This window comes from Alphaproteobacteria bacterium 33-17 (genome assembly GCA_001897445.1).
Taxonomy (GTDB): Bacteria; Pseudomonadota; Alphaproteobacteria; order Rickettsiales; family 33-17; genus 33-17.
On record MKSX01000009.1, the window covers coordinates 1 to 115,343 of the forward strand.

Here is a 115,343-nt window from a genome sequence, read left to right on the forward strand (position 1 = left end):
CAGCAATGACCATAACGTTGGTTTATGTAGTCATTCCGAAAGGCTTATAAAGCCTTGTGGGAATCCATACTGTAAATAAGGTTATTAGGTTGTTTGAGGCTATTAAAGCTTTTTTAGATTGCTGCGGAATGCTAAGATATTCCTCGCAATTACCTGCAGCAAGAACCGTCACCGATACTTTGAACTTCTAAAGCAATGACGATTAGATTAAAATTCTGAACTTAACGTTAAATAAAAAAAGTCCTTCCCTAGACGGGAAAGGACTTTTTTTAAATTAAGCAAATGGCTTTATGTATTACCACCAGCCTAGTAATTTCCACCAAGCGCCACCAACAAAGCCCCAAATACCAATTGTAGCTAAGCTCATAAAGAACCCAACAAACCACCAGTGCATTACCTGAACATATCCAGGACCAAATAGCACTACAGCAGAAGATGTGCCGTAATGGGTCATATGTGAGAATAAGTTACTTACATAACCAAGTACTAATGCGGCAAGAAGCGGCGGTGTTCCAGCTCCTACTGCAACGCTTAGGAATAGTGTATACATAGCGCCAATATGAGCAGTGTTACTTGCAAAGAAATAATGGCTATAGAAGTAAATGAGAACTAAGCCAATAAATGCTGTATGCCATGGCATTCCGGCAAACATTGAACTCATAGATGTGCTGAACCAGTCGATAAAGCCGAATTCCTGTAAGAATTTAGCAAGTGATACTAAAATCGCAAACCATAATAAAATATGCCAGGCTTCTTTTTCTTTAATAACGTCTTCAAAGCTGATAACGCGGCTTAAAAGAAGAAGTACCACACCGACAAGTCCTGTTGTTGTAGGGTGAATATGGAAAAAGTCAGAGAATACCCATAACACAAGCATGGTCGAGAAAATACCTATCATAAACCATTCGTCTGTCTTAATTCTTCCCATTTCCTTTAGTTTTTCGCTGGCAAGCTCTTTAGAGCCTTCAAGTTTTTTAAGAAGAGGAGGGTGAAGTAAATACACAATAAGCGGAATAAGCATAAGAGTTACAAAACCAGGAACAATTGCCCCCATAAACCAGTTTGTCCATGTGATTTCTGCGCCAAACTTAGCAGCAAATTCCTGTACCATTGGGTTTGCAGCCATTGCTGTGAGGAACATACCGCTACATACTACGCTCGCATGATAGCTTACTTGTACCAAATAACTACCAACCCTGCGGGATGTATTATTATTTGGGTGGCTTCCTAATGAATCTGCCATAGATTTAATAATAGGGTATACAATGCCGCCAGCTCTTGCTGAGTTACTTGGAATAAGCGGTGCTGTCAAAAATTCAGTGAAAACAAGGCTATAAGCAAGACCAATACTATGCCCGCCAAATAATTTAATGAAAATATACGCAATACGTGACCCTAACTGGCTTTTAATAAAGCCCCTTGCAATGAAAAATACGAATACTATGAGCCATACTACATGAGAGCCATAGCCAGATAAAGCCTGAGCTATTGTAATAGTATTTGTAAGTATTGCTACAAGCAAGCTCATAAGAGCAACGGCTCCCATAGGGAAAGGCTTTAAAATAATAGATACGATTGTTGCGAAAAATATTGCAAATAAGTGCCAGCCCTGTTCAGGCATGCCTTGTGGGGCAGGGGACATATAAATGACTGCACCAATGGCAAAAGAGGCGGCTAATTTTAAGTAATCCGGAATATGTTGTTTTATTGAACTTGCGCTTGATTCACTCATGATTTTTATATGTGATTTAAAGTTGAACAAATTGTGTTATCGGTAATTAAAAATTTCTATAATTATCAATAGTCTTACTCAGACGAGATATCACTTTCAAACCTATTTAGCAAGGTAAATATATAATATTATTTGGATAGTTAATTTAATAAATGATTGAATAATTATGTGTAATATGTTAAAATTTTAATTAAATAACATTATAATGGGAACGAACTATGAAGCTTCAAAATGGGACAAATTACCCGAATTTGTATAGTGTAAATACGGTGCTATTTTCAAATCCTAAGTTCAATTTAAAAGAGGTTTTGACGCAGGTAGAGAAGGAAATCAAGGATCTTCCAGAAAATAAAAAAGATGAAGTTAGAAAAAAGAAAATAGAAGCTAAGAGAGATAACCTTCTAAAACAGTTTGGTCTTGATCCAAATAATCTAGAGCAAATGACTAGGTTTGAAGATTATTTAGCAATAGACCAGCATTTGTATCAGGATAAAAATGAATGGGCTGATAAAAATCAGAACCGTATTGATCTCTTTAAAATACTAACTTTTAAAGAGATTAAAGAATTAGAGTTAAATAAAATACCAGTGCAATTTGATAATAAGCTAATTGATCAAACTCAAAATATTAATGCTGCATTTGATGATTTAAATATTAAATACCAAAATTATTTTAATGAAGAAGATAGATCAAAATACGAAGAAATTTTTAATATTTTATTTTTAGTATCTTATTCAAATGAAACTAATCCCAATTTGAATGAAGTAGCAGAATATGCATATAAAATGATGATTTTATTTGGAAAAGAACCAGACAGAGCATTTAATAACTTCACAAAGTTTGTTCAGTCTCATGCATCTAACCTTCAAAAGCCTATACATGACGTGTTTATACATAATATTCCAGTAAAAGGTGAGTGCAATATAGAAGCCTGGAAAATATTTATGATGAAATCAGGGGTAGAAGTATTAAAAAATATTGAGAATGCTCCAAAAATTGAAAAAAAGTTAAATGGAAATGTTCCCAAAAACTTAAATGAACTTCAAGAAATATTGCCAGAACTCACTTATAATAGGTTTAAAGAAAACCCAAAAATGGCAAAAATTTTCAAACAATATGATGTTTCAGAAAAGATATTTGACAGAAGTCTGGATTTAATTGCTTCAGGTCAAATAAAAATAAAAGATAAAGACGCTCTCCCTAATGTGACTATAGATGTAGCCCAAGAGGTAAATCCAGAATATAAAAATTTATATTTAGTTAAGCTTCCCGAAGGTAATTTAAGAGGTTTAATATTAGGTAAAATTACTGATTGTTGTCAATCAATTAACGGTAATAGTGAGACCTGCGTAATAGATGGAATGACTAGAGAGAATAATGGATTTTACGTTCTTATAAAGGCAAATCCTAAACAAACATTTGATCCTAATAAAATTGATTGGAATAGTTTTGAAAAGAATGGTCATGAAATAATAGGTCAAGGTTACACATGGCTTAGCCAATTTAATAACATGGTTATAGATAGCTGGGAAAACTTAAGACCGACAGTAAATGATACAATGATGCCAGATATACTTGCTAAATTTGCCCAAAAAGTTACAGAGAATAATAAAACTGTTTCAATGGTGATGTTAGGTAAAGGGGGTAAGACTCCTCAAGAATTCGCAGATAAAGGATATACTATGAATCCGTTTCCAGACAAGCTTAAAGAAGGTTATATGTATGGGGATGCACGTAATCAATATATTTTATATAAAAGTCATGATTTATCTGTAATGCAGTCAATGTTACTAGAAATACCAAAGTTTCGTGATAAAAAATGGCTTATTAATAGTTTTAGAAATATCAGAGAAGCTAAATATTTCATAGAACTCTACAGAAACGGGGAATTATCAAAATCTGAGTTTAGAAATTTTAGCTATAGTGTGGCAAAAACGTGTATTTCTGAAGGTGCAACTTTTGAAAATATGTGGAAATTATATAAGAATAGTTCTGCGCAAGAATATAAAAATAAATGTGTATTAGTAGCAGATTATATGCGTAAGGGGATATATAATTTTTGTAGCATGGACGATTTTTTTAGTTTAGAACCTAACCGAATGAAATTTGTACTTAAATATGCTATAGCGAATATAAAAGAAAAGGATCGGCATTATGCAGAGTCTATTCTTTATTTGGCTAAAACTTTAGATGATAAGACTATAGAAAATTTAAATAAACCTTTCCTCTTGAGCAAACATTTAAGGATAACTAGGGACTTTAACCAAAATTTTTTTGGATCTAAATATTTAGATCCGAAATACTTAGATGCAATTTATTCTGAAGCATTTGTAAAGCTAAGGGATTATAGGTTTTTAAAGTTTGAAGAAATTTTAAATTTAGGTCCAATATATCTTATTGAAAATCAAGAAAAAGTAGAAGCTTCATATATTAACAATTTTTTTAAAGATCAGTATATTAAAAATGAAAATGACGAAATTTTAGCTGAATCTTTAACAATTAAACAAAAATTAAGACTTCTTAACCCTAATATTATTGAAAGCTTTAAGAATAATATATTTAACTTAAATGATATCAACCAGATTGGATTAGATAAAATATTTATTTTATCTAATCCAATCTTTCTGAATATTTTTAAAAATAAAACTATTGAATTTAAAAAATTAGCTGAGTTAAAAATTGAAACTTTAAAAGTATTAAGCGAATCATCTCTAATAGAAAATTTTAAAGAAAATGAGCATAATACTTTCAATAAATTAACTGTATTATCACCTGATCAAATAGAAGCAATTGAATCATTTGATGCTATATATATATATAATAAACTTGGAATTTCATTTGATAATTTTATAAATGTTGAACCAGATAAAATAAGATATCTACTTCCTTATATTAACGCTGAAGATGAATATAGTTGTGTAATGGATGAAAAATATCAAACAAAATATATTTATGTGGATGAAACAGATATTAAAACTGTACCAGATTTTATAGTTTCAGTTTTAGAAAAAAGTAAGATATCATTTGAAGAAATTATTGGTTTAGATGAAAAAATATTAAGGAATATGTTACCAGCGTGTAAAGATTTACCTAAGGAATCTTTAAGTATAGAAATTATTGAACAAACCACAAAAGAATATATTGCTAAGCAAGAAGCTAAAAAAATAGTAAAACCTGTAAGCACTTCAAAGTTAAAGTTAACGCCAGAAGAAAAAGTTAAAAAGAAAGAGCGTTTTGCCCCAAATAATCTAGAAAAAGAATTGGAGAGAAGACGTACTAAGGGTCAAAAAGGTGGAGCAGGGAATAATTTGCAGTAAGTTTTATTTATGCAAATTATAATCCCTTTGTAATCTCATCATATTTCTTAAAATTAATAAGGTTTTGTTTGAGGTCATCAAGTCTTAACATACATGGACCGTCACTTGGTGCGTTATCTGGATCCTGATGAACTTCTGCGAAAATTGCTGCAACGCCAACTGCTAAGGCTGCTCTTGCTAAGACTTCAACAAACTCACGCTCGCCGCCACTTTCATTGCCTTTTCCGCCTGGCTGCTGTACAGAATGTGTTGCGTCAAACACCACAGGTGTTCCGGTTTTTGCCATAATTGCAAGTGATCTCATATCTGTAACGAGTGTGTTATACCCAAAACATGCGCCGCGCTCAGTTACAAATACCTGGTTGTTGCCTGTAGATGTAACCTTATCGACCACGTTTTTCATATCCCAGGGGGCTAAAAACTGACCTTTTTTAACGTTTATTGCTTTGCCAGTATTACCTGCAGCAATTAATAAATCTGTTTGTCTGCATAAAAATGCAGGAATTTGAAGTACATCAACATGAGGTGCAACAATAGCGCACTGCTCTTCTGTATGAACGTCAGTAAGTACTGGTAAGTCAAAGTTTTTACGTACTTCATCAAAAATCTCTAAAGATTTTTCTAAACCTAAGCCCCTAACGCCTTTAATAGAGCTTCTGTTGGCTTTGTCATAAGATGTTTTGTATATAAGCGGGATATTAAGCTCAGTGCAAAGTTTTTTAAGGTTTTCTGCCATAAACATGGCATGGTCACGTGATTCAAGCTGGCATGGTCCTGCGATTAATACGAAAGGAAGATCGTTTCCGATTGTAACATTACCAACTTTAACGTGATTTGCCATGATAATTACCTATAAAACGTGTTTTTTATGATTTTCAGTAGAAGCCTTAATAAACGCTGAGAAAATTGGATGTGCATCAAACGGCTTAGACTTAAGTTCTGGATGGAACTGTACTGCTATAAAGAACTTATTGTTAGTATTTTCCATAATTTCAGGAAGTTTTCCGTCTGGAGACATCCCACTAAATATAATGCCGTGTTTTTTAAGGTCTTTTATATAGTTGAAGTTAACTTCATAACGGTGTCTGTGTCTTTCTGAAATATATGTAGATCCATAAATTTTATGAGCAAGTGATCCTTCTTCAATATAGCATTCATAAGAACCTACGCGCATTGTACCGCCAAGGTTTTTAGTATCTGCCTGACTTATTTCACCGTCTTTTACCCATTCAGTCATAATGCCGACAATAGGATGATCAGGATTCTCTTCAAATTCAGATGAATTTGCACCCTTTAGCCCTAATAAGTTACGAGCTGCTTCGATTGTGGCAATCTGCATGCCAAGGCATATTCCAAAGTATGGGATATCATTTTCTCTGGCATATCTAGCTGCTAAAATCTTACCGTTAATACCATCTTTACCAAAACCACCAGGAACTAAGATTCCATCAATGTCAGCTAGTTTTTCTGCAATATTATCATCATTCAGACTTCTTGCATTTACCCATTTTAGGTTAACTTTACAATCATTGTAAATTCCGCCGTGGTTAAGGGCTTCAATGAGTGATTTATAAGCGTCTTTAAGCTTGTTATATTTACCCACAATAGCAATTTTTACAGTTTTTTGTGGATTTTTGATTCTTTGAACAATATTAGACCATGTGCTTAAGTCAGGCTCTTCATAGTCAATATTAAAATGTTCTAATACTTGTTTATCAAGACCATATCCATGATAAGAAAGTGGCACTTCATAAATAGTATTAACATCAAGCGCTGGTATTACGTTTTCCATTTCAATATTACAGAAGAGAGCCATTTTAGCTCTGTCGCTATCGCTAATTTCACGATCAGCTCTGCAAAGTATAATATTTGGCTGAATACCAATAGCTCTGAGTTCTTTAACTGAGTGCTGGGTTGGCTTTGTTTTAAGCTCTTTTGATGCTGCAATATATGGAACAAGCGTTAAATGTATATACATTACATTTTCACGACCTACCTGATACCTAATTTGTCTTATAGTTTCAAAGAACGGTAGGGCTTCAATATCACCAACTGTTCCGCCAATTTCGCAAATCATGAAATCTACGTTATCGGGGTCACCTAATATGAATTCTTTAATTAAATCAGTAACGTGTGGGATAACCTGAACGGTTTTGCCTAAATAATCACCGCGGCGCTCTTTTTCTATTAAATTTAAATAGATACGTCCTGCAGTAATATTGTCGTCTTTTTTAGCGTTAACGCCAGTGAATCTCTCGTAGTGACCAAGGTCAAGGTCAGTTTCCGCACCATCATCGGTCACAAATACTTCACCATGTTCAAATGGACTCATTGTACCTGGGTCTACGTTTAAATATGGGTCGAGTTTTCTAAGTCTTACGGTAAAGCCATGGGCTTGTAATAACACAGCAAGACTGGATGCGGCAAGCCCCTTACCTAATGAGGAAACTACGCCGCCAGTAACAAATATATACTTTCTAGGCATCGGAACTAATCTTTCTTATCTAAATTTGGAATAACTACTTTATTTTCTTCGGTTTTTAATGTTGATTCTGTTATAGGGCTTGCATTATATTTTTTATCCATAGCAATAGTTAGAAGCAAGCTGTTAACCATAAAAATAGTTGCTAAAATTGCTGTTGTTTTAGTAAAGAAGTTGCTAGAACTAACCTGAACAAAACTATTAGCTGATCCACTTAAAGAACCTACGCTATCAGAGCTTGTTTTCTGAATCATTACTACAGCAACAAGTAATATTGCTACAGTTATTTGTATTATTAGCAAAATCGTTTCCATATTAAGTACCTATGCAAAATCTATTATTTTTTGAAATTCTTCGAGTTTTAGGCTGCTTCCGCCAACTAATATACCCACTACAGGCCACTCATTTAGAATCTCTTCAGCATTTCCTGAATTTACGGAACCACCATACACTATTTTTGCGTCATTCGCAAACTTCTTCTTTATAAAATCACAAACCTTTGAAACATCTGATTTTTTAGGTACTAAGCCTGTACCAATAGACCAAATAGGTTCATATGCAAATATGATATTTTTGGAATCATTAACTATACTCAGTTGCTGCTCAATAACATTAAGAGTCTGATTATTTTGAAAATCTTCCAATGATTCCCCAAAACAGAATATCGGAGTAAGATTATTTTGCAGCGCAAATTCCAGTTTTTTAGATAAAATTTCATTATTTTCACCAAAATACTGCCTGCGTTCAGAATGCCCAATTAAAACATATTTGCATCCAGATTCTGCTAACATTTGACCAGATACCTCACCGGTAAAAGCACCACTGTTAGGATAATTCCAGGATAAATTCTGGCTACCCTTGCTAAAACTTACTTCCTGACTTAAAAGATGCATGGGCGGGCAAATAATAACTTCAGTATTTGACTTTGCTTTTAAATTGCTATTAAAAGCATTAAGCAAGGCTTTAGAACCATTCATTTTCCAATTGGCAATAATGTATTTTTGCATATTTTCTGATTTTTTAGTGGTTTATAATGTATTTCGGCAGGATATAGGCTGATATTTAATGTGTCAAGTCAGAGAAGTTGTTTTGCTGATGTTAAAAAAATGATAAAAATATTATTATTTAGATATTGTAATAGAAGGATTTTATGAAACTTCAAAATGGCTATGATTATCCAAATTTGTATAGTGTTTATAAAGAGTTGTTTTCTGAAAAACCATTTTCTGAAAAAGAATTTTTACAAGAATTAGATAAATTTTTACTGAATATTCCCGAAGATCAGCAAAAAATTATTAAAGAACGGAAAATTGATGAAAAAAGGAAAAACTTGTTAAAACAATTCGGAATTAATGAACGTCCGAGATTTACTAAAGACAACTTCTTATGGTATTGTCAGGCAACAAATGGTGCATCGGAAATTGGTAAATTTTTATTCCAATCTGAATATAATCAGGGACAAATATTTAATGCCGAAGGTTTAGAAGAGCTATTTAAAAATATAAATGATAAAGGTAAATACCTAAACGACAGTGACTACAATAATTTTGTTAAACTTTATAAGGTAATGGAATTTGTAAGTGAGGTAGTAGAAAGAAGATCAATAAAGCCCGCTCAGATAGCTCAGAAAACATATAATTTAATGGCAATTTTTGATAAAGATCCTGAAAAAGCACTCAATTATTTAAATAACTTTATCTCAAAAAATTCGGGTTACCATGACTATCCTGTGGACAAGATTCTAAATTTTGAACTTCCTCCAAAAAATATGATACATTTATCAGCGTGGAAAAAATTATTAAAAGATCATGGTGATGTAGTTATTCAAATGTTATCTAAAGCAGTTCAATATGAGAATCTTTTGGATACAAATAATTCTCGAGGACCTAAAGATATAAGTGAATTAAATCTAATACGGGTTAAGGTAGAGTTTGAAAGATATAAGGAAAATCCAAAGTTAGCAGAGTTATATTTCTTTCATAATGCTAAAAGCGGTCAATATAATCAAACTTTAGATTTGATAGCAAATGGTTCAATTAAATTTAAAAATAAAGATAATTTACCAATTGTTACTTTAGATGTAGGCTCGGAAATAAGGTCACAGGTTTCTAAAGACATATATCAAAGATTTCGTAATTTATCAGAACAAAAGGTTGGCTTAGATAATAAAAAAATAACTGCTGAACAAAGAGCTGAAAATATAGAAAAAATAACAAAAAAGGAAGTCGATAATTATATTGATAATCTTTATATGGTAAAATTACCAGCAGGTGATTATAGAGGCTTAATTTTAGGTGATATAAGTAAATGTTGTCAGACGATTGGACGAAATGGTGAGCAATGTGCAATTGACGGAACGAATCTGGAAAATAATGGTTTTTACGTTTTAATAAAAGCAAATGCGCAAACAAGTTTCAACCCTGCTAAAATAGACTGGGATAACTTTGAAAAAAATGGGCATAATATTATTGGTCAGGGTTACGCATGGCGTAGCACTAATAATAATATAGTTTTTGATAGCTGGGAAAATGCCAGCCCTGAAATTGATAATGATGCAACACCAAGTATACTTAAAGCTTTCTCTGAGAAATTAATAGATGCAGATCCTACAATATCTAAAGTTATAATAGGTTTAGGTGGTAGAACCCCGCTTCAAGTACAAAGCGCAGCAACACCTAACAGGATACCAGACACTATCATTGAGGGGGTGCAATATAAAGATTCAAAATCCCAAATGTGTATTGCCAAGAATAAAAAAATAATAGAGTTTCAAGAAAAATTAAAAAAATCTAATCCATATCTTACTGACGAATTTATTAATTCTATAACATCTTTAAAGCAAGTTGCTGAACTTGAGCAAATAGTAAAGTCTGACAATTCAGAAATTATTTTAAAGCAGCTTGATAACACAATGGTATGTAATTTAATGCATCATAATTTTAGTATTGAAGAAATAAAAGATATATATGTATTAAATTCACCGGAAATATCTAATGCTATCATAAAATGCCTTGCTTCTGAATCTTCTGATATATTACATAGCCATCATATTTTCAAAGATTCTTTGATGGACTTAGAGTTTCCAAAGCTACAATTAATAGCGTCAGTAGATGGACTAAATTTCTTGGAAGTTTCGCAAAAACATAGCCTTAATTTCACCGAAATTTATGAAAAGATTAAAACTATAGATGTTGAGAATCTAGAAGCTATTTTTAAAGCAGGCGATCCTTCAAAATTACTAGAATTTAAAGCTGATGAGCAAAAACTCGATACTACGATTACTAAATTAGATAAAAGCCTTAATGAATTCGGTACAGCTTCATTGAAATCATGGCAGGCAAAAGTAAAAGTTGAATCTAGGGAAAAGTCTGTAATACCAATCAATAATAAGGGTTATATTAAGAGTAATGAGAGACAATAGTTTCGCTAGCAGCTTAATTATTAAATATCTAAAGAGAGGATTACTTTTCAAACGCCAAATCATATTCATTAAGTTTTTGCTCTAGTATCTTAATAGAAATACCTAAAATATTAGCCGCCAGGTTTTTGTCACCAAAGTATTTTTGCATAGTTCCCTGAATAGCTTCTTTTTCCATTTCGGCAAGTGTTTTAGGTTTATCTATCTGGTTTAGCTCTAACATTAATGACTCGGGGTATACTACGCCATCGATAGCTAATAATATTGCCCTATATATTGTGTTTTCAAGTTCCCTAACGTTTCCTGGCCATTCGTAGTTTATTATTATGTCAGCTGCTTCTTTAGAAAAACTTGGCGTTTTAATGCCATTTGACTTTGCATATTTTTCAGCGTAATGCTTTGCAATATCCATTATATCTTCTTTACGCTCAGAGAGTTTGGGAAGCTGTAAATTTATAACATTAAGTCTGAAGAATAAATCTTCTCTGAACCTACCTGCTTTAACTTCGTTTTTAAGCTCTCGGTTACTGGTTGCTAAGATTCTAACATCTAAAGAAATATTATCGTTACTACCAACCCTTGTAATTTGCTTTTCCTGAATAGCTCTGAGTAATTTTGCCTGAAGTCTAATGTCAATTTCGCTTATCTCATCAAGTAAAAGTGTTCCGCCATTTGCTTCCTCAAATTTACCTATGCGGCGGGCAACAGAGCCTGTAAACGCGCCTTTTTCGTGACCAAAAAGTTCAGATTCAAGTAAATTTTCAGGGATTGCGGCGCAGTTTACTGCTACAAATGGTTTTGTACTGCGCTTACTATTTTGATGAATGAATCTTGCCATAACCTCTTTACCAGTACCAGATTCACCAGTAATAAGGACGGTTGCATCAGACGGAGCAATTTGTTTGGCAATTTTTGATACCCTCTGCATAATAGGGCTATCAGCAATAAATGCATTTGAATTTGTTTTTGTTACAGCCTCTAAGATTGCTGATATTAGTTCTTCATCAGGTGGAAGGGGGAGGTATTCTGCTGCACCTTGTTTTATTGCTAAAACTGCTCTGTCTTTATTATTATCAATACCGCAGGCAATGATTGTTGAAAATATCTTTTCCTGTTCTAGTTTATCTTTTAAATCAGCAATATCAAAATGTATATCTGCAAAAATTGCATCAGCACTATTGCCTAATAGTATATCTTCGATAGCCTTGTCTATATTGCTTACATAACGTACTGACGCGCCATTTTTCTTAGCGATCTGTCCTGCTATGTGAAGCTCTCCCTGAGGCTGTCCGATAATCAGAATTTTCATAATTAAGACTCAAAATACCTAATACGTTTATCTGCTGGTAAAATAGAGTTAAGTGTTGTTTCAAGTAATCTTGGATTTTGGCGTTTTGCCATTGACATAACGGTTTCTAAAAGAATTTTTGATAATACAAGCTCTTCTTCGGTGTTTCTCTCTAATTTTGAGGCAAGAGGAAACATAAACATATACGAAATGCACGCACCATAAAATGTTGTAATAAGAGCAACTGCCATAGCAGGACCAATTTTACTAATGTCACTTAAGTTACTTAGCATTTGAACAAGCCCTACTAAAGTACCTATAAGACCCATAGCTGGAGATATTTCCCCGGCTTTTTTAAGCATTGAAACAGTTTTTTTATGACGTTCTACAAAAAATATAATGTGCTGAGTCATATTATATTCAACATATTCAATGGTAGCATTATCCATTACCATTTGTACGCCTTCCCAAAAAAATTTGCTAAATTCTTTAATTTCATATTCTGATTGCGATAATGTCACAATATTTTTTTTATAAGCTTTTTCAGCATATTTAATGGCTATATAAGCAACATCGCTTAAATCTTTTGACTCATAAAAAACTGTTTTGCCAATTACTTTAAAGCTGTGCAGAACTTCTTCAAAACGAAAGCATGCGGCTGTTACAAAAAAAGTGCCACCAACAACAATTAGGAATGATTCAAGATCGATAAAGTTTTTTATACTGCCACCAAAGAAAATAGCAGCAAGAACTAGTCCGCTTGCAAATAATATTCCGAATAAACTTGTATAATCAGCACTTTCTCTTACTTCATTCATGTTAGTTATCCTTTTCTGCTCTAATAATTTCAGTTAGAGTTACGCCAATTTTATCGTCTACAATTACAACTTCACCTTTTGCTACAAGTCTGTCATTTACTAAAATATCAACAGGATCACCAACTTTACGGTCAAGTTCGACCACTGAACCTTTAGATAATTTAACAAGTTGACCTACTGTCATTTCAGAGGTTCCTAAGATTACAGATACTAATACAGGTATATCATATACACTTTCGATTTTAATGTGATCCTGGTCGACCACTACTTCTTGGTTCTCTGCCACTTTTATTCTCCCAGCAATACATATTTATTCATATATTAATATAAGCTAAAAAAATCGCAAGTCATTGAATTTATTAAATTTTTTGATATTTTGTTTTTATCAGCTTGAAAAAAGTTAATATTTAGTTTATAAATAAATACAAATTAACTAAATGAAAATACCGCCCAATTGGTAAATACAAGTGCTGTTTACTGTATATTGTTGAAAAATATAGAGTAGTACGATTATAAATCATAATTACAGGTCATTAAAATGTCAAAAAAACAAATTCATCCCGTTATGAAATTTTTGGAAGAAAAGTTTGAAAATGAAGGGACACCTAAAATCTTATTGCAGAGATTGTCGCAGGTTATAGTTCCTTTTGAAAATAACTTTACCATGCCTAAACAATTTACTGTAGATCATGTTATTAAATATCAGGGACGTATACCTTGTTTGACAGCAGATCAATATATTAAGTTTGTCACACATTTTACAAAAGCAGCTGATGAATCGCAGCTTAAGACACAAAGTATATTTAAAGAACTAACGAATATAAACGATTTAGCCAAAAATAATTCAATCATTTTTAATAATATTGATGAGTTTTTTAAAAGAATTGAACCTTATATTGATCCTGCTTTTGCGGATGTAATTAAAGAATTCAGAGAGAATAAAGAATTACGAAAAAAAGAACGTGAAGATATTGATAATAAAGATAAGGAATATACTACAGCGTCTAAATCTAATAATAAAAATACTCAGGAATTTGTAATCGAGCAGATTCCTATAAATTCTGAGATATTTATATTTAATTTACAAAAGGATATAAACTGGGAAGTTCCTGAAGTAGATTACATTAATAAATTAAAATATGACCTTCTGCATACAAGTAAACTATCTATTGGGATAGCAAGTGATAATGATATTTTATACTATGAAGGTGCATATAGAAATGTATCTGCGCACCAGCTGGTCACAGCTACAGCAATATCTTATCAAAGATTAAAATCCAAGAAAAAGATACAAATTAGTACCCAAACTTTACTTTTGTTAATGAAGAATTTAGTTAAAAGGGATGTTGTACTTCTAGAAGGTCTCAAAAATCATCTTGAAGGTTTAGCTGCTCAAATAACCGAAGAGAAATCTTCAAAATATCTTAAAGAAATTTTGGAAGAAATTAATAAAAGTATTCTAAAATTAAAAGAAGTATTTGATTCTCAAAATATTACAAAGGAATTACCTGCTGTTAATCAAAATGAAAAAGACCTAGAAATTGAGAATTTAAAAAAAGAAATTAAGCTTATGAAAGGTAGGCTTAGTACTCAGGAAATGATGATAAATACTAATGGGCAACAATCATTACAATTAATGAATGAGAATTCAAAATTAGATTCTATGGTACGTCGTTTACATAAAGAAAAGTTAGCTTTGGAAGAAAAGTATCAAAATCTATATAAGGTACTTGAAGAGCATAAAAAAGATAATTTTAAGGCTAAGTACGAAGATTCTCAAAAGCAACTTGAAGAAATTAAGAAAAAACTTGATTCTGAAAGAAATAACTCAGAGAAAAATGCAAAAGAAGCACAAAAAAATGCTTTAGATAATCGCGTATTACAAAGCCAGTTTGAAAGCCTTAAAAAAGATAATCAATTATTACAGGCAGATAATATTAATAAAGCTAATGAAATAGCAAAGTTAAGAAATCAGGCATCAGAAATAGCAAATTTAAAAGCAGAGAATGAAAAACTTACTAAAGAAATTCAAAATCTAAAAGCTCAACAAGATGAGCAGGCTCAAGACCTGAAAGATCAAAATCAAGCACAAATTAATGAATTAAACACTAAAATTGAGCAGCTATTAAAAAAACAAGGTCAGCTTGAGTATGATAATTATCAACTAGGTTTTAAGTTACTAGAAGCCAATACTGCATTAAATGAAAAAAATGATAACACTGAACTTGAAGCGCAGTTTATTGATATTGCTCAAGACGCACTTGCAATGGCAGAGAAAATTCAAGAATTAGAGAAAGCTAATGAGGGACTAACTTCCCGAAACTTTAAACTTCATAATATGATAGTGAATTACGAAGATCAAATAGAAGACTTAAAAGAAACAGAGAAAAAATTTGAAGAACTTAAAAGCAAATATTTAACAGTTCATGGAAAGCTAAAGCATGTTAAAAGTCAGCTGGATATAGCAACAGGAATCATAAAAGATAAAAATGAAACCACAAATGTGGATGAAATCAAAGAAAAAATTACACAGTTTAGAATAATGCTTGATAGTCAAAAGTCGCAAAACATAGCTAAATCTGTAATCCACGACAAAAAATAAAATATTATAAAAATGGAAAAGCTCAGAGGTCAGTAATTATGAGTAAAAAGAGAAAAGAGCAAGATAGGGAAAGTAAAAGAGTTGATAACATCGAGCAAAATATAGCCGCAAGTAGGGATAAGTTGATGCAAATGGCCAACATAAACATGTTTACGTTAGAAGAGAGAATTAATGTTATTGCTAAACCTAGTGAATTTATTAGCAGGCTTGAGGAGGTTATAGAATATGATCCAAATTCTGATCGTAAACACGCCAGAGAAGGTGATATTATTAAAATTGGTGGTAAGCTAAGAAAAATAACTGTTATTCAGGTAATAGACGCTGCTACATCATTTTACGAGCAGCTTGAAAAACTAAAAAAAATGTTTGCCCCTGTTTCTAAAATGAATCTTGAATATAAAAGCATTGTTAATGAAATTAATCAAAGTTTTAAAATTATAGTAGAAACTTTCACCAATCCTGAATGTTTCAATGATTCCGAAAAAAGAGAAGAGGCACTTGCAGATTTAACCGAGAAGGTTGCCAGAATCCAGTCTTTTGCGGTTAGCGGAACCATAACAAATATTTTAGCTGAAAAAAGTTTGAAACTGATTTATCCAGTTGAGCAGGAAAAGCAAGAGCTTACAAAAAAACTTGAAGACCTTCAGAATGCTTTTGAAAGTTTTAAAGCAGACAAAGAAAATGAAATTAAGGCAAAACAGAAAGAAATTGAAAGTTTGAAATCAAATGTGAGGTCTTTAAAAGAAGTTTCTGGTGAAGTTGAAGAAAAGCTATGGATTGAAAGAAGGGAAAATGAGAATTTAAAGAAAGATAATGCTTCATTTAAAGAAAAAATTACAAAATTTGTGAAATTATTTAATAAGTCAGCTACACCATCTTTAAACACGACCGAATTGCTTTTGCAATTTGACGAATCAATAAAGTATGTTTCAAATCCTATTGAGCGTAATGACAAGAAAGAGAAAAAAGCTGAAAATACAAATGTTCAGGAAGGGTATATTACTGCTCTTAAATCACAGCTTAATAATCAATGCTTAATAAATAAGAGTCTTGGCGAAAAGATTAAAGAAATACAAGATTCTTATGAAAAGCAAATTGCTAATCTAAAAATGCAGTTAAATGAAACTCATGAAAAAAATGAAAAGTTTAGCAAAAAAATAATAAGACTTGAAGCAGAAATAGGTGATTTACAATTATCAAAAATTGTAGCCCAAACCTCAAACAGACCTTTTAATCCTTCTTATGAGCAGAAAATTGCTGTGCTTAAAATGGAAGCTGAAAAGTACAAATTAAAATTAGGTAAGGCGGCAAACGAAATTATAACCTGCCAACAAATTATTACTGAATTAAGAGAAGAGTTAGATAAATTAGCAGAGGAAAACGAGAAGTTACATAATGAAAAAGGTAGTTCTCAAAGCAATAGTAATGACGCAGATTATATCAAAAAGCTTGAGCAGGAAAACCAAATGCTTAAATCAAAATTACTTGAGGAAAAAATAAATGGTTTCAGGAAAATTGAGGAGCTTAGAAAAAGCTATGGTCAGGTTATTTCTACCTATGAGAAAAAAGAAAATAACAAAAAAAATAAGGATTCAAAAAACGTAAAATTTAAATAGAACTATCTAAACTAATGAAGGTTGAAAATGTTAAGTCAAAATAAAATAGCAAATGGTGAATCTAATACCGAGAAAAGCGAATATAAGCTAAGCAGTATGCTTGCTGAAGAAATAAAAGTAACTGATGCTGCTAAAGAATTTAAGGTAAGATACAATACTTCAATTACCAAATATGATAATTTAGGGGATTTTCCTGAGGAATTTAACCTTGATGACCTGATAACATTCAACGATTTCCTTAGACCAATTACTGTTAGGCAATTGATCAAAGCTATAGATGACTTCTCAGTTGAAATTAGTAAGCTGGAACTAGAAAATAATAAAAATTATAATCAGTATAAAGCTATATCACCTTTTGAAGACTGGATTAAAAATAATAGTAAATTATTTGACTACGCTGACTTTATTCAGTCTGGAATAATACGTATATTTGGTAATGATCATAGTATTGTATCAAAGCTAAATGATATTATAAAAGAAATTAATGCCCAAAAAAATGATATTGCGAAACATCAAAAAGATTCGTCTGATTGTATTTTGTTTAAATCTATTCCGCAGTTATCAGTTCACCAGTTTTTAAAAGTAATTAAAGATGTTTTAAATACAAATTTAAATATAGATACAGCAATTAAGGAAGAAATAAACTTTGCTATTAACATTGTTGAATTTCAAAAAAGATTAAATACTGCATTAAACCAAGATAGTTTAAAAAATAGAAAAATTACTAAATCTGGTTCTGTATTAAAAATGGAAGATGGATATAGAGCAATTTCAATGGAGCAAATTTTATCTGTTGCATTAATTCTGAAAAATCAGTTGTCTCATAAGAAACATCTTAAGATAACATACGGGGTATTACTCAGCAAATTTAAATTTGTTGTAGAAAATGAATTGGTTATGCTTAAAAAGTTTAATGATATTATAAGTGAGATTTTAGAACTTGAGCTTGCAGATAATCTGAAACTAATCCTGAAAAGGCAGCAAAATTTGATTATTGAGTCAACGACAGAATATGCTAAAATATCATCACAAGATAATGTTCTGCCAAACAGTGACTCACTAGAAGATCAAACTAAAGAACTGGAAAAACTGCGTGCTGAAAATAAAGTATTAAAGCAAAAAAGTACTATATTAGAAGATCAAAATAAAGCCCTTAATAATATTGTTTCAAGTCAGAAAGTAACTAATGAAAGCTTAAATCAAGAAGTTAACAAAAAAGCAGATGAATTAAAATCAACAAAAAGTGAATTAGAAACTATTAGAAACCTGGCTGCTAGTTATTTTATTGAAATTGAAAATCTTAAAAAAGAAAAAGAGTCTACAAATAGCACCATTGCGTCTCTTACAAAGGAAAAAGAAAATTCTAAAAAATTAACCAATGTTAATGAAAATGAAGCAAATAGAATTGCCAATGTTATTAAAGAGAAGGATCAAATAATTACAAATCTTCATTTAAAAATTGCCGAGCAAAATAAAGAGATTAATAAAAATTTAAAACCTACAGAAATTGAGGAATTACAACATAAAATTCAATCATACAAAAAAGGTTTGGCTTTAGTTATTGGTAAAAAAGAATGCTTAGAAAGGAAAAACAGTGTTTTAGAAAGAGAAAATATTGAGCTTAATACTAAACTTGTAAATTCTCAATGTGAAGTAGCTAAATGGTATAGGAAATATATGGATTCAGTTCAGGCATTCAAAATTACTCAAAGCATTAATACTGAAATTGACGAGTTAGAGTTAGAAAAATTATTATTAGAAGAGACAAAAAATGATAATGATTTGGATTTATTAAAAAGATTTGAAAAAAAAGTATGTTTCCAGGAAATGGTGAGATCAGATCAGAAAGAATATGGAAGTGTTAGAATACTAGCCAAAAAATAATTTGGATTTTGTAACGGGCATAATTGTATAAAATAATTAAACTCCACTTGTAGATGTTAATTTTTTGTGTATATTCATGCCCGTATATAATATTTTCACAGTAAAAAACGTATGAGTACACATAAAGATTACCGCATTACTTCAAAAAATGATGGTATAACACTTATATTAAAGCCCAAAGCTAAAAGAAATAATAATGCTGTAGCCAATTCATCACAAGATAGTGAGCTTGTAAAAAGGCTAAAAGAAAAGATTAGCACTGATAATGTTCGTAATGAGTTTGATAAAAGATTTAACAAAAAAGTAAGTAGTAAAGATTATAAAAATTTTCCTGCAGAATTTACTTTGGATGATTTAGTAGTCTATAAAGATAAACCCAGGGCGGTTAGTTTTAGGCAAGTGATAGAAGTAATAGATACTTGTACGCGTGAAATTGAAACTCTTGAATTAGAAAATAAAAATAAGCTTAAGGCTATTAAATCAAATGATTTAAAAGAAAATTGGCTTAAAAATAATGACCTGATTTTTAGTGATATGGTTATCTTGCTTAGATTCATGATTGACCAAATATTAAAAGATAATAAGAAAGCTCCTGAATTTGAAATGCTACAGGAAACTATAGTTAAAAGAGCGTCTGAATTAAAAGCGTATGAAGAAATGAAAACTACTTGGTTTTCATTAAATTCATCTTCAGAAGTTTTTAATCAAGATTTTTCAATAAAAATTAGAGACAACATTCCAGTTTATCTTGAACTTGAAAAAATGTTGTTGCAGAAAAACTATATTGCTAAAAATTTAAATGAGTTTGGGGAAAGGCTAAGTATTCCGGTTAGTGCCAAAAAAATGAATAAAAAAAAGCACATTAAACCTGGAAGTATTCTGAAAATTGAAGATGAGTATAGAGAAATTTCAATGGAGCAAATTGTTGATATTTCAATTATTCTATATAATAAGTTGGGCTTTCAGAAAAAAAATAAAACTTTGTACAAAAATTTAGAATTTAAATTTAGTAATTTAATTGAATTAGAATTATCTCTTTTTGCAGATTTTAAAGAAATGTTATCAAGACTTTCTAATATTGAAGCAGAGGAAACCCTAAAAAAATCTATCGATACAATATATAAAAATGTTATCGCGTCAGAGCTAACTTACGAAAAGATCTTATTAACTAATAAATTAGTAAGTGAAACTTCACAAATGGCTGATGATCCTGATGTTATCAAGGAAAGAATTCATAGACTTAGGGCGCAAATTGAAAATCAATCCAATGAAATTAATACACTAAAAAACCACTTGAAAGATGAAATAAAGCTTTCGAGTAATCTTAAAGCTAAGAAATCTTTAGATAGCGAAGCGCAATCAAATAATAATCAATTATCAAACCAATTGAATAAAGGAACAGATATGTCAAAGAAAAGATTAAATCGAGATAAAGATGGTAAGGTTATAATAAACGACGAACAAGAAAAAGCAATTAGAAAGGAAATATCACCATTTCTAACATTTCCATTTATTATATCAAAGCAATCATTACAGGTATTGGCGGATCAAGCTGGAACACTTAAACGAGTGATAAAATGGAAGGAAGATCCTGAAATGTTTGCCGCAATGATCAATACACCTGTTACACAAGATTTGGTGTTGCAATATAATACAGCGTCATCAAATGATCTGGTTGCTGTTAATGGCGTTCCAGTGACAATGGTAGTAGAGCAATTAAAAAGTGCAGCAATAGACTTTTTTGACCTTTTCAAAAGCTCAGCAATTCATATTAATGAATTGGATCATATAATAGGATATTACAGACATATATTTAAAGAAATTTTTAAAAATTATTATCAATTAATAGGTATACTTGATGGTTATAATAAGACTGAAAGAGATGAAAATAAGCGAATAATAGTTGAAAAGATTCTGAATTCTTATTTAGGTCTTGAAAATCATATAAATATGATAGGCGGATTTATAGATGGTAAGATAAAATTTAAAGATAGTTATGGTACATTAGGATCTGAAGAATATATAAAGTTAAAAGATAAATATAAAGCTGCAAAAGGTAAAATTAAGGCATTAGAAATAAAGATACTTGATTTAAATTTACAAAAAGAAGAAGCAGAAAAAGAATTGTTTAGTCTTAAAAAACAGGTGGAAAGTTTAAGTAAGCAAAATAAGGCTAATGAAGAAGCAACTAAAAAAAATCAAATATTAAGTCTTACTATTGATTCTATAAAAAAACAGTTAGAAGCTAAAGAAACTGAGCTTGGATATGCATTAAGTGAAAGAAGAAATGCGCAATCAGAGCTATCAAAATTTAAAGATTTTGTAATTAAGTTTATAAAAATTCATAATAGTGAGGCTAAAATTCCTGTATCTGAAAAAGATCTAATGAAAATAGCTGAAGAAATTTTAATTAAGTCTCAGCTTTCAAAGCCTTCGTCTTTACCAATTCCTGCGCCCGCAAAAGGAAAGATTGGTCAGCAACAAGACAATAGAATAAAAGAGTTAGAAGATGAGAATGCTATAATTAAAGACCAGAATAAGATTTTATCTTCTGAAAATATGACTCTTGAAGTGAGAAACAATAATTTACAAACAACAAATTCGAAGCAAAAAGATGCGCTAATAAACCTGCGTATGGAATTTAGTAGTAAATTTGATAGCCAGCAAACTCAGATAGATAGCCAACAAGCTGAAATTGAAAAATTAAGGGAAATGCTAAAAACTGCAAATGCAACAATAGAAGCGCAGAAGTTAGAGAATAATGAACTGAAGCAAAAAAACTCCAGTTCAGAGCAGGAAACAAATGATTCTATAGCTAATACCCAAAACAATCAGCAAACACAAATTAATACAGAAGAGTTTGATAGGCTAGAAGCTGAAATTGCATCTTTAAAAGAAGATAAACAAAAAATTAAATTTGAATTAAATAAAATTAAATTTAATCAATCGATAAGTACAGGTAATTTAGAGGTTGAAAAGCTTCACAATAGTAATTTGAAAATTTGTATTGAAAATTTACAAAAGCAATTAAAAGAAAGTAAAGACAAGATCAGGAATCTTAAGAATGAACTTGAAGCGGAAAAAGAAAAGACAGAATATTTAACTAATACGTTTAAAGCTCAGATTTCAAAAATACAAGAAATGTATAATCAGGTTGATCAGAGAAATAGAGAAGCTGAAGAAATAAAATCCGCAGATTACAGGTCACAAAATACAACTAAAAAAAATGTGACTTTTGCTGATATGGTAAAAACTGGTAATATTGAATTAGTTAACCAAAAATAGACTTAATAAACTCTGCGCCTATAATAACAACGGCTGAGGCAACTGCCCAGCCAATTATAGATGCGATCATACCAAGTACAACAAATGCACCGTCTCTGCGTATTAAGCCCATTGATATAAGGGCGGTGCCAAGTGCTGGTATGGCATTACCAAATATAATTGGCAATATTACACATACCGAATTTAAGATCATGAAAATACCAATTACTTTATATGGAATGGTATTTGGGCAAAATACCCAAAATCTTGGGCGTGATAATTTTTCAAATTTTCTTACATATGGGGCGATTTTCTCTAACACGCTTGCAAGTTTATGGCGTTCAAACGATTTTTTAGCAATAAATGCCGGAAGCCATGGAGCAGGCTGGTGCAAATAAAACTGAAGAGAAAACATAAGAAGCGGCATTCCTAAAATAGTGGTAAAGCCAGGTGGGTATGGAAGAGGGATAGCGATAGGGATTGAGAAAATAAGAAGTATAACCCCAAATCCCTTTGATTTTAAAGACTTTTTGATTTCATTTAAAGTAATTAAATCTTTTTGCATTATGCTTAAGTTAATTTATTTTTGTTTTCTTCATTTACATTATCATCTTTTACGCTGTTACGGAAGTTTTTAATTCCTTTTCCTAAATCGCCCATGACTTGCGGCAGTTTCCCTGCTCCGAAGAGAATTAGTACGATTGCTAGAACAATGATCCAGTGTGATATACTTGTAATACCCATAAAAATACCTGCATTTTGAGTAGTTTATATATAAAATATACATTTATGTTGTAATTTTCAAATTTATAATTACTATAGGATGATATTTTTGGGGTTTTTATATGAGAAATTTACAAATATTTTTTTCATCACTGGTATTAGTAACAGTATTTGTATGGTGTTTAGTTGTATCTCGCATTAGTTTAGCCGATGATGCATCTAATGTTTTAGTTACAATTAATGACACGGTAAACTTTGATACAGCAAAGTTTGATAAAGCAATTAAATCTGCGCTTATGATCAATCATGATACGGTTTTTACTGTAACAGTTTCAAATGAAGTTGCAGCAGGTAAAATTTTAAAAGTATTAGAAAATAATGGCATAAAGCAAAGCCATATGCATCTTACTACGTCGGATAAACTTGGTTTACACGAGGCGTTGGTAACGGTTGCGGCATGTAAAGATTCTTGCGAATCTAAATAAATTGCTATCAAAAAATTTTCGTTAAAATTTCAATTAATTAATAGAGTTACATATAACTATGAGCATGTTTAGAAAAAAATCATTCGATCAAATGGCTAATTCTGCACAGGGTTCTTTCAAAAAGACTTTAGGTGCATTTGATCTTATAATGTTAGGTATCGGCGCAATCATTGGCGTTGGGATATTTGTAATAACTGGTACAGTATCTGCAAAGTACGCAGGTCCTGCAATTACGGTTTCATTTGTACTGGCTGGAATGGTTTGTATTTTTACGGCATTAGCCTATGCTGAGCTTGCATCACTTTTACCTATAGCAGGTGGGGCGTATTCATATTCATACGTAGTACTCGGGGAAGTATTTGCATGGATGGCAGGTTGCTTTGTAATAATGCTTAATGCTTTTGGGTCTGCAACTGTAGCATCTGGCTGGTCAAGTTATGTAACTGGATTACTTAAATATGCGGGGGTTGAGCTGCCTGAAGCATTTTTGACCGTACCAGCTCAGGGTGGTATAGCAAACGTTCCAGCTATTTTAATTACTTTGGCTATATGCTCACTTTTAGTAAGGGGTACAAAGGAATCTGCGCTAATCAATACCATTTTAGTATTTATTAAAGTTGGGGCTATTTTGATCTTTATTATAGCTGCTATTCCACATTTTGACCCAGTTAACTGGAATGACTTTATGCCAAATGGAATAGATGGTGTGATTTTAGGTACAGGTGCATTATTCCTTGCTTATTCTGGTTTCGACGTAGTTGCTTCATCTGCAGAAGAATGCAAAAACCCAGGAAGAGACTTGCCACTTGGTATTATTGGGTCTGTAGCATTATGTGCAGTGCTTTATATCATCGTATCTGGCTTATTAACTGGTATGGTTCCATATTTTGAATTAAATACAGCAGAGCCAATGGCTTATGCACTGCGCAAAAATGGCGCTAATTTTGGTTATGCATTAGTAGCGGTAGGTGGTATTACAGGTATGACAACTGTAATGCTTATGCAGATTTTCGGTCTTTCTCGCGTAATTTTCTCAATGGCGCGTGATGGAATGCTACCTAAAATTTATGGTAAATTACATAAAAAATTCAACACTCCTTATACAGCGCTTGCAACAATTGCTATTGTAAACGTTATTACATCTGGATTCTTGCCTATTAAAACTCTTGGAAACGTGGCTTCAATGGCTTCTCTTGCATCATTTGTATTTGTTGGTATTGCGGTTATGAAAATGCGCTTAGAATACCCTGATGCTCCTAGAACTTTCAAATGCCCGCTTGTATTTGTATTTGCTAGTATTTCGGTAATTGCATCAACATATTTAATCTATGAACTTGCAAAACAAGATGGCGACGCATTTGGTATCTGTGTTTTAATCGGACTTTTAATATATGTTGTATATGGATATAAAAATAGTTCACTTTCAAATACTTATAAAAGTGCGTAAATCACTATGAGTATTTTTAGAAAATTACCTATTAATATTGTTAAAGAAGAAATTGCGGCTATTTCACTTAGCCGCACTTTAAACGTTTATGACCTGATAATGCTTGGAATTGGAGCAATTATTGGAGTTGGTGCATTCGTACTTACAGGTATTGCCGCTGCTAAATTTGCAGGTCCTTCAATTACACTATCATATATTATTGCTGGATTTATCTGCTTATTAGTTGGTCTTTTATACGTTGAACTTGCAAGTCTATCACCATCATCTGGAAGCTCATACACATTTGCCTATATATCAATGGGTGAGTTTATTGCATGGATGGTGTTTTGGTTTATGATGATGGAATATACCACAGGTTCTGGCATGATTGCCGTAGGATTTGGTGGGTATTTTCTGGGGATATTTGAGTCCATGGGGTATAAGTTCCCAAGCTATTTAAATGCTACGCCTTTTGACGGCGGTATAATGAACCTTCCTGCATTTATTGTAGTTTGGCTTGTTACTGCGCTTCTTACAAAAGGAACTAAAGAAAGCTCAATGCTGAACATTGCACTTGTTATTGTAAAAGTAGCAGCAATATTGGTGTTTATCTTTATAGCAATTCCGCATTTTAATTTAGATAACTGGAAAAACTTTATGCCTTATGGCTACCCAGGTATCGCTACAGGAACTGCAACACTTGTTCTTGCTTATGCAGGGTTTGATCAGCTTGCAAGTGCAACAGAAGAAGCGAAAAACCCAAAAAGAGATTTACCAATCGCGATGTTTGCGTCTCTAGCATTTTGTGCGGTAATGTACGTTGGAATCGCAGCGTCTTTAACGCTCATTGTTCCATATAATACATTAGATAACTCAGAGCCTATGGCATATGCCTTAAGAGTTAATGGTAGTAACATTGGTTCTACATTAATCGCGATTGGCGCTTTAGCTGGTATTATCACGTCACTTATCGTTCAGATTTATGGTCAGTCAAGATCATTATTTGCAATTTCACGTGATGGAATGTTGCCTAAGTTTATGAGTAAAATCCATAAAAAATACCATACTCCTTTCTTGTCTACATATATGACAGGGTTTGTGGTATCACTTGTTGCAGCATTTATACCGCTTGAGTTTATTAGTAAATTATCAAATGTTGGATCATTAGTGGCGTTCATATCGGTAGCACTTGGAGTTTTAATACTTAGAAAAACTCATCCAAATACTCAGCGTGGTTTTAGATGCCCTGCAGTGTACTTAGTTGCGCCTCTCGCACTTATTTCATGTAGTTATTTATTATATGATTTATTAAAAACAGCACTTGATATGACTATCGCCTGGGCAGTAATAGGCTGCGCTATATATTTTGTTTATGGCTACAGACATAGTATTTTATCAGATAGACAATACAGACAATCAATAAAAATTAAGGCTTATGAGCATTAAAATTCAATCAGTTCGCGGTACCAAAGATTTATATGGTCACGAACTCAGTAGATTCAATTACGTTGTAGAACAGGCAAAAAAAGCGGCTAACCTTTTTTGCTTTGAAGAATTTTATACACCTATTATGGAGTTTTCTAAGGTTTTTAAAAAATCTTTAGGGGAAGACTCTGATATTATTGGAAAAGAAATGTATACTTTTCTTGATAGGGGTGGCGAAGAGATTACTTTAAGACCTGAGTTTACAGCTGGTGTTGTAAGAGCAGTTGTATCAAATGGTCTTCAGCAAAATATGCCGCTTAGACTATTTAGCTATGGTCCATTATTCCGCTACGAAAGACCACAAAAAGGCAGACAAAGACAATTTCACCAAATTAACTTTGAGCTTATGGGTCTTGATAGCCCTTTATATGATGCTGAAATATTATCACTTGCAAGTACTATTCTTAAAAACCTTGGTATTTGGGATGATGTTGTGCTAAACATTAACTCATTGGCAAATAAAGAAGACAGAACCAGATATAGATCGGCATTGGTAGATTATTTTACTAAATACGAAAAAGACCTTTCTGAAGATAGTAAAAACAGATTAAAAATGAATCCGCTTAGAATTCTTGATTCTAAAGACGAAAATGATAAAAAAATATCTGAAAATGCTCCACTACTTTCTGATTATTATTCTGATGAATCAAAGGATTATTTTGATAGAGTATTAAACCTGCTAAATAACATGGGTATTAACTATGAAATTAATCCTAAACTTGTTAGGGGTCTAGACTATTACGATCATACTATCTTCGAGTTTGTAACAGATAAACTGGGAGCGCAGGGAACAGTTTTAGGTGGTGGCAGATATAATGGGCTTATCGGAATGATGGGAGGGCCTGAAACTAAAGCAGTTGGATTTGGCGCAGGAATTGAGCGCCTTATGGAACTTGTGAATTTGTCAGATCCTGATTATGTAAACTCAGCAACTATCATTAAAATTGGTAATATTGATGAAGCAGTTATATCGCAAATTGCTTATATGCTACGCGATGGCGGTATTCCTTCGGTAATTGCTCATCAGGATAATCCTGGTAAACAATTTAAGTATGCTGACAAAATTAAATCAAAGCTTTGCATTATTATTGGTGAAGAAGAGCTAAAAAATAAAACAGTAAAAATTAAAGATATGAAATCTGGTCATGAGGTATCTGTTTTACTTGAAGATATGATAGATAGCGCTTCAAACTTAATGCGTTCTTAAAATAACAACTTTATTAAATTAAATGGGGGCAATTTTGAGCTTTCAAGATAACTTATACAAAATTATAGAAAAACATAAAACTATCGGGGAAAAAATTAATAACCCTGATTCTCTGGATAGGAGCGAATTTGTAGCATTTTCTAAAGAATATTCAGAACTTACTCAAATGGTTGAAGGCATTAACAGCTATTTAAATGCTCAAAAAGAAGTGGATGACCTTAAAGCTATGCTCTTAGATAGCTCTATTGATAGCGATATGAAAGCAATGGCAACTGAAGAGCTAATGGAGCTTGAAAAAGCAATGCCTGAAATGGAAAGGCAAGTTAAGCTTGCGCTTCTGCCAAAAGATAAAGACGATGAGAAAAACGCTATCTTAGAGGTTCGTGCAGGTACTGGTGGCGATGAAGCTGCACTTTTTGCCGCAACACTTTTTAGAATGTACCAAAGATATGCAGAAAGCAAAGGCTGGAAATTTGAGGTAATGGATATTTCTGATACTGGTATTGGTGGTTATAAAGAAGCTTCTGCATCTATTAGCGGGGCAGGTGTATTTGCCAGGCTTAAGTTTGAATCAGGTGTTCATAGAGTTCAAAGGGTTCCAGAAACTGAGTCAAGCGGTAGGGTTCATACTTCTGCGGCTACTGTTGCGGTTCTTCCAGAAGCTGAGGAAATTGACGTACATATTGAAGAGAAAGATCTTAGAATTGACGTTTTCCGTGCAAGTGGACCTGGTGGTCAGTCTGTAAACACTACAGATAGTGCTGTGCGCATAGTGCATCTTCCTACAGGAATTACAGTGCAGCAGCAGGACGAAAAATCTCAGCATAAAAACAAGGCAAAAGCGCTTAAAATTCTTCGTGCTAAATTATATGAAGTTCAAAGAGAAGCGCAAGCTGCTGAAATTGCTGCAAAACGTAAAGGTCAGGTAGGTAGTGGTGATAGATCTGAAAGAATCAGAACTTATAACTTCCCGCAGGGAAGAGTAACCGATCACCGTATCAACCTAACACTTTATAAGATTCATGAAGTTGTAAATGAAGGTGATATGGATGAAATCATTGAGGCATTAATTGCTGAAGACGAAGCTCAAAGACTTACAATGAGCGAAGAATAAAAGTATTTTGAAGCGCTTTATGCAAAGTCTTACTGTAAAACAGGCAATTTCAGAAGCTAAAGAAATGGGAAAAAATTCCCAGTTTCTCGGTATGCTTGAAATTTATATATTACTTGGGCATGTGCTTAATAAGCCTAAATCTTTTTTGCAGCTTAATAATGATTTGATTGTTTCTGAAAATGACTATCAAAATTTTATCGAGTTATGTAATTTAAGACTTAAAGGTAAGCCTGTAGCCAAAATAATAGGACAAAAGGATTTTTGGAAAGATAGGTTTTATACAAATGAATATACTTTAGATCCAAGACCTGATAGCGAAACCTTAATTGAAGAGGTTTTGAAAAATTATAAAAATGCTGATGAAAAGTTAGAAATAATAGACTTAGGCACAGGAACAGGTTGTTTGGCTTTAAGTTTAGTAAGAGAGTACAAAAATGCTCACGCAACTTTAGTTGATAAATCTGTAGATGCATTGAAAGTTGCGAAAAAAAATGCGATATCGCTTGGTTTAGAAGGCAATACTAGTTTTGTAGAGTCAAATTGGTTAGATAATGTATCTGGAAATTTTGATATAATTATATCAAATCCACCATATATACCAAACCTAGATATTGACAAACTGGATATTCAGGTTAACTTTGATCCTGAAGGTGCGCTCTTTGGAGGGTCAGATGGACTTAGCTGCTATCGAGAAATAGCAAGTAGCCTTAAAAAAGTTTGTAAACAAACGAGTCTTATTTTTTTTGAAATTGGAGAAAATCAGGAAACTGATATAGCAAATATTATGCAGAATAATGGTTTTGTTCTACATAATATGGCAAAAGATTTAGCTGGAATAATAAGGGTCTGTGTATTTAAATTACCCTAAATTAAAGGAAATTTATGAAATCAAGAAATTACAAAAGACGATTTACACGTAATCATAATAATAAAGATAGAGATAGAGAATCAACCTCAAATTATGAATATAATGTTCATGTTGGTTCGAAAATGTATCAAAAGGCTGTGCAATGTAAGGCAAAATACCTTGAAATGGCTAAAGAAAGCTTTACTTCGGGTGATAGAGTTCAGGGCGAAACATTCATGCAGCACGCTGATCATTATGCGCGAATTTTAAATGAAGCTCATGAAATTCAAAAAGCAAACAGACAAAACCATATAGCTAAAGCTGAGAATGAATCAGGACAAAATCAGGATATATCTCAGAATAGTGACGAAATTAACACATCTGAAATAGAATCTAATGATACTACCGATCATAGTATTGCAATTGAAGAGCAAATCGCTGAAAATGTATAGATATCCTTTAATTTAGGATAATCTATAATTCATCTAAGAGGTTTATATGGCAGTAAGATCTGAGTCTGATTCTTTTGGAAATATTGATGTTGATTCCTCAAAATATTGGGGAGCGCAGACACAAAGATCGCTGCAAAACTTTAAAATCGGCAATCGTAAAATGCCAATTGAAGTTATTCATGCCATCGCTATCGTTAAAAAAGCAGCTTCTATTGTAAATAAGGAAATAGCAGGACTAGATCCGCAAGTATCTGATCATATTGTAAAAGCAGCAGATGAAGTTATAAGCGGCAAGCTAGATGAACATTTTCCATTAGTTGTATATCAGACTGGGTCTGGTACTCAAACCAACATGAACGTAAATGAAGTTATTTCAAACCGTGCAATAGAAATGATGGGCGGCGAGATGGGTTCAAAAAAACCAGTTCACCCAAATGACCATGTTAACATGGGGCAGTCTTCAAACGATACCTTCCCAACTGCTATGCATATTGCTGTTATGCTAGCTATAAATAATAAGCTTATTCCTGCGCTGAATTATATAAAATCAGCACTTGAGGCTAAGCAAAAAGAGTTTGCTTCTATTATTAAAATAGGCAGAACACATATGCAGGATGCAACGCCTGTTACCCTTGGGCAGGAGTTTTCTGCATTCGTAACCCAGATTGCATATGGAATTGATAGGATTAATGCAACACTTCCAAGGCTTTGTCTAATTGCGCAGGGCGGTACAGCAGTAGGAACAGGGCTTAATAGTAAGCCAGGTTTTGCTGAAAAACTTGCAAATGAAGTATCAAATATTACAAAACTAAAGTTTATATCAGCGCCTAATAAATTTGAGGCTTTGGGTTCTAACGATGCGATGGTGGAAGTATCAGGTGCGCTTAATACCATTGCAGTAAGCCTTATGAAAATTGCTAACGATATCAGGCTTTTAGGGTCGGGTCCACGTTCAGGAATAGGTGAACTATTGTTACCAGAAAATGAACCAGGGTCATCCATTATGCCAGGGAAAGTAAACCCTACTCAGTGTGAGGCTATGACAATGGTAGCATGTCAAGTTATGGGTAACCACGTAGCTGTAACAGTTGGCGGATCAAATGGTCATTTACAGCTTAACGTATATAAGCCTGTAATTGTTTCAAACGTGCTTGAATCTATTAATTTAATTGCCGATTCTTGCCATAGTTTTGTCGATAACTGTGTAAATGGTATTGAGGCAAACCATGCAAGACTTAAGCAGCTTATGGAGCAGTCCCTAATGCTGGTTACAGCCCTTAACCCACATATTGGCTATGACAACGCAGCTAAAATTGCTAAAAAAGCCCATAAAGAAGGCACATCCCTGAAAGAGGCAGCTTTATCTTTAGGACTACTTACCGATGATCAGTATAATGCATGGGTAAAACCAGAAGATATGGTTTGATTGACCTTTTTAAAGTATATGATTGATAAAGTTAGTTTTTATATATTTCATCCCTTTTGCCGACTCTAACTACTAACAGTATAAGAGTTTCTTTTTTAAGCTGACAGATTACTCTATATTTCCCAACTCTATAACGCCATAAACCAACTTTGTCATTTGTTAATGGCTTACCAAATAAAGTTGGCGTTTTATTAGAGGTTATAATATTTTTTAAGTAATCAATTATATCTTTTCTGTCATTTACATTAAGCTTTTTGAGATCTTTAATAGCTCTTTTATCAAATTCAATTGCCCAAACCAAGTTTCTGCCCTCATCTACACCAAGTTTTTTATATACATAAAATAAAACTCTTTACTTTAGTCTAAGCCAAGTTCTTTCTCTGCTTCTTCTAAACTAATGGTAATACCTGGTTTAGTAAGTCTTCCTAGAGCAATAAGGTAATCCTCTTTCTCTTCTAAATACTCTTCTAAAGCTTGTTTTATATAGTAGCTTTTTTGACGGTCAGTTTCCATACAAAGAGTCTCTAATCTTTGATGTAAATCGTCTGGTAATCTTACAGTTAAATTAGTCATTTTAATACCAGTTAGTATTCAACATAATATAAATATTATAACACATATGTACACATTTGCAATATAAATACTACGTGTAATACATCTAGTGCAATGCACTGTGCTGTTAAGTATTTGAAATTCATGTATAGTTTAGTCTTTATAATTGTGGTATGCGCTATTTCCTGACTTATGTAGATTTTTTTACATATCACCCGTTATTTCTGTGCAACTCAACTTAATGCACTATATATTTAATGATTATTTTAACGCGCAAAAACTATTTAGTGTTTTTCGCAGTATTTAGTTTAAAGTCTTAGTTTATTTTGCAATTTCTAATCCTGCGTTGCCTCTACTACCAACATATTCGCTAGTGATGATGTAGAGCTGAAGGTTTGTTTGTTTCTTGCTGTTTCAGATTTAGTGTGCAAAATTTCAGGATTTATTAGGATCTGTCTGAATATATTTGAAAGTGATTCTGCTGAAAAATAAGACTGCTCTATAACCCACGCAAGACCGATATTTTCTAAGTGTTTAGCATTATATAGCTGATGGTTATCTTTTGCATGTGGGTAAGGGACTAAAACGCAAGGTTTATTACATAACAGCATTTCTGAAACCGAAGATGCTCCAGCTCTTGAAATAACTAAATGGGCAGGAGCAATTTTATGTGGCATATCTTTGAAAAATAAAGAAACCTCAGCATTAACGCCCATAGATTTATATCTTTCTTCAACGCTACTTATTTCATCAGCTGAGTGGCACTGCTGGTTAATACGCAGTCTTGCCCTTTGGTTTTTATCTAGCATTGATATTGCTTCAGGAACCACGTCTGCAAATACTTTAGCCCCTTGGCTTCCTCCAATAACAAGTATATTCAGTTTAGTATTCTCATTAATTGCAGGGTAAGGCAGGCTTGCAATAGCTTCAATTTCAGAACGTATTGGCATTCCAGTTAGGAATAATTTATTGCGGTGCTTGTTAGGAAAATTAATGATATCAGGGAAGGTTGTGGCAACTACCTTAACAAAAGGCAGGAAAAGTTTGTTACTTCTACCAAGTACTGTATTTTGTTCATGAATTGCCATTTTTATTTTGTTTAGCCAGCCTGCAATTAAGGCGGGAAGCGTAGGATACCCGCCAAAACCAATAATAATACCTGGCTTTATCTTGTTGAAAGTGTTTGAAACTCTCAGAGATAAAGCTAAAACTTTAAAAGCAAAATGAATAAGCTTGAAAGGGTTTTTAGAAAATTTAGGAATATCTAATTTTATAAAGTTATCATCTTCTTTAAAGCCATAATTTTCAAATCTTTTATCTGTAATAAATGTAACTTTATGCCCTAGGTTAATTAAATTATCTTTGAGTGCAATTGCCGGGATTATATGACCACCAGTACCACCTGCGGCTATTACTATATGTATTCTCTTATGTTTCATTGTAGTTCCCTCAGCTTATAAGAGGTTCTTCTTATTTTATGATATAAGTGTGAACCAAATTTTCGTTTTGATAAAGCAAGAAGTATACCTATTGCAATTGCAACAGAAATCATTGAAGAACCGCCATAACTAATAAACGGCAATGTCATACCTTTGGTCGGTAATAAATTTAATGTAACGCCCATATTAATCATAGACTGCGTACCAAACTGGATCAAAAGCCCAGTGATTGTGAAAGCTGAGAATTTATCAGATTCGTTAGTAAGGTTAATAAAGCCTCTAACAACTATGGTTGCATATAAACTTATGATAATAATACATGTTAAAAGACCTAATTCTTCACCAACTACAGCAAAGATAAAGTCAGTATGAGAGTCTGGTATATGCTGCTTTACTAAACCTTCGCCAGGTCCTGTACCGTAAAGACCACCATTCATAAATGCCTCTAAGGATCTGGTTACCTGATAGTTTTCAGAGGCTTCGGGGTTTAAATAATTGTCTATACGCTTTGTTACGTGCGGTAAAAATAAGTATGATAATCCAACAAGTAATAAACCGCCCATTCCAGATGCAATAAGCCAGACAATCGATAGTCCCGCAACAAACATCTGACCAATCCAGATAATGGTAATTGTAACGGTCATCCCTAAGTCAGGTTGCAATAATAACAATACAACTAAAGTAAAATATATAAAGGTTGTAGTTGTAAAAGCTGGAAAATGTTCATGTTCATACTTTTTTGAAAGTATCCATGCGACTATTACCGTAAAAAAGGGCTTTATAAACTCAGAAGGCTGCATACTAAAACCTCCTAAGCTAATCCAACGAGTTGCGCCTTTTACTTCAGTTCCTACGAATAAAACAGCTACCATTAGTAAAATGCCAGTAGCAAAGCCAGTTGCACCAAGTAATTTGATGTTTTTGGGCGAAAATGTAGAAATGACAAAAAGAGTAACAAGTGCAACGCTTAAATATACAATTTGCTTTCTAATGAAGAAAAACGATTCTAAGCCAATCCTTTCAGCGACAGCAGGGCTTGCAGTAGCCACCATAAAGGCACTAAATGCAATCATTATAAGAATAATTACAAAAGAAAACCTATCAACAGACCACCACCATTGTCCTATGAAAGTATTCCTCATCTAAGCGTTTGCTCCTTTATAAATATATTTTGTTATGAATATTTCTAATAGTCTTAGTTTCATAATGCATAACAATTGAATGTGTTTTAATATAGTCACGTGTTTTGGTAATGCCTTTCAGCATTGATCCTGTTGTAACACCTGTTGCAACAAATATTACGTCACCTTTAACCATTTCGTCTAATGTATATTGTTTATTAAAGTCATCGGTTCCCATTGTTTTAAGGCGTTCTTGTTGTTCTTCATTAGAAAATAAAAGTCTTCCAAGGAAATGACCGCCGCAAACTTTAAGTGCAGCTGCCGCTAAAACCCCTTCAGGAGCGCCACCAATACCCATATATGCGTCAATTCCTGCTTTTGAGCTAGTAGTTGCTATACTTGCTGCAACGTCACCGTCTTTAATTAACATAACTCTTGCGCCTGCTTCTCTAACTTTAGCAATAAGTTCCTGATGTCTTGGACGATTTAAAATCATTACCGATAATTCGCTAATATCGCAATTTTTGAACCTAGCAATTTCTTTAAGGTTCATGCCTGGTGTATTATCTAGGCTTAATGCGTCTTTTGGGAAGTTTTTAATACCAACTGCAATTTTATCCATGTATACATCTGGCGCATTTAGAAGTGTTCCAGACTCACCCATAGCCATAACTGCAATAGAGTTTGGCGCAGCATGGGCGCAAAGTGTAGTGCCTTCTAAAGGATCAACCGCAATATCAACGCTAGGTCCATCGCCACACCCCACTTCTTCACCAATATAAAGCATTGGAGCTTCGTCTCTTTCGCCTTCGCCAATAACAATTTTGCCGGAAATAGAGATTTTGTTTAAAGCTGCTCTCATAGCGTTTACTGCCTGCTGATCGGCTTCTTTTTCATCACCTTTGCCTATCATTGGGTAACATGCAACCGCAGCTGACTCTGTAACATATACAGCATCAAAGATTAAACGTTCTAATTTTTTATTGTGATCTGAATTAAAAGCTGAAACCAGGCTATTTAAAATCATGTAATTACCCCATTAAAATACAAAAAATATATAACTTTTGTAAAGGTAAAAGCTTAATTTTGCAAGATAATTATGCAATAAACATGAAAAGACTATAACCACCTGTTAGTGATTTGACTCTACTTTGGGTTGGTGTTTATATTCCTTATATTTTTGCTTTTTGGGCTTTACTATTATATTTTCTGATTTAACGTCACTTTTGCTGCTTTCTTTGACAGATGTTTCGCTAGAATTATTTTTGAGGAAGGAAATTTCATCTAAGATTTTCTCATCTTCATTGTTCAAAATAATTTCTTGAGGTTCAATCATAGTGCCTGGAGCGTCGAATAAAGGTTTTTTAGAGTTTTCTAAAGATTCAAATCTAGGTAACTCTTTTACATTTACAGGCTCAATTTTATTTTTTCCAAGGCTTGTCGGATATGCGGTATGATTTGCAGGTTTAGATTTGTAAACTTTTTTCCAGAAATTATCTATTTGTGCATTATCGTATTTTTCTGAATCTCTAAGGATTAAATCATATTTGTTTGGCACATTAGTATCGGCAGCCAAATAAACCATATTACCTTCAGGAGTACGGCGCGAGCGGTTGCTAAAGTTGCGATCATACTTCTTATTTGCGGCATTGGAATCATTATAAAACGGGTTAATTACTTTGAAACCAACCTTATCCATCGCCTTGTCACCAAGTGAGCATGATGCTAAACATAGGGTAATTAAGCAACTGCCTAAGTATTTTTTTAATGTAAAAACATTATTAATTTGAAAAAAAGACTTTTTAGTAATAACTTTCATTGCATCCTACAAAAAATATATTGTCTTACTTCTATAATAATTTTATTTTTAAATTAAGCAATATCAAATAGTTAATTTAGGTAATAAACATGTTTTTAATGTCGCGTAATCTTATTTCTTCAAGGTTTGGCATAGTTCATTTTATCGGTATAGGTGGTATCGGTATGAGTGGTATTGCAGAAATTTTGCATAATTTAGGCTGTAATGTTCAGGGATCTGACCTTAATTTAAATGCTCAGGCTAAAAGACTAGAGGATTTAGGTATGAAAATAATGATAGGTCACACTGCTGAGAATGTAAAAGGCGCTTCGGTAGTTGTAAGATCATCTGCGGTCAAAATGGATAATCCCGAAATTGTTGAGGCTAGAAAACTTGGCATACCTATTATTCAAAGAGCTGAGATGCTGGCAGAACTTATGCGATTTAAGTTTTCGGTGTCAGTTGCAGGAACTCACGGTAAAACTACAACAACATCACTTGTCGCGTGTTTATTTGAAGCTGAAAACTTATCTCCAACTGTAATTAATGGTGGCATAATAAACTCTAAACTTACAAATGCTTATGTTGGTGAAAGTGATTATTTAATAGCAGAAGCCGATGAATCGGATGGATCATTTATGAAACTTCCAACTTCAATAGCGATTGTAACTAATATTAACGAAGACCATATGGACTTTTACAAGTCTATCGATGATATTTATCAGGCATTTAAAGTTTATGTAGAAAATATACCTTTTTACGGTTTTGCAGTTGTTTGTAAGGATCACCCATTATCTGCCAAACTTGCTGAAGACGTAGTAGATAGAAAAGTACTTACCTATGCTATTGAAAATCAGGCAGATATTAGGGCTACAAATATTCGTATGCAAGAATCAGGCTATTTATTTGATGTGGAAGTGTCAAATAAAGTTAAGGGCGGGGGCAAAGTTATTAAAGACTGCTATATTCCGATGCTAGGCATGCACAATATTCTAAACTCTCTGGCTGCAATGGCAATTGGTATTGAGCTTGGATTTAAAGAGCAGACAATTCAGAATGGATTTAGATCCTTCCAGGGTGTGAAAAGAAGATTTACATTAACAGGCGAAGTTGAAGGCGTTAGAGTGTATGATGACTATGCTCACCATCCAGAAGAAATCAGAGCAACAGTAGAAATTGCAAGAAGTGTTGCAGAAGGTACTAAAGGTAAGGTAATTGGCGTATTCCAGCCACACAGATATACAAGGCTTAAAAAACTGTTTTCTGATTTTGTAAAAGCATTCGACAGAGTTGATGTTTTAGTTATAGCGGATATTTATTCGGCAGGTGAGCAGCCAATTGAAAATGTATCAAAAGATATTTTGATTGAGGCAATCAGGCAGCATAATAATAAACTTTCTATAATATCCATGGACTCGCAAGAAAAATTGCCTGAAATTATTTCAGCTAACTCGGCGAAAGGTGATGTGGTTTTATGTATGGGTGCAGGAAACATTACTACTTGGGCTAATAATTTGCCAAATCAGCTTAGAAATGCTAAAGTCTCTTAAATTATGAGTCGTGAAAATTTGAGTTTACCCGAAGTAAGAGGATCTTACAGATTTGATGCTGACCTCTCTAAAACAACATGGTTTAGAGTTGGGGGAAAGGCACAGGTTTTATTTAAGCCTGAAGACGAAGATGACTTATCGTATTTTATGGCAAATAAGCCAGATGAATTACCTATTTTTGTTCTTGGGGTGGGGTCTAATATTTTAATTCGTGATGGCGGTATAAAAGGTGTAGTTATAAAGCTTGGTAAAAATTTTGCTAATATTTCTCATGAAAGTAATATTATAAATTGTGGCGCTGCCTGCTTAGATGTTAATGTTGCAAACTATGCTATGCAAAATAATGTTGGAGGTCTTGAATTTTTAGTTGGAGTTCCAGGAACAATAGGCGGCGCTATAAGAATGAACGCAGGCGCTTATGGCAGAGAAACATCTGAAGTTTTAAGCTTAGCAAATGCTGTAAATTCAAAAGGTGAGCAAATAACCCTTAGCAACCATGATTTTGGCTTTAAATACAGGGGGTCAAAAGCTCCAAAAGACCTTATTTTTACATCAGCAACATTTGAAGGTAATTTTGAAGATTCAGGCATAATTAAGCAAAAAATGGACGATATATCTAAGTCACGTGAAGAATCTCAGCCAATAAGAAGCAGAACAGGTGGTAGTACGTTTAAAAACCCAGAAGGTGCAAAAGCATGGGAGCTTATTGATAAAGTTGGACTTAGAGGTTATAGTATAGGCGGTGCGCAGTTTTCAGAAAAACATTGTAACTTTTTAATAAATACGGGTAATGCTTCTGCAAAAGATATTGAGTCATTAGGTGAGCTTGCAAGAGCAAGGGTAAGAGACGCCTTTGGGATAGATTTGGAATGGGAAATTAAAATTATTGGGGATGCTAATGAATAAACACAGAATGTCAACAAAGATTATTGAAGAATATACTCCGCAAAATCCAAAGAAACATGTGGCACTTTTAATGGGTGGGGAGTCTAATGAACGTGAGGTATCTTTATCAAGTGGTAATGGCGTTTTAGCATCTCTTAAAAACCTTGGTTATAAAGTTACAGCAGTTGATATGGGATATGACGTTGCTAAAGTAATTTTAGAGGTAAATCCAGATGTAGTATTTATCGCTCTTCACGGTACATTTGGTGAAGATGGTGCGGTTCAGGGTATGCTAGAGATTATGGGTATCCCATATACACATAGTGGTGTACTTTCTTCTGCCGTAGCACTAAATAAGGAATTTTCCTATAATATACTAAAAAGTGTAGGGGTTTCAGTTCCTGAAAGAATTATTGTTGATGTAAATAATATTGCAGATTTTGAACCTATAGCAAGACCTTATGTTATAAAGCCAATATCTGAAGGCTCAAGTATTGGTGTTAGCGTTGTATTAGAAGGTGATAATTATTCACTAAAATCATTTATTGATGAACATGGTATTAAATTTGGCGATAGGCTAATCATTGAAAAATATATACCCGGTAAAGAAATTCAGGTTGCAATTGTAAATGGTAAAGCGCTTGGTGCTATAGAAATTAGGACTAAACGCAAGTTTTATGACTATATTGCAAAATATACCCCAGGTGAGTCAGAGCATATTATGCCAGCGCCAATTAGTAAGGAAAAGTATGCAGAAGTCCTATCTATTACCGAAAATATATATAGCGCTCTAATGTGTAGCGGTGCTGCAAGAATTGACTATAGATTTGACGATAGAGAAGGTCATGAGAAATTTTATTTGCTGGAAGCTAATACTCATCCAGGATTTACGCCAACTTCATTAGTACCAGAAATTGCACAATACAATAATATATCGTATGATGAGCTTGTAGAAATGTTAATAAGGGATGCAAAATGCTACTCAGTAACAATGAATACCTAGCCTATAAGGTAGGATTTAGTAAAAAAATAAAACAAAAAATATTAAAGCAGCTTAAGTCATGGCGATTTGTTGTTACAAGCTTAATTGCAATTTTTATTTTTACAGTTGAGCAGTTACATTTACTTGACGATTACATTGCAACTGAGGTTGATAAATTTTACGAGTTTACTATTAATAATGGTCTGAAATTAGAGAATATTTATATAGAAGGTCAGGTTAACCTCAAAAACAATCAGGTTCTTAAGTCGCTTGAGCATGAAATTGGTGGGTCGATCTTTAAGTTAAGTGTTTGGGATATTAAAAAGAAACTAGAGGAAATTGACTGGGTGCTATCAGCAAATGTATCGCGTGAGATTCCTGGTGCTATTCATATCAGAATTATTGAGCGTACGCCAATTGCAATATGGCAGAATAATCAAAAACAGTATTTAATTGACGATCAGGGTCATATAATTTCGGAAGAGAGTATGGTAAAATTTGCAAGCCTTCCTGTAGTTGTTGGTGAAGGTTCCAGGCTTACTACATCTGATCTAATTCATACGCTAAAATCTTTTTCAAGCATATATGAAAGAACTAATGCGATGATAAGAATTGCAGACAGACGCTGGAATTTGAGACTAAAAAATGGTCCCGAAATAAAATTACCCGAAGAAAATATAGAAAATGCATTAAAAACCTTGATAGAATATGACAAAAAAAATAAATTATTAGGGGGTGATATTGCCACCGTTGATTTAAGAGTTAAAGGCAAGATATTTTACAAGAGAAAGGAATAGAATGATAAAAAGTGATAATGTTGCTGTTATAGATATTGGAAGTTCAAAAATTGTTTGTGCGGTAGCAAAATATAATGATACTGCTGAAACTTTAGATATAATATCGCTAAATTATCAAATGTCTAGGGGTGTGAAGGCAGGTAAAATTGTTGATATAAACCTTGCGTCTCAGGCAATATCAGAAGTAATTTCTGGAGCTGAAGAATCACTGCACGCAAAAATTGATGACGTTTTTGTTGCAATATCAGGCGGGAAAATAAGCTCTCATATTATATCGTCTAAAATCTCTATTAATGATAATTATATCAAAGAAAAAGACATCAACCGCGCTATTAAAATAGCTCTTGATAATATCAATCAGGAACAATATGAGATTATTCATTATATACCTACAGAATATGTTGTAGATGAAGTTACAGGGATTAGCAACCCAATTGGGATGGTTGGTAAAAAGCTCACTTGCAAAATTAATGTGATTCTTGCGCCTGCATCTATTATTCAAAATCTTGATAATTGTTTTTCAAGGTCTCAGGTAAACATTGCTGACATTGTAGTTGGTGCTTATGCTTCAGGTCTGGGCGTTTTAAGCAATAATGAAAAAGAGCAAGGAATTACGCTTATTGATATTGGTGCTATGATTACAACAATAGCGGTGTATGAAAACTCAATTATTAAGTATATTGATACTATACCTGTAGGAAGTCATCATATAACTAATGACATTCAGATGGCTTTTAACATAAGTTATTTGCAAGCAGAAAAACTGAAAATTTTACATGGTTCAGCTGCCCCAATCGAAGATGATGGTAGAACTACAATCGAAATTGATCTAAATGATAATAACCAAAGCAATTATATTACTAAGCGTGAACTTTCTGAGGTGATTGTTGCCAGGGTTGATGAGATTGTTGAGATGATCACCAACAAAATAAATAACGTGAATTTCTCATATTCTTCTCAAAATATAGTTATTACAGGTGGTGGGGCGTCACTTTTTGGTATGCCTGACTATTTATCTAATAAGCTTCATAGAAAGGTTACCGTAGGGCTTCCTAGGAGCTTAGTTGCTATGACAAATAACTGGGACTTATTTAATAGCGACCCAGCTTTTGCAACAACGGCTGGTCTTGTAAACTATGCCGCTAAGAAAATTTCCATGCGTAAAAACAACTTTTTTATATCAAAAAGTGGCGGCGTTTTAAGTAAAATTAAAAATATCTTTGGAAAATCCAAGATCGCCTAAGTTTAATATTTATTAAAATTTATTAATCAATATTAACTTGTCATTTGGTAATTTTTAATTAAGTTAACCTTGAATATAATGATATTATTAAGGTTAACAGAATGAAAAACGAACTTACAATCACAGATTTACCGGCAGAGATGCATAGCTATATGAATCAATTCCTTACTGTAGGGGATCTAGCAAAGTTTAGAGCTACTTCAAATCAAATAAGAGAAATTAACGAAAATAACTTTGATGGACAAATAACTGTTAAAAACCAGTTTGAACTTCGCAATGTTATAACTGATCTTGAGAAAAGTGCGCAGTTAGACAAAGTTAGATTTATTTTGATTGTGAGATACGAATTAGGTGAGATCACAGATTTATCAAAACTAAGTAAACTTGATACTTTAGAAATAAAGGAACGTGCCTATTTTCATATTAAAATGCTACCTGATAATTTAAAAAAACTTCATATTGGCAGTATTTTTAATAATCTTGACTTATCAGAAACTAGTATTGAAGAATTAAAAATTCATAATTCTCAAAACATCAATTTTCAAAAACTGCCCAGCTCATTAAAGAAACTATATTTCGGTGATTCTACTGAAACTTTTCCTAATTTAAATAGCGTTTTTCTAGGTGCAGAAGAGCCAAAAAAATCTTTAGATGACCTTGAAATAGGAGTTTTAGGTTATTTTAATGTAAATGATTTAAATGAAAAATTGCCTAAAAACCTAAAAACATTATATTTAAATCCTAAGTCATACGATGCTTTTGATATTTTTGAATTTAAGAACTTTGATTTTAGAAACTTTGAATTTAAAAAAATTAATTTAAAAGGCATACAAAATATATATCAGGTTGATACATATTTACCTAGTCAAGCTATTCAAATTAGAAATGAAGAAGAGCTTAATGATTTTAGTTTAAAAATGGCGAAGTTACCCGAAAATATTAAAAAAATTCATATCATAACATTATCTTTAGAGATTGATAACGCTGACTTCGCTAATAAAATTGTAAATGTACTATCAGCTATGCCTAATCTAAAAGTAGAGTCATTATTTATAAATGCACCAGACTCACCGTACCTTGAATGCTTTAAAGATTTTACAGAATATGAAGTTATAGCTTTATATTTAGAAAAATATTCAGCTGATATAATGCAAATTATACCTGAAAAATCCGCATTATATTTATATGTATATAATTACAACGGACTTAGCAAAATAGATTTAAGAAATAAAAATGTAAAAACATTAGATGTAACTGTTACATCAGGAAACTTAGATAATGTATTGGCATATTTACCTAAGAAAATAAACCGTCTTATAATTGACGGCAAAATCACTGAATTTCCAGATTTATCGAATGTAGAGATTGATGATTTGGAAATTAAAAATGTAGGCTATTTTCCTGATGATTTTTATGCAAAAATACCAAAGAACCTGAAAGAAGTTAAAATTAACAATATTGATTTTAATACAAATTTTCCAAACTTTCTGAATGAAGCAGGAAGATGGACTATTATTAATGGTCTTTTCGATGAAATAGAATCTGAAATAATAGCAGATCATCAATCATTTATCATAATGGGTAATTTTAACGAATCACATAATCTAGCTGATAAATTTCCTCAAAATATTGATAAACTATTTTTACTGCAAGGTGACCTTCCAAATATGAGTGGTGTAAGCGTAAATCATTTATATATTGACGATAAAATTGATATGTCAAAATTTGTTGATTTAATGCCTAAAAATCTTCAATCACTAGAGTTTCAAGGCTCTTCATTTCCTGATTTAAGTAGTACTGGTATAGAAAGCGTTATTATTACTGGTGATATAATTAATGGTGAGGATTTAGCTACAAAACTTCCTGAGACAATAAAGTTTTTGAACTTTAAAAATGCAAAAGTTGATCCTCAAGATTTATTAAAAATAAAAAACCTTAAGGATATTAAAATAACAGGCGCCAAAAATATTTATCATGAAAGCTACGTCAGGCTTGATGATATTAGTTATGAGGATTTCCCAGATTTATCGGATTCTAAACTAGTCAGTCTAAATTTACATGGTTGTAAAGAAGCTATCAAATGCCTTACAAAATATAAACTTCCTAAGTCCTTTAAAGAACTAATTTTAGAGCATGCTGCTATTTCAGAAAATGAATTTATCGAGTCAAGCACTCAAATTGACTGGAATGCTATAAATGTAATAGGAGAAGATACCCCATTTGAAATGCCTTCTGAAACCCAGTATTTTTATATAGATCAATATGACCAAATGCCAAATTTATATGGCAATGATGATATTACGGAGCTTTCTCTTCACATTGATCATATTAAAAATCTTGACTATAAAATACCACGTAGCGTTAGAAAAATTAATTTTGATGTTCAAGGTGCAGAAACCACTTATAACCATATTATAGAATTATTTAAGGTTAAAGGCATTACGCTGGGAAATATTATTGTTACAGGTATTAGTAATTTAAAGCGTGATAGTACTATAAAATTTAACTATTTAGGTATAGATCAAATAGTTGAATATAACTCTTATATAAATTTATTAGGTCGTAATGTAAAGCATCTTGATTTTTCTAATAGCATTATTACGACCATGGATCTTGCAAAATTTATAGATACTGTAAGACCGAAAAGTATTAATTTAACTAAATCTAATATAACGGTCCTAGATCTTGCTAATATTTTAAATTATGAATTAACTATAGAAGATGTAAAACATATTCGCTTTATTGGAGTTTCTAATATTTTTAAAGAAACTCATATTGTTGCTACCCATTTTTCTCTGCACAATTTTCCTAATTTATCAAATTTTGGTCATATTGAGTCTATTGATTTTAGTGGTGCTAAAATGATTGCTGCATATATGCTATCAAATAATTTACCTAAAAATCTTAAAGCAATTGATTTAACAGGTACGTCTATAACCATGTTTGGTCTGCTAGAAATACAAGGCGTAAACTGGTCTGAAGTTAGGATAAGAGGGATTAGCAATTTATTTAAAAAAGAAGAAATATCTTTTGGTAGTAGTGAAGATAGTATTAGAGGCAGGCTACCTAACTTTGCGCGACTTACAAAGCTTAAAAAGCTTTCGATCTTTTGGGGTGTTACTGAACTTGGTAATCTTCCTTCTTCGCTTGAAACATTAGTTATATGTGCTGATTTAAAAGTTTTTCCAGATTTATCAAAAATGGAGAATTTAAAAGAGCTTAACCTATATGGCTCTAACACTATTCAGCCACATCAATTATCATTCAAACTGCCTAAAGGTTTAGAGAAAATTTGTTTTGTTGGTACAAAAATTAACTACCAAAATTACCAGTCAATTGGTGGAATAGACTGGTCAAAAGTAGAAGTTACCGATAATAGGAAAATTGAGTATACAGAGACTACTACATTACATAATGGAAAGCTACCTTACAGAGTGCCTAATATACGTAATGAAACAAAACTTAGAAACTTGATTATTAAAGAAAACGTATTATCTATAGGAAATCTTCCATTTTATCTTAAGACGTTAAAAATAACCTCTAAAACATTTAATAATTTTCCAGATTTATCAAAAATGCCATGTTTAGAAGAAATTGATCTGACAGGTTGTGAAAATATAAGTGCAAAAGATCTTTCGGGTAAATTACCTGAGAACCTTAAGTTTTTATTTTTAAAAGGGACTAAAATTCATGAGATTGATTTGCTTAAAATTGAAGGGATAGATTTAAAGAATGTTATGATAGTAGGCATTGATAATATATTTAAAACTAGAAATCTATACCTTGATCATTTTGATGATAATACTGAGATTCCAGATTTGTTTGATACTTCACTTAGAAGTTTAACTGTACCAATTAATATTAGTTTTAAAAACAGGCTGCCTAAGGAATTAGAATATTTGGAAGTACTATCGCAAGATTTTTTACCTGGTGATAAAGAGCGAAATTCTAAAATAAAACTTCTGGAAAAAAGATTATCTGAAGCTTTACTTAAGCAAGATCATATAGACTGGTCTAAGGTTAAAATTGTTGGTATACCAAATCCCTATACTAATATTAAAGTGGAATATAAATTTACCAATAAAGCCATAAAAGAGGTTGGTAAAGCTGTATTATTCTCTTCATTTATTTTTATAGCTATCGCATCTTTGAAAAACAAAGATAGTGAAAAAAATGATACTTTTGGAAACGCTATTACATTTGGTATGTCTTATTTATTAGCCAAATCAGCCATAGTGTATGCTAAGAAAATTCCTATTGTAGGGAAGCTAATAAGTTCTGTTTTTGGAAGTAATAACAATAATACTACTAATGTAGATCCCTCTTATCCAGAAGGTGCTAAAGCAATTGTAGAGCAAGAAGCTAACTACCAGTCAGATAAGCCTATGGCAAAGTTTAGATCTATGGTAGATCCAAGGGAAGCTGTATATTGTTTAAAAAAATAATATAAAAAAAGAGCCTAAAATTAGGCTCTTTTTTAAAATAAAATTAACTGGAAAATCTTAGTGATTTTCTAATTGCTCTTCTTTAGTGTTAGCACTATCAGCAAAAACTAAAGCCTGATTTTTAACCAAATCTTCAATTTTACTAATATATGTTTTGCTAACTTCCCTTGCGATAATTAGTGGATTTAATTTATTCGGTAACATACGATTTGCTGAAAAATTTTCTGCAAATGTTTTAATAGATTGTACTAAAATCTCAGTAATTTTTGTAATTAACAGTTTATTATTAAAATCTATATCAAAATTTTTAGTTGTTATTTTAAAAAGCTCTCTGAATTCTTTTTTAAGATTATTATAATGATCTCTTAACTCACGATCATAGATTTTGACTATAGAATTTTTTGCTTCAAGTTCAGCACAGATATTACGGAATGTTAAAAAATTAACCTCGTTATCAAATACTGACTTTATTAGCTTAGTTCTAGGACTGTCGTACATAATATTTTATCCCTCAGATTACAAAATCAAACCAAATTTCAATTATTTATAGCACATTTATTTTAAAAGATAATTAAAAATTATCACTATTTCATTTAAAAGTCATCTTTTTTATAAAAAAACTTTAAATGATAAAGATCAAATTTTTTTATTAACATTTAATTATTTAAAAATCTAACAATTCATATGAATTACTAGGTGCAAAACCTGTTATTTTTTCATTCAATATATTTCTAAAACTAGGTCTTGATTTTATAAGCATATACCAATGTTTTAAAGTTTGATAATTAGGCCATGAAATTTCCCCTAAATAATCGAGCGTAGAAATATGAGATGCAAAAAATAAGTCGGCTGCAGAAATTTTATTGCCTGCTACCCAGTCATTTTCGCTGAGTAACATAGACAAATATTCTAAATGAAAATTTAAATTATGTTTTGCATTTCTGATAATTTGTGAATTTGGTGAATTATCTTTACGGTAATAACATATGATTTTTTCATTGATAAGTGGCATTGTTACTTCATTGTACATTTTGACTGTACACCACTCAATAAGTCTTCTTACCTCAGCCATGTTATATTGATTTTGATCTATTAGAAAATTATTCTGACGATGATGAATAACATACTCAAATATAGCAAATATACCTGTAATAATTTGCGGCTTATTAGTTTTCTCATTTTTTGTTACTAATATTGGTAAATCACCAGCTGGGTTTATTTTTAAAAAATTGTCTCTGAATTTCCAGTACTCTTCGATTTTAATTTCGGCTTCAAAATCTAATTCCTGCATTAAAATTCTGACAAATCTAGACTTAGGGCAAACGCTGTGGTAATAAAGTATGTTTGTATTCATAATATGTTTTCTTTAGAATAATTAAGTTTACTAAAATATAGTGATTGTAGTTAAATTGCAATATAGTAGTGACGAGCGAAGCGTAGTAAAGTTTACGTGAGCGAGGATGCGACGCATAGTACAATTTAAATCCAATTACTATAATAGTGAGTTTTCAAAATTTTGCAATTAGGAGAGTGCATGAAAGGCATTTTACTTGCGGGTGGTAACGCAACAAGACTATATCCTATTACTATGGTAACTAATAAACATTTGCTACCAATATATAATAAGCCGATGATTTATTATTCATTATCAACGTTAATGCTAGCGGGCATTCGTGATATTCTATTAATTTCATCCCCAAGAGATATAGAAAGTTTCAAATCACTTTTAGGTAATGGTAGTCATATTGGTATTAGCATAGAATATGCGGTGCAAAATGAACCAAAGGGAATTGCTGAATGCTTTAAAATTGGCAAAGACTTTATTGGTAAGTCTTCAGTATCTCTTTCATTAGGTGACAATATTTTTTATGGTGCAAATTTTGAAAATGCACTAGAAACTGCGAGTAGTTCTGCTGAAAATTCAAATAATGCAGTTGTATTTGGTTATTATGTTTCAGACCCTGAGAGATATGGTGTATTAGAATTTAATGAAGACCATAAAGTAATTTCCATTGAAGAAAAACCTAAAAATCCAAAATCACATTATGCTGTAATAGGGGTCTACTTTTATCCAAATGACGTAGTGGATTTTGTGCATGATGTAAAACCATCGGGAAGGGGTGAGCTTGAAATTACCGATATAAACAACATATATTTACATCAAAACAGATTAAACGTGAAGCTTCTTAATAATGGATTTGCATGGCTTGATACAGGTACATGTGAGTCATTAATTCAGGCTTCAAATTTTATTCATACGGTTGAATCAAGGCAGAATCTAATGGTTGGATCTATTGAGCAAATCGCATTTACAAAAGGTTATATCAATGATAGTCAGCTTATGGATATTGCAGCGAAAATGAAAAATGTTGATTACGGAAAATTTTTAGCAAAACTCGCTAAAGAAGGAGTAGGGCTATGATTTTTAAAGAAACTGATTTGCAGGGCGTTTTTATTATCGAGCCAAAAGTATTTTTAGATGACAGGGGTTATTTTTTTGAAAGCTTTCGCCAGAATTTAAGTAGCGAAAACCTAAATTTTACACCAATTCAGGACAATGAATCATACAACAAATTTAAAAATACTTTAAGGGGTTTTCATTTGCAGAAAAACCCGATGGCGCAGGCAAAGCTTGTTAGATGCGTTAGTGGTAAAATTCTGGATATTGCACTTGATGTAAGGAAAAATAGTGATACATTCGGCAAATATTTTGCCATTGAATTAAGCAGCGAAAATAAAAAGCAGTTATTTATTCCAAAAGGCTTTGCACATGCTTATTTAACTCTTGAAGACAACTGCATTGTTGAATACAAAGTTGATAATTATTATTCCAAAGAGCATGACGTTTCCATTAAATGGAACGATAAAGATATATCATTCCCATGGGATATAACTGATCCAATATTATCAGATAAAGATAAAGAGGCTATAAGTTTCCAGGAATTTTTAAGCCATATTTAGTGTTGTTGAAGTATAAGAAGTTTTGCTTTGCAGAACTTTTATGCTGCAAAGCAAAACTATATTGAAGTATATTATGCTCTTACGTTGCTTGCAAAATTTCTACCTTTTTCAGCCATCTCCCTAAGATTTGACTCAGCTCTGTTTATAAGACCTTGATCAGACGAATAAACTGGGCAAAAGGTATTTTTCCCTGCTTTTAAAATAGATTCTGCATTCAAGTTGTTAGCTTCACACTCGGCATATATAGACCAGCCAAATCTGTTCACGCCCACTATAATGGCAGTATAAAAAGCTGATTTTATAAAGCTTTTTGTTTTAGAATATTTTATAATAAATGTTAAGGCTGCTGATCCTAGTGTTATAGCATTACGAGTACCCTCAGATTTTCTATAATAATAATCAGGTAATAGAGCTGGATCGAAATAATTTACTACTTTTTTTGAAGTATTTTTAACTGCTCCAAATGCTGCATTTGCTGTTTCCCTAACATCTCTTATTACTGTTTCTGTAGTACTTGGTGTTTCAACAAGCCCTCTTGCAGCTGAATCTAAACGGTTATAACCTGCATTAACTGAATTTGTAACAGTTTGAGTTGTATTACTAACGGCAGTACTAACTCTGCTTGAAAATTCGTAACTTGTTGATGGAGAGTTGTTACTCGAAATTGAAGGACTAGGCGGATTGCTTGGCTTTGTAGTTACCTGTTTTGGAGCGCTAATAATAGCGGATTCAGCTTTTATTTTCGCAATTAACCCTGCTTTATTATATTTTGTAAGAAAATTCATAAAGGTTTGCTGAGTTTTGGCAATGACACTCTTAGGTATAAATGATTTACAATGCTGCTCTTTTTTTGAAATAAGATTCCAGGCTTCAAAAAGGTTATCATCATGTTGTTCTGATAACTTGCTTCCAAATTTATTAACAATGTGATCTGCAAGTTCAAAGGTGTTATGGAATCCCGTATTAGTACTAAGATTTGTGCGTCTTTGTAAAATGTTCTGATATAGCTGAAGAACCTCATCAGAAGATAAATTTAATTTATCAACTAATTCTACTCTAATATTGGTGATTCTTCTATTCCTAAAGTATTTGAGTTCAAAATTATTTACCAAAATTGTACAAAAAAGTTCGGTCTGTGTATTAGAAGAGAATTTGTTGATATTATGTTTATAAACTTTCCACAGTGAAATTGTTAGTTCTTGTAGAGTTTTAACATGCGTGTTTTTTAAAATTTTTTCATTATCGCCAAAGATAGTAGCAATTTCCTGTACATCTGAAGCTGTAAATTTCTCTTTGTTCTTATCTAAAAATCCGCGTATTGCAGAATATTTGAAAGGTTTTTTACTTAGCAAGTTTTTAAATTGTATTACAAGCAGGGATAATTCTTGATTTAGGTTTTGAACTTGATGGGTTTTTAATTTCGTCGATGGTTTTTTGCATGCTGCCCAGAAGCTGTCCTGCTCTAGCTAAATCACTATGAATTTCTCTGCCGGATTGTTTTATTTGATGTAGTTCTTTTTCACAATCTTCAATTTGTCTTCTGGACATAGTTTAAAACCCTGCATATATATTTTAAATTTTAAAACACATATAATTGCAGGTTGATAAATAGTCAATACAATCTTTGATTTAAATAAAAAGGAGATGGGATGCTATGCATCCCACTGATGATTATCGTGTTACAACAAAAGCTTCTGTTGTTGTTTTATTATTAGTAACCTTATCTACAAAGTTTACTGTTTCAGTTTTAGGATCAACTAATTTACATTTTTTATGACCTAAGAAAACGCTGTCGGCAAATGATTTAGCAATAGCTTTACCACCTAAATTATGAGCTTTCCCTTCAGCGTATAAACCACCACAAATTCTGTTGATTACAAATACTACAAGAGCATAAATTGCAGCACGCTCAGGGCTAGCCTGCATATATCTACTTACGCCGTAAGTTATACCTGTTGTAATTGCATTAATAAACCAGCGTACTTTCTTTGATGCACTATGTATATGATCTGCTGCATCAGATAATGTAATAGTTTTAGCATTATTAGCAGGTGGTGTATTTAGAGCAGGTGCTTTTGGAGCAGGTGCTTTTGGAGTAGGTGCTTTTGGAGCAGCTGTACTCGGCACAGTAGGTTTTTTTCCTTTTGTAGGATTTGGCAATTTGTGTTCAGGTTCATCTTGCTCAACTTCAATTTCTGTTTCGTTTATTGAGCTGCCAAAAATTGTAGAACTTAAATTTTCAATCGGTTTCTTTTTATTATTAATGGTTTCTTTAGGCTTAGCAGCTTGTGCAGGATCTTCTTTGTTATCTTCAATTATTTCAACAAAACGATCAGAATTATCTTCACGAATTTCTTTGGTAAATGGATTTGGAGATAAAACTTCAAGCATGCTTGCAGCGAAGCTATTTATTAATATAGACGGATCTAGGTTATTTCCGTCAGAAGTAGCTTGATTTAAGATATTTTCTACCATTGGTAAAATTGACTGAATTAATTCTGGTAATGAATCAATTAAACTTTGTTGATTATTCATGATAGATGCAGTTAAAAATGATCCATTTTCAGCTTCTAATGGCTGGTTTAAGATAGATAATCTTGGGTCTTCAATATTATCAGGAATAATTGAGGCAACAAAACTATTTACCCAGCTATCAACTAAATTATTTTGCTGGCTATTACCTAAATTTGCTCTTAACTGTGGAAGAAAGTTTGTTAATAATTGTCTGACATTAGTAGCCACTTGATTCAAATCATTAACTTGTGAATTGCTGAGTTGTGGGGCAGCTGCTGCATTTGTACCAGTTAAATTATTGAAATTGTTTACATTGGGAACTTGTTGAGTATTATTTCTCTCGCTTTGTACAAAAGAAGCCATGCTTTGTAGCATTGAATTCCACTCAGAATTATTTGGTGAAAATGTATTATTTTGCATTTCTGGTACATACTGAGCAATTTGTGCAAATCTTTCCTGGAAAGCTTTTAAGGTCTCTTTTTCATTAAATAATGACATACTAATTACCTATGGTTAAAATTTAGCTATATATTAATCAGTAATCAACATTTTGTCAATAAAAAAGGCATGGAATTTTCATTATCATGCCTTAAGTATTTGTAATTTAAAGAAATTTATTCAAATTCGATTAGAACCTGATTTGTTGCAACGCTATCTTTTTCCTTAACATGAATTGCTTTAATCTTACAAGCATGTTCTGCTGTAATCATGTTTTCCATTTTCATAGCTTCTACAACAATAAGTTCTTTGCCAGGAGTAATTTCATCACCAACATTTACTTTAATAGAAACCACTGACCCTGCAATAGGTGATAATAATTCAGTACTAAAGCTTTTGAACTTTGTTTGAGGCATATATCTTTCAAGTTCTGCAACTCTTGGGGAACGAACGGTAGATTTAACCGTTCTTCCGCCATAAGTTAAAAAATAACCGCTAGCATTTTCTTCAATTTTAACAGCTACGTTTTTACCGTTTACTGTACCTCTAAATAATTTAGTACCTAGTAACCACTGGCTTTCAACGTCAATTCTTGTACCAGTAAAGCGAATATGATAGCCATCATTAATAGATTTTACAACAATAGGGTATTGCTGGTCATCAATTGCTACAACCCATCTGTTACCTATCTGGCGTTCACGTCCCTTTAGCTGACCAGATGTTGATGCAGCTCTTTTAGCGTCTGTTAAGTATGCGTGAAGCGCAACAGCTAAAAACACTTTAGCGTTATCAGTTGTAAGTTCAGCACCCGAGAAACCTTCAGGATATTCCTGTTCAATGAACTTTGTGGAAATATCACCAGATTTAAATCTGTCATGGCTAAAAATTGCTTCTAAGAAACTGATATTATGAGAAATCCCGCTAATTAAGCATTCACCAAGCGAAGACTGCATTAATTTAATAGCTTCTTCACGTGTTTCAGCATGTGTACAAAGCTTAGCAATCATTGGATCGTAGAACATACTAACTTCACCGCCTTCATACACGCCTGAATCAATCCTTACGCCGCCTTTTTGCTCTGGAAAGCTAAGTTTTGTGATGCGTCCGCTTGATGGCAGGAAACCACGAGTAGGGTCTTCAGCATAAATACGTGACTCAATTGCCCAGCCATTAAGTTTAATATCTTCCTGAGTAAATGTTAGTTTTTCACCTGCTGCAACTCTCACCATTTGTTCTACAAGGTCAATGCCTGTAATAAGTTCAGTAACGCAGTGTTCTACTTGAAGTCTTGTATTCATTTCTAAGAAGTAGAAATTTCTTTGTTGATCAACAATAAATTCTACTGTTCCAGCTGAATAGTAGCCTACTTTTTTAGCAAGTGATGTAACTTGGTCATACATTTTCTTACGTGTTTCAGCGTCGATAAATGGGCTTGGAGCTTCTTCAATAACCTTTTGATGGTGTCTTTGAATAGAGCATTCTCTCTCGCCTATACAAACAACATTCCCATGTTGGTCAGCCATTACCTGAATTTCAATATGGCGAGGGTTTTCAATGAATTTCTCCATAAATACCCTGTCATCGTTAAAGCTGTTTTTAGCTTCACTTGTAGCAGATGCAAAAGCAGAAGGAATTTCTTCAGCAGAGTAAATTACTCTCATACCGCGTCCACCACCACCAGCTGCGGCTTTAATCATAATAGGGAAGCCAATTTTTTTAGCAATTTCAATTGCTTCATCAGCATCTTTAATAACGCCCATATAACCCGGAACGGTATTTACTCCTGCAGCTTCAGCCATTTTCTTAGCTTCAATTTTATCACCCATAGACTCAATACATTTAATGCTAGGGCCAATAAGCTTTACGCCTTCTTTTTTAAGGGCTTTAGCAAAAAGTGGGTTTTCAGATAAAAAGCCATAGCCAGGGTGAACTGCCTGCGCACCAGATGTACGTATAGCATTCATAAGGTTTTTGATAGACAAATAGCTTTCTGTAGCTGGTGAGTGACCAATATAATAAGCTTCATCTGCAAGTTTTGCATGAAGAGAATTTGCATCAGCTTCTGAATATACAGCAACTGATTTAATTCCCAGCTTTTTTAGGGTTTTAATAACTCTAACCGCAATTTCTCCACGGTTAGCAATAAGTACTTTTTCAAACATTGGATTTGACATTTATATTACCAAAAAAAACAATATTATAACGGGAGATTATCGTGCTTTTTCCAAGGACGAGTCTCTTCAATTTTCGATTTAAGCAGCTCAAGACCACGACAAATATTAAGCCTTGTCTCTTCAGGATTAATTACGTTGTCAATAAATCCACGAGAAGCTGCTACAAACGGGCTAGTAAATTTCTCTTGGTATTCTTTGATTTTTTCTTGTTTGTCAGCTTCATCTTTAATTGTGCTTTTATGAATAATTTCAACAGCACCTTGCGCACCCATTACGGCAATTTCAGCATTAGCCCACGAGTAGTTAAGATCACCGCGTAAGTGTTTGGAACTCATTACAATATAAGCCCCGCCATATGCTTTACGAGTGATTACGCTGATTTTTGGAACTGTAGCTTCGGCATATGCATATAATAATTTAGCACCGTGTTTAATAATACCATTATGTTCCTGACTAACGCCTGGTAAGAAGCCTGGAACGTCAATAAGTGTAACGATAGGAATATTAAATGCGTCACAGAACCTAATGAATCTTGCAGCTTTTCTGGATGCGCTAATGTCTAAACATCCTGCTAAATACATTGGCTGGTTTGCAACAATACCGACGGTATTGCCATTCATGCGGGCAAAGCCAATTATAACGTTTTTAGCATAATCAGGTTGAATTTCAAAAAAGTCATGCTCATCAACGATTTGTAGAATAAGCTCTTGCATATCGTAAGGCTTATTTGGATTTGAAGGCACTAATGTTTTTAGAGATGCATCAATTCTATCTGCAGGGTCGTGGCTATAGCGGCTAGGAGCTTCACCCCTGTTTGATAAAGGAAGGAAGTTAAATAGTCTGCGAATTTGCAGTAAAGCTTCAATATCACTATCATAAGCATTATCAGCAACACCGCTTTTATTAGTATGGATATCTGCGCCACCTAATTTTTCCTGAGTAACTACTTCATTTGTAACAGTTTTAACCACATCAGGACCTGTAACAAACATGTATGATGAACCTCTTACCATGAAAGTAAAATCTGTAAGGGCAGGGGAGTATACTGCACCACCAGCACAAGGACCCATAATTAATGATATTTGCGGAATAGCGCCAGATGCAATAACGTTACGCTGGAAAATTTCACCGTATCCACCAAGCGAGTCAACGCCTTCCTGAATTCTTGCGCCTCCAGAGTCATTAATACCTATAACAGGAGCGCCAAGTTTTAAAGCCATATCCATAATGTGGCAAATTTTCTTAGCATTAGTTTCACTGAGTGAACCGCCAAGAACTGTAAAGTCCTGACTATAAACGAAAACTAAACGTCCATTAATTGTACCATGACCAGTAACGCAACCGTCTCCTGGAATTTTTGTTGCTTCCATACCGAAATTGGTACATCTGTGTTCAACAAGCATACCTGTTTCTTCAAAAGAACCGGGATCAAGTAAAACTTCTATTCTTTCTCTGGCAGTTAATTTTCCTTTAGCGTGCTGAGCATCAATTCTGGTCTGACCACCACCAATAAGAGCGGCTTGTCTTTTTTGCTCTAGCAATTCACTTACATTCGACATTTCTTACCTTATTTAATTTAATACTTATTTACTGTCTCAAAATAATTATATGTGACCAACAAGTCAATAATTGTGTTTATAAAACAAAAGATGCCCTGATTTAATACTCAGGGCATCTTTTAATTGTTTTTCATTATCCATCAATAGCTTGCAATGCTGCAAAAGCTGCTAAATTGATAATTTCTGAAACTGTTGAACCCATTCTTGTAATCTGAACTGGTTTCTCAAGACCTATAACAATAGGACCTATTAGCGTTGCCCCGCCAACTTCCTGAATAAGTTTAGACGAAATATTAGCAGAATGAAGAGCAGGCATAATGAGCGTATTAGCTGGGGATTGTAATTTACAGAAAGGGTAAAGTTTGAGTAATTCTGCATTTAATGCAACATCAGCCGACATTTCTCCATCAAATTCAAAGTCTGCATTTCTTTTTTCTAATATTCTTACAGTTTCTCTTATTCTTTCAGCTTTTTCAAAGTTTCTTGGATTGCCAAAGTTTGAGAATGAAAGAAGCGCAACACGTGGCTCTTCGCCAAATTTTTTAACAAATTCAGCTGTTTGCATTGTAATATCTGCAAGCTGCTCAGATGTTGGCATTTCATTTACAGTTGTATCTGAAATAAAGATTGCTTTACCTTTTGTAATTGCAATTGATACGCCTGCTGTTAAATGACCTGGCTTATTATCAATAATTCTGCAAATATTTTCTAAAGTTTGTGTATAACCCCTTGTAATACCAGAAATAATTGCATCGCCATCACCTAGAGCTAACATACATGCTGCGAAAATATTACGGTCATTTTTAACCATACGTACGCAGTCACGGTGTAAGTAACCTTTACGTTGTAATTTGCTGTATAAGAAATCTACGTATTTATCAATATCTTCCTTGTTTAAAGCCGCATTTCTGATTTCTAAGCCTTCTACAGCTCCGATATTCATAGATTTTAAGGTTTCCTGAATCTTCTTTTCTTTTCCAACCAGAATAGCTTTGCCGTAACCACTATTTAGCCATGTAAGCGCTGCTCTGATAACTTGCTCTTCTTCACCTTCAGCAAAAATAATACGTTTTTGATGTTTAGCAACTTTCTTAAAGATAAGATTCATGCTGCTTGATGCAGGATCTAACCTTTCACTAAGCTGCATTTTATATGTTTCCCAGTCTGTAATTGGTTTTTTAGCAACTCCTGTTTCAACAGCAGCTTTTGCTACAGCCATTGGAATGCGTGTAATAAGTCTTGGGTCAAATGGTACAGGAATGATATATTCTGAACCATAATGCATTTTTTTACCAGCATAAGCTGCTGATACTTCATCTGGAACAGGTTCGCGAGCAAGTTCAGCTAAAGCTTTTGCTGCTGCAATTTTCATTTCATCGTTAATTGTTGTAGCTCTAACATCAAGCGCACCACGGAAAATATATGGGAAACCCATAACGTTGTTTATCTGATTACTATAATCAGAACGTCCTGTTGCGACGATTGCGTCATCTCTGACAGCTTTTACATCTTCTGGTACAATTTCAGGATCAGGGTTAGCCATAGCAAAAATGATAGGCTTATCAGCCATGTTTTTGACCATTTCCTGGGTTACTGCACCTTTTACAGAAAGTCCTAAGAATACGTCCGCACCTTTTAATGCTTCGGTAAGTGTTCTTGCTTCAGTATCAACCGCATGTGCTGATTTCCACTGATTCATACCATCAGTTCTGCCCTTATAAATTACGCCTTTTGTATCGCATAATATTACGTTGTCATGTGGGACGCCCATAGCTTTAATAAGCTCGATACAAGCAATACCAGCAGCACCCGCACCATTTACTACAACTTTAAGGTTTTTAAGGCTTCTGCCTGTAAGGTCTGCAGCATTAATAAGACCAGCAAGCGTAATAATCGCTGTACCATGCTGATCGTCATGGAATACTGGAATATTCATCAGTTCTTTTAAACGGCTTTCAATAATAAAACACTCAGGAGCTTTAATATCTTCAAGGTTAATGCCGCCAAATGTTGGGCTTAAGTATTTCACCGAGTTAATAAATTCTTCTGCGTCTTTTGTATCTACTTCAATATCAATTGAATCTATGTCAGCAAAACGTTTGAAAAGTACTGCTTTACCTTCCATAACTGGTTTTGAGGCAAGTGCGCCAAGGTCACCAAGACCAAGTACGGCAGTACCGTTCGATATAACCGCGACTAAATTTCCTTTGGATGTATAATCATAAGCTGTATCAGGGTCTTTATTAATTTCAATACAAGGTACTGCAACACCCGGAGAGTAAGCAAGGGACAAATCGTTTTGAGTTGTAAGAGGCTTTGTAGGTAATATTGAAATTTTACCAGGGCTACCTTGTTTGTGAAAGTCTAAAGCTTCTTGATCAGTGATTTTTTTTCTTACTACTTCTTTCATTTGTTTTTGTACCTCATATTAACAGTGCATAAATATTAAATTTATACTTTTTAACTTATTGTTACATCTAGCCCATATGCTGAATGTAAGCATCTAACAAATTGCTCGGCTTCCTCAGCTTTTACAATAATTGAGATCTTCATTTCAGAAGATGCTAACTTTAAAATTTTAGTGTTACATTTGAGAGCTTCACTAAAAATAGTATTCATAACTGCTGGATTGCTTTTAATAGCCATTCCAACTAAAGAAATTTTTACAATCGCTTTTTGAACATTGATTTCTATATTATTCACTGTCTTATTAAGCGAATCTAGGAATATGTCAAGTTCGGTATTAGGTATGTTAAACTCAAGTAAATTTTCTGATATTTGAACAATATCTATAGTGATAGACTTATCCTGCAAAATTTCATAAACTTTCTGTGTGTTTTCAGGATCAATGTTATTAATACTAACTCTTGCTTCGTTACTAACCAGAGATATACCCCTTACATTATTATTTTCCATATCGCCGTCATAATTTTTAATTATACTTGTACCACTTTTACGAGAAAAACTCGATAAAACATTTAAACCTACATTATACTCTTTTGCAATAGTTACAGATCTAACTTGTAAAACTTTTGAACCTAAAGATGCCATTTCTATCATTTCATCGTAAGTAAGTTTTTCTATTTTACTAGCTAAGGGAATGATTCTTGGATCTGCGGTATATACACCATCAACATCTGTATATATATCACATTTATCTGCGCTCAAACTTGCGGCAATTGCAACTGCTGTTGTATCAGATCCACCACGTCCTAAAGTAGTTATTCTGTTATTGTCGTTTATTCCCTGAAATCCAGTAATTACAGGAACTATTTTATTTTGAAAAAGTGTAGAGATTACAGAAGGATTTATATCGCTAATAAAAGCTTTTGAATGCACAGCATTTGTTTTAATAGGTAGTTGCCATCCTTGTAAGGAAGTTGCCTTTATTCCAATGCTTTCCAGTGCTAAAACCATCAGTCCTGCCGATATAGTTTCGCCTGTAGCAATGATAGAGTCATATTCAGCAAGTTCATGCTGAGAGTTTAAGTTCGAGAATGACTTAACCAGATTGATTAATGAGTCAGTTGTACCAGACATTGCTGATACTACAACAGCAACGTCATTATTTTGAGCAATCTCTTCTTTAACAATTTGGGCGGCGTTAAGAATTCTCTCAACGCTACCCATAGAAGTTCCGCCAAATTTTAGTACAACTTTACCCATTTTACCTAAATAAATTAGATATTAGACTTTTGTCTTGAAACTTTTTTTCTTTCATTAGGATCAAGAATCGCTTTACGAAGTCTAATCGATTTTGGAGTAACTTCAACAAGTTCATCTTCTTCAATGTAAGAAATAGCTTCTTCAAGTGTTAAAATCTTCGGAGGTGTAAGTCTTACAGCTTCATCTTTTGAAGTTGTTCTGAAGTTTGTAAGCTGCTTAGATTTAATTGGGTTAACTTCAAGGTCGTTATCTCTTGAATGCTGACCAATGATCATACCAGGATATACTTTTTCGTTTGGATGAACGAACATAATACCACGATCTTCAAGGTTCCATAATGCATAAGCAATAGCAACACCACTTTCTGTAGAAATAAGAACACCATTACGTCTACCTTGAATCTCACCTTTGTGCGGTGCGTAATCATGGAATAATCTGTTCATAACACCAGTACCACGTGTATCTGTTAAGAATTCACTTTGGTAACCAATAAGTCCTCTTGATGGAATGTGGAAAATAATACGAGTTTTCCCCCCGCCTGATGGACGCATGTCAACCATTTCACCTTTACGGAGTGAAACTTTTTCTACTACTACACCGCTGTGATCATCGTCTACGTCAATTACCAACTCTTCGATTGGCTCGAGTAACTGGTTTGTTTCTTCATCGCGTTTAAATAATACTCTTGGGCGTGATACAGAAACTTCAAAGCCTTCACGTCTCATTGTTTCGATTAATACGCCAAGTTGTAATTCCCCGCGACCACCAACTTCAAACGCGTCTTTTGAGTCTGATTCGGTAACTCTGATCGCAACGTTTCCTTCGGCTTCCTTAAGTAATCTGTCACGAATCATACGAGATGTCACTTTTGAGCCTTCAGTACCAGCAATTGGTGAATCGTTTACTGCGATTGTAACTGCCATTGTTGGTGGGTCAATTGGTAGCGCTTCAATTGGATCTGTAATTTCAAGAGCGCAAATACTATCAGCAACTGTTGTATCTACAAGACCTGCAATTGCAACAATATCACCTGCGGAAATTTCTTCTACAGGAATACGTTCAATACCGCGGAACTGGAATAATTTTGTAAGTCTTCCTGTTTCAACCTGACCAGAACCCTGACGAAGTGTTTTTACAGTTGTATTTACTTTAACTTTACCACTGTAAACCTTACCTGTTAAAATTCTTCCTAAATATGGGTCAGATTCAATAATAGAAATTAACATGCTAAATGGTGCGTTTTCATCAACTGGCGGAGCAGGAACTTCTTTAATGATAGTATCAAATAAGTCTTTTAATGAATCTGTTTTAACATTAGGGTCAAGAGATGCCCAGCCATTACGACCAGAAGCATAAATAGTTGTAAAATCTAGTTGTGCTTCTTCAGCATCAAGTGCGCAGAAAAGATCAAAAATTTCATTTAAAACTTCATCAGCTCTGGCATCACTTCTGTCAACTTTGTTGATCAAAATAATTGGTTTTAAACCTAACTTTAAAGCTTTTGTTAGTACGAATTTTGTTTGTGGAAGAGGGCCTTCAGCAGCATCTACTAAAAGTACTACACCGTTTACCATGCTGAGTACGCGCTCTACTTCACCACCAAAGTCAGCGTGACCTGGTGTATCAATAATATTGAGCTTATAATCATCAATATTAATAGACGTACATTTTGCTAAAATTGTAATACCACGCTCTTTTTCAAGGTCGTTAGAATCCATAACTCTGTCGGCTACGTGTTGGTTTTCTCTGAATGTGCCGCTTTGTTTCAACATGGAGTCAATAAGGGTTGTTTTTCCATGATCTACGTGGGCAATAATGGCAATATTTCTAATTTTGTCGGAACTCATAAATAATCTCTAATATTTCAACTAATATGTTGATTTTGTTACAATTTTATCTATTCTATAATCAAATAACCTAAATAGGCGTTAGAAAATAATTAGGCATATGCTAGCAAAACTTAGGGCGAAAGTAAAGATTTATCAGGAGAAGGGGTTTAGTCTAGTAGAAGTATCTATTATACTAATGATAGCTGGGCTTTTGATTTCTGGCTACGTTACATGGATTGCGCCTGCTGCAAAAAGCAATGCATTTAAATTTATTGAAACGCAACAAAAAATTCAAGATATTAACGATGCTGTAGAAAAGTTTGTGTCGCTTAATGGCAGATTGCCATGTCCTGCAAGCTCTACAATTGCATGGGGTGCTATTTCTGGAACTATGCTTTATTCTTCTGAAAATTTATCTGGTACTAACTGTTCAAGTAACGTTGGGGCGGTTCCAACTGCGGTTTTGGGGCTGTCTCCTGACATGATGCTTGATGCCTGGGGACGTAAGTTTACATATGTTACCGCAAGCGGTTTATGCGGAACAGGTGGCTGTACATCATCAACATATAATAACGGCGCTGCAACACTTCTTAACATTAAAGATATCACAATGCCAGTTGGCGTTGACATTAGTACGACAGGCGCTTACCTGGTTATGAGTCATGGTCCATCTGGTAGGGGTGCTTTTAGACAATCTGGTTCTCAGCAAACTGGCTGTACTACAGTTGAGGCTGAAAACTGCGATACTACAACAAATAATGTATATAGAATGGGTGCTGTTTCAAATAACTTTCAACACCTTGTTTTTTATAGAAATAAAGCAGATTTAGACAATTTATTAGTAGATCCGAACGCAAAGCTAATAGATCTGCAAACATGCCTTGATAATAGTACTCAGCTTGCTTTAGTAACGCAGGCAAACGCTGTAACTAATCCAACAAGCTTAAGAAACGTTATACTAAATACTACAATATCACTTGTTAGAAATAATGCTAATGGGGATAGCCGCACTCAAACTTATAACAGAGGCGATGAAGCAGCTTTAGACGTGCTTTGGCATTTGCAGGAGGCTTGTTATATTTTATACCCTACACAAATGCCTGCAACAAAGTCATGCCCTGGGGGCGGAACATATAATGCAACTGAAAATGCCTGTACTTGCGCAAATGGAACTTGGAATGGCTCGTGTTAAGAAAAATATAGTTAAAATAGCAGCTTATACTCTGGTAGAACTTAGTATATCTATGACTATTATTGCAGTAATGTTATCAATAGGTCTTGGAACAATAGGAAAGCAAAATCTTGATGATAAATATGCTTTAACTCTAAAGCGTATAAAGTATGTTGAAAAAGCTATATACGATTTTTACTCTATAAATGGGTATATTCCATGTCCAGCAGTTGCTCCACGTCTTGAAACTGCCGCAAACTTTGGTGTAAGTCAAACTTATGACACTGCTACAAAAGAATGCGTAGGCAGTTTGACCGCAAATACTGGTATGATTCCGGTTAGAACATTAGGTATTCCTGACGAATATGTATATGACGGCTGGAATAGGGTTATGGCTTACAGGATTGCACGTGGATTTGGAAGTAGTGCTGATTTTAACGATACTACCAATTTAGGCGATATAAAAATTGTAGATTTATCAGGTTATGAAGTTACCAATATGGGTGGGGATAGTACGAACAATTTTGGTGCTGCTTATGTTATAGTTGGTTATGGTGGCAATGGCGATACTTATACTTGGGCAAGAAATTCACTTAATATTCCTTCGCCAGCTACTACTACAATTGAATATGAAAACGCTAATCATGCTTTAAATAAAATATATATTCAAAGTATCAGAACATCAAATTTTGATGATGTTGTAGCGTTTAAAACTAAAATGGCATTTCTAGATATAAAAAAAGGGTTAAGTCCTGTTGCTTTTCCTAAACAAACCTGTTCAAATGCTAAAACATTATCTAGCTTAAGTGTAGCGCCAACTACTGCTCTTTTGGATCAAATTAAAGTGTCTGCTCAGTCGCTTTATAAATTGTGTGTAAGTCCGCCGCAACTTTGTGGCTTTAGACCCACTGATTTTAGTACGTTAAGAATTTGGTGGGATGGGAATGATCCCGCGGGAACAGGTACTCAGCCTGCTAATAACTCAGCTGTTGCACTTGTTGTAAATAAGGCGCTTCCTGGTACTCACAATATGGTACAGGGTAGTGGTGTGCTTCAACCGCAATTCCGTAATGATGTGCTGCAAATTCCTAATAGCGGTACGCTTGGTGGTATTCATTTTGATGCAGATAATAAAGTTTTAACGGCAAATATAAGTACTGCAATTAACAACGGACCTTATACTTTATTTTTTGCAGGTAAATTAAGGTATAATAGTAGTGTCTTGACTACAACTGGTTGTGCTACAAACAATACGCTAAATTTATGGTATGGAAATGCGGCCAATACAATTTATAGTAATGCTGGTAACACAAATTTTAAAAATCTTCTTACCTTAGGGCATGGAAGCTATGATAATGCCATATATATTGAGCAATCCGATATAATTGATATTCCGGTAATAATTATGGCAAGGTATTGTACCAATTGCAATACAGCCGCTGATATATTGAAGCACGGATTTAAAATGCTATTTATAAATAAAAATGGTCTTGTTCTTAGTAATGAGGGGTTTTCAAATCTTGCTAATAATGCTCCAACATATAGCGCAAATAGTATGTCATGTGCTGGTAATACCGCCGCTGCTATGGAGCTTAAAAGAGACTCAGCAGTATCAACTAATGGCGGATTTTTAGGTGAGTTTTTGTTATACAGGGAAGCTTTAAGTGATAGTCAGGCGTCTCAGGTTATAGAGTATTTAAGTAACAGATGGTTTACGGGAGCATGCAGATGATTAAGCTCTTTTTTATAATGATTATATTTTTTTCGCCTGGCAGTTTTGCTGGGAAGTTTTGTGCATCGGAATACTTTGCCGACCCTAAAATATCCGTAAACAGAAATGCATATGATTGTGAATGTTATGATGGCAGAGCCAAGGATTTTAGACTTGATAACGGTCAGCCAAAATTGGGAAAATGTTTTGATAATTATAAATATAAATTAGATGTTAGGTTATTTGAAGATGATGCTTCAGTAACAAGACCAAGGCTTTGGCTTGATGCCACAAGGTACAATGGTTTTGAATACTTAATGGCTCCAATTTATACAAGTCAAATTAGCAGTTGGCTTGATCTTTCTCCAACCTCAGGAAGCGGTGTAAATGCTGCTACTGTTGCAACAGGTTCGTTTCCTCAGTTATCTCATACAGATATGTGTAGAGGTTTAATGTGTGGACTTCTAAGGCCATCAGTTTTTTATGTTAATAATGGTGGTACTATTACAAGAGGCGTTGGAACTTTTGGATCTAACTTAAATCTCGATAATATGACTTTATTTATTGTTTACAGAAGCATATTGTTACCTCCTACAATACCTACTGCTATTAATCCTTATACGATATTTACTTTGCGTGATAATACAAATGCCGCTAAATTAATTTTAAAACAAACATCGACAACTTCGCTTAGTCTGGTATTTCCTGATATACTGCTGTCAGATTATTCCAGATGTACAGCAAATGGATCACCTCCACCAGATTATGTAGTCCCTTGTTCTATTAATACTGATTTAACTGGCGACCCGCTTAATTATATTCTTAGTAGTGGTTCTGGTTCGCAGGATAATCTAAAATTTGTTGTTGTTAGAATACAAAATAAAAATGTTGAGTTTTATGTTAATCCTTATCAGCAATCTTATGACACTGATGAATCCCCATCTATGCAGCAAAGACAAAACAAAAATCGTGTGAATTATAGTGGTACTTTAGCTAATATAAATAACTATATTATAGCTGCATCATCTAATCCTGCCGCAAACGTATTTGGTTCAGAGAGCTACACATATTTACATATGCATGAGGTAATACTTTTTGACAGAGCTTTGGCTCATGGAGAGAGAAGAGAGATAGAAATGTACTTAAGAAGAAAATGGGGAATTACCATTAGTATGCCAACGCAATAAAACTAATAAATCAATTATAAAAATTAAGTTTGCTAGTGTAATGTGATTTTAAAGTTATTAAACTAAATGGTTGAAAAAAAATTAATTTGCTTTAATACTTATGATATCAAACTATAAGGTTTTACCTATGAACTCTTTAGATTACATTAATTCAAAAGTTTTAAGAAAAATTTCAGATATATCGGTTACCTTTACTTATAAAGATCATTTCAAAGAAGCTTCTAAAAAAATATGGAATGAAGCTTTTCAAAAACAAACCGTTACAGTAAATTTTCATGATGAGGGTGAAAAATTCGGATTTGTAGGTCTGCAAGCTGCTTTCGAGTTAGCTGTAATAGATTTATATAAAGATGGTATGGCAACCAATATAAAATACTCTATTCACACGCCTTTGCCTCCAACACCATTAATATCTGAATTTTATGAAAAATATGATGATATATTTCAAAAAGGCATTGCCGATGAAAGGATAGATATGTCATACCTACGCAAGATTACTGTCAAAAATATGTTAGACAGCAAAATCAATGTATACTCGCTATATTCTAAGGAATGTACTGATAAAAAAGATAATTTTGAGAATTCTTTGAAAGTTTTTGATAAATATTGTGATACTTACAAAAATTTGAATGCAATGTATACTAATGACCATATGGACAGTCAGTTTTCAGGTGCTACTTGCAGTTTTGATATAGGCAATGAGACTTACATTTTTGATCTTCATGCTTATCAAACAACAGCACGCGATCAGGGGGATTTATGGGAAGTGAGTTTTGGAACTATACATGACGATCATATCATAAATGGTAGATTTGGTAATGTAGTTGAGTCATATCTTAAACAAACTTTTAATTTCCACCATTTAGAAGATATGCATATTTTACCTTACCCATACCCAATATAGTTTTTTAAGTTTAGGTTTGCATGCGTCATTTCCTCGCTAATGTAGTTTTTGCTACATGTCGCTCGTTATTTCTGTGCAAAACTTAACTTAATTCACTATAGAATTTGAGCAGGATTGGCAGCATATTTAATATTTCATTGATTTAGATAGGAAATTTGGTTATTTTATAACTGAATAAATTATACTTTATTGGTAAGTAAATGTCTGAAACATCTCTAGGGCGTAGTAAACCCGAATGGATTAGGGTAAAGGCTCCTATTTCCAGGGAATATAATGCTACACGTGATTTAATCAAAAACCTGAAGCTTAATACAGTTTGTGAAGAAGCGGCTTGCCCTAATATTGGTGAATGCTGGGCGCAAAAACATGCAACTGTTATGATTTTAGGTTCAGTTTGTACCAGAGCCTGCAGGTTTTGCAACGTAGAAACAGGTATGCCTGATAAGCTTGATCCTCATGAGCCAGAAAGATTAGCCGAAGCAGTTGGTAAACTTGGCTTAGAGCATGTGGTTATTACATCCGTGGACAGAGATGACCTACCAGATGGTGGTGCAAAGCATTTTGCTGAATGTATTACCAAAATCAGGCAGTCATCACCAAATACCACGATTGAGGTATTAACCCCTGATTTCCTTAGGAAAGATGGTGCATTAGAGATTGTTGTAGAGGCAAGACCTGACGTATATAACCATAATATCGAAACTGTACCATCTCTTTATCACCGCATAAGACCAGGCGCTAAATACTTCCATTCTCTTAACCTATTATATAAGGTAAAAGAGCTTGATCCTACAATTTTTACTAAGTCTGGGATTATGGTCGGGCTTGGCGAGACAGACGAAGAAATAGTGCAGGTTATGGATGACTTAAGGGCAGCAAATGTTGACTTTATGACTATTGGTCAGTACTTACAGCCAACACCAAAACATGCCGAAGTGACAAGATTTGTAACACCAGAGCAGTTTAATAATTTAGGCAGACTAGCACGTGTTAAAGGCTTTTTAATGGTTGCATCATCACCGCTTACAAGATCATCTTATCATGCAGGAGATGACTTTCAAAAAATGAAGCAAGCCAGACTAGAGCAGCTAGCAAAGGCGGGCTAATGGTTGAAAGGCGTTTTGTAAAGCAGTCAGTACATACAATTGAGCAGCTATATAATTTAGCGTTAGATGTTAAATCATACCCAAAATTTCTGCCATGGTGTACAGCATCCAGAGTTATCGAAGATACAGATACTGAAATGATAGCAGATTTGGTGATATCATTCTCAGGCTTTCGTGAAAAATATAAGTCTAAAATTCTAAAATATCCATTTGATAAGGAAAAAAATATTGCTCAAATTTCTGTTAACCTTGTTGAAGGACCCTTTGAATTCCTTCAAAACGAATGGAAATTTAAGGAACTTGATAACGGCATGACAAGCATTGAATTCTATATAAATTTTAAATTTAGCTCGACTATCCTTGACCGTTTAATCGGCATGGTATTTGAAAAGGCAATGAGCAAAATGATAGAAGCCTTTGAAAAAAGGGCTGATGAGCTTTACTTATAAATTCAAATGTACTGTTAATTGTTTCAAAAATGAGTTTATAAATAAAATATTAAGATGGCGGGGTTTAAATCATGAATAAAGAATTAATCGCATAAATTATTATAAGTTATATATTGGTTATAAAAATACTTTTTAAAACTTTTTTTATAATAATCTAAATTATTCTATTGTAAATATTATTGCTGACTGATTGATAAATGGTAAATTTTATATTTGAGCTCTTAGTTATGGTTTAATAGGTTGTTATAAATAATCTCCTAATAGTTGTAAAAAGTTATATTTTGTAAAGATTCGTGTATAGTCAATTAACTTAACTTAAAAAAATTTAATTGTTTAAATTTTTAAAGATTTACAAAAAGTTTATCAAAATAAGATTTATTAATATCAATTAATACCTTAATAAATATGAAAAAAGCCTTGTTTTCTGCATAAGTTGTTATACAATTAAAATTGTAACGAATTTGCAAACAAGGTTTTTTCATGATATCTCGAGCTTTGGAAATCATTCTTAGTAGATCCACACAATATGCTAAAGAATATAATCATCAAATAGCAATGATAGAGCATTTATTGCTTGCCTTGCTTGAGGATCCTGAAATAGTTTATTTATTTAAGGGCTGTGGAATAAGGGTTGATCAGATTTCCACAAAAGTGAAGCAATACTTAAACAAGCTTAATGTAACTTCCCCAGTGCATTCAAAAAGTATGTCTAGTGTAATTTTCTCTGAGGCATTACAAAGAATTATACATAAAGCAACTATAAGCTCTCAAGCATCGGGCTTAAAAGAAGTATATTCAACAAATGTTTTAGCTGAAATATTTTCTGAGCATGACTCTTTTGCATATAAATGTTTAATTGATAATAATATAACTAAACTTGATATATTAAATTTCATTATGCACGGTGTTACAAAGCAGGATAGTACTCCTAGTAATTATACTCTTTCACTTTCAAATAATGAAAATGGCGGCAGCAATAATAATAATCCTAGGCATGATAAACAAATCGATTCTAATGTTAACAGGGGTGATTCAAAGCCATCTACAAACCCGCTTGACCTATATTGTGTTAATCTAAACAAAATGGCTCAAACAGGCGAGATTGATGTATTAATCGGCAGAGAAAAAGAAATTGAAAGAACAATAGAAATACTATGCAGAAGAAGCAAAAATAACGCTTTATTTGTTGGTGATCCTGGTGTTGGTAAAACAGCTCTTGTTGAAGGACTCGCATACAAGATTTATAAAAAACAAGTGCCTTCAGCACTACAAAAATCTACTATATATTCTTTAGACATGGGTTCATTGCTTGCTGGCACAAGGTACAGGGGTGACTTTGAAGAAAGAATCAAATCTGTTATTAAAGAAATTGAGAAAATTCCTGAAGCTATATTATTTATTGATGAGATTCATACAATTATCGGTGCGGGAGCTACATCAGGTGGCTCACTTGATGCTTCAAACTTACTCAAGCCTGCATTAACTCGTGGCGCTTTCAGATGTATTGGTTCTACAACATTTAAAGAATATACTAACCACTTTGAAAAAGATCATGCTCTGGTTAGAAGATTCCAAAAAGTTATTGTGGATGCTACAAGCACAACTGATACAATAAGAATTTTGAACGGAATAAAGTCGTACTATGAAAAATTCCATAAAGTTTCTTATGAGCCAGGTACAATAGAAGCGGCTGTAATGCTTTCGGACAGATATATAAATCAAAAGCACTTGCCAGATAAAGCAATCGACGTTATCGATGAAGCTGCGGCTCAGGTGAAACTTCAAAATACTAAAAAGAAAAAAAGATTTGTAACGCTCCGTGATATTGAAATGACTGTATCGAAAATATCAAATGTTCCTGCACAGTCACTTACTAGTGATGAGTCACAAAAACTTATGACACTTGAGCCAGATCTTAAGCGTACTATATATGGTCAGGATAAAGCAATTGAAGCATTATGTTCTGCAATTAAGCTTTCAAGAGCAGGCTTAAGAAGCGCAAAAAAACCTATTGGATGTTATTTATTCTCAGGGCCTACAGGGGTTGGTAAAACAGAACTTGCAAAACAACTTGCACACTTTATTGATATGAATTTAATCAGACTCGATATGTCTGAGTATATGGAAAAACACGCTATTTCTAAACTTATTGGTACTCCTCCAGGCTATGTAGGATTTGATCAGGGTGGTATACTTACTGATGCAGTAGATAAAACGCCTTACTCAGTTGTTTTATTTGATGAGATTGAGAAAGCTGATTCTGATATTTACAATATTTTGTTACAAGTAATGGATTACGGTAGACTTACTGATCATAATGGTAAGCATATTAATTTCTGTAATACAGTTATCATTCTAACAACAAACGTAGGGGCTGCAGAGCTTACAAAAACTCCGATAGGATTCAGCAGAGATATGAAGCATAATGATTCTCATGCAGCAATTACAAAAACATTCTCGCCTGAATTCTTAAACAGGCTTGATGCAATAATTCCGTTTGAACCTTTAAGTGCTGATACAATTAGTCACATAGTATTCAAATTTACTGATGCGCTTAAACAACAATTAATTGGCAAAGACGTTAAGCTTACACTTTCGCAAGCTGCAATGGATTATTTAGCGCGTGAAGGATTTGATCAGACAAACGGCGCAAGACCTTTAGAGCGTGTAATTGATAGCGCTATCAAAAAGAACCTTGCTGATGAAATATTGTTTGGCAGGCTAATAAAGGGCGGTGAAGTTGTTGTCGATTGCATTGATAACAAAATCAAGATTGAAATTGTAAATAATGTTACAAAGCTATTTTATGCAGAATAGTATATTTAAAAAAACTTTAGACTATATTAAAAAAAACTGCTACCATTTGCATATAAGCTAGCTTTAAATTAAGGTTGATAACTATGGAAGTAGTACGTCATGTAAGGAATTTTGTTTTTATCGCAACCATTCATATTGGCGTTGTGATTTTTTGTATATATTTGTCGTCGATATTATTTACATTTTTGTTAAGCGGTGTTCATGCTATCACCCTTACCACTCAAGAGCCTATAATTTTATATACATACCTTAAATGGTATTTTGCCAATATTTTTGTTATTGGTACTAAATTTGAGCTTTATGATTATCTAATCCCTAAAATGTTTGGGTGTATATTCGCGCCTTTAGCGGTTTATGGTATTGTTCTTAGGGTGCGCTGGGAGCAAATTAAAGATTGGCGTCCTTATAAGAAAAAAGAATCGATTCACGGTGATGCGCGCTGGGCAACTCAGGAAGACGTTAAAAAAGCAGGACTCAGAGGAAAAGAAGGAATGCTTATGGGTAAGGATGAGAACGGATATTTCGTTGCATCAGGTTACCAACACGCTCTGTTATTTGCGCCAACAGGTTCTGGTAAGGGTGTGGGCTTCGTAATTCCTAATCTATTATTCTGGGAAGAATCTTGCGTTGTTCACGATATTAAACTTGAAAACCACGAAATAACAAGTGGCTGGAGAGGCAAAAGAGGGCAGGAAGTTTATGTTTGGTCGCCAGCTGAGCCAGATGGTATTACGCACTGTTATAACCCAATCGACTGGATTTCAAGCAAGCCTGGTCAGATGGTGGATGACGTACAAAAAATTGCAAATCTAATTCTCCCTGAAAAAGAATTCTGGAACAACGAAGCACGTACATTGTTTGTGGGTGTGGTACTATATTTATTAGCCGTACCTGATAAAGTAAAGTCTTTTGGTCAGGTAGTTCGTGAAATGCGTTCCGATGACGTAATTTATAATTTGGCTGTTGTACTCGATACAATAGGTAAGTATATTCATCCAGTTGCATATATGAACATTGCTGCGTTCTTGCAAAAAGCTGATAAAGAGCGTTCGGGCGTAATTTCTACAATGAACTCAGGGCTTGAGCTTTGGGCAAACCCACTTATTGATGCTGCAACTGCAAAAAGTGACTTTAATATCCAAATGTTTAAGAAGAAGAAAACTACTGTTTATGTTGGTCTTACTCCTGATAACATTAAACGTTTAGAGCCGCTTATGAAGGTATTCTATCAGCAGGCTACAGAATTCTTAAGTCGTAAAATTCCTAAAAAAGAAGAAGAGCCATATGGTGTATTATTCCTTATGGATGAGTTCCCAACACTTGGTAAAATGGAGCAGTTCCTTTCTGGTATTGCGTATTTCCGTGGTTACCACGTACGGTTATTCTTGATTATTCAGGATACACAACAGCTTAAAGGTATTTACGAAGAGCCAGGAATGAACTCATTCCTATCAAACTCTACATTTAGGGTAACATTTTCTGCAAACAATATTGAAACCGCTAAACTAATTTCTGAGCTTTGCGGGAATAAAACTGTTGAACAGCAATCGCAAAATAAACCTAAATTCCTAGACTTCAACCCAGCTTCAAGGTCGCTACACGTTTCTGAAACACAAAGGGCGTTATTACTTCCGCAAGAAGTTATTAACCTGCCGCGTGATGATCAAATCGTTTTAATCGAGTCATTTCCGCCAATCAGATCTAAGAAAATTAAGTACTTTGAAGATAAATTCTTTACAAAAAGACTTCTGCCGCCAACACCAATTCCAACTCAGGAGCCATTTGATGCTTCTAAGTTTATGGTTGGTAAACGCGCTAATATGGAAACAGATGAAGAAGCGGCATCTAAACTCTTAGAAGACGCACCAGACGATGATTCTTTAGACTTTGGTGATCCTGATAATAATTCATTTAAATTTAATTCATCTTCTTTTGATGATGATGACGATGCACCAAGATTACCTTCATCTGGATCGCAAGAAAACGACGAAGATGACGATGATTTTAACTGGGATGATGACGACTTCAAATGGGATGATGACGATATTTTCAAACTAGATGAAGATGATGAGGAAAACCAAGAGTCAACTGATTCTGCAGAAGATGATGAACCAGACGATGATGAGCTTTCAGACGATTATGAACCTGAATCACAAGAGATCAAAGATGCTTTGGAAAGCCTGGATGACATTAACTGGGATGATGACGAAGATGATGAAGATGAAGATGAATCTAAAAAGAATAACCCTAATCCTAAAGACTCTTAATTAAATTATTATAAGTAAGCTACCCAATTTATGTAGCTTACTTATTTCCAAAACAGTTTTATTAAATAACTGATTTATATAACATTATTTCAAATTACTTGTATTTAATTAAATATTCGCTTCCTGAGTATCTATCTATTGACATTTGTTAACTTTTGTGTAATAATACGGAAAATTTTTATAACTAGTTACGTAAAGTCTAATATCAAATGTAACTGAGCAATGTATATTTAGGGATCATATATGAAAGGACATGTATATAATTTTTTATCGCCAATGAAGCAAGTTGGGGCGGTTGCGCTAACATCATTTGTTCTTATGAACTATATGTTTTATGCATTTGCTAGTGTATCTATATTATTTACATTAGTTTTAGCGGCTATTGAAATCGCCTTTACTGGTCTTATGGTATATTATAGCGATGTATTTATTACCAACATGATGCAGGACAAAGTTGATGACCTTAAGAAGCCTGATATTCAGTTAAAAGCTCAAAACCTTGTAAAAGAAGTTGTTCGTGAGGCTAAAGCGAAAAATCCTAAATTTTTAGGCAGAGAAAATGAAAACGATATAAATGTTTTTGTATACAAAGATATGCCACGCAATTTAAATAAATTTAAAAAATCTGATTTCAATGCTTTTGCATGTGGTGTTAGAAAAGGCAAAAAAGCTGTTTATATTTCTCAATCATTATACACATTACTTGAGAATGATCCAAAAGCGTTAAAAGCTGTTATTGCCCACGAGCTTCAGCATATTTCAAAATCGCACGTTTTAATTAATGGCGTTATAGAAATGATGATGGTTCTGGTTCATAAATTATCAGAATTTGCGATTATAAATGAAATACAAAAGTCTAATAATAAAAATAAACATGCAAACAACGACAATAGTAATAAAGATAAAGACAATGAAAAAGTAAGACTTGTAGTATCTTTATTTAGCTATACTTTCTCAATTGTAATGAAGATATTTGGTGTAGCATATATATCAAGACTAATGGAATTTGATGCTGATAATCATGCTGTAAAGCTTGGTTACGGAAAAGATTTAGTTAGAGGTTTATCAAAATTAAATGCTGCTCATCATGATACAAAAATTGAGGGGTTAAATGTAAATGAGGTAGTTGCCTCAAATAGATACGAGACTGTTCTTGATCGCAATATTGCGCAACCTGGATTTGGTAGAAATTTGCTAAATTATTTAGGTGAAATTTTCTCAAGCCATCCAAGTCTAAAAGCAAGGGCGCAAAACGTAGCGTTATCTGAGCAATATAATAATGACCTAAATAGTGATTTAGGAATTATAAGTTCAGCTAGTAAATCTGCGTACTACACATTCTGGTCAGGTTGCGGAATGCAAACTTTCTGGCGCAATGAAAATGTGAAAGTAGCTGAAATTAAACCAGTCAGAATCGTGTAATTCATTAATTTATATAAAAAAAATTTAAAAAAGGTACCTAATATGAAATTTAAAGTTGTTAATTTTCTTTCTCCAATGAAAAGATCTTATTTGCTAGTCTTTAGTGTAATAACTTTGGCATCTGCAATGTTCTATTTTATGTTCTTAGTTGCTCCTATAGCTTCTTTATGTATTGCGGCTATAATACCATCTGCTATCTTCATGAAAGAATTTATTTCCAGAATGTCTGCTAATAACTTTGAAATTAAAGATCTAGGTAATTCTAATAAAGATCATATTGAATTTTCAAAAATAGTTGATGAAGTTATAGATGAATCAAAAGCACAAAACCCGAACTTTCTAAAAAATAAAAAGGTAAAAGTACATTTAGTTGATGATTCTAAAGGTAACGACATAGGCGATTTAATTTTAAATAGTGTATTATCTTATAATGTTTTTGCATTTGATGGTTTCTTCAAAACAAAAACTATTATTTCATCATTATCAGCTTATAATGTTTTAAAAAAGGATCCAAATGCATTAAAAGCAGTAGTTGCACATGAGTTAAAACATCTAAATGCTAATCATGTTAAGATCATGAGTGTATTTAATGCATTTACTTTAGCTATATTTTGTCTTGTAACATATGCAGCATTCAGAAATGTAAACTTTTTGGTAAGACCGCTTAATATTACCTTTAAATATAGGAAACTTGCAATTGTAACTGCATATTTTACTAAAAGCTTTCTTGATAGTGGCTTATCAAGAATGATCGAGCATGATGCTGATCAACATCCTGTAGAATTAGGTTATGCTAAAGAGATTTCCAGAGGAGTAGGTAAACTAACATTATTAATGACAGAAGCTGCTAAGGGTAAAGTAATAAAAAATGATAATGAAGATGAGGTTTTAAAAAATTGTAAGCAACAAATCTCAGAAGACCTAGTAAATAATAGTAAGCTAACAAGACCACTAAGCGCATTTATGGACTTATTTGCTACGCACCCAAGTAATAGAGCCAGAGCTTTACACAATGCATATCACGAAGAGCAAGTGAATCTAAACAAAACAGACGTTTCATTTGCATCTTCTATAACTCAGTCTGTGGCACATACGGCGTGGAGTACTATTGATAGCAATTTATGGACATCAAAATTGGGCGCAGAAGAATTTTTTAAAAGCGATCCTCAGGTAAATGTTATTTAATTTAAAAAATACCTTATGCAGCAATGTGTAAGGTATTTTTTTATATAATTTATGTATAAATTACTTTTGTTTCAATCAATTCAACTGTATGTTGTTTGTGGTTTTAACATAAAGTATATTAATTATATATGATTTATAACATAACACTTAATTGGTTGAATATAAAAAAAGCTTTAGGGATGGCTCTGTGTAGACCTGATCAATTTTTTAAAAAGCTTTTTGGATACTTATCATTCCAATGGTACAAGTTGTTAACAAAATTTTTGACAAAAGTTCAGCAATCTTCATCATTTTATTTTCAAGCTGTGCCAGATGGTAGGCTAACTTTCCAGGATGATTATTATTTTTCTATTAAAGCTGACAAAATTTATAGTAATTTTCTAATTACTTCAGTAGGCAATGCCGGAAGCTTGTGGCTAGCGCAGTCTCTGCATATGCATCCTGAAATATTATGTACTATGGGAATAAATAATCCTCTTATATCATTGAAATATTATTATAATAATAATGAGCAAAAAAATATTATAGATGCATTGCTAAAAAATGAAGTTAAAAACTTTGGATTCGAGACTCCTAATGATGATAATGAATTTTCTGATTTATCTATTATCAAAAATTATTTAATTACACAAAATATTGAAAAAGATGAAATTAGAAAACATATTAAGAAACTTGCTAATACCAGGAATATTGCAGATTTATGTATTTGGATTTTTGATGAACTTAATGACCTGAGATTAATTAAACCAGCAAAATTTATTGGTAATATTCATGGTGTTACTATGACATCATTACACAAAAACTTTTCAAAAATAAATAATAGTCAGGAAATTAAATTTGCAGATCTTGCGAGAAACCCTATTACAAGAAGAGAGTCAACGATAAATCAATACGTGAGGCATTATAATTATAATATCAAATTACAATCAGATATAAATAATATCTTTAGTTCACATAAGGACATTATAAAATACTATGAAAAACACTTTAACGCTGATTTTACTTTAATTAGAAATAAATGTAGTTTTTATTTAGATATGGTTTTAAGGTCAACATTAAATACAGCAAACGAATATAGAAATTATTATATTCCTGTAATTCACTTTGAAAAAATGCGCTCAGATCCTGATTACTTTGCTAGCATTATATCATACATTAGTGATTTCCAGCTACAATGTGACGATGAATATTTAGCGAAAGTATTTAGTGACAAAAACCTTAATGAAGGAAGAATTAATGGTCAGACTAAGTCGCATTTATCACCTCAGGAAGTATTTTATTCATGGCCTGAATGGGAAAGACATATGTTTGTAGATGAAGCTAAAAAACATGATATTTTAAAAGCATATTTAAAAATCGGCTATGATATTTCATTTATACTCAATGTAACTTAAATTATATAGTTAAGGTATTTAAATTATGGTACAGAAATGACGAGCGATATGTAGAAAAATCTACATAAGCGAGGAAATGACGCATACCAGAATTATAAAGAGTTAACTATAGAAATTTACTTTCTGAACATATTGACTACATCGTTGTAATGAGATGACTTTAGCATTACAACGATTTTGTCATAAGCCATTATTATATCTTTGTGATCGGGTATTAATACCTCACCATTTCTATAAATTGCCCCAATCTCCAGGTAATCAATTTTATCGATATCAAATACATTCTGACCAATAATTTTACTATCTTCCATTACTTCAATTTCAATAATCTCTGATTTGATTTCTAACTCTTCATGAAGTGCTGAAACTTTTTCTAAGCTAAAGTTTTTGATAATGTTGTTTATGGTAATAGCTCTTGGGTTTACTATGTGATCAATACCTAAATTTATAGCAAGGTCAGCATATGTATCAATCTCGTTAATAAGCGCAATTACGTTTGGAACGCCGCGCTGCTTTGCAAGTAATGCGGCTAGTATGTTTACTTTATCATCGTTAGTAACACTAAGCAAAACATCCGCGTTATCAATCTCAACTTCGTTTAAAATACTGCGGTCGATTGCACTACCATTTATTACAACAGTTTTTTCTAAATGCGATGCAAGATCATGCGCTCTTTTTTCTGATAGTTCAATCACCTGCAAATTTCTTTTAATAGGGGAATCTTCTACCATTTTAGCAATGGTATATCCAATATTACCGCCACCAATAATAACAATGTTTTCAATATTATTATCAATTCCTGATAAATAACAAACATCTTCGGCGTAGCTTGCAACTACTGCAATGAAAAGCTTATCACCAAGCTCTACATTTTTAATATTTTCGCCAAATATATATTGCGTTCCTCGCTGAATGCCAAGAATTTTATAGTGGTCTGTTACTATATAGTCGTTAATATCGACCGACATAATTCTTGCGCCTTCACCGATATTGAAGCTTATAACTTTTAGTAAGTTGTCACAAAATGATATAATTTTTTCAACGCCAGTAATCCTGATATGATCGAAAAAAGCTTTGGCTACTTCTGCTTCAGGGGAAATAATATGATCAACAAAAATACCGCCTGGTGCAAAAAGTTCACTATATTTAGGATCAAGATAGCTTTGGCTTCTAACTCTGGCTATTTTTAAAGGTGTTGAAAATAATGAATATGCTTCATGGCACGTTAGCATATTAATTTCATCGGAAACTGTAACTGCAACGATTGCATCAGCTTTGCTCATGCCAGCTTGTTCAAGTACATCAGGATGGCAGCTATGACCAACAATTGCTCTAATGTCGTGATAAATATTAAGGTTGTTTACAACTTCAGGGTTGGTATCAATTACGCTAACTTCATGACCGTTTTCAGACAGGTAATTAGCAATACTGCTGCCAACTAATCCTGCTCCGCAAACGACTACTCTCATTAATTTACCCTATGCGTATGAGCTTTAAATGCATCATCATTTGCTAATGCTGTATCATTAGCTGGCGTAGTGTTTTCAGTATCAGTACCATCAGAAATGATATTCAACGATTTTAACTTGCGATGAAGCGCAGATCTTTCCATACCAATAAAGTTTGAAGTTCTTGAAATATTGCCATTAAATCGCATTACCTGAGCTGCAAGGTATTGTTTTTCAAATATTTCACGTGCTTCTCTAAGTGGCAGCGACATAAGACTAACGTTTGAGTCAGGCTTAACAATAGCGGCCTTACTTGATATTAGATTACTAGGTAAATCATTTGCGTTAATTTCGGTGTTATGCTCACCCGGAACCATTATTAATAGCCACTCTAATACGTTTCTAAGTTGTCTTATATTTCCAGGCCACTCAAATAACTGCATTACTGCCACAGCGTCTTCTGAAAGTTTCTTGCGATGAAGTCCTGAATTTTCAACTAAATGATTCATAAAATACTCGCAAAGAAGAGGTATATCTTCTTTTCTTTCAGCCAAAGATGGAACATGTATAGGCATTACGTTAAGTCTATAGTATAAATCTTCTCTGAATTTCCCTTGTTTTACAAGCTCTTCAATGTTTTTGCTGGTAGATGCGATAACTCTAACGTCATTGCCAGGTTGCTGAAGATGGCGTAAAAACAGGTTTTGAATATCATGCGACATTTCGGTAACTTCATCGATATAAAGCGTGCCTTTGTCAGCCTGAGCAAATATACTGGTTTTATTATTACTAATTTCCTGCTGGAATGTCTCTGATGCAATATTTACAGGTCTAAATACTATAAAAGGTGCTTTTGCACGTTTAGATTTTTGATGAATCATCTCAGCTACTAATTTTTTACCTGTTCCAGAAGAACCAGATATCAATACTCTGCTAGATGTTTGAGCAACTTTATTAATAACCGATTTAAGTTGTAAAATCGCAGAGCTTTTCCCGATAAGCTCCTGAACTCCAAGCTTTTTTCTTAGCTCTAAGTTCTCCTTTTTTAAATGGTAATTCTCAATAGCACGTTTTAAAATGGTGACAAGTTTATCTTCTGCAAATGGCTTTTGGATAAAGTCATATGCGCCCATTTTTATAGATTGTACAGCAAGTTCAATAGTTGCATGACCGCTAATCATTACTACAGGTATATCCTGATTAAGGCTGGTAATAGATTCTAGCACGCCAAGACCGTCAATTTCACTTCCTTCAAGCCAAATATCAAGTATTACAGCTTCAATACCCTCATTTTCTTTAAAGAGTTTAACGGCTTCCATACCATGGCTTGCGGTAATAACCTCAAAGTTTTCTTCCTGTAATATATCGGAAATTAACTCCCTAATATCTTTTTCGTCGTCTACAACTAATATTTTACTCACATTAACCTACAACATTCAAATTTTTAGATATAGCAATAGAAACAGTAGCACCTTGCTCATTATCGGAATTATCACTCATATTGTCTAGAGATTTATTATTTAGAAAATTAATAAAACCCATATGATCTTCGATAATTTTCCTAACTATAGCAAGACCAAGACCAGTACCACCTTGTTTAGTGGTGAAGTACGGCTCAGATAGTTTTTGAATGGTTTCTTCATCAAAACCAATACCATTGTCTTTAATATCTATATACATAAATTTATCATCATTTTTTATATATATCAGGATGTTAGGAGTTTTAACTCCACTCGTTAAAATTGATTCTATAGAATTCTTTATAATATTCAAGAGTACTCTATGAATTTGTTTAGGATCACAGCTAATTTGTGTATCATTTTCGTTTAAATACGCTACTTTTATGTAATTTTGATATTCAGCAAACGTATATTTCACATCGTTTATAACCTTTTTAATATCAATATTTGTAAAGGTAGGGGATGGGAGTCTTGCAAAATCAACAAACTCATTAACCATCGAATTGATATTTTCAACATTTGAAATAATAGTATTTACATATTTTTCAACGTTTTCTGACTCACTAATTTCAAGCTTTATAAGTTTTTTTCTTATTCTTTCCGCAGCCAGCATAATAGGAGTTAGAGGGTTTTTCATTTCATGGGCTATACGCCTTGCAACATCTGACCATGCCGCAGATCTTTGAGCAGACATAAGCTTAGTAATATCATCAAAGCTTATAATATATTTAATTTGTGACTCAGTAGATTCATCATGAATAATATTTATACTTAAAGTTTTATTTGTTTTGTTTGCAGTTACTTCTATTTGAAAATTCTGAAATGCCTGATTCTGAGTATTAGGAATCTGAATTAATTCACCAAATTCCATAAGTAAATCTGATACATTATGATTTATGCATGCCTCTTGATTAGTTTCTAAAATTTCTAAAGCTCTTTGATTGATCAATTTTATGGTTGCATTACTATCAAGGGCAATAACACCTGCACTTACGCCTTCTAAAACTTTTTCATTAAACCTTATTTTATCAGCTAATATATCATTGGTTAGAATCAAATCGAAATGCTGTTTTTCAATTTTTTCAATCATTTGATCAAGTGTATAAGCAAGAATCCCTATCTCGTCATTTACTTCTTCTACGCCCGATCTAACCTTTAAGTTACCATCCTGAACCTTTTGAGCAAGTTCTACCAATGTAGTGATAGGTGAGGTGAGTGATGAGGCAAACCCAATACCGTAATAAGTTGTAAATAATAACATCAAAATAGCAACTGTAGAATATACTAGAATAATCTGATACTGAAACTTAATCATATTAGTCATTAGCATTTGGTATTCGTTTGAAGCACCACTTACTCTTTCTATATAATTCAGCACTTTATTATCAACATATCTTGATGCGACAATATAACCGTCCAGAAAATTTTGCAGCTTAATAATAGACTTTACAGAGTCTTTAGAGTTTGTCTCAATTACTGCAATGCTGCCGCTATCGGCATTTTGCACAGATTGGTGTGGTATTTTTGACCAGTCTGTAGAAGTTGCCAGGTCAGTTGCTGTAACCAGCTTACCATACTGGAATATTACAATCTCGGAAAGTGAGCGTATATCGCGCTGCAAATTAATATAATCACTTAATAACTCACGGTTTCCTGAAAAAAGGTAAAACTGTTTATCAATATCATTGGCTAAAAAAAGCAAATCAGTTCTAATATTTTCTTTATGTTCGTCTAAATAAGCATTTGCGACATTTACAGATTCAGCAATCGCTGTACTAACTTTTTCATGAAACCACGTATTTATTCCATAATGTAAAAATATACCTGAGAAAATTGATATAATCAGGGTAGGCGTGATTGCTATTAAGGTAAATGACTTAATAATTCTTTTCCTGAGAAAGCTTATTTTTCCTTTAATGGCGTAATTTCGTGATATTTTCAGAATTACAATACAAAGAAGTATGTTCCATACGATAGTAAATATAGAAATAGTATATAGCAGGCGTTTTTGGTTGCCATAACCATTTAGCATCTTGTGACTTAGGAAAAAATAACCGATAACCAGAAATATCGATATTAAAGCAAATACCGTTACAATAATAAGGTTTCTATTTGAAAATTTTTTGTGTAGTAAGCTAGTCACATATTTAATAAATTAGGTTGATAAAAAAAGGGGCTTATACAGCCCCCTATTAGTAAATTATGCGTCAGCATGTTCTGCAATGCTTACATCTGTGTCGATAAATAAGCTTGCATTTGAAGATTGCTGGCGAATAATGTTTTCAATCTTGGTTGCAATTTCAGGATTGTCCCTTAAGAATTGCTTAGCGTTTTCCTTGCCCTGACCAATTTTATTGCCTTCATAAGCATACCATGAACCTGATTTTTCAATAATGTCAGCTTTAACGCCAAGATCAATAATTTCACCAAGTTTTGAAATACCTTCACCATACATAATGTCAAAATCAACAGTTTTGAATGGAGGGGCAACTTTGTTTTTAACAATTTTAACTCTTGTTTGGCTTCCTGTTACGTCTTCTTTATCTTTAATGCTGCCAACTCTACGAATATCCATACGAACTGAAGCATAGAACTTAAGAGCATTACCACCGGTTGTTGTTTCAGGGTTACCAAACATAACGCCGATTTTCATACGAATTTGGTTAATGAAAATAATAGTACAGTTAGTTTTAGAAATTGAACCTGTAAGTTTTCTAAGAGCCTGACTCATAAGTCTTGCTTGTAAGCCCATATGAGAATCACCCATTTCACCTTCGATTTCTGCTTTTGGAACTAATGCTGCCACACTGTCTATTACGATAAGATCAATCGCACCAGATCTTACAAGTGTGTCTGCAATTTCTAAAGCTTGCTCACCTGTATCAGGTTGTGATATTACTAATTCATCAATATTTACACCAAGTTTTTTGGCATAAATTGGGTCAAGAGCATGCTCAGCATCGATAAATGCACAGTTACCACCAGCTTTTTGCGCTTCAGCAATAGCATGAAGTGTTAAAGTTGTTTTACCAGAGCTTTCAGGGCCAAAAATCTCAATGATTCTTCCTTTTGGAATGCCGCCGATACCTAGGGCAATGTCAAGGCTCAGTGATCCCGTTGAAATTGCTTCAACTTCAATAGTATCTTTCTGACCTAATTTCATTATAGAGCCTTTACCAAATGCTTTTTCAATTTGACCAAGTGCTGCTTCTAATGCTTTATTTTTATCCATAATCTTACCTATTTTGTAAATAAAAAATCCTTCCGTGTTGTCCTATTTCTAGCACAGTAAAATATATAATTCAAAGGATATAATAGCTAATATTATATAATAATAAAATTTTGATAAATATATTAGCTTTGTTTCATTAATACTTCTTTCACTTTTTCTGCCAGTTGTTTAAGGTTAAATGGTTTAGGTAAAAAGTGGAACTTGCGGTTTTCAGTGCCATAAGTTTCTAAAAACACATCTTCACCATATCCTGAAATAAATATAACTTTAAGATGCTTAAACTGTTTAGTAACTTCCTGAATAATTTTAGGACCATGGCTACCTGGCATCATTACATCGCTAATAATAAGATCGATTGAATCGCCTTCGCGCTCTAAAATTTCTTTTGCCTGATCACCGTTTGATGCTCCTAAAACCTGATATCCTTTCATTTCCAATGCCTGAACAGCAAAGTGTCTTACAGCGTCTTCATCCTCAATAATTAGGATTTTAGAATCACCTGTAAGATCACGGCTAATAGGCTCTGCAAGTTCAACTGGTTTGGTTATTTCATTTTTGGAAGGTATATAACGTTTTAAATATATAGCAAATTCAGTTCCTTCATTAATTACACTTTTTACGTATAAATAGCCACCTGACTGCCTGATAATACCATAAACAGTGGCCAAACCTAAGCCAGTTCCGTAGCCGACTTCCTTTGTTGAAAAGAATGGTTCAAATATCTTCTGAATATTTTCTAATGGAATACCGCATCCATTATCAGCAAAAGATATTTTTACATATTCGCCTTCTGGTATAGTTTCATCAGGTGTAGGCGGAATATAGTCGCTTCCGATAGTATTATTATCGTCTATAACTATATTTTCTGTTTTAATAACAAATATACCCTTGTCTCCGTTTATAGCATCACGAGAATTTACAGCAAAGTTTATCATTACCTGTTCAAACTGACCTTTATCAATCTTAGTTAGCCACAGATTTCTGCCATGGTAAATTTCAAGTATAATATTATCACCAACCAAGCGAGATATTAAACTGGTTATCTCATCTATACATTCTGTAACGTCTACAACTTCCAGGCTTAAAGTTTGTTTGCGTGAAAAAGCCAAAAGCTGTTTTACCAAATTTGCAGCTCTTGCTGAGTTTTGTTTAATCTGCATAATTTCGGGAAATGATCTGTCATTAGGTCCATGACGTAACAATAATAAATCACAAAAACCAAGTGTTGCAGTAATTAAGTTATTGAAGTCATGCGCAACTCCTCCTGCAAGCTGTCCCACTGCCTGTAGCCTTTGGGAGTGCATCATATTTGGATCAAGGCTAATGCCTTGTTGCTTACTAAAATAAATAATAAAAATATTGCTCAGCTTACTTACGTTTAAATTTTTTATAAATCCAGGCTTATGAATTTGGATTGTATAAGCTTGATTTTGATATGTATAATCAAGGAATTTAATTTCATCGGATTCTAATTTTTCAAAGCATGATAAAATCTTTTTTTGTATCTCTGCTTGTAACAATTCTTTTAAAGGCAAATTATTAAAATGCTCAGAAAATTTCTTATTAGATTTGATAACATTTAGATCTTCATCTGTAACGATGCAGGCATCTTTTGTTCCGCTTGTGATGTATTCAATAACATTATTAAAATCAATTGTTTTTGGGCAAAGTACTAAATATTCCTCATCTTGCTCGATATTACCAAAACAATTTAGTATAACAAAGTCTTGTTTAATAATGCTCATATCCCTAACAGTGGTTCCAACAGTAAGTCTATGAGAGTGATTTGAAAAATCTTTAATATTAGGGCTTACTGAAACTACTTTATTAAATTCATCAAGTATAATAAGTGGTATTTTGAAGTTCTTAGAAAAATCAGTAAACGATATAATATTAGACTCATATATTAATATAACATAGTAGTAAGAATTTTGATGTTTAATATATTTAAAGTCATAATAATAGTTTTTATTTTTTTTATTCCAAAGGTAGCAAGACAGGTGTGACTTCATCTTGAAATGCTTAATAAGCTTATTTTTAGAAAATTCTTCTAATTCTAAATATTCTGCAATTTCGCTAAATTCTGTGACCGCAATATTCATAAGAGGTGATTTGTATTTTGTATGCCTGTAAGTAACATTACCATTTGCATTTAAGATAATTGTCTCAAGAGCATCACGGTTATTTGCGACTAAATCAATTATACTTTCAGAAAAATTCTTTTGTGATGACAGCATCATTATGAGTGCCGAAGAGCATAAAAAAACAAATATAAAGCCAAATATTATAATCTCACGATTATAGCCTTTAGGGTTAGTCTCGCAAATATACAAAACCATAAAACACATTATAAGGCATGCGATAAAATTCATAAGCAAGTGTGCGTCGCTTACAAATTTTACAAATCTAGAAAGGCGAGAGTACATCTAAAATCTGGGTTCCAATTCTTGGTTGTTGTACGTTGCTTATGTTGCCGCGGCCACCATAAGAGATTCTTGCCTCTGCAATTTGATCGGAAGTAATCGAATTGTCAAGTCCGATATCTTCAGGTCTTGCTATACCTTCGATAAATACTTCACGTACTTCATTGTTAACCCTAACTTCCTGTGTGCCTCTTACCACTAGATTTCCGTTAGGAAGTATTTGTGTAACTGTTGCAGCAATTTGCATGCTAATGTTTTCTTTGCGGGCTATTTTGCCTTCGCCTGTATGATTAGCATTTCCGCTGAGATTAATTAACCTTGTTGGATCTAAAGTAGCTTTAGGTAAAAAGTTCTTTAATTTTGTATCAAAGCCCAAAAGGTTTGGTGCTGCCATGTTTTCACCTGTGCCACGTTTCTGTTCGGTTTTATTATTCATATCAGCTTTATCCTGAATATTAATAACAATCTTTACTATGTCGCCAACTCTGCGTGATCTTTCATCGCGGAAAAATGTACGATTGCCAGGTTGCCATAAAGAATTATGATTTTTAGGGGCAAATTCTGATTGAGCATTAGTTTGATCATTATTTGGAAAATCAACAGGTCTGTAACCGTTTTGATTTGTTGGGAACTCAACAGAGTTTAAAGGCGGTCTGTCGCCTATATAGCTTAACTTATCTATAGTGCTTGGGCAGGCACTTAATAAAGTAGGTATAATCATTAAAATGATTTTAGTATAATAAGACATAACATTATCGCTTTAAAGCTTTAGTAAATTATGGCAGTTTTTTCACCTGATACTTTTGCAGTGAAAATATTACCACTTCTTGTATTCTTGAGTTTGATCATATCATTCATTGATCCATTTTCAAGAGCTAAAGCTGTAACTTTTATAGAAATGTTTCCTTTTTCGTAAACAACATTTACAGATTCATTTTTATGTATTAATAGCGGTACATATACATCGCGTATATTTAATGGTTTATCAGCATTGGTACTTGTTCTAAGTGCCTTGCCTACCAGTTCTTCTTTTGTTTTAATCAGGTTATTATTCACCTTCTGCGATGGATAGCTAATAAAATAAATATCTGATTCTCTAACAACAGTGCCTGCGGATAATTGCGTTTGAAGTGCTGGTACTAAATAATTAAATGCGAATTTTCCCTGATATAACGCATTTTTATTATCTATCTTAAGTCCTACTCTAAAGGTATAGCCAAAATCATCTACATTAATGCTTGTGATGCAAATTTCATCTTTTATAAAGAAGTCATTATTTGACGTAAGTCTAACATCAATAGCTGATTTATGTTTTTGTTCAATTTCGCTTTTAATCAGGTCGTCCAATTCTTCCTGGCTTTGCACTGACATATCGCAAGAAGATGCAAGGCTGTATGTTGGATAAATACTAATTGAAAATAATATACATAAGAAAAAATATGGTTTGGAAATCATTGTAATAATCTAAATTTAATTTTTAATATCTTAGGAAATTTTTTAAATAAAGTCTAATAAAAAACCACCCTAAAAAATAGAGTGGTTTTTTTACATTAATTAATCATATTAGCTTGAGCGAATCTGATTAACAGTTTGCATCATCTGGCTTGCTGCTTGTATGAATGTTGAGCAGAATTCGTAAGCTCTCTGCGCCCTGATTAAACCTGTAATTTGGCTAACTAAGTTAATATTAGAATATTCCAGCCACTTTTGCTTTAGAGTACCAAAACCAACATCACCCGGGAATCCTTCTAAAGGTTCGCCAGAAGATTGAGATTGCTTAAGTAAGTTATCCCCGATAGCTTCTAAGCCTTTTTCATTTATGAATCTGTACAAGCTAAACTGACCTACTAATTGGGGATCGGGCTGATCAGTAAATTTTACAAAAACTTGTCCTTGTTCATTAATGTCAACGGCAATAGCGTCTTGGGGAATAATAAGACCTGGGGAAACAAGATAACCTGCCGATGTTACAATTTCACCATTTTGGTTAACGTTAAAAGCACCCGCTCTGGTGTAAGCAAAATCACCATTTGGCATTTCAACGCGGAAATATCCTTTGCCTCTGATTGCAACGTCTGTGTCGTTTTGGGTTTCCTGTAAATCACCTTGTGTAGTAATTCTGTATACGTTACCTGCGTTTACACCATGACCAATCTGAATACCTGTAGGTATGGTTGTTCCAACGTCTGAGGATATAAGACCCACGCGTTTTACGTTATCATACATAAGATCCTGGAACTCAATCCTTTGTTCTTTATATCCAATGGTCTGGCTGTTCGCAATATTATTTGAGAGAACTTCAATATTCTTTGCGTAAGCTTGCATTCCACTGGCTGCGATATCTAAGTTAATCATGAATTTCCTCCTAACTTACTTTTCCAAAAATTCTGAATGCGGTTTTTTCCATTTCATCTAACGAATTTATTATTGTTGTACCTGTTGAAACATTTCTTTGTGCATCAATTAGTGTGGTTAGTTCTACGATAGGCTCTACATTTGATAATTCTAAAACACCTTGGTAAACCTGAAAATTCGCTGCATTTGGAAGTGGATCGACAAGCGCTTCTAATAATCCATTTCCACGAGGTTGCATAAATTGCTCATTTTCAAACTGAGCTATACCAATATTTCCTATAACTTCAGGACCTGCGGTAATTGTGCCATCTTCACGAACTACGATATCTTGATCAATATCATTAATTACAATTGCTTCGCCGCCATTGTTTAAAACCTGATAGCCTTGTGGAGTAACCAGTTGACCTTGTGCATTTAATGTAAAATTACCGCCTCTTGTATAGCGTTCGCCCTGTGGTGTATTAACCCTAAAGTATACACCCTGACCAACTAAAGCCACATCAAATTTATTGCCTGTGGATTTATAATCGCCAGGGTTTACATTACGTACAGTAGATACATCACGTGAGTAATTGATAACATCTTTATGAGTTGCATTATGAAGTACCTTTTCAAAAATCATTGATTGTCTTTGAAAGCCTGGTGTATTTGCGTTTGCAATATTATTTGATAATGTTTCTACTTCCTTGAACATAGAGTTTTGACGTCCAAGTAAAACATAAGTTGTATTGTCAAAAGATATAGCAGCCATATTCATACCAAAAATTTGTATTCTGGTATTCATACATGCAAGGGGTGTGCCAAATTAAAAAAATTATTTTAGCAGCTTTTGTAACTGCTTAATTGCCATTGCTCTGTGACCAATTTGTTCTTTTATATCTAATCCTAATTCCGCAAAAGTTTTGTTATATCCATCAGGTATAAATACAGGGTCGAATCCAAATCCATGTAAGCCCCTTGCAGGGAAGGTAAGTGTGCCACTATCTTCTCCGCTAGCAATAACGGTATTTTGCCCGTCATAAAAACAGAGTGTGCAAACAAACTTTGTTTTATAGGGTTTGGGGAGGCTTGATAACATTTCTTCAAGTCTTAAAAATGATGCTTCATAGCTACCATTTTCTTCCATAAAGTCTTTGGTTTTTACGCCAGGGAAGCCTTTTAACGCTTCAATCAACATTCCCGAATCATCTGCAACTACGGGTATGTTAAATATATTATAGTAATAGCGCGCCTTAAGTTCCGCATTTTCAGCAAAAGTAATTCCATCTTCAACAGGCTCTGGGATATCTTTATGAGTTAAAGTTTCAATAATAAAATTTTCTGAGAACGCCCGTGAAAGCTCAGCTATCTTACCTTTATTTTGGGTGGCGAGTAATATTTTTTGCATAATATAAATCAATAATAATTATAATGGATAACATATGTATATTAAATTTATAAAAAATCAAACCTATACCGTAATTAGTTTAATAATTTCAGTTGTAAAAAAGCCATTTTTGCTACAATCTATAAAAAATAGTTTTGTAGCAAAGTGGTTGGAAAGTGGTAAATATAATTACAAAATATAAGTCTGAGAATTTTAACGATAGGAAGGGTGATTTTATTATCGATACTATTGTTATTCATTATACGGTTACCGATTTTGCTACCAGTCTTAAGTTGCTTACTCAAAGCAAATACGGGGTTAGTAGCCATTTTTTAGTGAACACTAATGGCGATGTATATAACCTTGTCGATACCGAAAAGCGTGCATGGCATGCTGGCAAAAGTTACTGGCGTGGTAATACCGACGTAAACAGTAATTCTATAGGTATAGAAATTGTAAATGATGGTTATAGCGAGTTTACTGATGATCAAATATCTTCTGTTTTAGAACTTTGTCAGATGTTAAAGGAAAAGTATCAAGCCATAGAAGACCGCAATATAATAGGTCACAGTGATGTAGCAATAGGAAGAAAAATTGACCCAGGTAAGTATTTTCCGTGGCAGTATTTTGCTGAAAATGGGGTAGGGGTTTGGGCAAATATAGACAAGGATCAGAGTGAACCTCTATATTATATAGGTGATAAAGATGATAAAATTCTGGAAATTAAAGAAAAACTATCTGATTATGGATATCAGATTACTAACTTTGATGATACGTATGACCTAGAGCTTAAAAAGGTTCTATATGCGTTTCAGCTTCACTTTGATCCTGAAAATGCCACAGGAAACATTGACAATAACACTATTGCCATTATAGATAGTATTTATTATTTATAATAGTAGGTTTAGGATGTTTGAGAGTCTAAGTGATAAATTATCTTCAGTTTTCAATAAATTAAAGCGTAAAGGTTTAATTACCGAAGATGATCTTAATCAGGCTGCAAGGGAAATCCGTATTGCGCTTCTTGAGGCGGATGTTGCCCTTCCGGTAGTAAAGTCTATTATCGACCAGCTTAAAGAGCGCGCCATTGGTGAAAAAGTAATAAGCAATGTATCGCCTGTTCAGATGATCATTAAAATCATGAATGATCTGATTTTAGAGGCATTAGGCGCAGAGTCTTATGACCTAAAATATAGTGGCATTCCGTCTTCATTCTTATTTGTAGGGCTTCAGGGTGCGGGTAAAACCACATCTGCTGCAAAGCTTGCATTTTTCCTTAAGTCTAAGCAAAACAAAAAGATTTTACTAGCATCTTCAGACATTTATAGACCGGCAGCGCGCGAGCAGCTTAAAAAGCTAGCGGATCAGCATCAGTTAGATTCACTTAGTATTATTTCTGATGAAAAGCCGCTTGATATTGCTAAAAGAGCTTTAAAAGAAGCAGAGCATAAAGGGTATGATATACTTATATTTGATACAGCGGGAAGACTTCATACAGATGAAGAATTAATTCAGGAAGTTATTGATATTAAAGGAATATTGCGCCCAAGCGAAACAATTTTAGTTGCTGACAGCATGACAGGTCAGGATGCTGTAAATATTGCTAAAGAATTTTCTGATAAAGTTGGTCTGACAAGTGTTATTCTTACAAGAATAGATGGTGACGCAAGAGGTGGGGCGGCATTAAGCATAAGAAAAATTACTGAAGTTCCTATAAAATTCTTAGCAACTGGTGAGAAAATTAACGAGTTTGAGGTTTTTCACCCAGACAGACTAGCATCCCGTATTTTAGGAATGGGCGATATCGTATCTTTTGTTGAGAAAGCAGCAAGTCAGCTTGATCATGCTGAGGCTGAGAAAGTTGCTAAAAGGGTGATGAAGGGTAATTTTGACCTTAACGACCTTGCAAGCCAAATTAAACAAATGAAGCGTATGGGCGGTCTTGGATCTATTATGAGTTTTATGCCAGGCATGAAGCAAATTAAAGACAAAATAGGCGAAATGAACGTAAATGAAAAAGTTTTTGACTGGCAGCTAGCGATTATCAATTCTATGACAGAAGAGGAGCGGAGTAACCCAAACCTCATGAACGGCTCACGAAGAAAACGTATTGCAATTGGAGCGGGAAGAAACGTTCAGGAAGTTAACCGCCTGCTTAATCAATATGAGCAAATGCGTAAGGTTATGAAGCAATTTGGTAAGATGGATCCTAAATCGCTAATGAAATCAGGAATTGGTAAACTTTTTTCTTGAAACTTTACATAAAAAAGGGTAATATCCCCTCAAAATTTTAATTAAGGTATAATCATGGGTAAAGCTAAAACAGCAAGTAAGAACGATCCAAGTAATCGTGAAAAGGCAAAAGAAGTATTCTATAACGGTAAAAAAGTAAAACCTGTTAAATTCATCAGTGAAACATCAAACTTTATTGCTGCTGAATATGAAGACGGTTCAATGGTTAATGACTCTAATGGTGATCCGTTACCATGGTCAAGCGTAGTTGCATAATTATAGTATTTGGATTTTGATTAGTTTAGGCGTCGCTTCCAAACTCATGTACTAGTTTTGTACACTTCGTTTGTCGCTCCTTTAATCAAATCAAACTACAAAACTATAATACAGTAAACAAAATATTAGTAATTATTGTATTATTTCCTAGTATATAGCTAAATCTAATATGTTATTTAATTTAGTTATACAAAAAAGCGCCTTAATTTTTTATGGCGCTTTTTTTTATTATTAAATTAACTTTTAATTTGTTGTCAGATGTTTTTGCAAAAAAAATGCATTTTTATTCAAATAAATGCTTGCAAAATATAAAATATAGGTTATAAAAATCACATGTAGACGCGGGTATAGCTCAGGGGTAGAGCGCAACCTTGCCAAGGTTGATGTCGAGAGTTCGAATCTCTTTACCCGCTCCACTTTTTAAATGACTACATAGGTAGACTTATGTCTCTACTCCCTTTAGTTCTCTTCGTTGCAATGTTACTTACATTAATAGCTTTAATAGCAGGAATAGTGCTTATGGCTAGAGGTGGTAAAATCAATCAGAAATATAGTAATAAACTTATGACAATGCGTGTAGTTTTGCAAGGTCTTGCAATTGCTATTGTTGCTATAATATTTTTAGTTGCTAAAAAATCTCAGTAATCTTTTATTTAACAAGATAAGTCATTCTCATTGCAAATGGTGCAAAACATCATGTGGCAGGCTATTGTTTTAATCTTGATAAATATTTCTATACGGTCATTGCTGCAGAGGTTCAAAGTTTCGGTGACGTCATTAAGAAAGGTATGAAAATACCTTGAAGCAATCTATAATTTTTTAAAGCCAATCTTATTATAAAAAAATTTGTAATTTTTATTAAATCATTTAATATGTTGATAAATAACAATTTGTTTATCATTTTCATATGCGATTACTTCCTTTTTTGATAGTTTTAATACTATGTGCATCACTTTTAAAATTTATATCAGTTACAAATTTTGATAATGTATTTGATAAAATGGAGTCTTTAATTCAGGCTTTAGAAGCAAGCAACATGGCGCATGCTAATGAAGGTGGTGGCGAAAAGAAATCAGAGCATGATACATCTAATTCATCTAAAGGAAAAGATAAAGACTATAAACCAAAGAAAAAGCCAATTACTGACCCTTCCAGATATAAAGTCAGTGATACTGCACCTGAAGACTCGTTAGCTCTTGACCCTAATAATAAATGTACAGCTGCTGACTATGAAATGTTTTCAAGGTTAAAACAGCGTAGAAAAGACCTTGAGGAAAGGGAAAAAACAATTACTGATAAAGAAAATATCATTATAGTATCAGAGCGTAGGATGAATGAAAAAGTAGCTGAGATTAAAAAGCTTCGTGAGGATATTAGAAGCATGCTCAATACTTATAAAACAGAGCAACAGGAAAAAATAGATAGTTTAGTTAAAATTTACTCAAATATGAAGCCAAAAGAAGCAGCCAGAATTTTTGAAGAGCTAGACATGAGTACTTTGCTTACTGTTATAGCAAGAATGAAGGAAGCAAAATCAGCCCCGATTCTTGCTGAAATGAATCCAATTAAAGCTCGTGATATTACAATTGAGCTTGCAAATCAAAAAAAGTTTTCCGAAGATATCTGCGGATGTAAAATGCAGGATCAATAATCATGATTAAACACAAAAAAGCTATTATTACAATTGGGATATTATTAAAAATACTTTTTCTATCATTTTTCTTTATTCCTTATAAACACTATCCTAAAACTATTATTATTCCCAAAGGTACAAGCAGCTCTGAGATTATTAATATTCTTCATGAAAATAATGTTGTCAGATCAAAAATCCATTCATATGCAATGTTTTATTTATACAGAATATTAGGTAAAAGTTTAAAATCTGGCGAATACGAATTTTCAGGAAAAGAATCAACAATATCCGCTTTTAGGAAAATTAAAGACGGAAAAGTTGTGCTGCATTTTCTTACAATACCTGAAGGTCTTACTAACTATGAGATTTATCAAATTATAAGTAATGAACCAAAGTTAACAGGCGCTATAAAGGCAAGCTACAAAGAAGGCGAGTTATTACCCGAAACATATGATTTTGTTTATGGTGAGACTAAAGAAGAATTTATCAGAAGAATGAATAAAAATCATAACAAGTTAATTGCTAAATTATGGGAAGCAAAAAGCCCTGATTTAAATATAAAAAGCCCGCAAGAATTAGTAACTCTTGCGTCTATCGTTGAAAAAGAGGCAAAAGAGCATTATGAGAGGTATAAAGTAGCAAGCGTATACAATAACAGGCTGAAAGTTGGCATGCCCCTTCAGGCGGATCCTACTGTAATATACGCCATAACAGAAGGCAAAACCAATATGGGCAGGCTACTTACTTCCAAAGACCTTAAAATAACCTCTCCTTATAATACATACACTGTAAAAGGTCTTCCTCCTACTCCTATATGTAACCCAGGCGAAGCATCCTTGCTTGCTGCTGCAAATCCTGCGAAAACGCCTTACTTCTACTTTGTAAGTAACAATAACGGTGGTCATAATTTTGCAACAAACCTTGCAGATCATATTAAAAATGTAAGGGTTTATCGTAAAGGTCTGAAATAACTGAATAATCTTTACTTAATGTAAATAAAATTGAATTAATTAACTATTTATGCTATAATATCCTAAATTTTGAATTAGGTATAATTATGTCAGAAGAAAATACTAAAGAAATTAAAAAAGGTCCAAATTGGTGTGGTACTAAAGATCCAAGATTTGAAAACACTCAATGTGACAAGCCACAAGGTACTCATTGTGAGAAAGGTGAATTTTGGTGTCAGATTAATTTAGAAGACTATAAAATGCCTGAAGAGCTTGCAGATTACAATTACTAAAGTTTTGGTGATCCAATTTTAAATGCTTTAAATGACCTTATAATATCTGAATAGAAATCACTATTAGGTGCTTCTATTTTACTGCGGAAACCTGTAGAATTTTGTAAGGTCATTTGATTGTTATTTTCTTTAATTTTATCTATAGCCAGTGATAAGTAATTTTTAGAAATTTTGTTTTCATTAATAAGTTCGCTTAACACATCGATGATATTCATCCAAAATAACTGGTTGGGGTCATTATCCTGAGATTTTGCTCCTGAAGATAAATCTTCCATAAAGTCTTTCAAATCAAACAAAGAATATTCAGTGGTGCTTTTACTATAAATATCTTTATTTCTCAAAATATTTTTTGCTTCTATTAATCCCTGTTCTTCCCAGTAAATTGATGCAGCAATTAATAAAACGGGGTCAATAGTATCTAAAATTGTACTTATAGCTATATTATATAAATAAGGATCCTGAAATAATGCCTTGATATAAACTTGATCATTTATATACGGAAAATAGCTAAAATAAACTTTGTAAACTTCATTACCAAAGTTACGTAAATTTTTGCCATATTCAGGAAGTGTTATATGTTCATTTTCTTCTAACGATTTAAGTATTTTAAAAAAACACTTAAGGTCTGAGTCTAAAATACCTAAACACTCTATAGTGGGTTCAAATATCATGCTTTTTTCCCATAGGTCGTAGTAGCTTTTTAAGGCCGTTCTCTCTACCATATAGTCTAAAAGATCAAGGCACCATTTGCCAAAAGTACTCCCTAAATCTTCGCGATCGAGGAAATATTCTAACGCTGGAATCACTTCATTTTTACCTTTTGCAGCATGAAAAAAAATTGCAAACATATCAGAAGAATAGTAAAATTTAGTTTCAGACTCAGACTCAGACTCAGACTCAGACTCAGACTCAGATTTAGACTCGTAAAAATTATTTAAAGCATATTGAACATCATATAATTCATTGTACCTTAATTCTCGCATATTTTGATATTTAACTTCATCTAAATACTTGTTTGCATAATCTAATAATGATTTGATTTCAGTTAAAATTTCTTCAGTAGTAGATTGTGATTGCTCAACAATTTCTAAAGAAAATTTTTGTATTTGCTCTTTTCCCATAGTTTTAACTATATAAATTTGTATGAATTTGTTCTAATATATGTGTTTCAATATCTTTTGGTTCATACAAATCATACTCAATCCTGGAAATATTTCCAGACATATACTCTTCAAGTTCTTCATACATATTAAGTACCCAGTCTTTGATAGGGTCATATGGTATTCTCTTGCCATCACGCAAAATAGTTGTAGCCTGCGTAATAGGGTTTAGGTAAAGCTGATCGCCAACTTCAATATCGCCAACTAAGTCATCCATAGGTCTTTTAATATAATGGGGATTAGCAATAAAATCTTTTACTAAATACCTACTATTGTTTGTCTCTATTTCATATGCACCATAAATATTATGAATATCTATATGTTCAAATGATATTTCTCTTTCATATATGCCCGTTAAGATATTATAATTTGCCATAAAAACAGCATGCTCGCCGCTTTTTGGGCGTATATCTAATACATATGCTTTTTTATTATTGTGATAAGTATACGGATTATTTACAGCAAAGCTGATTGCAACTTCCAAGTCCCATGAGGTAGAAGTTGTGGCATTGTAATCACCTGTAATATTTCCTGTATACGGGCTCATAACATGGTAGTCCAAATAGCTTCCATATCCTTTAGGTGGTCTGTGGTTTTGTTCAAATAAAATATTAATATCAAAGTTGGACGGTAAATCAAGGCCGCGCCAGACATTTTCATATCCGCAAAATTCTATTTCTTTAATGTCATTAAATATTCTGATTTCGCTAGCAATCTCGGAATGAAGTTCTGATTTAACAAGATCTTCGATTCTTGCCATAATTTGCTCTGAGTTTTCGGTAGTTTCAATAAATTTCCCAAAGTTTTTAAGTAAAGACTGTTTGTATTTTTCAGACACGCCCATTTCCGATAGTATAGATTTCATCAAATCTTTATCGTTATTAATCACTGCATTGTTTAATGCATCAAAATTTTCTTCAAGCATGTCTTTAGCTATATATTTTTCAAGCCTGTTGTGAAGTATCAGGCTCCTAATTTCCTGAGAAATTTTAGTAATGTTATCACCACCTTCATAAAGCCCATCTTCAAATAGATTTTTAAGTAAATCTTTTATGTCCTTTTGATCAGCATCACTGAGTTTATACTTGCTGCTAATTTTAACTATTTCTTTTTCTAAAGCGGTGTTTGCAGCACTCCTTATAAGTGTTTCTATATAAAGCTTATTGTTAACACTTTCCAGATCCGGGCTTGCTAAACTTTCTTTGCCATAAGACAAATACATAGTGCCACATTCAAAATTGCTAGAGTCATTATAATAGTCGTAACTATTGCCGATTTTATAATATTTTTTACCATCATCTACATATATCTTAAGCTCAGGTGGCAAATCAATTTTACATTTATAGTGCAGAAGATTGATTATAGCTTGATAAATCATAGGAGTTGAAGCTTTTTCAGTTTTAAATTTAGCCTTTGAATTTGCGTCTATTTTTTCAATAGAATCAATAACTATTTTGTCAAAAAGGTTAGGTTTATCAATAGCTTCTATGTTATTAGATACTGTTTCCATGGTAAATTATCTGTTTGAATTATGATGAGATAAACTGCCGTATTTTTAACATTTTGTAAATATATATTATTTTTTTAAGTATTTGCGCGTGGTGTTAATAAATTTCCTTCATTTTTAACAATACATGCTCGCCATTTTTTCTTATTATCTTTCATATAGTTATAAAATATAGGCTTTTCATCATTTTTGATTAAATTCTTGTTATAATCATTGGTGGTTTGGTCGTGACCTTTGCCTATAACATCTTTTAGACAAAGCTTAAAAGATCTGAAATTTAAATGGTCAGAATGCACTTCTATAGCAACCCCAGATAATATTTTACTGAGTGCATAAAAGCAGAGACCAAGTAATATTCTTGAGCTATAATGAAGGTTAGCCTTAAAACCACAAATAATACCAATTGCAGTTATCACTCCTGTGAAAGCGTTTCTGAAATTATAAGATTTATTGTATGTATAGGCTGCATAATCCTTCTTTTTAAAGTTAAAGTTTTTGCTTATATAACTTATAATATCTGAGGGATATGCATTTTCTTTTAAATTAAAAGTAATATTGGTTCTATCCTTTTTCAGGCTTATACTATGACTATTAAGATCAGGCGAAATTTCTAAGATTTTACTTAAAATCTCATTTTTATGAACTTTAAAACTGCCTGATTTAGCTGATATTACTATTTTTCTGGAATTCAGGTCATAATCGGCTACTTTAATATTAAAGCAATTATTGCTAAATTCTTTTTCAAAGTTTAAACATTCTGCTAAAAAACGAACTTTTTGAAAGTGAACATTCTCTTTAATTTTTATACTGCCATCTGATGCTGATGAAATAGCTGTAAGTGGTTCATTTGAAAGTGACTTGTTTAATATAATCGGTTCTTTAGTTTTTTTAAAGCCAGCATAAACTTTTATGGAGGTATTATTCTCAATTTCTGCTAAGAAAGAATCTTTAGTTTGGTTAAGCAGGTGACCCAGTAAATATTGGGAGTTAAACCGTTCGGGGTTATTTAAAATGCTAATAAAAATATTAGGATGCTGGGTGCATGCAGCTGCCATAACATTTGCACAAATAGTATTATGGTGGACTTCCCATTCCTGATTATAATACTTTAATTCATTTTCATAATGAGTAATAATATTTTTAAGTTCACCAATACCTTTGGTAAAAATGCTTTTTATTAATGCTTGTTTATATGTCTTTGGTATTTGGCTATTAATAACTTTAAAGTACTGGTAGGCATGTTCGGCTGAACGAAAATTAATAAACTTATCTTCTTCATATGAGTACATGTAGATTGGGCTGTTTTTTAATAACTCAATACACCTGTTCTCATTTTCTAGAGTATTATAATCAAGTAATAAGAATTTTGCATGCAGCATAATAACCCTCTGATTTTATTAGAAAAGCTGAGGGACTATATTTTAAAAAATGGTAATAGTCAATGAAGAATTAATGTTTTGTTAGGAATTGAGTTGATTTGATATCATCATTAAAAAGTGACTCATCATATTAATTTTCTTATCATATTCACTATCAATAATCTTTTGCATAAGCTCACGTGAGAAATCTTTTTGACTAAGATTTGGATGAGCTTCGATTATTTTCATAATGATTCTTAGCAAAATGTTGACAGCCTCAAAGCAACCTTTAGGCATATCTGCTTTTTTATAAAGTGCCGCAAGACTAGTAGCACCTTCATTAAATACCATGTTTTCAGCAAATTGCTCAGGAATTTTTGCAAGCTTTCCAAGTGCTAAGGCAAAAAACATGACGTCACCTTTGCAAAGAGCACGAAGAATAATAGAATGACTAAGCTTTCCGTTACCATACAGATGGTCGATAAGCTCTTTTGCATGAGCTTTGTTAGCAGTAATAGAGAAATTTTTAGAAATCACTTCTTCCTGTGAGGAATTTGTAATATCAATAGCTAGATCAGATGGTAATTTATACTCGTTAATAAGCTTGCGCTTCATTTCATCTGAAACTACAGAAACAAGCTTTTCAATAGTTACAGGAGATAGACCGCCACGATCAACTAAAGCCGACATAATTTCGCCAGACTCCTGATATTGCTTAATAATTTTATTAAAGCTTTTATCATTAATTTTAGCGGTTTTATTATGAATTAATGAGCTTGTAACTTCTTCAATGCCTCTGTCAACAATCTTTTCGCTAATAATTTCAGGCAGGTTTTGTCTTTTAGAAACTGCTACTAAGCGGGATAATTTTTTGGTACTTTCTACTATATGAATGATATCTTCTTCAAAAAGTACGGTCGAAAACTCAATAATAGGTAGGGTAACTTCATCATCTATGTCATTTGCCAGGTTTAATGATACGTTTCTGGATAGGTCAGCATAACCTTTAAGGTTTTTGGCAACAATTTTTCTGATTTCTTTATCGGCATCTTTTACAATAATATCAAGAATATCTAGCGCAATCTTCTTTTCAGTATCATTAAATGCGTTACAATCAAGATAATTGGTAATCTTTTCAGTAATTTGCTGCTTAACCTTAGGAGAAGCATTAGATTTAAGCTGTTCTAGATCTGCAATCAATGACATGATATAATCCTTTAATTTTCAGTACCTTAATTTATTACATTGACATAGCCATTTATATCGTATAATTGAAAAAATACTACATACTATAACTTATAGTTTAATATTAAAAAATTAATATTCAATTAAAATCTTCAATCTTAAGGGTTTGATCTGTATGGTAAAGATATATAATGATGCTAAATCAGCATTACAAGATGTTCTAAAGGATGATTTAACAATCATGGCGGGTGGTTTTGGGCTATGCGGAATTCCTGAAAATTGTATCAATTTTATAAGAGAATCAGGGGTTAAAGGGCTTACCGTGATAAGTAATAACTGCGGGGTTGACGATTTTGGTCTTGGTATTTTACTTCAGACACGCCAAATTAAGAAAATGATCTCATCTTACGTTGGGGAAAATAAAATTTTTGAAAAGCAGTTTTTATCAGGCGAGCTAGAGGTTGAGCTGAATCCGCAAGGTACGCTTGCCGAAAGAATCAGGGCAGGTGGGGCAGGTATTCCAGCTTTTTATACCAAAACTGGCGTAGGTACTATGGTTGCAGATGGCAAAGAAGTACGTTCTTTTAACGGTGAAGATTATGTAATGGAAACCGGTCTTAGGGCAGATATAGCAATAATTAAAGCCTGGAAAGCTGATAAAGCAGGTAACGTTATTTATAAAAAGACGGCTAGAAATTTTAACCCTGTTATGGCTACTGCTGCAAAAGTTACGGTAATTGAGGTAGAGGAAATTGTTGAAAATGGTCAGTTAAATGCCGATCAAATTCATACTCCTTCGGTTTTTGTACATAGACTTTTTGTCGGCAAAAATTACGAAAAGCGCATTGAAAAAAGAACAGTAAGACAGTAAGGAGAGCTAATTATGCCTTGGACACCTGAAAAAATGAGCGAAATTACCGCAAATTTAGAGATGAGAGATGGTATTTATATGAACCTTGGTATTGGTATGCCAACAAATGTGTCAAATTTTATCCCAAACGGTATGCATGTAACCCTGCAAAGTGAAAACGGTATGCTTGGTATGGGACCATTTCCCCTTGATTCTGGAGTTGATCCCGACCTTATTAATGCGGGTAAGCAGACTATTACAGAACTTCCTTATTCCAGTTATTTTAGCAGTGCTGATTCATTTGCTATGATTAGAGGTGGTCACATTGACCTTAGCATATTAGGTGCGCTTCAGGTATCAGATTCTGGTGATCTTGCTAACTGGACTATTCCTGGCAAAATGCTGAAAGGAATGGGTGGAGCAATGGACTTAGTTGCTGGCGTTAAGCGCGTTGTAGTTATGATGGAGCATGTTGCAAAAGACGGCTCACCTAAGATACTTAAAAAATGTGAGTTCCCACTTACAGGTAAGCAGGTAGTTGACCGCGTGGTTACTGACCTTGGCGTCTTTGATATTTATAAAAAAGAAGCAAATAAACCAATGCATATGATAGCTATATGTAATGGCGTAAGCGTAGATGAAATCAAGTCAAAAACAGCGGTAGAGTTTACTGTGGCAAGCGATTTGAAGGCGATTTGACAAATAAAAACTAATTGTCTGTAAAGTTTATAAGGTTAAAAATGGGTGAGCGGGGGGAAGTTCAAAAACAGTCCAGTGAACTGTTTTTGAACTTAGCACCCATTTTTAAGTGAATAAACGCTTTGGCGTTTTTCGCTGGTAATCAATGAAATATCATGATGTAATATTTCTTTATTTTACAAGAGGATATAAATGCAAAGAGAAATAGTAGAGCTATCAGAAATAAGGGTAGTAGGTTTAAGTGCCAGAACCAGTAATCTTAACGAGATCAGCATAGAGACCGCTAAAATTCCAAAAGTAGCAGAAGAATACTTATTCGATAGCGTTGCCGAAAAGCTAAGTCACCGCTTAAATCCTGGCGTTACCATTAGTTTATATGCGGACTATGAAAGTAATCATACGGGCGAATATACGTATATTATAGGTGAAAAAGTAGACAGTTTTGAAGATCAGGATGGGCATTATATAACTCATACCATTCCAGCCCAAAAATATATGAAGTTTACGGTAGGTCCTGACCTAATGCCAAAAGTTATAATAGATGCCTGGAAAGCAATATGGAATATGACAGATGAAGAACTGGGCGGAAAACGCAATTATCTTGCCGATTTTGAAGTATACGACGAAAGAAGTCATAACCCAGAGTCAGTAGTAATGGATATATATATTGGAATTAAGTAAATAATTTATGTATTTATTAGCAATAGCATGGCATTAAAAAGGTTATTAGGATAATTTCAGGATATTATCCTAAAATTATCCTAATATTATATATAATTTTACAATTATTGTTTTAATCTTTAATATTTTTTGCTGCAAATAAAATCTCAGTAATTTGTCTGGTAATGTCATTTACATTATCTGGAGAATGCCCAACAAATACTGTGTTGCTTTTAGAATGAGCACCAACCTCTTTTAGCATATCAAAATATTGAATGGTAAGAATCATTTTCATGATATTATCGCCACTTAAATGTGGGTAATTTTTTTGAATTTCTTCAACTGACTGACCAAGCCCTTCGATGATAGCTTTTCGCTGACCTGATATACCTTTACCCTGAAGAATATTTGCCTCGGTTTCTGCTTCAGCTTGCTTTACAATCATGATTTTTTCAGCCTCAGCTTTTTCTTGCGCTGCGATCCTCAGGCGCTGTGCTGTATTGATCTCATTCATAGCATTTTTTACATTTTCATTTGGCTGAATATCAGTAACTAATGCCTTAATTAAATTATAACCTAATGCTGCCATAGTTTCGTAAAGCTCTTGCTTGACGTTACTTGCAATTTCATCTTTCTTGGAAAAAACATCATCAAGATCTATGTTAGGAATTTTTGCCCTAACAACGTCAAAAACAAATGCCTCAATTTGCGCCGATGGATTTGTAAGTTTATAGTAAGCCTCATATATTCTTCCCTGAATAACTTCAAATTGTACTGATACAATAATCTTGATAAAAACGTTATCTTTAGTTTTAGTTTCGACCTGAACATTAAGCTGCTGAATTCTTAGGCTTAAATAGCTTTCTACGGTTTCAATTAAAGGGATTTTAAACCTTAAGCCAGGATATGCTACTCGCGCAAATTTACCAAATCTGGCAACAATGGCGACTGTTTGTTGTTTAACTATAAACAGACCACCCAAAACAATACCTAAAACTATAAGAGCAAAAGTCATGCTTGCATAGGGTAACTGAAAGTCCATATATCCTCCATTAAAAGAACTGAATTATACTCTAGCACTTATTAAAATTTAAGGCAACGTTGGTACTCAATTACCTATATTATAATATGCTATACAAACCACTCGACATTTTGCCAGCTTCCTAAGTTTTGTTTTTTTGCTCTAATTCTGCTTTTTACATTACCTACATGAATTTCAAGTTTGTGTCCATCTGGATCTAAGAAGTATAATGATTCACCAGGTGACGTATTATTTTTGAAAATTTGTGCATGCTTTGTAATCTTTTCGCTTAGTTTCTCAAAGTCTTCTTGAGCTACCGTAAAAGCATAATGTGTGTAACAACTGTTTGGTACTCTATTTTCATCTACATTTAAGCAAAACCATATATCTCCAACCATAAAATATGCGCCTTGATCCCATTTTACTAAAGGCTTAAGACCTAATATATCTTTATAGAATGCAAAAGACCTTGCAATATCGGTTACCGCTAAAGTTATATGGTTTATACCTTTTATCATATTATTATTTTCTAAGTTTATAATCATAAGAATGGCTATAATGCTGACCGCCACTTGCTACAATTCTGTTGGTCGCGGATAGACCTACCATAGTAGAGCTATGAACGATTTCCTGTGCAACATGAGTTGCTTCATAAGCTGTTCTGCTAGGGTTTTTTAAAGTTCTAGCTTTCCATGCTGATGGGTCATTTTCTCTTTGGATTCTGTTAATTTCGGTAGCTGTAAGACCAGGTGAAACTGTAAATATTTCAATTCCATTTTTCGCATATTGTAATGCAAAGTTATTCGTAAATGTCAGCAATGTAGATTTACTAGCTTCATAGAGAGAAACATTTTCTGTATATATTTGTGAGCAAATTGATCCTACATTTACTATGCGATGGAAATATTTTTTGTGATTAGTATTATTATGATTTAAAGCAGATTTTATATGAGCCTGCATTAAGTAAATAGGAACCCATGTATTGATATTCAGTTGTTGATCAACCAGGTCTTTGGTTATTTTTAAAGGATCAGACAAAACTACAATTCCAGCATTATTAACAAGAATATTTATATGACCAAGAGCTTTAGTTACTTGATCATATAGTTCGAATGCTGCTTTTTGATCAAGTTTTGCAAAATCTGATTGTATTGCAATAGCTTTTACACCTAATTCATTTGCAATTTTGACCACCTGATCTGCAGCTTCCTTGTTTTTATTGTATGTGAATGCGACCTTTGCCCCTTGTTTGGCATATTGGATTACAGTCTCTCTACCAATACCAGTACTTCCGCCTGTAACAAAAACGTTCAGGTCTTGTAGTATAGAATATTCTTTTTGATGTGAGTGAGATATTGTTTGAAGCGTATTTGATGATAATGAAGATTGATTGGTAGCGCAGCTAGATAAAACTGTTCCAATAATTAATGGTAATATAATAGATTTCATAATGTACCTTTTTAGTTAAATTAAATCCCTTTCTAATACAAATTCTTTAATGTTCAAGGCATTTGTATTTTCTAATTCAATACGAAATCCATTTTTTTGCCAAAAGTTTAAAGCATTTTGATTATTTTCTTGAACTATACATCTGAGTCTAAAATAATTTTCTGCTATTGCACACTCGTTAAGTAATTTTACTATAGTGGACCCAATATTTTTGCCTCTCATTTCAGGATTAACTAATAAGTACCCAATGGTTATTGTGTCTTTTTCGGGATATTCAAGAATTAAGTCAATGAAAGATGTGATATTTTCATTTTCAAAAGTAGCAATACAAATTTTATCTTCTAATTTTTTATTCGTAGGTAAAGCCTCTAAAATATTTTCTGCACATCCTTTAATTCCCTCGCATTTGATAAAAAAGTCATCAAATTTATCAATAAATTTCTGCAATAACTCAGACATATATGGATTAATAATTTTAGCTATAAAACCACTATTATTTAAAACTTTTAAAAATTTATCTCTCATTTTCTGCCTTTATTTTCGCAAATGATTTAAAACCTTCCCATATTAGCCCGCCATACGGTTCTAATAAGTTTGTTACTAATATTTCTAGTTTATTGGTATCTCCTTTATTAAAGACAAGTTGGAAACTTTCATAAAATTCAGTAGCTAATAAGGGATTTTCATTCTCTAAATACTTAGCTATATATTTACCACTTGATGTCCATTTATTTTGGGATGAAAAGTAAAAATCAGCAAGGACATTATAAAGTTTTATACAAGATGCCATTTGTTCATGATTGCTATACGGCGACATAATATCATCTAAAATATCTGTAATAAAATATCTTAGTTTATCTAGTTCATCTTTTGTAAGTGGTTTTGGACCTTTTGTATAATATTCATTAGCTAATGCTTTAATTGAATATGATAATTTTGTTCCCTTAGGTATTTCAACGGCATCTTTTATAAGTGAAATTAATCCAGGAGAGCGGGTTGTATCACGGTTTTCATTAAAGAAATATTCAATAGATTTTATATTATGAACAAAAGTCTCGATTCTAATACCTTCATAAATATAAGATTCTCTAAATGCATTAGTAAGGTTTTTATATACTATAACTAAATCTAGGTCAGATTTGTCAGTTCCCATACCTTTTGATAATGAGCCTCCCCAAAAAATCACTTCTGCGTCATTATATTTTTCATCATATAGATTTTGAATAATTTTTGGATAATCCATTTATATCTCCTTTCTCATAAAGTGGCAGTCGTAGTTTTTAATCCATTTGGGAATAGTGCCTATGCATTTGAAGCCTAACTTTTCATAAAAAGGCTTTGCCTGAAATTCAAAAGTATCCAGCTGAATATATTTGCAGCTTTTTTGCTTTGCATATTCCTCTAAAACAGTCATTAGCTGAGTACCAACTTTGTGTTTTCTATGTTTTTCATCCACCCATAGCATATCAACTTTGGCGTAGTCAGCCATTATGCTACCATAAATTCCACCTATAATTTCATCTTCATTAAGCGTTGCATATATAAGAAAATTTCTAAAACTATACTTTCCAAAGTAATTTTCATTATAAGTTTTAATGCCATTTTTTATGGTTTTTAGAACTTCTTCGTCGATAACTTCGTCTATTTCTATTACTAATGACATTTCCTAAATTCCCTTAATATTTGACTTTTGGACTAAACTAAGCTAAACTAAGTAGTAGTCAAATTTTAATATGTATTATTATGTATATAACAAATATTCATGAAGCTAAAACTCATTTATCAAAACTTATTGAAAAAGTTTATAATCAAGAAGAAGAAGTTGTGATATGTAAGGCAGGTAAGCCTATGGTAAAAATTACAAAATACACAACTGCACTTAAGCCAAGGGTTCCAGGTTTATGTAAGGGTGAAATTAAGATCTCCAAAGATTTTGATGACTTACCACAGAGTTTTATGAAAAATTTTAGGTAGTACTTATGCATTACCTAATAGATACGCATATTTTTTTGTGGTGGATTGATAATAATAAAAAGCTTTCAGAAAAGATTAAAAGTGTGATAGCCAACCCGAGCAATATTATTTTTGTTAGCAGCGTAACTACATGGGAAATCACTATAAAAAAATCTTTAGGGAAACTTGAAGTACCTGATAATATAATTGAAATTATTGAAGAATGTGGATTTGAAACTCTATCAATTTCCCCGATCCATACATTAGGTATTGAAAATTTACCAGATATACATGATGATCCTTTTGATAGACTGCTGATTTCTCAAGCTATTTGCGAAGATTTAATATTAATAACAAATGACCAATATATAAAGCAATATGACCTTAAATTACTCAGTTAAATTAAAAACTTTAGTTTTTTTTATATCACTATTTTACTCATTTACCGCCAACGCTATAGTATTAGAAGCTTTAGAGAAAGATGGGAAACTTTCAGAAGTTTTTGAAAATCACAAAATCTGTTTTTATCCTGGATCATTTGACCCTCTGCATAATGGTCATGTAGAAGTTGCAAATTACGTTTTAGATCAAAATTGGTGTGATTATACTTTGGTTTATCCATCATGGGGTGGGGATAATTATAAAAAAAGGCAGGATATAAATATAAGACTCGATATGCTTTTTTCGGTGTTTGAGAGCCACCCTAAAATATTGGTAACTCGTTTAAATCCGATTAGCTTACAAAAAACTTTGACTGCATCTGGCGGTGATAAGGTTATATCTAAGTTTCCGGGTACTGAATATATTGGCGTAATCGGTTCAGACGTAGCGCTTGCTTTGGATGATAATATAGACGCGCTTTCAAAATTTATGTCAGGCACAAAAATCCCAAAACGATACGAAGATGCAACAATTGGCGGGCTTATGGCGCTTCCAGCTAAGACTTTTATAGTTAGTATTAGAGAAGGGGATAATATAGACGCTGTAGGTGAAGAACTAGGCGATAGGAAAATTATACAAAGTTTTAAGACTACAAATTTTGCAGATTTATCTTCATCTCAGGTAAAAAAGATTATATTTGAAAATGGAGATGTCTCAAACCTTGTACCAGCTAAAGTTTTGGAGATTATAAACAGTAAGTGGTTATATAGGTAAAAATAATCAAATTTTAAATTATATAAATTATGACCAGGGGGCGAGCTTTTGAAAAAAACGAGGGGAATAATTTATATCTTCATTTTATGCCCCATTTTTATATCGAAAAAAAATGACTTCCCGGGGGTGGTCAGTCATTTTTTAAAATTACTATTTTATTCGTCATAATACCCTTCAGGTAATGGTGGGTATTCTTTACCAATGTAAAGTTTTCCATCAATTAAATCTTCCCACTTTTTAGGCATTTTATTAAAGAAAGTCTCAAATTTAAGTGGCTGTGGCCAATTGCGAATATTTTCAAATGTAAAGCCTGTATATGTATGTAAATCATGATAGCCGCAAAATTTATCAATTTTTATATTCATTACAATTAACCGTGAATCTTGTTTTCCTAAAGGTAACATCAAATTTATCAGATTATTAACCTGATCTTGACCTAAATATGTATAGCTATAAAGATTATTAATATCTAAGACAGAAATGGCAACATTGTGTTGCTTTAGTATATCAATAATCCCAATAACATGGGAATTATTAATTAAATCAATTTGTAGTTCATAAATATCATCGTTTGATGCTAGAGAATGCAATTTATTATATAGCCTATCATCAAAAAGATAATTGCCGCTTTTGTAAGTTAGGATATCCTGAAAAGTAAAGCCATCATATAAATGACCATTTAGATTACATCGAGGAATATAACCTCCTGTATTAAGTATTTCTTGGGCATAATAAGAATTATTTCTGTCGAAATTCCTTATATTGTCATTCCACCACTTAAAATCGCTTTCTGTGAGTGATTTGCTAATTTTCTGCCATTCTTCAAAATTTGCATCCCATCTAAGTTTTTTATAACTTTCCTTATTTGGAGCTTTTAATAGTTTTCTATTTATTTTTGCAAATCTAATAATTTCTGGGCTTTTATCAATTATTATAAGCGAGTCTATATTTTTAGCCATAGACGCTCCACGGAAACTTCTTTCCCCTCCCACAGAAATAAAAGCACCCGTTGGCGCGTGATCCAAAATTGGCTGAAGTTTACCTATTTGCATTTCAGTAGATAAAGGAAATACTTTAAAATCAGCAGCATGGCTTAAGGATGATATCAAAATCTGTATGGCAATTAGAATATATTTAAGCATATTTAATTCTCAAAATTCATTGTTAATCAGTATATTGTAGTATTTTGTTTTTATTAGCAACCTAATAGTATGTAGATTTTTAATGGAAAAAGTGGTATAATATTAATATGTTAACTAATTTAATTTATAATTATGACTGCATTTCTTTCAATTATTGAAAATGCTTATAATAACTATGGAAAGCTTTATATAGATTCTTCGGGTAATCTGGCAGTTGAGCAGGTAAGTAAATGGTGGCCTGTAAGCTATTCTTCTAGTGAGAAAGAAGCTATTAATAAGTTTATGCATGATCATATTAATGACCTTAATAACGAAGGCATAGAGTATTTTCAAACTGGTAAATCGCTTAGTAAAGCTCAGGAATATCTAGATTATTATACTTCAAAAGGGGTGTTATCTGAAAAAATAGATGTTTATAGTAATGTATATTCAAACTGGATGAAGTACCTGCCAGATGAGCTTAAACAGCAGGCATTTAGCCATTTGTTATTACCAGGAACTCATGATAGCGCATCAGTAAAAATTGACTGGGCGCACCCTATTGAGCATGAAAACACTAGTTGGCTTGCAAATTTAAGTAAGACTCTTAATTATATGCCAGGAATCAACAATCTTGTAGAAAACTGGACTGCAACACAGTCAGAAAGTATTACTGATCAACTTAAGCACGGCGTAAGGGCTTTTGACTTAAGGGTAGCCTATAATAAGGCAGATGGTCAAATTTACCTAACGCACACATTTACTGTTGATAAACTTGATAAAGTTTTAGAGGAATTTAAAACTTTTATCGATCAGCATCCTGATGAAGTTGTAAAGATTCATATCAAGCCAGATTGGGAGCATAGAAAAGATACGTATCCCCACATTCCTGATATCAATAAATTAATTAATCAAAATTTTGGATCTAAATTATTTGATTTATATGATTATGGTAAAAGACAATTTAAATCTCTGGATGATGTTACTATAAAGGAATTGCAGGCTAAACATAAAAATATAATTCTTACTTATGATAAATCATACGAAAAAATGCATGGAAATCAAATTCAAGAAGATGGTAAATGGCATAATGTTAATTCAGTTGAAGAACAACTTAAAGCAATTCATAACGATTTGGATCATTTAAATGAAGAAACTACCAAAAGTGAATCTTTATCTGTGACTCCTGATGCATCAACTGTTTTTCACTATAGAAGTCTTGAATCTATGGCTAGAGACATAAATAGTCATTTATACGAGATTTTAGATCATTACAAACACGCTCACAAAGATGGGCATTACCTAAATGAAATTGATCTGGATTATGCTACTCCTGAACTCATTGAGTCTATAATTCAGGCAAATTTGTCTAAGGATTTCCTGCATGATTAGCCATATAAGCCATTGATTTAAATCAACTTTATAAACTGTTAAAAAAATAATGCTCTCTTAATTTTTGAATAATAATTATTTTTTATGTTGCAATATGCAGTTTTTTTTGCTGTATTTTATATATGTAGGTTTGAAAATATAAAAATTTGCGAGCTTGCATAAGGAAAGAAAGAGTTTAAAAATAAATTTTTTTAAAGTTATAAGAAATTTTATTTATAAACTCTCCGAAACGAAAATATAGTAGGAGATTTATTATGATCAGAAAATTACAAGTTGCTGGCAGCTTAGCAGTTGTGTTACTCTCTGTTGGGTGCGCATCTCTTAACGTTTTAAAATATAATACAAAAATTGAAGGTGACGATTTCAACGCTGAACTCGCTCGCAACTATTTATACTTCTCAGAATCAGAAGCAAAACAATATGACTGGCCAGATTCAGAGCGTTTTGCAATAAAAGGAATTAAAGCTGCTAAAGGTCAGGATGTTTTACCAGAAGAGCCACGTAAATGGCACTTAACTCCAGAAAACAGAGTTGAGCTTACTGCAGCTCGTGAGCATTTAATGAATGTGCTTACAGAATCAAATAAAATGAGCTATCCAAGAGAAACAGCTAAAGCTCAGTTTTATTATGACTGCTGGATGGAACAACAGGAAGAAAACTGGCAAACCAAGGATATAGCTTACTGTAAAAACCACTTTATTGACTCAATCAATAACATTTACAGAATCAATGCAAAAATCCAGGATGCACTTAATGTAAAACATTACCACACAGTATATTTCAACTTTGATGATTCTAAAATTTCACCATCAGAACTTGCAATACTAGAGCAGGTAATTAAAACAAGTGCAAAAATTCCAAATAGAAAAATCACTCTAAGCGGATATGCAGATAACACAGGTACAGAAAAATATAATCATCAACTATCTGCAAAAAGAGCAGAAGAAGTGAAAAAATATCTGGTAAATGCAGGTCTTGACCAAGAAATCTTCGTAGTACAAGAGTTTGGTAAACACATGCTCGCAGTGCCAACACCATACGGTGTGAAAGAAAGATTAAATCGTAGGGTAGAGATATTCATCCACGATTAATCTGACTTCTCCGAAAACCCTACATTTGCTGATAATTTAGGCGTCAATTCGGTACTCGAATCCTCATGTACTTTGTGTACATTCCGGTTCTGCGTTCCGATTCTCCTGTAAATTATCTACCAAATACGAGTTTTGGAAGAAGTCTAATAATCGATGGTTGTTAAACTAAGATTATTATGTAGTAGTAAAAAAAGCCGGGAATTCCCGGCTTTTTTTATTTATCGTAATATGTGTCACTTCCTCACTTATGTAGGTTTACTACACAGCGTTCGTTGCTCCTGTATTACATTCCCAAATATGATAATTATACGCAAAGCATTATAAAAAAAGGTCGGAAATCTCCGACTTTTTTTATTTATCGTAATATGTGTCGCTTCCTCACTTATGTAGGTTTACTACACAGCATTCGTTGCTCCTATATTACATTCCCAACTATGATAATTATACGCAAAGCATTATAAAAAAAGGTCGGAAATCTCCGACTTTTTTTATTTGTTTTCTAAAACTAAGAAGTCTTTTTCGTGAGCTGCTAAGTATTCATCGTACTTTCCTTTAAAGTCTATAAGCTTCTTAGGAGTAATGGCGATAATACGGTTAGCAATGCTCATTGCAAAGTCACGATCGTGCGTTACCATTAAAAGAGTACCAGGATACTCTTTAAGCGCTTTTTTAAGTGCATCTTTAGATTCGATATCTAAGTGGTTGGTCGGCTCATCGAGGATTAAAACGTTTGCTTCATCGAGCATAATTTTACCCATTAAAAGCCTTGCGCCTTCACCACCACTAATATTCAAAATGTTTTTATTAACTTCGTCTTTGCGGAATAACATATTACCTAAAGTGGTTCTAACTCTGGTTACGTGTTCCTGATTTGTATTATCTGTAAGCCAGTCTATAACTGATTTGCTTTCATGAAGCTGGTCATGGTGATCCTGAGCAAAGTATGAAACGTGGGTTTCATATCCCCATTCAAAGCTTCCGCTATCTGCCTGTAAATTACCTGTGATAATTTTGAGTAATGTTGATTTACCCATACCGTTAGGTCCAACAATAATAACTTTCTCACCACGATTTATATTAATATTGATATTCTTAAGTACCTGTTTATCCTCAAAACTTTTGTAGATTTCTTTGATTTTAATAACATCTTTACCTGAAGGTCTTTTTTGCTTAAATAAGAAATTAGGTGCAATTCTTGAAGACTTATCAATTACAGGAAGTTCAATTTTATCAATGAGTTTTTCCCTTGAAGCACTTTGCTTAGAACGTGTGGCAGATGCACGGAATTTCTCCACGAATACTCTCATGTGGGCAATCTTCTTTTCTAAATAGTCGCGTTCGTTCATCTTAGCTTCCATAACTGCTTGCTTTTCTTTTTCGAAAGCCGAGTAATTACCTGTATAAAGCCTGATCTCACCGTAGTCTATATCTAGAATGTGAGTTGCTAAATTATCAAGGAAGGTAGTATCGTGCGAAATTAGCACCAAAGTACCCTTGAAATTGTTCTTTAAATAGTTTTCTAACCAGTAAATGGTTGGCATATCTAAGTGGTTTGTTGGCTCATCAAGAAGCAAAATATCAGGGTTTTCAAATAAGCTTTGCGCTAGTAACACCCTTAGTTTATAACCACCAGAAAGTATAGATAATGGCTGATAATGCTTGTCTTCGCTAATGCCAAGCCCAACCAATAGCTCTGCTGCTACGCTTTCGGCAGTGTAACCATCATTTTCGTAGATGACATTTTCTAAGTCACCTAGTTTATAACCGTCTTCTTCAGAAATTTCTTCTTTAGCAAAAATCGCGTCTTTCTCCTGCATTGCTTCCCAAAGAGCTTTTTTACCAGCAATAACAGTATGAACGATAGATACGTTTTCATACATAAAGTGGTCTTGCTTAAGCCAGCCAAGTTTCAGGCTTTTAGGGATTGTTACCTCACCATCTGCTGCTTCTTCAGATCCTGCAACAACTTTAAGAAACGTAGATTTACCGCAGCCATTGGCTCCAACTACGGCATATCGATTGCCAGGTGTTAAACTAAGATTTACATCGGTAAAAAGGATTTTAGGGCCAAAACTCATGGCCAGATTGCTGATAGATATCATAAATTTATATATTACATAGGGTTATTGAAAATTGATACAATATTATACATGATTTTTTAATAAATGCACTATATAGTTAAGTCTTTATAATTCTGGTATGCGTCATTTCCTCACTCACCTAGGCTTACTAGGCTTCGTTCGTCATTTCTGTACCATAATTTAAATACTTTAACTATAAACATATTGACCGACAACTGAGAGGTATTATATTAAAGTTGATTTTATGTAAGCTCTTTAATTATAGAGATTTTTCATAAGATTATTAACTTGGATAACAGGAGAAAAGAGATGTCAGGATTTGCGACACTTGCGAGTAACTTAAATTTAGAGCCTCAAAAAATTGTACTGTTCTTCCAGCTTTGGACTCAGGCTGGATTTTTTGAGGAAGCTAGACTTTGGGAATCTTTAAATTTAATATATGACCAGAACAAAGCTGAATATGTATTTAATTATATAAGTCCAGATTTAAAAAACGATAATGCATCTGAAATGATTATAGCTAAATTAGACTATCTTTATAATAATAAAGTTTTAAATGATCAGGATTTGTTGTACTTTTTCTTATATCAGGCTCAAACAGCCTTTAATCGCGAATTAGGTAAAGAAAGGGATTCATTAAAATGCGACCCTAATAATTGGTTATGCGGTGGAGATCCCCAGCAAGTTATTGCTATATTTAATAAATTGGGAATTATAGATGAACTAAAGCCTAGTATGAAAAGCGCTCATGCTATTGTAATACCAGGCTCATCTACAAAAAAGATGGTAAAAACGGTTAGCAAATATGCAGAAGATTTAAGTAAACTACCACATGATAATTTTTATTTTTTAACTGGTAACAGACCACTTACTAAGGGTATTGATGGTGAAGAAACAATTTTGGAAATAGCAAATAATCTAGGTATTAAATATGATTTAACTAAGCCATTTATTCCGCTTCCATCACCACTAAGCGGCGAAACTCTTAACTGCAAGCCATACATAGATGAGAAAGATGCGGCAGTATATTATTTAAAGAAAGCATTCCCTGGTGAAAATATTGAAGTTGATATTCTAACCAATCCTAAGCTTGATAATGGGTTTAAAAATACTTCAAAAATCAAGATTTTTACAGTTGAAGTAGATAATTTAAGACCAACTACCATAGACAATGCTAAATCACTTTATAAGCATTTAGAAAGCTTAGGTTTTTCTAAAGAAAATCCAGCAAATGTTATTTTAATTGGTTCGCAGCCATTTATCACAAGACAAAAAATTAGCTTTGAGAATATTCGTAAAGAGTATTTCCCAAATTTAGGTGTGAAATTCGATATAAGTGCAGAGAAAGCAAATCTTGATGCTAATAATTTGCTTACAATTTTTTCAGAAACTGCAGCTTTAATTAGCGAAAAGTTTAATCAAGCGGTAATTGATGGAAAATATCAAAAACTGGAACAAAATTTATTAAAGGTTATAATGTTTGGTAGTCGTAAGAACGCTATTGAAGGCAAGGTACTTCCAAAAATGCCTGAAGAAACAGTACCAACTGTTGTTATTCATGATAAGGCAGCACTACTTTTAATTAACAAAGGTTATGAACTTGCTAAATAGAAGCTATAGAGAGCAGCTCAAAAATAATAATATTATCATTGAGCAAGCAACTACTTTAGATGGTCGTAAGGTTTGGTATATAATAGAGGTTTGTGAACACCGTAAGCCTCTATTATGTCATTATCCTAAGGGAAAGGTTATAGATATAAATGATATAGGAAGAATTCTAAAGTCAGGCTGGGGAGAGTTTCCAGATGATGAAGTTTTAAAAGATTTTTTATAAATACTTA

At 33.0% G+C, this 115,343-nt stretch carries 97 protein-coding genes and 1 tRNA gene; 51 read left to right on the top strand and 47 right to left on the bottom strand.

Features of this window, described 5'->3' with window-relative positions; genetic code table 11:
• Positions 1 to 295: 295 nt before the first annotated feature.
• On the bottom strand, positions 296 to 1,732 hold the full coding sequence (locus BGO27_03830; protein ID OJV15959.1) for an anion permease: 1,437 nt from the start codon (positions 1,730 to 1,732) through the stop codon (positions 296 to 298).
• A 218-nt stretch (positions 1,733 to 1,950) separates the two neighbouring features.
• Between BGO27_03830 and BGO27_03835 the strand changes: the two genes are divergently transcribed.
• Positions 1,951 to 5,049, top strand: a complete 3,099-nt coding sequence (locus tag BGO27_03835; protein ID OJV15960.1) for a hypothetical protein — start codon at positions 1,951 to 1,953, stop codon at positions 5,047 to 5,049.
• A gap of 16 nt (positions 5,050 to 5,065) precedes the next feature.
• On the opposite strand, the gene BGO27_03840 is transcribed toward BGO27_03835, so the two are convergent.
• The 4 genes from BGO27_03840 to BGO27_03855 are packed head-to-tail and all read right to left on the bottom strand — an operon-like array spanning position 5,066 to position 8,538.
• A complete protein-coding gene (locus BGO27_03840) occupies positions 5,066 to 5,890 on the bottom strand; it encodes a 3-deoxy-8-phosphooctulonate synthase (protein OJV15961.1) in 825 nt (274 codons plus the stop codon).
• A gap of 9 nt (positions 5,891 to 5,899) precedes the next feature.
• Positions 5,900 to 7,534, bottom strand: coding sequence for a CTP synthase (locus tag BGO27_03845; GenBank protein ID OJV15962.1), 1,635 nt, complete (start codon positions 7,532 to 7,534; stop codon positions 5,900 to 5,902).
• A gap of 5 nt (positions 7,535 to 7,539) precedes the next feature.
• Complete coding sequence (locus BGO27_03850) at positions 7,540 to 7,845, bottom strand: preprotein translocase subunit SecG (GenBank protein OJV15963.1); 306 nt, start codon at positions 7,843 to 7,845, stop codon at positions 7,540 to 7,542.
• A 9-nt stretch (positions 7,846 to 7,854) separates the two neighbouring features.
• Positions 7,855 to 8,538: a triose-phosphate isomerase gene (locus BGO27_03855; GenBank protein ID OJV15964.1), complete on the bottom strand. Its 684-nt coding sequence runs from the start codon at positions 8,536 to 8,538 to the stop codon at positions 7,855 to 7,857.
• Positions 8,539 to 8,681: 143 nt separating this feature from the next.
• Between BGO27_03855 and BGO27_03860 the strand changes: the two genes are divergently transcribed.
• Complete coding sequence (locus tag BGO27_03860; protein OJV15965.1) at positions 8,682 to 10,952, top strand: hypothetical protein; 2,271 nt, start codon at positions 8,682 to 8,684, stop codon at positions 10,950 to 10,952.
• Positions 10,953 to 10,992: 40 nt separating this feature from the next.
• Here the strand turns inward: BGO27_03860 and BGO27_03865 are convergent, their stop codons facing one another.
• The 3 genes from BGO27_03865 to BGO27_03875 are packed head-to-tail and all read right to left on the bottom strand — an operon-like array spanning position 10,993 to position 13,341.
• Positions 10,993 to 12,258 (bottom strand): hypothetical protein, encoded by a 1,266-nt coding sequence (locus tag BGO27_03865; protein OJV15966.1) that lies wholly within the window; start codon positions 12,256 to 12,258, stop codon positions 10,993 to 10,995.
• 2 nt (positions 12,259 to 12,260) lie between these two features.
• Complete coding sequence (locus tag BGO27_03870) at positions 12,261 to 13,055, bottom strand: hypothetical protein (protein ID OJV15967.1); 795 nt, start codon at positions 13,053 to 13,055, stop codon at positions 12,261 to 12,263.
• A gap of 1 nt (position 13,056) precedes the next feature.
• The gene (locus BGO27_03875) at positions 13,057 to 13,341 is read right to left on the bottom strand and encodes a flagellar motor switch protein FliN (protein OJV15968.1); all 285 of its coding nucleotides are present in this window, start codon (positions 13,339 to 13,341) and stop codon (positions 13,057 to 13,059) included.
• Between the two features lie 252 nt (positions 13,342 to 13,593).
• Between BGO27_03875 and BGO27_03880 the strand changes: the two genes are divergently transcribed.
• The 4 genes from BGO27_03880 (at position 13,594) to BGO27_03895 (ending at position 22,442) form a co-directional block, all read left to right on the top strand.
• Positions 13,594 to 15,657: a hypothetical protein gene (locus BGO27_03880; GenBank protein ID OJV15969.1), complete on the top strand. Its 2,064-nt coding sequence runs from the start codon at positions 13,594 to 13,596 to the stop codon at positions 15,655 to 15,657.
• Positions 15,658 to 15,695: 38 nt separating this feature from the next.
• Positions 15,696 to 17,273 carry a hypothetical protein gene (locus tag BGO27_03885; GenBank protein ID OJV15970.1) on the top strand — a complete coding sequence of 526 codons (1,578 nt, stop codon included), beginning with the start codon at positions 15,696 to 15,698 and terminating at the stop codon, positions 17,271 to 17,273.
• Positions 17,274 to 17,300: 27 nt separating this feature from the next.
• Complete coding sequence (locus BGO27_03890; GenBank protein OJV15971.1) at positions 17,301 to 19,157, top strand: hypothetical protein; 1,857 nt, start codon at positions 17,301 to 17,303, stop codon at positions 19,155 to 19,157.
• 111 nt (positions 19,158 to 19,268) lie between these two features.
• Entirely contained in the window at positions 19,269 to 22,442 is a 3,174-nt protein-coding gene (locus BGO27_03895; protein ID OJV15972.1) for a hypothetical protein, read from the top strand.
• Here the strand turns inward: BGO27_03895 and BGO27_03900 are convergent.
• Positions 22,429 to 22,986 carry a hypothetical protein gene (locus BGO27_03900; protein OJV15973.1) on the bottom strand — a complete coding sequence of 186 codons (558 nt, stop codon included), beginning with the start codon at positions 22,984 to 22,986 and terminating at the stop codon, positions 22,429 to 22,431. The genes BGO27_03895 and BGO27_03900 overlap by 14 nt on opposite strands.
• 280 nt (positions 22,987 to 23,266) lie before the next feature.
• Here BGO27_03900 and BGO27_03905 point away from each other — a divergent pair, with 280 nt between their 5' ends.
• Genes BGO27_03905 through BGO27_03940 form a run of 8 tightly spaced genes read left to right on the top strand, consistent with a single transcriptional unit; the run spans position 23,267 to position 31,586 of the window.
• Positions 23,267 to 23,629 carry a hypothetical protein gene (locus BGO27_03905; protein ID OJV15974.1) on the top strand — a complete coding sequence of 121 codons (363 nt, stop codon included), beginning with the start codon at positions 23,267 to 23,269 and terminating at the stop codon, positions 23,627 to 23,629.
• A gap of 58 nt (positions 23,630 to 23,687) precedes the next feature.
• Positions 23,688 to 25,076 (top strand): amino acid permease, encoded by a 1,389-nt coding sequence (locus tag BGO27_03910; protein ID OJV15975.1) that lies wholly within the window; start codon positions 23,688 to 23,690, stop codon positions 25,074 to 25,076.
• Positions 25,077 to 25,082: 6 nt separating this feature from the next.
• Positions 25,083 to 26,501 carry an amino acid permease gene (locus BGO27_03915; protein OJV15976.1) on the top strand — a complete coding sequence of 473 codons (1,419 nt, stop codon included), beginning with the start codon at positions 25,083 to 25,085 and terminating at the stop codon, positions 26,499 to 26,501.
• Positions 26,491 to 27,747, top strand: a complete 1,257-nt coding sequence (locus BGO27_03920) for a histidine--tRNA ligase (protein OJV15977.1) — start codon at positions 26,491 to 26,493, stop codon at positions 27,745 to 27,747. The genes BGO27_03915 and BGO27_03920 overlap by 11 nt, the downstream gene beginning before the upstream one ends.
• Before the next feature lie 34 nt (positions 27,748 to 27,781).
• Positions 27,782 to 28,861 carry a peptide chain release factor 1 gene (locus tag BGO27_03925; GenBank protein ID OJV16076.1) on the top strand — a complete coding sequence of 360 codons (1,080 nt, stop codon included), beginning with the start codon at positions 27,782 to 27,784 and terminating at the stop codon, positions 28,859 to 28,861.
• A 19-nt stretch (positions 28,862 to 28,880) separates the two neighbouring features.
• A complete protein-coding gene (locus BGO27_03930; protein OJV15978.1) occupies positions 28,881 to 29,729 on the top strand; it encodes a protein-(glutamine-N5) methyltransferase, release factor-specific in 849 nt (282 codons plus the stop codon).
• A gap of 14 nt (positions 29,730 to 29,743) precedes the next feature.
• Positions 29,744 to 30,160 carry a hypothetical protein gene (locus BGO27_03935; GenBank protein OJV15979.1) on the top strand — a complete coding sequence of 139 codons (417 nt, stop codon included), beginning with the start codon at positions 29,744 to 29,746 and terminating at the stop codon, positions 30,158 to 30,160.
• 46 nt (positions 30,161 to 30,206) lie between these two features.
• Complete coding sequence (locus BGO27_03940; GenBank protein ID OJV15980.1) at positions 30,207 to 31,586, top strand: fumarate hydratase, class II; 1,380 nt, start codon at positions 30,207 to 30,209, stop codon at positions 31,584 to 31,586.
• A 31-nt stretch (positions 31,587 to 31,617) separates the two neighbouring features.
• Here BGO27_03940 and BGO27_03945 read toward each other — a convergent pair whose 3' ends face one another.
• From BGO27_03945 to BGO27_03970, 6 genes are all read right to left on the bottom strand, one after another.
• Complete coding sequence (locus tag BGO27_03945; GenBank protein ID OJV15981.1) at positions 31,618 to 31,887, bottom strand: addiction module toxin RelE; 270 nt, start codon at positions 31,885 to 31,887, stop codon at positions 31,618 to 31,620.
• Between the two features lie 56 nt (positions 31,888 to 31,943).
• Entirely contained in the window at positions 31,944 to 32,159 is a 216-nt protein-coding gene (locus BGO27_03950) for an anti-toxin (protein OJV15982.1), read from the bottom strand.
• Positions 32,160 to 32,473: 314 nt separating this feature from the next.
• Entirely contained in the window at positions 32,474 to 33,577 is a 1,104-nt protein-coding gene (locus BGO27_03955) for an undecaprenyldiphospho-muramoylpentapeptide beta-N-acetylglucosaminyltransferase (GenBank protein OJV15983.1), read from the bottom strand.
• Positions 33,574 to 34,719: a cell division protein FtsW gene (locus tag BGO27_03960; GenBank protein ID OJV15984.1), complete on the bottom strand. Its 1,146-nt coding sequence runs from the start codon at positions 34,717 to 34,719 to the stop codon at positions 33,574 to 33,576. The genes BGO27_03955 and BGO27_03960 overlap by 4 nt, the downstream gene beginning before the upstream one ends.
• A 16-nt stretch (positions 34,720 to 34,735) precedes the next feature.
• Complete coding sequence (locus tag BGO27_03965; protein ID OJV15985.1) at positions 34,736 to 35,725, bottom strand: fructose-bisphosphatase, class II; 990 nt, start codon at positions 35,723 to 35,725, stop codon at positions 34,736 to 34,738.
• Positions 35,726 to 35,830: 105 nt separating this feature from the next.
• Positions 35,831 to 36,517 (bottom strand): hypothetical protein, encoded by a 687-nt coding sequence (locus BGO27_03970; GenBank protein OJV15986.1) that lies wholly within the window; start codon positions 36,515 to 36,517, stop codon positions 35,831 to 35,833.
• Between the two features lie 89 nt (positions 36,518 to 36,606).
• On the opposite strand from BGO27_03970, the gene BGO27_03975 reads away from it, so the two are divergent.
• The 6 genes from BGO27_03975 to BGO27_04000 all read left to right on the top strand — a co-directional run bounded on the left by BGO27_03975 (position 36,607) and on the right by BGO27_04000 (position 46,398).
• Positions 36,607 to 38,046 (top strand): UDP-N-acetylmuramate--L-alanine ligase, encoded by a 1,440-nt coding sequence (locus BGO27_03975; protein ID OJV15987.1) that lies wholly within the window; start codon positions 36,607 to 36,609, stop codon positions 38,044 to 38,046.
• A gap of 3 nt (positions 38,047 to 38,049) precedes the next feature.
• Positions 38,050 to 38,952 (top strand): UDP-N-acetylenolpyruvoylglucosamine reductase, encoded by a 903-nt coding sequence (locus tag BGO27_03980; protein OJV15988.1) that lies wholly within the window; start codon positions 38,050 to 38,052, stop codon positions 38,950 to 38,952.
• Positions 38,945 to 39,934: a hypothetical protein gene (locus BGO27_03985; GenBank protein OJV15989.1), complete on the top strand. Its 990-nt coding sequence runs from the start codon at positions 38,945 to 38,947 to the stop codon at positions 39,932 to 39,934. Before BGO27_03980 ends, BGO27_03985 begins: the two co-directional genes overlap by 8 nt.
• Entirely contained in the window at positions 39,907 to 40,710 is an 804-nt protein-coding gene (locus BGO27_03990; GenBank protein OJV15990.1) for a hypothetical protein, read from the top strand. Before BGO27_03985 ends, BGO27_03990 begins: the two co-directional genes overlap by 28 nt.
• Before the next feature lies 1 nt (position 40,711).
• Positions 40,712 to 41,953 (top strand): cell division protein FtsA, encoded by a 1,242-nt coding sequence (locus tag BGO27_03995; protein OJV15991.1) that lies wholly within the window; start codon positions 40,712 to 40,714, stop codon positions 41,951 to 41,953.
• Positions 41,954 to 42,054: 101 nt separating this feature from the next.
• Positions 42,055 to 46,398, top strand: a complete 4,344-nt coding sequence (locus BGO27_04000; GenBank protein OJV15992.1) for a hypothetical protein — start codon at positions 42,055 to 42,057, stop codon at positions 46,396 to 46,398.
• Positions 46,399 to 46,455: 57 nt separating this feature from the next.
• Here the strand turns inward: BGO27_04000 and BGO27_04005 are convergent, their stop codons facing one another.
• On the bottom strand, positions 46,456 to 46,896 hold the full coding sequence (locus tag BGO27_04005) for a hypothetical protein (GenBank protein OJV15993.1): 441 nt from the start codon (positions 46,894 to 46,896) through the stop codon (positions 46,456 to 46,458).
• Positions 46,897 to 47,062: 166 nt separating this feature from the next.
• Positions 47,063 to 47,752: a hypothetical protein gene (locus BGO27_04010; protein OJV15994.1), complete on the bottom strand. Its 690-nt coding sequence runs from the start codon at positions 47,750 to 47,752 to the stop codon at positions 47,063 to 47,065.
• Between the two features lie 180 nt (positions 47,753 to 47,932).
• Here BGO27_04010 and BGO27_04015 point away from each other — a divergent pair, with 180 nt between their 5' ends.
• Together BGO27_04015 and BGO27_04020 are read left to right on the top strand one after the other, a co-directional pair.
• A complete protein-coding gene (locus BGO27_04015; GenBank protein ID OJV15995.1) occupies positions 47,933 to 48,820 on the top strand; it encodes a glucose-1-phosphate thymidylyltransferase in 888 nt (295 codons plus the stop codon).
• Positions 48,817 to 49,359 (top strand): dTDP-4-dehydrorhamnose 3,5-epimerase, encoded by a 543-nt coding sequence (locus tag BGO27_04020; protein ID OJV15996.1) that lies wholly within the window; start codon positions 48,817 to 48,819, stop codon positions 49,357 to 49,359. The genes BGO27_04015 and BGO27_04020 overlap by 4 nt, the downstream gene beginning before the upstream one ends.
• A gap of 71 nt (positions 49,360 to 49,430) precedes the next feature.
• On the opposite strand, the gene BGO27_04025 is transcribed toward BGO27_04020, so the two are convergent.
• The 8 genes from BGO27_04025 to BGO27_04060 form a co-directional block, all read right to left on the bottom strand.
• A complete protein-coding gene (locus BGO27_04025; GenBank protein OJV15997.1) occupies positions 49,431 to 50,711 on the bottom strand; it encodes a hypothetical protein in 1,281 nt (426 codons plus the stop codon).
• A 4-nt stretch (positions 50,712 to 50,715) separates the two neighbouring features.
• Positions 50,716 to 50,907 (bottom strand): hypothetical protein, encoded by a 192-nt coding sequence (locus BGO27_04030; protein OJV15998.1) that lies wholly within the window; start codon positions 50,905 to 50,907, stop codon positions 50,716 to 50,718.
• Between the two features lie 123 nt (positions 50,908 to 51,030).
• Complete coding sequence (locus BGO27_04035) at positions 51,031 to 52,371, bottom strand: hypothetical protein (protein OJV15999.1); 1,341 nt, start codon at positions 52,369 to 52,371, stop codon at positions 51,031 to 51,033.
• Between the two features lie 116 nt (positions 52,372 to 52,487).
• Positions 52,488 to 54,485, bottom strand: coding sequence for a propionyl-CoA carboxylase (locus tag BGO27_04040; GenBank protein OJV16000.1), 1,998 nt, complete (start codon positions 54,483 to 54,485; stop codon positions 52,488 to 52,490).
• Positions 54,486 to 54,508: 23 nt separating this feature from the next.
• Positions 54,509 to 56,044, bottom strand: a complete 1,536-nt coding sequence (locus BGO27_04045; protein ID OJV16001.1) for a methylmalonyl-CoA carboxyltransferase — start codon at positions 56,042 to 56,044, stop codon at positions 54,509 to 54,511.
• Positions 56,045 to 56,177: 133 nt separating this feature from the next.
• Positions 56,178 to 58,454 (bottom strand): NADP-dependent malic enzyme, encoded by a 2,277-nt coding sequence (locus BGO27_04050; protein ID OJV16002.1) that lies wholly within the window; start codon positions 58,452 to 58,454, stop codon positions 56,178 to 56,180.
• Between the two features lie 50 nt (positions 58,455 to 58,504).
• Positions 58,505 to 59,710 carry a hypothetical protein gene (locus BGO27_04055; protein OJV16003.1) on the bottom strand — a complete coding sequence of 402 codons (1,206 nt, stop codon included), beginning with the start codon at positions 59,708 to 59,710 and terminating at the stop codon, positions 58,505 to 58,507.
• A gap of 14 nt (positions 59,711 to 59,724) precedes the next feature.
• On the bottom strand, positions 59,725 to 61,557 hold the full coding sequence (locus BGO27_04060; protein ID OJV16004.1) for a GTP-binding protein TypA: 1,833 nt from the start codon (positions 61,555 to 61,557) through the stop codon (positions 59,725 to 59,727).
• 100 nt (positions 61,558 to 61,657) lie between these two features.
• Here BGO27_04060 and BGO27_04065 point away from each other — a divergent pair, with 100 nt between their 5' ends.
• From BGO27_04065 to BGO27_04115, 11 genes are all read left to right on the top strand, one after another.
• Positions 61,658 to 62,731, top strand: coding sequence for a hypothetical protein (locus BGO27_04065; GenBank protein OJV16005.1), 1,074 nt, complete (start codon positions 61,658 to 61,660; stop codon positions 62,729 to 62,731).
• Positions 62,688 to 64,442: a hypothetical protein gene (locus BGO27_04070; protein ID OJV16006.1), complete on the top strand. Its 1,755-nt coding sequence runs from the start codon at positions 62,688 to 62,690 to the stop codon at positions 64,440 to 64,442. Before BGO27_04065 ends, BGO27_04070 begins: the two co-directional genes overlap by 44 nt.
• Positions 64,439 to 65,608: a hypothetical protein gene (locus BGO27_04075; GenBank protein OJV16007.1), complete on the top strand. Its 1,170-nt coding sequence runs from the start codon at positions 64,439 to 64,441 to the stop codon at positions 65,606 to 65,608. Before BGO27_04070 ends, BGO27_04075 begins: the two co-directional genes overlap by 4 nt.
• A gap of 127 nt (positions 65,609 to 65,735) precedes the next feature.
• The gene (locus tag BGO27_04080; protein OJV16008.1) at positions 65,736 to 66,512 is read left to right on the top strand and encodes a hypothetical protein; all 777 of its coding nucleotides are present in this window, start codon (positions 65,736 to 65,738) and stop codon (positions 66,510 to 66,512) included.
• A gap of 200 nt (positions 66,513 to 66,712) precedes the next feature.
• Entirely contained in the window at positions 66,713 to 67,618 is a 906-nt protein-coding gene (locus BGO27_04085) for a lipoyl synthase (GenBank protein ID OJV16009.1), read from the top strand.
• Positions 67,618 to 68,067 (top strand): hypothetical protein, encoded by a 450-nt coding sequence (locus tag BGO27_04090; protein ID OJV16010.1) that lies wholly within the window; start codon positions 67,618 to 67,620, stop codon positions 68,065 to 68,067. Before BGO27_04085 ends, BGO27_04090 begins: the two co-directional genes overlap by 1 nt.
• A 480-nt stretch (positions 68,068 to 68,547) precedes the next feature.
• On the top strand, positions 68,548 to 70,884 hold the full coding sequence (clpA, locus tag BGO27_04095) for an ATP-dependent Clp protease ATP-binding subunit ClpA (protein OJV16011.1): 2,337 nt from the start codon (positions 68,548 to 68,550) through the stop codon (positions 70,882 to 70,884).
• A gap of 83 nt (positions 70,885 to 70,967) precedes the next feature.
• Positions 70,968 to 73,151 (top strand): type IV secretion system protein VirD4, encoded by a 2,184-nt coding sequence (locus BGO27_04100; protein ID OJV16012.1) that lies wholly within the window; start codon positions 70,968 to 70,970, stop codon positions 73,149 to 73,151.
• Between the two features lie 243 nt (positions 73,152 to 73,394).
• Positions 73,395 to 74,573, top strand: coding sequence for a hypothetical protein (locus BGO27_04105; GenBank protein OJV16013.1), 1,179 nt, complete (start codon positions 73,395 to 73,397; stop codon positions 74,571 to 74,573).
• Positions 74,574 to 74,615: 42 nt separating this feature from the next.
• Positions 74,616 to 75,758: a hypothetical protein gene (locus tag BGO27_04110; GenBank protein ID OJV16014.1), complete on the top strand. Its 1,143-nt coding sequence runs from the start codon at positions 74,616 to 74,618 to the stop codon at positions 75,756 to 75,758.
• Positions 75,759 to 75,886: 128 nt separating this feature from the next.
• Positions 75,887 to 77,152: a hypothetical protein gene (locus tag BGO27_04115; GenBank protein OJV16015.1), complete on the top strand. Its 1,266-nt coding sequence runs from the start codon at positions 75,887 to 75,889 to the stop codon at positions 77,150 to 77,152.
• Between the two features lie 116 nt (positions 77,153 to 77,268).
• Here the strand turns inward: BGO27_04115 and BGO27_04120 are convergent, their stop codons facing one another.
• From BGO27_04120 to BGO27_04165, 10 genes are all read right to left on the bottom strand, one after another.
• Positions 77,269 to 78,621 (bottom strand): hypothetical protein, encoded by a 1,353-nt coding sequence (locus BGO27_04120; GenBank protein ID OJV16016.1) that lies wholly within the window; start codon positions 78,619 to 78,621, stop codon positions 77,269 to 77,271.
• The gene (locus BGO27_04125; GenBank protein OJV16017.1) at positions 78,621 to 80,021 is read right to left on the bottom strand and encodes a hypothetical protein; all 1,401 of its coding nucleotides are present in this window, start codon (positions 80,019 to 80,021) and stop codon (positions 78,621 to 78,623) included. Before BGO27_04125 ends, BGO27_04120 begins: the two co-directional genes overlap by 1 nt.
• A gap of 1 nt (position 80,022) precedes the next feature.
• On the bottom strand, positions 80,023 to 82,092 hold the full coding sequence (locus BGO27_04130) for a hypothetical protein (GenBank protein ID OJV16018.1): 2,070 nt from the start codon (positions 82,090 to 82,092) through the stop codon (positions 80,023 to 80,025).
• Between the two features lie 168 nt (positions 82,093 to 82,260).
• Complete coding sequence (locus tag BGO27_04135; GenBank protein OJV16019.1) at positions 82,261 to 83,292, bottom strand: recombinase RecA; 1,032 nt, start codon at positions 83,290 to 83,292, stop codon at positions 82,261 to 82,263.
• 122 nt (positions 83,293 to 83,414) lie between these two features.
• Complete coding sequence (locus BGO27_04140; GenBank protein ID OJV16020.1) at positions 83,415 to 85,532, bottom strand: hypothetical protein; 2,118 nt, start codon at positions 85,530 to 85,532, stop codon at positions 83,415 to 83,417.
• A gap of 166 nt (positions 85,533 to 85,698) precedes the next feature.
• On the bottom strand, positions 85,699 to 86,463 hold the full coding sequence (locus BGO27_04145) for a hypothetical protein (protein ID OJV16021.1): 765 nt from the start codon (positions 86,461 to 86,463) through the stop codon (positions 85,699 to 85,701).
• A gap of 20 nt (positions 86,464 to 86,483) precedes the next feature.
• Positions 86,484 to 87,170, bottom strand: a complete 687-nt coding sequence (locus BGO27_04150; GenBank protein ID OJV16022.1) for a flagella basal body P-ring formation protein FlgA — start codon at positions 87,168 to 87,170, stop codon at positions 86,484 to 86,486.
• 108 nt (positions 87,171 to 87,278) lie between these two features.
• Positions 87,279 to 88,070 (bottom strand): flagellar basal-body rod protein FlgG, encoded by a 792-nt coding sequence (locus BGO27_04155; protein OJV16023.1) that lies wholly within the window; start codon positions 88,068 to 88,070, stop codon positions 87,279 to 87,281.
• A gap of 10 nt (positions 88,071 to 88,080) precedes the next feature.
• Complete coding sequence (locus BGO27_04160; GenBank protein ID OJV16024.1) at positions 88,081 to 88,821, bottom strand: flagellar basal-body rod protein FlgF; 741 nt, start codon at positions 88,819 to 88,821, stop codon at positions 88,081 to 88,083.
• Between the two features lie 63 nt (positions 88,822 to 88,884).
• Entirely contained in the window at positions 88,885 to 89,457 is a 573-nt protein-coding gene (locus tag BGO27_04165) for a hypothetical protein (protein OJV16025.1), read from the bottom strand.
• Between the two features lie 155 nt (positions 89,458 to 89,612).
• Here BGO27_04165 and BGO27_04170 point away from each other — a divergent pair, with 155 nt between their 5' ends.
• The 8 genes from BGO27_04170 (at position 89,613) to BGO27_04205 (ending at position 94,820) form a co-directional block, all read left to right on the top strand.
• Positions 89,613 to 90,332 carry a hypothetical protein gene (locus BGO27_04170; GenBank protein OJV16026.1) on the top strand — a complete coding sequence of 240 codons (720 nt, stop codon included), beginning with the start codon at positions 89,613 to 89,615 and terminating at the stop codon, positions 90,330 to 90,332.
• Positions 90,333 to 90,345: 13 nt separating this feature from the next.
• The gene (locus BGO27_04175; protein ID OJV16027.1) at positions 90,346 to 91,689 is read left to right on the top strand and encodes a signal recognition particle protein; all 1,344 of its coding nucleotides are present in this window, start codon (positions 90,346 to 90,348) and stop codon (positions 91,687 to 91,689) included.
• Positions 91,690 to 91,743: 54 nt separating this feature from the next.
• Positions 91,744 to 91,944 (top strand): hypothetical protein, encoded by a 201-nt coding sequence (locus tag BGO27_04180; GenBank protein ID OJV16028.1) that lies wholly within the window; start codon positions 91,744 to 91,746, stop codon positions 91,942 to 91,944.
• 341 nt (positions 91,945 to 92,285) lie between these two features.
• Positions 92,286 to 92,360 (top strand) — tRNA-Gly (locus tag BGO27_04185).
• 28 nt (positions 92,361 to 92,388) lie between these two features.
• A complete protein-coding gene (locus BGO27_04190; protein OJV16029.1) occupies positions 92,389 to 92,589 on the top strand; it encodes a hypoxia-induced family protein in 201 nt (66 codons plus the stop codon).
• 280 nt (positions 92,590 to 92,869) lie between these two features.
• On the top strand, positions 92,870 to 93,595 hold the full coding sequence (locus BGO27_04195) for a hypothetical protein (GenBank protein OJV16030.1): 726 nt from the start codon (positions 92,870 to 92,872) through the stop codon (positions 93,593 to 93,595).
• A gap of 2 nt (positions 93,596 to 93,597) precedes the next feature.
• Positions 93,598 to 94,548 carry a hypothetical protein gene (locus tag BGO27_04200; protein ID OJV16031.1) on the top strand — a complete coding sequence of 317 codons (951 nt, stop codon included), beginning with the start codon at positions 93,598 to 93,600 and terminating at the stop codon, positions 94,546 to 94,548.
• An 86-nt stretch (positions 94,549 to 94,634) separates the two neighbouring features.
• Positions 94,635 to 94,820: a hypothetical protein gene (locus tag BGO27_04205; GenBank protein ID OJV16032.1), complete on the top strand. Its 186-nt coding sequence runs from the start codon at positions 94,635 to 94,637 to the stop codon at positions 94,818 to 94,820.
• On the opposite strand, the gene BGO27_04210 is transcribed toward BGO27_04205, so the two are convergent.
• The 4 genes from BGO27_04210 to BGO27_04225 form a co-directional block, all read right to left on the bottom strand.
• Positions 94,817 to 95,941 carry a hypothetical protein gene (locus BGO27_04210; protein ID OJV16033.1) on the bottom strand — a complete coding sequence of 375 codons (1,125 nt, stop codon included), beginning with the start codon at positions 95,939 to 95,941 and terminating at the stop codon, positions 94,817 to 94,819. The two genes, BGO27_04205 and BGO27_04210, sit on opposite strands and share 4 nt — an antisense overlap.
• A gap of 4 nt (positions 95,942 to 95,945) precedes the next feature.
• On the bottom strand, positions 95,946 to 97,490 hold the full coding sequence (locus tag BGO27_04215) for a hypothetical protein (protein ID OJV16034.1): 1,545 nt from the start codon (positions 97,488 to 97,490) through the stop codon (positions 95,946 to 95,948).
• Positions 97,491 to 97,564: 74 nt separating this feature from the next.
• A complete protein-coding gene (locus tag BGO27_04220; protein ID OJV16035.1) occupies positions 97,565 to 98,866 on the bottom strand; it encodes a hypothetical protein in 1,302 nt (433 codons plus the stop codon).
• 81 nt (positions 98,867 to 98,947) lie between these two features.
• The gene (locus tag BGO27_04225; GenBank protein ID OJV16036.1) at positions 98,948 to 100,051 is read right to left on the bottom strand and encodes a hypothetical protein; all 1,104 of its coding nucleotides are present in this window, start codon (positions 100,049 to 100,051) and stop codon (positions 98,948 to 98,950) included.
• 154 nt (positions 100,052 to 100,205) lie between these two features.
• Between BGO27_04225 and BGO27_04230 the strand changes: the two genes are divergently transcribed.
• From BGO27_04230 to BGO27_04240, 3 genes are all read left to right on the top strand, one after another.
• Positions 100,206 to 100,901 carry a succinyl-CoA--3-ketoacid-CoA transferase gene (locus tag BGO27_04230; GenBank protein ID OJV16037.1) on the top strand — a complete coding sequence of 232 codons (696 nt, stop codon included), beginning with the start codon at positions 100,206 to 100,208 and terminating at the stop codon, positions 100,899 to 100,901.
• 12 nt (positions 100,902 to 100,913) lie between these two features.
• Positions 100,914 to 101,579, top strand: a complete 666-nt coding sequence (locus BGO27_04235) for a succinyl-CoA--3-ketoacid-CoA transferase (GenBank protein OJV16038.1) — start codon at positions 100,914 to 100,916, stop codon at positions 101,577 to 101,579.
• A 192-nt stretch (positions 101,580 to 101,771) separates the two neighbouring features.
• The gene (locus BGO27_04240; protein ID OJV16039.1) at positions 101,772 to 102,260 is read left to right on the top strand and encodes an AraC family transcriptional regulator; all 489 of its coding nucleotides are present in this window, start codon (positions 101,772 to 101,774) and stop codon (positions 102,258 to 102,260) included.
• Between the two features lie 112 nt (positions 102,261 to 102,372).
• Here the strand turns inward: BGO27_04240 and BGO27_04245 are convergent, their stop codons facing one another.
• The 6 genes from BGO27_04245 to BGO27_04270 form a co-directional block, all read right to left on the bottom strand.
• On the bottom strand, positions 102,373 to 103,254 hold the full coding sequence (locus BGO27_04245) for an SPFH domain-containing protein (GenBank protein ID OJV16077.1): 882 nt from the start codon (positions 103,252 to 103,254) through the stop codon (positions 102,373 to 102,375).
• A gap of 116 nt (positions 103,255 to 103,370) precedes the next feature.
• A complete protein-coding gene (locus tag BGO27_04250) occupies positions 103,371 to 103,778 on the bottom strand; it encodes a glutathione transferase (GenBank protein ID OJV16078.1) in 408 nt (135 codons plus the stop codon).
• 4 nt (positions 103,779 to 103,782) lie between these two features.
• Positions 103,783 to 104,709 (bottom strand): hypothetical protein, encoded by a 927-nt coding sequence (locus BGO27_04255; GenBank protein ID OJV16040.1) that lies wholly within the window; start codon positions 104,707 to 104,709, stop codon positions 103,783 to 103,785.
• 15 nt (positions 104,710 to 104,724) lie between these two features.
• Entirely contained in the window at positions 104,725 to 105,234 is a 510-nt protein-coding gene (locus BGO27_04260; protein OJV16041.1) for a hypothetical protein, read from the bottom strand.
• A complete protein-coding gene (locus BGO27_04265; protein ID OJV16042.1) occupies positions 105,224 to 105,952 on the bottom strand; it encodes a hypothetical protein in 729 nt (242 codons plus the stop codon). Before BGO27_04265 ends, BGO27_04260 begins: the two co-directional genes overlap by 11 nt.
• Entirely contained in the window at positions 105,953 to 106,372 is a 420-nt protein-coding gene (locus BGO27_04270) for a hypothetical protein (protein ID OJV16043.1), read from the bottom strand.
• 80 nt (positions 106,373 to 106,452) lie between these two features.
• On the opposite strand from BGO27_04270, the gene BGO27_04275 reads away from it, so the two are divergent.
• The 3 genes from BGO27_04275 to BGO27_04285 are packed head-to-tail and all read left to right on the top strand — an operon-like array spanning position 106,453 to position 107,817.
• Positions 106,453 to 106,683, top strand: coding sequence for a hypothetical protein (locus BGO27_04275; GenBank protein OJV16044.1), 231 nt, complete (start codon positions 106,453 to 106,455; stop codon positions 106,681 to 106,683).
• A 5-nt stretch (positions 106,684 to 106,688) separates the two neighbouring features.
• Complete coding sequence (locus tag BGO27_04280) at positions 106,689 to 107,063, top strand: twitching motility protein PilT (protein ID OJV16045.1); 375 nt, start codon at positions 106,689 to 106,691, stop codon at positions 107,061 to 107,063.
• Entirely contained in the window at positions 107,041 to 107,817 is a 777-nt protein-coding gene (locus BGO27_04285) for a hypothetical protein (protein ID OJV16046.1), read from the top strand. Before BGO27_04280 ends, BGO27_04285 begins: the two co-directional genes overlap by 23 nt.
• 155 nt (positions 107,818 to 107,972) lie before the next feature.
• Here the strand turns inward: BGO27_04285 and BGO27_04290 are convergent, their stop codons facing one another.
• The gene (locus tag BGO27_04290) at positions 107,973 to 108,959 is read right to left on the bottom strand and encodes a hypothetical protein (protein OJV16047.1); all 987 of its coding nucleotides are present in this window, start codon (positions 108,957 to 108,959) and stop codon (positions 107,973 to 107,975) included.
• Positions 108,960 to 109,091: 132 nt separating this feature from the next.
• On the opposite strand from BGO27_04290, the gene BGO27_04295 reads away from it, so the two are divergent.
• Together BGO27_04295 and BGO27_04300 are read left to right on the top strand one after the other, a co-directional pair.
• Positions 109,092 to 110,330 carry a hypothetical protein gene (locus BGO27_04295; protein ID OJV16048.1) on the top strand — a complete coding sequence of 413 codons (1,239 nt, stop codon included), beginning with the start codon at positions 109,092 to 109,094 and terminating at the stop codon, positions 110,328 to 110,330.
• A gap of 254 nt (positions 110,331 to 110,584) precedes the next feature.
• The gene (locus BGO27_04300; protein OJV16049.1) at positions 110,585 to 111,421 is read left to right on the top strand and encodes a hypothetical protein; all 837 of its coding nucleotides are present in this window, start codon (positions 110,585 to 110,587) and stop codon (positions 111,419 to 111,421) included.
• A gap of 488 nt (positions 111,422 to 111,909) precedes the next feature.
• On the opposite strand, the gene BGO27_04305 is transcribed toward BGO27_04300, so the two are convergent.
• Positions 111,910 to 113,523 (bottom strand): ABC-F family ATPase, encoded by a 1,614-nt coding sequence (locus tag BGO27_04305; GenBank protein OJV16050.1) that lies wholly within the window; start codon positions 113,521 to 113,523, stop codon positions 111,910 to 111,912.
• 288 nt (positions 113,524 to 113,811) lie between these two features.
• Between BGO27_04305 and BGO27_04310 the strand changes: the two genes are divergently transcribed.
• Positions 113,812 to 115,113 carry a hypothetical protein gene (locus BGO27_04310; GenBank protein ID OJV16051.1) on the top strand — a complete coding sequence of 434 codons (1,302 nt, stop codon included), beginning with the start codon at positions 113,812 to 113,814 and terminating at the stop codon, positions 115,111 to 115,113.
• Complete coding sequence (locus BGO27_04315; protein ID OJV16052.1) at positions 115,097 to 115,336, top strand: hypothetical protein; 240 nt, start codon at positions 115,097 to 115,099, stop codon at positions 115,334 to 115,336. The genes BGO27_04310 and BGO27_04315 overlap by 17 nt, the downstream gene beginning before the upstream one ends.
• Positions 115,337 to 115,343: the final 7 nt, after the last annotated feature.

Coding starts and splice junctions, on each gene's coding strand:
- BGO27_03830 (OJV15959.1), bottom strand. CDS start 1,732: ATGAGTGAATCAAGCGCAAGTTCAATAAAACAACATATTCCGGATTAC.
- BGO27_03835 (OJV15960.1), top strand. CDS start 1,951: ATGAAGCTTCAAAATGGGACAAATTACCCGAATTTGTATAGTGTAAAT.
- BGO27_03840 (OJV15961.1), bottom strand. CDS start 5,890: ATGGCAAATCACGTTAAAGTTGGTAATGTTACAATCGGAAACGATCTT.
- BGO27_03845 (OJV15962.1), bottom strand. CDS start 7,534: ATGCCTAGAAAGTATATATTTGTTACTGGCGGCGTAGTTTCCTCATTA.
- BGO27_03850 (OJV15963.1), bottom strand. CDS start 7,845: ATGGAAACGATTTTGCTAATAATACAAATAACTGTAGCAATATTACTT.
- BGO27_03855 (OJV15964.1), bottom strand. CDS start 8,538: ATGCAAAAATACATTATTGCCAATTGGAAAATGAATGGTTCTAAAGCC.
- BGO27_03860 (OJV15965.1), top strand. CDS start 8,682: ATGAAACTTCAAAATGGCTATGATTATCCAAATTTGTATAGTGTTTAT.
- BGO27_03865 (OJV15966.1), bottom strand. CDS start 12,258: ATGAAAATTCTGATTATCGGACAGCCTCAGGGAGAGCTTCACATAGCA.
- BGO27_03870 (OJV15967.1), bottom strand. CDS start 13,055: ATGAATGAAGTAAGAGAAAGTGCTGATTATACAAGTTTATTCGGAATA.
- BGO27_03880 (OJV15969.1), top strand. CDS start 13,594: ATGTCAAAAAAACAAATTCATCCCGTTATGAAATTTTTGGAAGAAAAG.
- BGO27_03885 (OJV15970.1), top strand. CDS start 15,696: ATGAGTAAAAAGAGAAAAGAGCAAGATAGGGAAAGTAAAAGAGTTGAT.
- BGO27_03890 (OJV15971.1), top strand. CDS start 17,301: ATGTTAAGTCAAAATAAAATAGCAAATGGTGAATCTAATACCGAGAAA.
- BGO27_03895 (OJV15972.1), top strand. CDS start 19,269: ATGAGTACACATAAAGATTACCGCATTACTTCAAAAAATGATGGTATA.
- BGO27_03900 (OJV15973.1), bottom strand. CDS start 22,986: ATGCAAAAAGATTTAATTACTTTAAATGAAATCAAAAAGTCTTTAAAA.
- BGO27_03905 (OJV15974.1), top strand. CDS start 23,267: ATGAGAAATTTACAAATATTTTTTTCATCACTGGTATTAGTAACAGTA.
- BGO27_03910 (OJV15975.1), top strand. CDS start 23,688: ATGAGCATGTTTAGAAAAAAATCATTCGATCAAATGGCTAATTCTGCA.
- BGO27_03915 (OJV15976.1), top strand. CDS start 25,083: ATGAGTATTTTTAGAAAATTACCTATTAATATTGTTAAAGAAGAAATT.
- BGO27_03920 (OJV15977.1), top strand. CDS start 26,491: ATGAGCATTAAAATTCAATCAGTTCGCGGTACCAAAGATTTATATGGT.
- BGO27_03930 (OJV15978.1), top strand. CDS start 28,881: ATGCAAAGTCTTACTGTAAAACAGGCAATTTCAGAAGCTAAAGAAATG.
- BGO27_03935 (OJV15979.1), top strand. CDS start 29,744: ATGAAATCAAGAAATTACAAAAGACGATTTACACGTAATCATAATAAT.
- BGO27_03940 (OJV15980.1), top strand. CDS start 30,207: ATGGCAGTAAGATCTGAGTCTGATTCTTTTGGAAATATTGATGTTGAT.
- BGO27_03950 (OJV15982.1), bottom strand. CDS start 32,159: ATGACTAATTTAACTGTAAGATTACCAGACGATTTACATCAAAGATTA.
- BGO27_03955 (OJV15983.1), bottom strand. CDS start 33,577: ATGAAACATAAGAGAATACATATAGTAATAGCCGCAGGTGGTACTGGT.
- BGO27_03960 (OJV15984.1), bottom strand. CDS start 34,719: ATGAGGAATACTTTCATAGGACAATGGTGGTGGTCTGTTGATAGGTTT.
- BGO27_03965 (OJV15985.1), bottom strand. CDS start 35,725: ATGATTTTAAATAGCCTGGTTTCAGCTTTTAATTCAGATCACAATAAA.
- BGO27_03970 (OJV15986.1), bottom strand. CDS start 36,517: ATGAAAGTTATTACTAAAAAGTCTTTTTTTCAAATTAATAATGTTTTT.
- BGO27_03975 (OJV15987.1), top strand. CDS start 36,607: ATGTTTTTAATGTCGCGTAATCTTATTTCTTCAAGGTTTGGCATAGTT.
- BGO27_03980 (OJV15988.1), top strand. CDS start 38,050: ATGAGTCGTGAAAATTTGAGTTTACCCGAAGTAAGAGGATCTTACAGA.
- BGO27_03985 (OJV15989.1), top strand. CDS start 38,945: ATGAATAAACACAGAATGTCAACAAAGATTATTGAAGAATATACTCCG.
- BGO27_03990 (OJV15990.1), top strand. CDS start 39,907: ATGCTACTCAGTAACAATGAATACCTAGCCTATAAGGTAGGATTTAGT.
- BGO27_03995 (OJV15991.1), top strand. CDS start 40,712: ATGATAAAAAGTGATAATGTTGCTGTTATAGATATTGGAAGTTCAAAA.
- BGO27_04000 (OJV15992.1), top strand. CDS start 42,055: ATGAAAAACGAACTTACAATCACAGATTTACCGGCAGAGATGCATAGC.
- BGO27_04005 (OJV15993.1), bottom strand. CDS start 46,896: ATGTACGACAGTCCTAGAACTAAGCTAATAAAGTCAGTATTTGATAAC.
- BGO27_04010 (OJV15994.1), bottom strand. CDS start 47,752: ATGAATACAAACATACTTTATTACCACAGCGTTTGCCCTAAGTCTAGA.
- BGO27_04015 (OJV15995.1), top strand. CDS start 47,933: ATGAAAGGCATTTTACTTGCGGGTGGTAACGCAACAAGACTATATCCT.
- BGO27_04020 (OJV15996.1), top strand. CDS start 48,817: ATGATTTTTAAAGAAACTGATTTGCAGGGCGTTTTTATTATCGAGCCA.
- BGO27_04030 (OJV15998.1), bottom strand. CDS start 50,907: ATGTCCAGAAGACAAATTGAAGATTGTGAAAAAGAACTACATCAAATA.
- BGO27_04035 (OJV15999.1), bottom strand. CDS start 52,371: ATGTCATTATTTAATGAAAAAGAGACCTTAAAAGCTTTCCAGGAAAGA.
- BGO27_04040 (OJV16000.1), bottom strand. CDS start 54,485: ATGTCAAATCCAATGTTTGAAAAAGTACTTATTGCTAACCGTGGAGAA.
- BGO27_04045 (OJV16001.1), bottom strand. CDS start 56,044: ATGTCGAATGTAAGTGAATTGCTAGAGCAAAAAAGACAAGCCGCTCTT.
- BGO27_04050 (OJV16002.1), bottom strand. CDS start 58,454: ATGAAAGAAGTAGTAAGAAAAAAAATCACTGATCAAGAAGCTTTAGAC.
- BGO27_04055 (OJV16003.1), bottom strand. CDS start 59,710: ATGGGTAAAGTTGTACTAAAATTTGGCGGAACTTCTATGGGTAGCGTT.
- BGO27_04060 (OJV16004.1), bottom strand. CDS start 61,557: ATGAGTTCCGACAAAATTAGAAATATTGCCATTATTGCCCACGTAGAT.
- BGO27_04065 (OJV16005.1), top strand. CDS start 61,658: ATGCTAGCAAAACTTAGGGCGAAAGTAAAGATTTATCAGGAGAAGGGG.
- BGO27_04070 (OJV16006.1), top strand. CDS start 62,688: ATGCCTGTACTTGCGCAAATGGAACTTGGAATGGCTCGTGTTAAGAAA.
- BGO27_04075 (OJV16007.1), top strand. CDS start 64,439: ATGATTAAGCTCTTTTTTATAATGATTATATTTTTTTCGCCTGGCAGT.
- BGO27_04080 (OJV16008.1), top strand. CDS start 65,736: ATGAACTCTTTAGATTACATTAATTCAAAAGTTTTAAGAAAAATTTCA.
- BGO27_04085 (OJV16009.1), top strand. CDS start 66,713: ATGTCTGAAACATCTCTAGGGCGTAGTAAACCCGAATGGATTAGGGTA.
- BGO27_04090 (OJV16010.1), top strand. CDS start 67,618: ATGGTTGAAAGGCGTTTTGTAAAGCAGTCAGTACATACAATTGAGCAG.
- clpA (OJV16011.1), top strand. CDS start 68,548: ATGATATCTCGAGCTTTGGAAATCATTCTTAGTAGATCCACACAATAT.
- BGO27_04100 (OJV16012.1), top strand. CDS start 70,968: ATGGAAGTAGTACGTCATGTAAGGAATTTTGTTTTTATCGCAACCATT.
- BGO27_04105 (OJV16013.1), top strand. CDS start 73,395: ATGAAAGGACATGTATATAATTTTTTATCGCCAATGAAGCAAGTTGGG.
- BGO27_04110 (OJV16014.1), top strand. CDS start 74,616: ATGAAATTTAAAGTTGTTAATTTTCTTTCTCCAATGAAAAGATCTTAT.
- BGO27_04115 (OJV16015.1), top strand. CDS start 75,887: ATGATTTATAACATAACACTTAATTGGTTGAATATAAAAAAAGCTTTA.
- BGO27_04120 (OJV16016.1), bottom strand. CDS start 78,621: ATGAGAGTAGTCGTTTGCGGAGCAGGATTAGTTGGCAGCAGTATTGCT.
- BGO27_04130 (OJV16018.1), bottom strand. CDS start 82,092: ATGCTAAATGGTTATGGCAACCAAAAACGCCTGCTATATACTATTTCT.
- BGO27_04135 (OJV16019.1), bottom strand. CDS start 83,292: ATGGATAAAAATAAAGCATTAGAAGCAGCACTTGGTCAAATTGAAAAA.
- BGO27_04140 (OJV16020.1), bottom strand. CDS start 85,532: ATGATGCTGTCATCACAAAAGAATTTTTCTGAAAGTATAATTGATTTA.
- BGO27_04145 (OJV16021.1), bottom strand. CDS start 86,463: ATGTCTTATTATACTAAAATCATTTTAATGATTATACCTACTTTATTA.
- BGO27_04150 (OJV16022.1), bottom strand. CDS start 87,170: ATGATTTCCAAACCATATTTTTTCTTATGTATATTATTTTCAATTAGT.
- BGO27_04155 (OJV16023.1), bottom strand. CDS start 88,070: ATGATTAACTTAGATATCGCAGCCAGTGGAATGCAAGCTTACGCAAAG.
- BGO27_04160 (OJV16024.1), bottom strand. CDS start 88,821: ATGGCTGCTATATCTTTTGACAATACAACTTATGTTTTACTTGGACGT.
- BGO27_04165 (OJV16025.1), bottom strand. CDS start 89,457: ATGCAAAAAATATTACTCGCCACCCAAAATAAAGGTAAGATAGCTGAG.
- BGO27_04175 (OJV16027.1), top strand. CDS start 90,346: ATGTTTGAGAGTCTAAGTGATAAATTATCTTCAGTTTTCAATAAATTA.
- BGO27_04180 (OJV16028.1), top strand. CDS start 91,744: ATGGGTAAAGCTAAAACAGCAAGTAAGAACGATCCAAGTAATCGTGAA.
- BGO27_04190 (OJV16029.1), top strand. CDS start 92,389: ATGTCTCTACTCCCTTTAGTTCTCTTCGTTGCAATGTTACTTACATTA.
- BGO27_04200 (OJV16031.1), top strand. CDS start 93,598: ATGATTAAACACAAAAAAGCTATTATTACAATTGGGATATTATTAAAA.
- BGO27_04205 (OJV16032.1), top strand. CDS start 94,635: ATGTCAGAAGAAAATACTAAAGAAATTAAAAAAGGTCCAAATTGGTGT.
- BGO27_04210 (OJV16033.1), bottom strand. CDS start 95,941: ATGGGAAAAGAGCAAATACAAAAATTTTCTTTAGAAATTGTTGAGCAA.
- BGO27_04215 (OJV16034.1), bottom strand. CDS start 97,490: ATGGAAACAGTATCTAATAACATAGAAGCTATTGATAAACCTAACCTT.
- BGO27_04220 (OJV16035.1), bottom strand. CDS start 98,866: ATGCTGCATGCAAAATTCTTATTACTTGATTATAATACTCTAGAAAAT.
- BGO27_04225 (OJV16036.1), bottom strand. CDS start 100,051: ATGTCATTGATTGCAGATCTAGAACAGCTTAAATCTAATGCTTCTCCT.
- BGO27_04230 (OJV16037.1), top strand. CDS start 100,206: ATGGTAAAGATATATAATGATGCTAAATCAGCATTACAAGATGTTCTA.
- BGO27_04235 (OJV16038.1), top strand. CDS start 100,914: ATGCCTTGGACACCTGAAAAAATGAGCGAAATTACCGCAAATTTAGAG.
- BGO27_04240 (OJV16039.1), top strand. CDS start 101,772: ATGCAAAGAGAAATAGTAGAGCTATCAGAAATAAGGGTAGTAGGTTTA.
- BGO27_04245 (OJV16077.1), bottom strand. CDS start 103,254: ATGACTTTTGCTCTTATAGTTTTAGGTATTGTTTTGGGTGGTCTGTTT.
- BGO27_04250 (OJV16078.1), bottom strand. CDS start 103,778: ATGATAAAAGGTATAAACCATATAACTTTAGCGGTAACCGATATTGCA.
- BGO27_04255 (OJV16040.1), bottom strand. CDS start 104,709: ATGAAATCTATTATATTACCATTAATTATTGGAACAGTTTTATCTAGC.
- BGO27_04260 (OJV16041.1), bottom strand. CDS start 105,234: ATGAGAGATAAATTTTTAAAAGTTTTAAATAATAGTGGTTTTATAGCT.
- BGO27_04265 (OJV16042.1), bottom strand. CDS start 105,952: ATGGATTATCCAAAAATTATTCAAAATCTATATGATGAAAAATATAAT.
- BGO27_04270 (OJV16043.1), bottom strand. CDS start 106,372: ATGTCATTAGTAATAGAAATAGACGAAGTTATCGACGAAGAAGTTCTA.
- BGO27_04275 (OJV16044.1), top strand. CDS start 106,453: ATGTATATAACAAATATTCATGAAGCTAAAACTCATTTATCAAAACTT.
- BGO27_04280 (OJV16045.1), top strand. CDS start 106,689: ATGCATTACCTAATAGATACGCATATTTTTTTGTGGTGGATTGATAAT.
- BGO27_04285 (OJV16046.1), top strand. CDS start 107,041: ATGACCTTAAATTACTCAGTTAAATTAAAAACTTTAGTTTTTTTTATA.
- BGO27_04290 (OJV16047.1), bottom strand. CDS start 108,959: ATGCTTAAATATATTCTAATTGCCATACAGATTTTGATATCATCCTTA.
- BGO27_04295 (OJV16048.1), top strand. CDS start 109,092: ATGACTGCATTTCTTTCAATTATTGAAAATGCTTATAATAACTATGGA.
- BGO27_04300 (OJV16049.1), top strand. CDS start 110,585: ATGATCAGAAAATTACAAGTTGCTGGCAGCTTAGCAGTTGTGTTACTC.
- BGO27_04305 (OJV16050.1), bottom strand. CDS start 113,523: ATGATATCTATCAGCAATCTGGCCATGAGTTTTGGCCCTAAAATCCTT.
- BGO27_04310 (OJV16051.1), top strand. CDS start 113,812: ATGTCAGGATTTGCGACACTTGCGAGTAACTTAAATTTAGAGCCTCAA.
- BGO27_04315 (OJV16052.1), top strand. CDS start 115,097: ATGAACTTGCTAAATAGAAGCTATAGAGAGCAGCTCAAAAATAATAAT.